This window comes from Micromonospora matsumotoense, from assembly GCF_900091525.1.
Lineage (GTDB): Bacteria > Actinomycetota > Actinomycetes > Mycobacteriales > Micromonosporaceae > Micromonospora > Micromonospora matsumotoensis.
The window spans coordinates 1-103,433 of sequence record NZ_FMCU01000021.1; the positions used below are offsets into that span (position 1 = coordinate 1).

At 72.2% G+C, this 103,433-nt stretch carries 95 protein-coding genes, 2 pseudogenes and 1 riboswitch; of the genes and pseudogenes, 56 read left to right on the forward strand and 41 right to left on the reverse strand.

Going from position 1 to position 103,433, the window contains the following annotated elements:
• Positions 1-285 precede the first annotated feature (285 nt).
• The 3 genes and pseudogenes from GA0070216_RS28365 to GA0070216_RS28375 all read left to right on the forward strand — a co-directional run.
• Positions 286-507 (forward strand): annotated as a pseudogene (locus GA0070216_RS28365) (IS3-like element ISAar44 family transposase); the annotation flags it as partial.
• Positions 508-627: 120 nt separating this feature from the next.
• A complete protein-coding gene (locus tag GA0070216_RS28370; RefSeq protein WP_091252472.1) occupies positions 628-1,239 on the forward strand; it encodes a S8 family serine peptidase in 612 nt (203 codons plus the stop codon).
• A 235-nt stretch (positions 1,240-1,474) separates the two neighbouring features.
• Positions 1,475-2,419, forward strand: a complete 945-nt coding sequence (locus GA0070216_RS28375) for an acyltransferase domain-containing protein (RefSeq protein ID WP_091252475.1) — start codon at positions 1,475-1,477, stop codon at positions 2,417-2,419.
• 110 nt (positions 2,420-2,529) lie between these two features.
• Here the strand turns inward: GA0070216_RS28375 and GA0070216_RS28380 are convergent, their stop codons facing one another.
• Positions 2,530-3,036, reverse strand: a complete 507-nt coding sequence (locus GA0070216_RS28380) for a MarR family winged helix-turn-helix transcriptional regulator (protein ID WP_091252477.1) — start codon at positions 3,034-3,036, stop codon at positions 2,530-2,532.
• 31 nt (positions 3,037-3,067) lie between these two features.
• On the opposite strand from GA0070216_RS28380, the gene GA0070216_RS28385 reads away from it, so the two are divergent.
• Positions 3,068-4,138: a bifunctional NAD(P)H-dependent oxidoreductase/GNAT family N-acetyltransferase gene (locus tag GA0070216_RS28385; protein ID WP_091252479.1), complete on the forward strand. Its 1,071-nt coding sequence runs from the start codon at positions 3,068-3,070 to the stop codon at positions 4,136-4,138.
• A gap of 121 nt (positions 4,139-4,259) precedes the next feature.
• Here GA0070216_RS28385 and GA0070216_RS35830 read toward each other — a convergent pair whose 3' ends face one another.
• From GA0070216_RS35830 to GA0070216_RS28400, 3 genes are read right to left on the reverse strand one after another with little or no spacing between them, the layout of a single operon-like run.
• Positions 4,260-4,715 (reverse strand): AtzH-like domain-containing protein, encoded by a 456-nt coding sequence (locus tag GA0070216_RS35830; protein WP_342670810.1) that lies wholly within the window; start codon positions 4,713-4,715, stop codon positions 4,260-4,262.
• Positions 4,700-5,803, reverse strand: coding sequence for a Gfo/Idh/MocA family protein (locus GA0070216_RS28395; RefSeq protein WP_091252483.1), 1,104 nt, complete (start codon positions 5,801-5,803; stop codon positions 4,700-4,702). The genes GA0070216_RS35830 and GA0070216_RS28395 overlap by 16 nt, the downstream gene beginning before the upstream one ends.
• Positions 5,773-6,483 (reverse strand): ThuA domain-containing protein, encoded by a 711-nt coding sequence (locus GA0070216_RS28400; protein WP_091252484.1) that lies wholly within the window; start codon positions 6,481-6,483, stop codon positions 5,773-5,775. The genes GA0070216_RS28395 and GA0070216_RS28400 overlap by 31 nt, the downstream gene beginning before the upstream one ends.
• Positions 6,484-6,684: 201 nt before the next feature.
• Between GA0070216_RS28400 and GA0070216_RS34805 the strand changes: the two genes are divergently transcribed.
• Together GA0070216_RS34805 and GA0070216_RS28405 are read left to right on the forward strand one after the other, a co-directional pair.
• Positions 6,685-6,849, forward strand: coding sequence for a hypothetical protein (locus GA0070216_RS34805; protein WP_176739182.1), 165 nt, complete (start codon positions 6,685-6,687; stop codon positions 6,847-6,849).
• A 90-nt stretch (positions 6,850-6,939) separates the two neighbouring features.
• Positions 6,940-7,248: a DUF2306 domain-containing protein gene (locus tag GA0070216_RS28405; protein WP_091252486.1), complete on the forward strand. Its 309-nt coding sequence runs from the start codon at positions 6,940-6,942 to the stop codon at positions 7,246-7,248.
• A gap of 146 nt (positions 7,249-7,394) precedes the next feature.
• Here GA0070216_RS28405 and GA0070216_RS28410 read toward each other — a convergent pair whose 3' ends face one another.
• Positions 7,395-7,985 carry a DinB family protein gene (locus tag GA0070216_RS28410; RefSeq protein WP_091252487.1) on the reverse strand — a complete coding sequence of 197 codons (591 nt, stop codon included), beginning with the start codon at positions 7,983-7,985 and terminating at the stop codon, positions 7,395-7,397.
• 128 nt (positions 7,986-8,113) lie between these two features.
• Between GA0070216_RS28410 and GA0070216_RS34810 the strand changes: the two genes are divergently transcribed.
• The 5 genes from GA0070216_RS34810 to GA0070216_RS28435 all read left to right on the forward strand — a co-directional run bounded on the left by GA0070216_RS34810 (position 8,114) and on the right by GA0070216_RS28435 (position 12,303).
• Positions 8,114-8,680, forward strand: coding sequence for a hypothetical protein (locus tag GA0070216_RS34810; RefSeq protein ID WP_176739183.1), 567 nt, complete (start codon positions 8,114-8,116; stop codon positions 8,678-8,680).
• Between the two features lie 299 nt (positions 8,681-8,979).
• Positions 8,980-9,669: a response regulator transcription factor gene (locus GA0070216_RS28420; protein WP_091252491.1), complete on the forward strand. Its 690-nt coding sequence runs from the start codon at positions 8,980-8,982 to the stop codon at positions 9,667-9,669.
• Positions 9,666-11,453 (forward strand): sensor histidine kinase, encoded by a 1,788-nt coding sequence (locus tag GA0070216_RS28425; RefSeq protein WP_218108301.1) that lies wholly within the window; start codon positions 9,666-9,668, stop codon positions 11,451-11,453. The genes GA0070216_RS28420 and GA0070216_RS28425 overlap by 4 nt, the downstream gene beginning before the upstream one ends.
• Before the next feature lie 29 nt (positions 11,454-11,482).
• Positions 11,483-11,818, forward strand: a complete 336-nt coding sequence (locus tag GA0070216_RS28430; protein ID WP_091252493.1) for a hypothetical protein — start codon at positions 11,483-11,485, stop codon at positions 11,816-11,818.
• Between the two features lie 98 nt (positions 11,819-11,916).
• Entirely contained in the window at positions 11,917-12,303 is a 387-nt protein-coding gene (locus GA0070216_RS28435) for a hypothetical protein (protein WP_091252495.1), read from the forward strand.
• A 320-nt stretch (positions 12,304-12,623) separates the two neighbouring features.
• Here the strand turns inward: GA0070216_RS28435 and GA0070216_RS28440 are convergent, their stop codons facing one another.
• Both GA0070216_RS28440 and GA0070216_RS28445 read right to left on the reverse strand, forming a co-directional pair.
• Positions 12,624-13,343, reverse strand: a complete 720-nt coding sequence (locus tag GA0070216_RS28440; protein ID WP_091252497.1) for a hypothetical protein — start codon at positions 13,341-13,343, stop codon at positions 12,624-12,626.
• Positions 13,344-13,395: 52 nt separating this feature from the next.
• On the reverse strand, positions 13,396-14,301 hold the full coding sequence (locus tag GA0070216_RS28445; RefSeq protein WP_091252500.1) for an oxidoreductase: 906 nt from the start codon (positions 14,299-14,301) through the stop codon (positions 13,396-13,398).
• 127 nt (positions 14,302-14,428) lie between these two features.
• Here GA0070216_RS28445 and GA0070216_RS28450 point away from each other — a divergent pair, with 127 nt between their 5' ends.
• From GA0070216_RS28450 to GA0070216_RS28460, 3 genes are all read left to right on the forward strand, one after another.
• Positions 14,429-15,316: a helix-turn-helix transcriptional regulator gene (locus GA0070216_RS28450; RefSeq protein ID WP_091252501.1), complete on the forward strand. Its 888-nt coding sequence runs from the start codon at positions 14,429-14,431 to the stop codon at positions 15,314-15,316.
• Between the two features lie 26 nt (positions 15,317-15,342).
• A riboswitch (cobalamin riboswitch) is annotated at positions 15,343-15,562 on the forward strand.
• A 119-nt stretch (positions 15,563-15,681) separates the two neighbouring features.
• Positions 15,682-18,060 (forward strand): ribonucleoside-diphosphate reductase subunit alpha, encoded by a 2,379-nt coding sequence (locus GA0070216_RS28455; protein WP_091252503.1) that lies wholly within the window; start codon positions 15,682-15,684, stop codon positions 18,058-18,060.
• Positions 18,061-18,113: 53 nt separating this feature from the next.
• A complete protein-coding gene (locus GA0070216_RS28460; RefSeq protein ID WP_245722799.1) occupies positions 18,114-19,091 on the forward strand; it encodes a ribonucleotide-diphosphate reductase subunit beta in 978 nt (325 codons plus the stop codon).
• 128 nt (positions 19,092-19,219) lie between these two features.
• Here GA0070216_RS28460 and GA0070216_RS28465 read toward each other — a convergent pair whose 3' ends face one another.
• From GA0070216_RS28465 to aceA, 4 genes and pseudogenes are all read right to left on the reverse strand, one after another.
• Positions 19,220-20,851 carry an ABC-F family ATP-binding cassette domain-containing protein gene (locus GA0070216_RS28465; RefSeq protein WP_091252505.1) on the reverse strand — a complete coding sequence of 544 codons (1,632 nt, stop codon included), beginning with the start codon at positions 20,849-20,851 and terminating at the stop codon, positions 19,220-19,222.
• A gap of 307 nt (positions 20,852-21,158) precedes the next feature.
• Complete coding sequence (locus tag GA0070216_RS28470) at positions 21,159-21,665, reverse strand: beta-xylosidase family glycoside hydrolase (protein WP_245722783.1); 507 nt, start codon at positions 21,663-21,665, stop codon at positions 21,159-21,161.
• A gap of 23 nt (positions 21,666-21,688) precedes the next feature.
• Positions 21,689-23,295, reverse strand: a pseudogene (aceB, locus tag GA0070216_RS28475) (malate synthase A).
• Entirely contained in the window at positions 23,292-24,563 is a 1,272-nt protein-coding gene (aceA, locus tag GA0070216_RS28480; RefSeq protein WP_091252507.1) for an isocitrate lyase, read from the reverse strand. The pseudogene aceB and the gene aceA overlap by 4 nt, the downstream one beginning before the upstream one ends.
• A gap of 221 nt (positions 24,564-24,784) precedes the next feature.
• On the opposite strand from aceA, the gene GA0070216_RS28485 reads away from it, so the two are divergent.
• Positions 24,785-26,170 carry a short-chain fatty acyl-CoA regulator family protein gene (locus GA0070216_RS28485; RefSeq protein WP_176739184.1) on the forward strand — a complete coding sequence of 462 codons (1,386 nt, stop codon included), beginning with the start codon at positions 24,785-24,787 and terminating at the stop codon, positions 26,168-26,170.
• Between the two features lie 124 nt (positions 26,171-26,294).
• Here the strand turns inward: GA0070216_RS28485 and GA0070216_RS28490 are convergent, their stop codons facing one another.
• Positions 26,295-26,948, reverse strand: a complete 654-nt coding sequence (locus GA0070216_RS28490) for an NAD(P)-dependent oxidoreductase (RefSeq protein ID WP_091252511.1) — start codon at positions 26,946-26,948, stop codon at positions 26,295-26,297.
• Positions 26,949-27,082: 134 nt separating this feature from the next.
• Between GA0070216_RS28490 and GA0070216_RS28495 the strand changes: the two genes are divergently transcribed.
• Positions 27,083-27,472 (forward strand): winged helix-turn-helix transcriptional regulator, encoded by a 390-nt coding sequence (locus GA0070216_RS28495; protein ID WP_245722784.1) that lies wholly within the window; start codon positions 27,083-27,085, stop codon positions 27,470-27,472.
• 53 nt (positions 27,473-27,525) lie between these two features.
• Here GA0070216_RS28495 and GA0070216_RS28500 read toward each other — a convergent pair whose 3' ends face one another.
• The 3 genes from GA0070216_RS28500 to GA0070216_RS28510 all read right to left on the reverse strand — a co-directional run bounded on the left by GA0070216_RS28500 (position 27,526) and on the right by GA0070216_RS28510 (position 30,740).
• Positions 27,526-28,476, reverse strand: coding sequence for a hypothetical protein (locus tag GA0070216_RS28500; protein WP_091252513.1), 951 nt, complete (start codon positions 28,474-28,476; stop codon positions 27,526-27,528).
• 92 nt (positions 28,477-28,568) lie between these two features.
• Positions 28,569-29,942 carry a glycoside hydrolase family 43 protein gene (locus GA0070216_RS36265; protein WP_281190473.1) on the reverse strand — a complete coding sequence of 458 codons (1,374 nt, stop codon included), beginning with the start codon at positions 29,940-29,942 and terminating at the stop codon, positions 28,569-28,571.
• A 168-nt stretch (positions 29,943-30,110) separates the two neighbouring features.
• A complete protein-coding gene (locus GA0070216_RS28510; protein ID WP_091252517.1) occupies positions 30,111-30,740 on the reverse strand; it encodes a TetR family transcriptional regulator in 630 nt (209 codons plus the stop codon).
• A 62-nt stretch (positions 30,741-30,802) separates the two neighbouring features.
• Between GA0070216_RS28510 and GA0070216_RS28515 the strand changes: the two genes are divergently transcribed.
• The gene (locus tag GA0070216_RS28515) at positions 30,803-32,299 is read left to right on the forward strand and encodes an FAD-dependent oxidoreductase (RefSeq protein WP_091252520.1); all 1,497 of its coding nucleotides are present in this window, start codon (positions 30,803-30,805) and stop codon (positions 32,297-32,299) included.
• Positions 32,300-32,314: 15 nt separating this feature from the next.
• Here GA0070216_RS28515 and GA0070216_RS28520 read toward each other — a convergent pair whose 3' ends face one another.
• Together GA0070216_RS28520 and GA0070216_RS28525 are read right to left on the reverse strand one after the other, a co-directional pair.
• Positions 32,315-33,073: an META domain-containing protein gene (locus GA0070216_RS28520; RefSeq protein WP_176739185.1), complete on the reverse strand. Its 759-nt coding sequence runs from the start codon at positions 33,071-33,073 to the stop codon at positions 32,315-32,317.
• 363 nt (positions 33,074-33,436) lie between these two features.
• On the reverse strand, positions 33,437-34,261 hold the full coding sequence (locus tag GA0070216_RS28525; RefSeq protein ID WP_091252525.1) for an amidohydrolase family protein: 825 nt from the start codon (positions 34,259-34,261) through the stop codon (positions 33,437-33,439).
• A 110-nt stretch (positions 34,262-34,371) separates the two neighbouring features.
• Between GA0070216_RS28525 and GA0070216_RS28530 the strand changes: the two genes are divergently transcribed.
• From GA0070216_RS28530 to GA0070216_RS28555, 6 genes are read left to right on the forward strand one after another with little or no spacing between them, the layout of a single operon-like run.
• Positions 34,372-35,619 carry a M20 metallopeptidase family protein gene (locus tag GA0070216_RS28530; RefSeq protein WP_176739186.1) on the forward strand — a complete coding sequence of 416 codons (1,248 nt, stop codon included), beginning with the start codon at positions 34,372-34,374 and terminating at the stop codon, positions 35,617-35,619.
• Positions 35,616-36,602, forward strand: a complete 987-nt coding sequence (locus GA0070216_RS28535; RefSeq protein WP_091252530.1) for a Gfo/Idh/MocA family protein — start codon at positions 35,616-35,618, stop codon at positions 36,600-36,602. The genes GA0070216_RS28530 and GA0070216_RS28535 overlap by 4 nt, the downstream gene beginning before the upstream one ends.
• A 28-nt stretch (positions 36,603-36,630) precedes the next feature.
• Complete coding sequence (locus GA0070216_RS28540) at positions 36,631-37,926, forward strand: ABC transporter substrate-binding protein (RefSeq protein WP_245722785.1); 1,296 nt, start codon at positions 36,631-36,633, stop codon at positions 37,924-37,926.
• A 60-nt stretch (positions 37,927-37,986) separates the two neighbouring features.
• Entirely contained in the window at positions 37,987-38,946 is a 960-nt protein-coding gene (locus GA0070216_RS28545) for a carbohydrate ABC transporter permease (RefSeq protein WP_091252532.1), read from the forward strand.
• The gene (locus GA0070216_RS28550; protein ID WP_091252535.1) at positions 38,943-39,776 is read left to right on the forward strand and encodes a carbohydrate ABC transporter permease; all 834 of its coding nucleotides are present in this window, start codon (positions 38,943-38,945) and stop codon (positions 39,774-39,776) included. Before GA0070216_RS28545 ends, GA0070216_RS28550 begins: the two co-directional genes overlap by 4 nt.
• Positions 39,777-39,804: 28 nt before the next feature.
• Positions 39,805-40,155 carry an L-rhamnose mutarotase gene (locus GA0070216_RS28555; RefSeq protein WP_141723225.1) on the forward strand — a complete coding sequence of 117 codons (351 nt, stop codon included), beginning with the start codon at positions 39,805-39,807 and terminating at the stop codon, positions 40,153-40,155.
• Positions 40,156-40,220: 65 nt separating this feature from the next.
• Here GA0070216_RS28555 and GA0070216_RS28560 read toward each other — a convergent pair whose 3' ends face one another.
• Positions 40,221-41,351, reverse strand: coding sequence for a mandelate racemase/muconate lactonizing enzyme family protein (locus GA0070216_RS28560; protein WP_091252537.1), 1,131 nt, complete (start codon positions 41,349-41,351; stop codon positions 40,221-40,223).
• 131 nt (positions 41,352-41,482) lie between these two features.
• Between GA0070216_RS28560 and GA0070216_RS28565 the strand changes: the two genes are divergently transcribed.
• The 6 genes from GA0070216_RS28565 to GA0070216_RS28590 are packed head-to-tail and all read left to right on the forward strand — an operon-like array spanning position 41,483 to position 47,592.
• The gene (locus GA0070216_RS28565) at positions 41,483-42,418 is read left to right on the forward strand and encodes a thiamine pyrophosphate-dependent dehydrogenase E1 component subunit alpha (RefSeq protein WP_091252539.1); all 936 of its coding nucleotides are present in this window, start codon (positions 41,483-41,485) and stop codon (positions 42,416-42,418) included.
• Positions 42,411-43,391 (forward strand): alpha-ketoacid dehydrogenase subunit beta, encoded by a 981-nt coding sequence (locus GA0070216_RS28570; RefSeq protein ID WP_091252543.1) that lies wholly within the window; start codon positions 42,411-42,413, stop codon positions 43,389-43,391. The genes GA0070216_RS28565 and GA0070216_RS28570 overlap by 8 nt, the downstream gene beginning before the upstream one ends.
• The gene (locus GA0070216_RS28575) at positions 43,388-44,293 is read left to right on the forward strand and encodes an SDR family NAD(P)-dependent oxidoreductase (RefSeq protein WP_091252544.1); all 906 of its coding nucleotides are present in this window, start codon (positions 43,388-43,390) and stop codon (positions 44,291-44,293) included. The genes GA0070216_RS28570 and GA0070216_RS28575 overlap by 4 nt, the downstream gene beginning before the upstream one ends.
• Before the next feature lie 43 nt (positions 44,294-44,336).
• On the forward strand, positions 44,337-45,659 hold the full coding sequence (locus GA0070216_RS28580) for a helix-turn-helix domain-containing protein (protein WP_091252546.1): 1,323 nt from the start codon (positions 44,337-44,339) through the stop codon (positions 45,657-45,659).
• A complete protein-coding gene (locus tag GA0070216_RS34815; RefSeq protein WP_091252549.1) occupies positions 45,656-46,012 on the forward strand; it encodes a YciI family protein in 357 nt (118 codons plus the stop codon). Before GA0070216_RS28580 ends, GA0070216_RS34815 begins: the two co-directional genes overlap by 4 nt.
• The gene (locus tag GA0070216_RS28590; RefSeq protein ID WP_091252551.1) at positions 46,012-47,592 is read left to right on the forward strand and encodes a hypothetical protein; all 1,581 of its coding nucleotides are present in this window, start codon (positions 46,012-46,014) and stop codon (positions 47,590-47,592) included. Before GA0070216_RS34815 ends, GA0070216_RS28590 begins: the two co-directional genes overlap by 1 nt.
• Positions 47,593-47,634: 42 nt before the next feature.
• Here the strand turns inward: GA0070216_RS28590 and GA0070216_RS36270 are convergent, their stop codons facing one another.
• The 3 genes from GA0070216_RS36270 to GA0070216_RS28605 all read right to left on the reverse strand — a co-directional run bounded on the left by GA0070216_RS36270 (position 47,635) and on the right by GA0070216_RS28605 (position 49,168).
• Entirely contained in the window at positions 47,635-48,072 is a 438-nt protein-coding gene (locus GA0070216_RS36270) for a cold shock domain-containing protein (RefSeq protein WP_091252665.1), read from the reverse strand.
• 200 nt (positions 48,073-48,272) lie between these two features.
• Complete coding sequence (locus tag GA0070216_RS28600) at positions 48,273-48,617, reverse strand: winged helix-turn-helix transcriptional regulator (RefSeq protein WP_245722786.1); 345 nt, start codon at positions 48,615-48,617, stop codon at positions 48,273-48,275.
• Positions 48,618-48,763: 146 nt separating this feature from the next.
• Positions 48,764-49,168 carry a PLP-dependent aminotransferase family protein gene (locus GA0070216_RS28605; protein ID WP_091252552.1) on the reverse strand — a complete coding sequence of 135 codons (405 nt, stop codon included), beginning with the start codon at positions 49,166-49,168 and terminating at the stop codon, positions 48,764-48,766.
• 788 nt (positions 49,169-49,956) lie between these two features.
• On the opposite strand from GA0070216_RS28605, the gene GA0070216_RS28610 reads away from it, so the two are divergent.
• Both GA0070216_RS28610 and GA0070216_RS28615 read left to right on the forward strand, forming a co-directional pair.
• Entirely contained in the window at positions 49,957-50,223 is a 267-nt protein-coding gene (locus GA0070216_RS28610) for a flavin reductase (RefSeq protein WP_091252554.1), read from the forward strand.
• 145 nt (positions 50,224-50,368) lie between these two features.
• Positions 50,369-51,232, forward strand: coding sequence for an NAD(P)-dependent oxidoreductase (locus tag GA0070216_RS28615; protein ID WP_218108302.1), 864 nt, complete (start codon positions 50,369-50,371; stop codon positions 51,230-51,232).
• Between the two features lie 302 nt (positions 51,233-51,534).
• Here GA0070216_RS28615 and GA0070216_RS28620 read toward each other — a convergent pair whose 3' ends face one another.
• The 6 genes from GA0070216_RS28620 to GA0070216_RS28645 form a co-directional block, all read right to left on the reverse strand.
• Positions 51,535-52,614, reverse strand: a complete 1,080-nt coding sequence (locus GA0070216_RS28620) for a cellulose binding domain-containing protein (protein ID WP_091252556.1) — start codon at positions 52,612-52,614, stop codon at positions 51,535-51,537.
• A 122-nt stretch (positions 52,615-52,736) separates the two neighbouring features.
• The gene (locus tag GA0070216_RS28625) at positions 52,737-53,594 is read right to left on the reverse strand and encodes a sugar phosphate isomerase/epimerase family protein (RefSeq protein WP_245722787.1); all 858 of its coding nucleotides are present in this window, start codon (positions 53,592-53,594) and stop codon (positions 52,737-52,739) included.
• Between the two features lie 20 nt (positions 53,595-53,614).
• Entirely contained in the window at positions 53,615-54,802 is a 1,188-nt protein-coding gene (locus GA0070216_RS28630; RefSeq protein WP_245722788.1) for a substrate-binding domain-containing protein, read from the reverse strand.
• Between the two features lie 12 nt (positions 54,803-54,814).
• Positions 54,815-55,798, reverse strand: a complete 984-nt coding sequence (locus GA0070216_RS28635) for an ABC transporter permease (RefSeq protein WP_091252561.1) — start codon at positions 55,796-55,798, stop codon at positions 54,815-54,817.
• A 2-nt stretch (positions 55,799-55,800) separates the two neighbouring features.
• On the reverse strand, positions 55,801-56,775 hold the full coding sequence (locus tag GA0070216_RS28640) for an ABC transporter permease (RefSeq protein ID WP_091252565.1): 975 nt from the start codon (positions 56,773-56,775) through the stop codon (positions 55,801-55,803).
• A gap of 115 nt (positions 56,776-56,890) precedes the next feature.
• Positions 56,891-58,402, reverse strand: coding sequence for a sugar ABC transporter ATP-binding protein (locus GA0070216_RS28645; RefSeq protein WP_091252569.1), 1,512 nt, complete (start codon positions 58,400-58,402; stop codon positions 56,891-56,893).
• 521 nt (positions 58,403-58,923) lie between these two features.
• On the opposite strand from GA0070216_RS28645, the gene GA0070216_RS28650 reads away from it, so the two are divergent.
• From GA0070216_RS28650 to GA0070216_RS28660, 3 genes are all read left to right on the forward strand, one after another.
• Positions 58,924-62,478: a ThuA domain-containing protein gene (locus GA0070216_RS28650; protein WP_091252571.1), complete on the forward strand. Its 3,555-nt coding sequence runs from the start codon at positions 58,924-58,926 to the stop codon at positions 62,476-62,478.
• 274 nt (positions 62,479-62,752) lie between these two features.
• Positions 62,753-63,337 (forward strand): PadR family transcriptional regulator, encoded by a 585-nt coding sequence (locus GA0070216_RS28655; RefSeq protein WP_091252573.1) that lies wholly within the window; start codon positions 62,753-62,755, stop codon positions 63,335-63,337.
• Complete coding sequence (locus tag GA0070216_RS28660; RefSeq protein WP_091252575.1) at positions 63,334-64,344, forward strand: hypothetical protein; 1,011 nt, start codon at positions 63,334-63,336, stop codon at positions 64,342-64,344. Before GA0070216_RS28655 ends, GA0070216_RS28660 begins: the two co-directional genes overlap by 4 nt.
• Before the next feature lie 268 nt (positions 64,345-64,612).
• Here GA0070216_RS28660 and GA0070216_RS28665 read toward each other — a convergent pair whose 3' ends face one another.
• Positions 64,613-66,157, reverse strand: a complete 1,545-nt coding sequence (locus GA0070216_RS28665; RefSeq protein WP_091252579.1) for a non-reducing end alpha-L-arabinofuranosidase family hydrolase — start codon at positions 66,155-66,157, stop codon at positions 64,613-64,615.
• A gap of 530 nt (positions 66,158-66,687) precedes the next feature.
• Here GA0070216_RS28665 and GA0070216_RS28670 point away from each other — a divergent pair.
• Both GA0070216_RS28670 and GA0070216_RS28675 read left to right on the forward strand, forming a co-directional pair.
• On the forward strand, positions 66,688-68,016 hold the full coding sequence (locus tag GA0070216_RS28670) for a sensor histidine kinase (protein ID WP_245722789.1): 1,329 nt from the start codon (positions 66,688-66,690) through the stop codon (positions 68,014-68,016).
• Positions 68,017-68,071: 55 nt separating this feature from the next.
• The gene (locus GA0070216_RS28675) at positions 68,072-68,752 is read left to right on the forward strand and encodes a response regulator transcription factor (RefSeq protein ID WP_091252582.1); all 681 of its coding nucleotides are present in this window, start codon (positions 68,072-68,074) and stop codon (positions 68,750-68,752) included.
• A 44-nt stretch (positions 68,753-68,796) separates the two neighbouring features.
• Here the strand turns inward: GA0070216_RS28675 and GA0070216_RS28680 are convergent, their stop codons facing one another.
• From GA0070216_RS28680 to GA0070216_RS28690, 3 genes are read right to left on the reverse strand one after another with little or no spacing between them, the layout of a single operon-like run.
• Complete coding sequence (locus tag GA0070216_RS28680) at positions 68,797-69,561, reverse strand: enoyl-CoA hydratase-related protein (RefSeq protein ID WP_091252671.1); 765 nt, start codon at positions 69,559-69,561, stop codon at positions 68,797-68,799.
• 16 nt (positions 69,562-69,577) lie between these two features.
• Positions 69,578-70,924 carry a ferredoxin reductase domain-containing protein gene (locus tag GA0070216_RS28685; protein ID WP_091252585.1) on the reverse strand — a complete coding sequence of 449 codons (1,347 nt, stop codon included), beginning with the start codon at positions 70,922-70,924 and terminating at the stop codon, positions 69,578-69,580.
• Complete coding sequence (locus GA0070216_RS28690) at positions 70,921-72,564, reverse strand: amino acid adenylation domain-containing protein (protein ID WP_091252587.1); 1,644 nt, start codon at positions 72,562-72,564, stop codon at positions 70,921-70,923. Before GA0070216_RS28690 ends, GA0070216_RS28685 begins: the two co-directional genes overlap by 4 nt.
• A gap of 568 nt (positions 72,565-73,132) precedes the next feature.
• Here GA0070216_RS28690 and GA0070216_RS28695 point away from each other — a divergent pair.
• From GA0070216_RS28695 to GA0070216_RS28715, 5 genes are all read left to right on the forward strand, one after another.
• On the forward strand, positions 73,133-74,203 hold the full coding sequence (locus GA0070216_RS28695; protein WP_091252590.1) for a sugar ABC transporter substrate-binding protein: 1,071 nt from the start codon (positions 73,133-73,135) through the stop codon (positions 74,201-74,203).
• Positions 74,200-75,741: a sugar ABC transporter ATP-binding protein gene (locus tag GA0070216_RS28700; RefSeq protein WP_091252592.1), complete on the forward strand. Its 1,542-nt coding sequence runs from the start codon at positions 74,200-74,202 to the stop codon at positions 75,739-75,741. The genes GA0070216_RS28695 and GA0070216_RS28700 overlap by 4 nt, the downstream gene beginning before the upstream one ends.
• A complete protein-coding gene (locus GA0070216_RS28705) occupies positions 75,734-76,771 on the forward strand; it encodes an ABC transporter permease (protein WP_091252595.1) in 1,038 nt (345 codons plus the stop codon). Before GA0070216_RS28700 ends, GA0070216_RS28705 begins: the two co-directional genes overlap by 8 nt.
• Before the next feature lie 84 nt (positions 76,772-76,855).
• Positions 76,856-78,181 (forward strand): enolase C-terminal domain-like protein, encoded by a 1,326-nt coding sequence (locus tag GA0070216_RS28710; protein WP_091252598.1) that lies wholly within the window; start codon positions 76,856-76,858, stop codon positions 78,179-78,181.
• Positions 78,178-79,059, forward strand: a complete 882-nt coding sequence (locus tag GA0070216_RS28715) for an amidohydrolase family protein (protein ID WP_091252600.1) — start codon at positions 78,178-78,180, stop codon at positions 79,057-79,059. Before GA0070216_RS28710 ends, GA0070216_RS28715 begins: the two co-directional genes overlap by 4 nt.
• Positions 79,060-79,076: 17 nt before the next feature.
• Here GA0070216_RS28715 and GA0070216_RS28720 read toward each other — a convergent pair whose 3' ends face one another.
• Complete coding sequence (locus GA0070216_RS28720) at positions 79,077-79,772, reverse strand: FadR/GntR family transcriptional regulator (protein WP_091252602.1); 696 nt, start codon at positions 79,770-79,772, stop codon at positions 79,077-79,079.
• Between the two features lie 198 nt (positions 79,773-79,970).
• Here GA0070216_RS28720 and GA0070216_RS28725 point away from each other — a divergent pair, with 198 nt between their 5' ends.
• The 8 genes from GA0070216_RS28725 (at position 79,971) to GA0070216_RS28760 (ending at position 87,293) form a co-directional block, all read left to right on the forward strand.
• Entirely contained in the window at positions 79,971-80,288 is a 318-nt protein-coding gene (locus GA0070216_RS28725; RefSeq protein ID WP_245722790.1) for an L-rhamnose mutarotase, read from the forward strand.
• Complete coding sequence (locus tag GA0070216_RS28730) at positions 80,285-81,310, forward strand: zinc-dependent alcohol dehydrogenase (protein ID WP_091252607.1); 1,026 nt, start codon at positions 80,285-80,287, stop codon at positions 81,308-81,310. Before GA0070216_RS28725 ends, GA0070216_RS28730 begins: the two co-directional genes overlap by 4 nt.
• Positions 81,311-81,663: 353 nt before the next feature.
• A complete protein-coding gene (locus tag GA0070216_RS28735) occupies positions 81,664-81,987 on the forward strand; it encodes a PadR family transcriptional regulator (protein ID WP_091252609.1) in 324 nt (107 codons plus the stop codon).
• Between the two features lie 3 nt (positions 81,988-81,990).
• The gene (locus tag GA0070216_RS28740; protein ID WP_091252612.1) at positions 81,991-82,533 is read left to right on the forward strand and encodes a PspC domain-containing protein; all 543 of its coding nucleotides are present in this window, start codon (positions 81,991-81,993) and stop codon (positions 82,531-82,533) included.
• A gap of 80 nt (positions 82,534-82,613) precedes the next feature.
• Positions 82,614-83,387: a hypothetical protein gene (locus tag GA0070216_RS28745; RefSeq protein WP_245722791.1), complete on the forward strand. Its 774-nt coding sequence runs from the start codon at positions 82,614-82,616 to the stop codon at positions 83,385-83,387.
• 66 nt (positions 83,388-83,453) lie between these two features.
• A complete protein-coding gene (locus GA0070216_RS28750) occupies positions 83,454-84,755 on the forward strand; it encodes an ROK family transcriptional regulator (RefSeq protein ID WP_091252614.1) in 1,302 nt (433 codons plus the stop codon).
• Positions 84,756-84,773: 18 nt separating this feature from the next.
• A complete protein-coding gene (locus GA0070216_RS28755; protein WP_091252617.1) occupies positions 84,774-85,604 on the forward strand; it encodes a LacI family DNA-binding transcriptional regulator in 831 nt (276 codons plus the stop codon).
• A 129-nt stretch (positions 85,605-85,733) separates the two neighbouring features.
• Complete coding sequence (locus GA0070216_RS28760) at positions 85,734-87,293, forward strand: cellulase family glycosylhydrolase (protein ID WP_091252619.1); 1,560 nt, start codon at positions 85,734-85,736, stop codon at positions 87,291-87,293.
• A 164-nt stretch (positions 87,294-87,457) separates the two neighbouring features.
• Here the strand turns inward: GA0070216_RS28760 and GA0070216_RS28765 are convergent, their stop codons facing one another.
• The 3 genes from GA0070216_RS28765 to GA0070216_RS28775 form a co-directional block, all read right to left on the reverse strand.
• Positions 87,458-89,248: a DUF1996 domain-containing protein gene (locus GA0070216_RS28765; protein ID WP_091252621.1), complete on the reverse strand. Its 1,791-nt coding sequence runs from the start codon at positions 89,246-89,248 to the stop codon at positions 87,458-87,460.
• A 220-nt stretch (positions 89,249-89,468) separates the two neighbouring features.
• On the reverse strand, positions 89,469-90,776 hold the full coding sequence (locus GA0070216_RS28770) for a hypothetical protein (protein ID WP_425413206.1): 1,308 nt from the start codon (positions 90,774-90,776) through the stop codon (positions 89,469-89,471).
• Between the two features lie 152 nt (positions 90,777-90,928).
• A complete protein-coding gene (locus GA0070216_RS28775) occupies positions 90,929-91,978 on the reverse strand; it encodes an NAD-dependent epimerase/dehydratase family protein (protein ID WP_245722792.1) in 1,050 nt (349 codons plus the stop codon).
• A 153-nt stretch (positions 91,979-92,131) separates the two neighbouring features.
• Here GA0070216_RS28775 and GA0070216_RS28780 point away from each other — a divergent pair, with 153 nt between their 5' ends.
• Genes GA0070216_RS28780 through GA0070216_RS28800 form a run of 5 tightly spaced genes read left to right on the forward strand, consistent with a single transcriptional unit; the run spans position 92,132 to position 95,859 of the window.
• Positions 92,132-92,791 carry a glycosyltransferase family 2 protein gene (locus GA0070216_RS28780; RefSeq protein WP_091252626.1) on the forward strand — a complete coding sequence of 220 codons (660 nt, stop codon included), beginning with the start codon at positions 92,132-92,134 and terminating at the stop codon, positions 92,789-92,791.
• A complete protein-coding gene (locus tag GA0070216_RS28785; RefSeq protein WP_245722793.1) occupies positions 92,788-93,480 on the forward strand; it encodes a TIGR04282 family arsenosugar biosynthesis glycosyltransferase in 693 nt (230 codons plus the stop codon). Before GA0070216_RS28780 ends, GA0070216_RS28785 begins: the two co-directional genes overlap by 4 nt.
• Positions 93,477-94,118: a methyltransferase domain-containing protein gene (locus GA0070216_RS28790; RefSeq protein WP_218108304.1), complete on the forward strand. Its 642-nt coding sequence runs from the start codon at positions 93,477-93,479 to the stop codon at positions 94,116-94,118. Before GA0070216_RS28785 ends, GA0070216_RS28790 begins: the two co-directional genes overlap by 4 nt.
• A complete protein-coding gene (locus GA0070216_RS28795; protein WP_245722794.1) occupies positions 94,115-95,329 on the forward strand; it encodes a molybdopterin-dependent oxidoreductase in 1,215 nt (404 codons plus the stop codon). The genes GA0070216_RS28790 and GA0070216_RS28795 overlap by 4 nt, the downstream gene beginning before the upstream one ends.
• The gene (locus GA0070216_RS28800; protein ID WP_091252632.1) at positions 95,326-95,859 is read left to right on the forward strand and encodes a hypothetical protein; all 534 of its coding nucleotides are present in this window, start codon (positions 95,326-95,328) and stop codon (positions 95,857-95,859) included. Before GA0070216_RS28795 ends, GA0070216_RS28800 begins: the two co-directional genes overlap by 4 nt.
• Here the strand turns inward: GA0070216_RS28800 and GA0070216_RS28805 are convergent.
• The 4 genes from GA0070216_RS28805 to GA0070216_RS28820 form a co-directional block, all read right to left on the reverse strand.
• Entirely contained in the window at positions 95,767-97,803 is a 2,037-nt protein-coding gene (locus tag GA0070216_RS28805; RefSeq protein WP_091252638.1) for an ABC transporter permease, read from the reverse strand. The two genes, GA0070216_RS28800 and GA0070216_RS28805, sit on opposite strands and share 93 nt — an antisense overlap.
• On the reverse strand, positions 97,800-99,230 hold the full coding sequence (locus GA0070216_RS28810) for an extracellular solute-binding protein (protein ID WP_176739188.1): 1,431 nt from the start codon (positions 99,228-99,230) through the stop codon (positions 97,800-97,802). The genes GA0070216_RS28805 and GA0070216_RS28810 overlap by 4 nt, the downstream gene beginning before the upstream one ends.
• A 416-nt stretch (positions 99,231-99,646) precedes the next feature.
• A complete protein-coding gene (locus tag GA0070216_RS28815) occupies positions 99,647-100,159 on the reverse strand; it encodes a hypothetical protein (RefSeq protein WP_141723226.1) in 513 nt (170 codons plus the stop codon).
• A gap of 58 nt (positions 100,160-100,217) precedes the next feature.
• On the reverse strand, positions 100,218-100,592 hold the full coding sequence (locus GA0070216_RS28820) for a UBP-type zinc finger domain-containing protein (RefSeq protein ID WP_245722795.1): 375 nt from the start codon (positions 100,590-100,592) through the stop codon (positions 100,218-100,220).
• Positions 100,593-100,754: 162 nt separating this feature from the next.
• Between GA0070216_RS28820 and GA0070216_RS28825 the strand changes: the two genes are divergently transcribed.
• Positions 100,755-100,991 (forward strand): lipase family protein, encoded by a 237-nt coding sequence (locus GA0070216_RS28825; RefSeq protein ID WP_218108305.1) that lies wholly within the window; start codon positions 100,755-100,757, stop codon positions 100,989-100,991.
• 238 nt (positions 100,992-101,229) lie between these two features.
• Here GA0070216_RS28825 and GA0070216_RS28830 read toward each other — a convergent pair whose 3' ends face one another.
• Positions 101,230-101,913, reverse strand: coding sequence for an alpha/beta fold hydrolase (locus GA0070216_RS28830; protein WP_091252649.1), 684 nt, complete (start codon positions 101,911-101,913; stop codon positions 101,230-101,232).
• Between the two features lie 53 nt (positions 101,914-101,966).
• Here GA0070216_RS28830 and GA0070216_RS28835 point away from each other — a divergent pair, with 53 nt between their 5' ends.
• Positions 101,967-102,941 (forward strand): helix-turn-helix transcriptional regulator, encoded by a 975-nt coding sequence (locus GA0070216_RS28835; protein ID WP_091252651.1) that lies wholly within the window; start codon positions 101,967-101,969, stop codon positions 102,939-102,941.
• A 36-nt stretch (positions 102,942-102,977) separates the two neighbouring features.
• Here the strand turns inward: GA0070216_RS28835 and GA0070216_RS28840 are convergent.
• On the reverse strand, positions 102,978-103,433 hold a 456-nt coding region (locus GA0070216_RS28840; RefSeq protein ID WP_141723227.1), incomplete at its 5' end, for an arabinan endo-1,5-alpha-L-arabinosidase.

Sequence of the window (103,433 nt, forward strand, 5' to 3'; positions counted from 1 at the left end):
GCGGTGGAGAAGTTCGGTGGTGACTCGGTGGCCGAGATCCGCCGCAACCTCGCCGGCTACCTCGACGCGCTGATCATCCGGTGAGCGCCGGCAGCGGCGGGTGACGCCGAGGGCGCCCTCGGCGCGGCCCCGGCATTGCCGCCTTCCGGCGGGTGGCCGGTCTGACCGACGAACTCTGGCAGCGGTGGCTGCCCTGGCCCGATGCGCCCCGCCTGGACGTCGCGGCGAACATCGTCGCGCTGGCCCACCACATGCATGATGCGCGAGGTGTCCGACACCCACGGCCTCCCGCATGTGGTCCACGCAGACCGGGGCACCTCGATGACCTCGAAATCCGTCGCCGAACTGCGCGAAGACCTCACGGTGACCCGGTCACCCTCCCGACCGAAGGTGAGCAATGACAACCCGTACAGCGAGGCCTGGTTCAAGACGTTGAAGTACGCGCCGGTCTTCCCGGACCGCTTCGCCTCCCTCGCCCAGGCTCGGGCGTTCATGAACGACTTCGTGACACGATGAAACCGGTCTGCGGGTTGTCGTTGAGTGCCGCCGACGCCGGCACCGACCTGCGCGAGCACCAGGAAGCTGACGGGATAGCAGCGCAACAGCCGTACGCCCATCGCACATGGTGTGCGCTATCCCGCCGGGTTCCCGACGGCGTTGGCGGTGAACGCGGTCGGTGTCGACAGGAGATCCGGTCCGGTGGCAGCCGACGCCGGCACCGACCTCGCCGCCCCGGGGGCCGGGCTCGGCATCGCCCCGCGCGGGGCCGGTCACTACTCCGTCGGGGGTGTGGCCGTGGCCGCCGCGCACGTCGCCGGGGTCGCCGCGCTGGTCCGGGCGTACCGGCCGGAGCTGTCCCAGGCCGAGGTCCGGGCCCGGCTGGAGCGGACCGCGGTCCCCGCGCGGGACCCGGGGATCGGCGGCGGGACACTCGACGCGTACGCGGCGGTCGCCGCGCTCGCCCCCCGCCAGGCCGGCCCACCGGTGCCGATCGCGGTGGGGCCGGTCGCCGTGCCCACTGTCCCCGGGCCGTCCCGGGCGGCCCGGGTGGCCGGCCTGACCGCCCTCGGCGCGCTGGTGACGACCCTGCTGGTGGCCGCCGCCGTGCGCAGCCGGCGGGGCTCCCGCCGGCCCCGCTCCCGGCCGGTCCCGGGACCGTCGCCGGGTGAGCAAGCGGGGACGGCCGGTGGCCCCTGGCTCAGTCCACGGCCTCCGCCGTCGACTCCCGGGCGGTGCTGACCGTGCCGTGCCGGGCCCGCAGTGCGGCGGCGATCTCGTGAGGTCAGCCCACGGCGACGACCGCGCGGCCCGGTCGTCGCGGCGCTGACCCACGTGCCGGTCAACCCGGCGGCCTTCGTCGTGCTCGCCGTGGGACGGTGCACCGCCGACCGCCGACCGCCGACCGGCGGCGGCGGGGTGGTCCGCCGGAGATCCGGCAGCCCCAGAGCCGTCCGGCCGCCGGTAGGATCAGCCGGTGGACCTGGACGACATCGCCGCCCGGCTCGGGGTGCCCGTCGAGGAGGTCGAGCGGGTGCACCGGCTCGCCGGCGACCGACCGTCGGCCCCGCTGCCCGCCCGGGCCGACGCGCCCGCGATCCTCGACCGGCTCGCGGTGCGACCGGACGACGCCGCCGAGATCGTGGCCGGCTGGCCCGACCCCGACTCTCCCCTGTGGACTCCGGAGCTGCGCTGGCTGCTCGACCGCTCGACCGCCCTGGTCCGCGCCGACCTCGGCGGCGTCGAGTGGCTGTCGCCGGGCCCGGAGCTGCCCCGTGACCGGGGCCCCGCCTGGCGGCACCTCTACGTGTACGGCTACCTCGCCCTGCTCGACGTGGTCACCGGCTACCACCGCGACCACGGCATCGCCGACGGCGTGACCTGGGCGACCCTCGCCGACCTGGGCCGTAACCTGGCGATCGACCGGCGGATGCACGGCGAGGGCTGGCCGGTCATGCAGAGCTGGCTGACCCTGCACGCCCGGGGCGGCCTCTACGAGCTGGGCCGGCTCCAGCACGAGCGCGGCGGCACCGCCATCGGCCTGCACATCCCCGATGCGGGGCCGATGACCCCGGCGGCGGTCGACGCGTCGCTCGACGAGGCCCGGGAGTTCTTTCCCCGCCACTTCCCCGACGAGCACTACACCGAGTTCTCCTGCGGCTCGTGGCTGCTCGACCCGCAACTGCGCGACTACCTCCCCGAGGACTCCAACATCATCCGGTTCCAGCGCAGGTTCGCGTTGCAGCCCCACGTGCCGCAGGACGGGCCGGACGCCGACGTCGAGGTACGCCGGTTCGCCTTCCGTACGCTCAGCACCCCGCTCGACCAGCTACCCCGGCGGACCGGGCTGCAACGCGCGATCATCGACCACCTGGCGGCCGGCGGCCACTGGCACTGGCGGCACGGCCGCTTCCCGATCTAGGGCCGGACCCGCACCGGCGGGCGCTGCGGTGCCGGATCCGGGCCGGTCGCCTGCCGCGCCGCGCCGACGATGGACAGTGCCCGGTGGGACCGCGCGGGGAAACCGGCTGGTCACGCCGGGAAGTGCGGTGCGGGCGGTGGTCCGTCGGGATCGTGGTCGGCCCGGGGCTGCACCAGTCGACCGGCGATCCGTTCGAGGGCGGCGAGGTCCTGCGGGGCGAGCCGGTCGATGAGGTGCCGCCGTACCGACTCGACGTGGACCGGCGCGGCGTCCCGGAGGGCGTCCAGCCCCTGGGCGGTCAGCACGAGGAGACAGCCTCGCCCGTCGGCCGGGTCGGGTGCGCGGCGCAGCAGCCCGCGCGCCTCCATCCGGCTCGCGTGCCGGGACAGGCGGCTGCGGGACCAGCCCATCTTGTCGGCCTGCACGCCCAGGGTGCTGGTCTGCGCGGGCTGCTCCGACAGGGTGCTCAGCACCTCGTAGTCGGCTTCGGACAGGCCGATCGCCGCCAGGTCGTGCGCGGTGCCGGTCTGGACGGCGAGCATCACGCGTCGCAGGGACCGCCAGGCCCGCTCCTCGGGAGGCTCCAGCCAAGGCACCGGTCCCGACTTAGTTGACATGTAATCAATCTAGCATCTAGCCTTCGTTTCCATGTCAACGAAACCGCTCCGCGTCCTCGCGCTGACCTGTGCCACCCGCCCCGGCGCGCTCGGTCCCGCCGTGGGCCGGTGGCTGATCGACACGGTCACCCCCCGGGCCGCGACACTCGACGTCGAGGTGGTGCCGGTGGCCCTCGACGACCTGGACCTGCCGTTCCTCGACGAGGAGGAATCCCCGTCGTCGGGTGACTACCGGCACGAACACACCCGCCGGTGGAGCGCGATCGTCGACGCGGCGGACGGCTTCATCGCCGTCACCCCGGAGTACGACCATGCGATGCCGGCGACGCTGAAGAACGCGTTGGACCACCTCGGCAGCGAGTGGGCGTGGAAACCGATCGGCTTCGTCAGTTACGGGCACACCTCGGCCGGCACCCGGGCGGTCCAGCACGCCGAGCAGGTGGTGACCGCCCTGCGCATGGTCCCGTCGGGCGCCACGGTCGCCATCCGCATCGGCGACGCCGTGCGCGACGGCCAACTGCGACCGGACGCCGACCGCGACGCGGCCGGTGCCGCCCTGCTGGACGAGGTGGTCCGGCTCGCCCACGCCCTGCGGCCGATGCGCGAGCGCGACCGGGCCATGCCCGGCCCGCTGCCGGGGTCCTACGCCCGGCGACTGACCGTCGACGACGCGCCCGAGGTCACCGTGCTGCAACGGTGCTGCTGGACTGAGGAGGCGGTGGTCAACGAGACACTGGCCATCCCGCCGCTGCACGAGTCGGTGCAGGAGGTGCGGGAGTGGCTGGCGAGTTGGCACACCACGGGTATCTGGCGTGACGGACGGCTGCTGGGCATGGTGCGGACCCTCCCCGACGGCACCGACTGCCACCTGGGGCGGCTCGCCGTCGTACCCGACCTGCGCGGGCGGGGGATGGGGCGGTGGCTGTTGCAGGCCGCCGAGGTCACCGCCGGACCGGGGTGCCGCCGCATCCAACTGTTCACCGGGGCCAGGAGTCTGCGCAACATCGCCCTCTACCAGAGCGTCGGCTACCGGCCGGTGTCACCGGCCGGCCCGGACGGCACCGTCTGCCTGGCCAAGTCTCTGCCCGACACCGGGCACTGACCGGGCCGCCGACCCACGCCGGGCGCACGACGGCACGCGCCACCACGGGCCACGGTGCGCGCCCCGTCCACCCGCCGACGCCACCGGCGGTGGACGGGTGACCGGGAGCCGTGCGCCGTGCTCAGGTCGGTGTGCCACTGCCGGTCGGAGGGTCGGTCGGCTCGGAGACGTGTGCGGTGACGATCCGCCGGCCGACGGAGAGGCGTACCCAGGTCGGGGTCTGTCGACCGGTGCCGGCGTACCGGAATCGGGTGGTCACCACCGCGAGGTCCGGGCCGAACGTGGTGACCAGCGGGTCGACCAGCCACCGACCGACCGGCAGCGCCGGCTGCGCGGCCCGCCACCTGCGCTGCTCGTCCCACCCGTACTGGTGGTCGGCGAGGCCGAACCGCACAGTCCGGTCGAACTCCCAGAAGTAGCCGCAGATCCGGTCGGCGTCGCCGTCGACGACTCTGCCATCTGCCCCGCCGGCCGGGGCGGCGCGTCCCCCCGCCCGGTGGACGCCGCCACGGCCCGCCGGATGTCCCCGGCGGCCGGGGTGCGGGCGTCCTCCCGATCCGCTCAGCGTCCCCGCCAGTCCCCGGCCGGGGTGAGCGGGACGGGACCTGGTCGCCGCACCGTCGTGGTCAGCGCGATCCGCCGGCCCTCGGCCGCCGACCGCAGCAGGCTCGTCATCGTGTCGAGCACGTGCAACGCCAGGTCACCGCCGGCCCGGGGCGGACGCCCCGGGCCGGCCCGGACGGCGTCGATCAGCCCGAGCCCCCGGGAGCCGTCCCGGTAACCCGCCGTCGGCGCGAGCACCCGCCACCCGTCGCCACCGAGCGGGCACAACCGGACCTCACCGTCGAAATAGTTCGGATCGGGTACGGCGAGGGTGCCGCTCTCCCCGTGCACCTCGATCGGCGCGGCTGTCGTGGTCACCCCGTCGAAACTCGTGGTGATGGTGGACAGCGCACCGCTGGTGTGTTCGAGCACGCCGGTGACGTGGGTGTCCACCTGCACCGGGATGCGCTGGCCCAGACGCGGGCCGTTACCGATGACCCGTTCGGGGCGCAGCCGGCTGGCCGTCCCGGTCACCGCGCGCACCGGACCGAGCAGGTGGATCAGCGCCGAGAGGTAGTACGGCCCCATGTCCAGCAACGGGCCGCCACCCGGGGCGTAGTAGAAGTCGGGGTGGGGGTGCCAGCGCTCGTGCCCGGGGGTGACCATGACGGCCGAGGCGGCCAGCGGACGCCCGATCAGCCCGCCGTCGATCGCCGCGCGGGCCGTCTGCGTCCCCGTGCCCAGGACGGTGTCCGGCGCGCAGCCCACCCGGACGCCGGCCGAGGTGGCCCGCTCGATGACCGCACGGCCGTCCGGCAACGACACGGCGAGCGGCTTCTCCACGTACACGTGCTTGCCCGCCTTGATCGCGGCGAGCGAGATCTCCACGTGCGCGGCGGGGATGGTGAGGTTGAGCACCGTCTGCACGTCCGGGTGGTCGAGCAGGTCCGCGACGCTCAGCGCCGCTGCGTCGGCGAGGGTGGCGGCAGCGGCGGTGGACCGGTCGGCGTCGAGGTCGGCCACCGCGACGACGCGCAGCTCGGGGTGGCCGACGAGGGTGTCCAGATAGGCGCGGGAGATGACCCCGAGCCCTACGACGCCGATGCGGTGCGGGTCGCCCACAGCATCCCCCTCTCGATGACGGTCCGCACGGACGGGTGCTCCAGCACGTCCAGGCTGTGCCCGGGGGTCGTCACCACGACCCGACCGGCACCCCAGCGCCGGGTCCAGATCGCCGGCGAGGTGACCGGCCGGTGCCAGGGGTGCCAGTCCCGGGTGGGGTGGACGGTGGTGGCCAGCACGTCGATCAGATCGTCGTGCAGCACCCAGTACTGCTCGGTGACGAGGTCGATGTCGGCGATCCCGGCGGTGATCGGGTGCTCCCGGCCGAGATCGGTGACGGTCACCGTGTGCGGCAGGAAGTTGTCCTGTTCGCCACCGCGCCGCTCGCAGGGCTCCTGACCCGGATGGGTGGCGAACTGGCCGCCCACCAGGTGCAGGTAGTCCGACGAGGCGCGGAACGCGTCCACGATGCCGCCGTGCCAGCCGGTCAGGCCCGTCCCGGCGACGACCGCCGCGCTCAGGCCGGCCACCTGGTCGGCGGTGATCTCCGCCATCGTCATGCACTGCACGACGAGGTCGGTGTCGGCCATCGCGGCGGCGTCGGCGTAGACCTTCGTGGACTCCTCGATCCGCACCGTGAAGTCGTGACGTTCCAGGAACGGCAGGAACAGCTCGGTCGCCCGGACCGGCTGGTGTCCCTCCCAGCCACCGCGTACCACCAGTGCTCTGCGCTGCGTCACCCTCGCTCCCCTCCACGGTCCGTCGTCCGCCGGGCCGACCGTTCCCACCCGGCGACGTGCCGCCGACGACCGCGCCGGCCGGGCACCGAAACCGTACTCGTATCCGCCGACACCGTCGGCCCCGCGCGGCGCGGCACCGTCACACCGAATCCCCGAGCGCCGGACATCGGACGGGTAGTCCGACGCCCGTACGATCGGATGGTGCGCGAGCTGCTGCGATCCTGGTGGCGTGAGCCTCGCCCGGCGCACCCGCCGCCGCGCGGGTGGCGCGACGGGGCGCTGGTCGCCCTGCTCGCGGCAGCGGGGCTGGTGGAGGGGTTCGCCCGGTGGGCAGCCCGCCGTCGCCGGCCGTCGTGCCGGTCGTGATCGGCGTCGGCCTCACCCCGGTCCTGCTGTGGCGGCGGACGAGACCCCTGCTCATGACGGTGGTCGCCTTCCCGGTCCGCGCCGGTCCCGGTGCTGCTGCACATCGCCGCCGCCGTCACGTTCAGCCTGCTGGGGGCGCTCCAGTTCGTCCCGGGGTTCCGTCGGCGGCACCGGGCCTGGATGAAGCGGGGCTACCCGATCGGGCAGGGCGCGGGGAGGCAGGCCGTGCTGCTGTCGACCTGGGCGCTGGCGGTGGGGCCGACCACCGAGCTGTCCCGGGCGGTGCTGATGGGTGCCTCCTGGACGCTCAACCTGCTCGTCGCCGAATGGCTGATCCGCCGACGGCACCCCGCCGCGACCACGGCGTCCCGCCCGACGACACCCGCCGCGGCGGGCTGAGGGCGGGCGGGACGCCGTCCGGGCGGCCTCGTCGCGGCTCCCTGCCGGGTAACCGGTGGATGGGTTGCCGACGTCGTCGGAGCACCCCGGACCTGGGGTCGGAGCACCCCGGACCCGGTCGGTGACCGTTCGGCGGGGTCGGCGGGTCAGGCGAACCGGTCGGCGAGCGCCGTCAGCTTGGCGACGTATGCCGGCCAGTCCTGCGCATCGAGGACCTGCGGGTTCTCCCGTCGCCAGCCGACCGCCGCGTCGTGCTGCTCGCGCAGGATGTCGGCGTGTCCGGCGTGCCGGGCGAGATCACAGGTCACGTGGATGATGATCTGGTGCAGGGTGACGTCCTGCTGGCCCGGCCGCCACCACGACACCTGCCCCGGCGCGTCGAGCGGCAGCTGGGCGATCGTCTGGTCGGCGAACTCCCCCACCCGGCGGTAGAGGTCGATCAACCCGTCCTTCGTCTCGTCCTCCCGCGCGTACCAGTCCGCCTGTGGGTCCTCGTCGTACGCCTGCAGGGGGACCAGTTCGCCGGGGGTCGGGAACTCGCGGCCGAAGGTGGGCCCGAAGTAGCCCGCCTCGACGTTGAGGCAGTGCTTGAGCAGGCCCAGCAGGTTGTTGCCGGTGGCGGTGCGGGGCAGCCTGACCGCCCGTTCGTCGAGCCCGTCGAGCTTCCAGACGAGGTCGTCGCGCGTCGCCCGGAGGTAGTGCCGCAGTGCCGCTTTCGGATCGTCCCGCTCAGTCATGCCCGCCAGTCTTCCCCACGGGTCTGACCGTCTTCGGGACCGCCCGCTGCGGTAAACAGCTTCCTGACAGTCACCGGTGATGCTGAGTTCCGGCGAGATCGCCGAAGAGCTGACCGGAGGGCGTCACGATGAGGAAGCAACTGATGGCTGCGCTGTGCACCGCCGTACTGATCGGCGGCACAGGGTGTTCGGCCAGCAGCGACGACCGGCCCGATGCCGGCGCCCAGACCAGCAGCGCCGGGGCGGAGGTGGCCACCCTCCAGACCGGCACGCCCTCCGCCGCCGCCCCGAGCCCGTCCCAGGCCGAGCGGCCACGGGAACGCCTCGACGACACCGAGGCGGACATCAAGGCACGCTACCAACCGTACGAGAAGTGCATGCTGGAGCACGGCGTCGACGTCCACAAGGAACGTGCCGGCGGCGCCAAGTCGGGCCGGATCGGCGAGGCGAACAAGGCGTGCGACGCGCTGATGCCGCTGCCGCCGTGGGAGCTGGACCCGGCCAACCCGGAGGCGGAGGACTTCGCGCGGGACGTCGTGAAGTGCCTCAAGGGCAAGGGCGTCCGGTACGTCGAGGTGGGTTCCGACGGCAGCGGCTGGGCCTTCGGCGGCAAGAACAACGACGCGGAGTCGATCTCCAAGGGGTTGAAGTACTCCCCGGCGTGTGAGCGTGAGGTCGCCGCGAAGCGGAAGTAGCCGCGGCACCCGACGGCGTCGCCCGCACCGGGCGACGCCGCCGACCGCGACGCTGCCGGCTGCCGGAAGGAGCGGTCGCGAAGGCGGACCGCGTCGGCCCGGGGCCGACGGCCAGCCCGCAGGGCCGATCGTGACACCGACTTGTCAGGAAGCGGTCAGGGCCGGAGATGACCTTTTTCTCACGGTCGCCGGGCCCCCACCCCGCACGTCCACCCACCTGCGAAAGGACCGCGCGGCACCCGATGTCACCATTTTTGGACGGATTCGCGGCCCCGGTGACCTGCTCTATATTCCCCACCATGTGCGCACACGTAATGCTCGCCGAGGACGACGAACGGCAGGCCGAGGCGCTGCGCCGGTACCTCGTCGCGGCGGGCCACCGGGCGACGATCGTGGCCGACGGTGAGGCGGCGCTGCGCCAGGCCCGACAGCAGCCCTTCGATCTGCTGCTGCTCGACGTGATGCTGCCGAAACTGGACGGCATGCAGGTCTGCCGGATGATCCGGCAGGAGTCGGACGTGCCGGTGCTGATGCTGACCGCGCGGTCCGCCGAGGACGACCTGCTGCGCGGGCTCGATCTGGGCGCCGACGACTACATGACCAAGCCGTACAGCCCACGCGAGTTGGTGGCCCGGATCCGGACGCTGCTGCGCCGGGTCCGGACGACGCCCCAGGAGTCGCCGGTGCACCGGCTCGGGCAGCTCACCGTCGACGAGTCCCGACACCTGGTTGCCGTCGGCGGCACCCCGGTCGACTGCACGGCCGGCGAGTTCGCCATCCTCGCCGCGATGATCCGTCAGCCCGGCCGGGTGTTCAGCCGCGGTCAACTGCTGGAACACACCCGGGGCGTCGACCGGGAGTCGACCGGGCGCACCATCGACGTCCACGTGATGAACCTGCGCCGCAAGATCGAGTTGAACCCCCGCCGGCCGCAGCAACTGCTGACCGTCTACGGGGTCGGCTACAAGCTGGGCGTCGGGACACCGTGAAGCGGCAGCGGGTCCCCCTGCACCGCAGCCTCGTGGTGCGGCTGCTGGCCACCTCGCTGCTGGTGGCGGTCTGCGCGATCCTGGCGACGACCTGGCTGGCCGTGCAGTCGACCACCCGGGCGATCCGACAGGAGCAGGGCCGCTCGCTCGCCGACGACAAGAGCATCTACGACACGCTGTTGACGCACGCCGCCACCCACCGGAACTGGACGGGCGTGGAGGCGGTGCTCGCCGAGCGGGCCGACCGGCTCGAACGGCGGATCACCCTGATGACCCCGGACCGGCAGGTGATCGCCGACTCCGCGCCGGACGGCCCGTCGTTGCAGACGGCCCGGCCGTCGGCGACCGTCGACCCGTTGCAGGTGGATCTGGGCCTGACCGGCGGGACCGAGCGGGTCGATCCGCGCGCGGTCGGGCCGTACCGGCTGACCAGGCGGGAGAGCACCACCACCCGGGAGTTGGCCACCCGGCAGCTCGGCTGCGTCCAGGCCGAGTCCAGGGCGGACGCGACGGTGGTGGTCGGCCCGACCGGGCGGGCCTCGGTGCAGGTGACCGCGGCGAGAGACCGCGGCATCGTCGAGTTCTGCCTGTCGGCGGATCTGACGAAGCCGTTGCCGAGCGAGGCCGGCGGGATCGCCCAACTGGAGACCCTGACCAAGAACTGCCTACGCGAGCTGGGGTTGCCGCCCCGGGTCGAACTCCGCGCGGACCGTACCGCGGCACCGAGCCGCGACACCCGTTTCGCACAACAGGTCGACGACTGCCTCCAGCAGGCGCGGGCGACCCAGCTGAGAGCGTACGTGGCGCCGCCGGCGTTGCTGTTCGTGACCGACGAGGCCCAGGGCGGCGCCGAGCCCGTGTTCAACCTGTCCCGGGCGAACGTGGTCCGCATCGCCCAGGTCACCGGGGCGGTGCTGGTGGCCACCGTGCTGATCACCGTGCTGGTCGGGCGACGGTTGGTCCGGCCGCTGCGGGCGCTCACCGACGCCACCCGGCAGCCGATGGACGAACCGGCCCGGGTGCCGGTGACCACCCGCGACGAGATCGGCCTGCTGGCCACCGCGCTCAACGACCTCGCCGCCCGGCGGGAACAGACCGAGGCGCTGCGTCGGAGCATGGTCAGCGACGTGGCGCACGAGCTGCGGACACCGCTGACCAACATGCGCAGCTGGCTGGAGGCCGCCCAGGACGGTCTCGCCCAGCTCGACACGCAACTGCTCACCCTGCTGCTCGACGAGGCGCTGCTGCTGCAGCACATCATCGACGACCTGCGGGACCTGGCCGCCGCCGACGCCGGCGACCTGCGCATCCACCGCGAGCCGTACTTCGTGGCCGATCTGCTGGAGCAGGTCGTCGAGGCGCACCGGGGGGCCGCCGAGGCCGCCGGGGTACGGCTGGGCACCGCGCTGGGCACCGACCTGGAGATGGCTGTCGACGGTGCCCGGCTGCGCCAGATCGTCGGCAACATCGTCGCCAACGCGGTCCGGCACACCCCGGCGGGCGGCTCGGTCGTCGTGCACCTGGGGGTACACGACGACCAACTGCACATCGCCGTGTCCGACACCGGGACCGGCATCGCCCCGGCCGACCAGGCCAAGATCTTCGATCGGTTCTGGCGGGCCGACGACTCCCGGACCCGCAGCACCGGTGGGAGTGGGCTCGGCCTGTCGATCGCCCGCAAGCTCGCCGAGGCGCACGGCGGCACGATCGGTGTCGAGAGCGTCCTCGGTCAGGGCAGCACCTTCACCGTCCGGCTGCCGATCGTCGTCGCGGCCCGGAGCTGAACCCCGGCGGCCCGACCGACGGGACCGACGTGGAGAGCACCCCGGCGCTCGCCCTGTCCGTCGTACGCGATCGTGGCCAGGCCCGGGTCGCGGCGCTCGGCCCCCACCCGGAGCCCCGGCTGCTGCTGCGCACCCTGCTGGAGGCGTTGCTGCCGCTGGACGAGGCGGCCCGCGAGGACGGGCGGGTGGCGCCGGCGTTCCGCTCCTGGACGGCACTGCATCCGGCGGTGACGCCCGGCCTGCGGTCGGACACCGCGCAACTGGTGGAGTTCATCGCCGGGCTGCTGCCGTCCGCACCGGCGTCGGCCGCCGCGGCGGGGCTGCTGGGCGAGCCGGGGAACACCCCTTCACCCGGCCTGTCGTAGCGGCCCACCCCCGGTCCGGACCGTCCACCATGCGGCCGGGGCGGATCCGTGTAATCCTCTGTGGACGGTCATTGTCGTCTATCACAAGGAGACCCCACATGCGATCTCGGCTACTCTCCATCGCCTCCGCGCTGACGCTCGCGGTGAGTGGATCGGTGCTGGCCCTGATACCCGCCGGCCCGGCCAGCGCGCACTGCGACGGCCACGGCCAGCACCCGGACCTCTACAGCGGGGGCGGGATCTCGTGGGGCGAGGGCACCTACATCCACGCCTATCCGCACCGGGACTGCCAGTCCAAGGGCCAGGGATACCCGAGCCAGGGGATCGACGTCCACTGCGCCACGCTCACCGGCGACCTCTGGTTCTTCGTCCGGAACACCACCACCGGGATCAACGGATGGGCCCGGCGGGACGCCCTGCGCTTCTCGCAGAGCGTCACCATCGCCGACTGCGCGAACGGGCTCGCCGCACACCGCGTGGCCTGAACGAGGTCGGGCGCAACACCAGATCACCGGCGCGAACGGAGGCCAGGGGCGGCGGTGACCACCTCAGATAGGACGAGGTGGGCTTCCGCCGGTACCGCTTGACCGTCCCCCGGTCGGGGACGTCCCGGTCGCCCGGCCCGGCACGACTGACCGCCCCTGCCGTCCCGATGACGTGGGGGCGGTCGTCGTGCCAGCCGGCACCGGCGGGCCTGGCGGCACCGGCCGACCAGAAGGCACCAGCGGGCCACTGACCACGAAAGACAGCCGGGTGGGGACGGATCGGGCCGGCCGGAGCCAGCAGACCAGGTCGGGCAGCGGCCTCAGGTCAACAGCGCCGGTCGCAGTTCCGCGCCCACGTTGATCGTGCCGACCACCCGGGCGCCGGTGAGGTCGAAGACGTCGACCGCCCGGTTGGTGCGCATGAGTTCCCGGATCGACGGCGGCAGCGACGGGGGTTCCTTCATCGCCGCCCGGACGTCCCGGGCGGTCGAGATCAGTCGGCCGACCAGCGACGCGCCGTCGTGGTCCACCCGCACCCGGCCGTACTCCCAGCCGCAGGTGGTGAGGTCGAGGACCTCGAACAGGCCGGCGAGCAGCGGATGGGGATCGGTCGCCCGGACGAACTGCGGGGCCCGCCCACCAACGACCGTGGCGGCGGCCGTGACGTGCACGTACGGGTGGAGGCCGCCCGGCAGCGCGAACAGCGGCCACTGCAGCCGCCCACCGGCCTCCCGCCACAGTGGCCGGTAGTTGCGCCGGTCGACCGGGAACCGGTGGCCGGTACGCCGGTACAGCTCCGCCGTCTGGGCCAGCAGGTCCGCGTGGGCCGCGTCGGCGAACTCACCGACGATCGCGGCCGCCACCGCCAGGCCGTCGCCGTCGTCGAGCAGACGGACGATCTCCGCCACCTGCTCGGCCGGCCGGACGGCCAGGTGGGCGCCGAACCGCTGCCGCACCTCGGCCGACAGCGCCGCCTGCCGGACCGGATCGTCCTGGACCTGCCGGCCTGCGCCACCCAGCACCCGCCCGAGCCATCCCATGTCGCCTCGTCTCCGCCGCCGTCACCGACCGCAGCCATGCTAATGCGATCGGTCAGAGATAGCTCACGCCGGTCAGTTCCTGCGCCGCCGTCCAGAGTCGTCGGCCGACGGCGGGATCGGCGGCCTCCCGGCTGCACCGGACCTCGGTCACCGGACCCCAGGTCTGGAAGAGCCGGGACGGGCCGAAGAACTGGCCGCCCCGTACCCCGGGATCGGTGGCGGCGCGTAGCTGCGGCAACGCGCCGCGCTCCACCGACTGGGTGGCGAGCAGACCGAGCCACGCGATCACCCGGCCGCGGCGACCCCGGTTCTCCCACGCCCGGGGAGTCAGGTTGGTGCGGGTGATGCCGGGGTGGGCCAGCGTGCTCAGGACCGGCGATCCGGCGGCGCGCAGCCGGCGGTCCAGTGCGACGCCGAAGATGGTGGTGGCGAGCTTGGACCGGCCGTAGGCGGCAGCGGCCCGGTAGCCACGCTCACCCATCAGGTCGGCGAAGTCCAGGTGTGCGTTCCGGTGGGTCACCGAGCTGAGGCTGACCACCCGGGCGGCCCGCGCCGCGGCCAGGTTGCCGAGCAGCAGGCCGGTCAGGGCGAAGTGGCCCAGCAGATTGGTGGCGAGGTGCAGCTCGAAGCCGTCCGGGCTGGTACGGCGCGGGCCGAGCAGCACCGCACCGGCGTTGTTGACCAGCAGATCCAGCACCGGGTGGTCGACGGTCAGCGTCGCCGCGAACGCCCGCACCGAGGCGAGGGAGGCCAGGTCCAGCTCGCGTACCTCGACGTTCCCGCCGATCCGACGGGCGGCCTGCCGGCCGGCGGCGGTGTTGCGCACGGCGAGCACGACGTGCGCGCCGTGGCGGGCCAGCGCGGTGGCGGTGACCAGGCCGAGGCCCGAGTTCGCGCCGGTCACCACAGCGGTACGGCCGTGCTGGTCGGGGATACGGTCGGCGGTCCACTCGGTCATCTGCTGCTCCTGGGAGGTCGGGGTGGACCGTCGACGTTAGGAGCAACCCGGACGGGATCGGTCGTTCCCGGTTGCCCAGGTCTGCTGGACCTACCATCGACGGTCCGGGCCGCGACACACTGGCGGCATGAGCCATCCGTACGCCCGCGAACTCGGCGACTTCCTGCGCGCCCGGCGCGGCCGGCTGCACCCCCGCGACGTGGGCCTGGAGCCGGGCGGCCGGCGTAGGGTCACCGGGCTGCGACGCGAGGAACTGGCCCTGCTGGCCGGGTTGAGCACCGACTACTACCAGCGGATGGAGCAGGGCCGCGAGGTTCGCCCGTCCGACCACGTGCTCGACGCGATCGCCAGCGCGCTCGGCCTCGACGACGAGGAGCGCCGGCACCTGTTCACCCTGGCCCGCGCCGCCCGCCGGCCGGTGCCCGCCCGGGTGGACCACGGTCCGGAGCGGGTGCCGGAGAGCACCCGGCGGCTGCTGCGGGTGCTGGACACCCCGGCGGTGGTGCTCGGCCGCCACCTGGACCTGCTCGCCTGGAACCCGTGGGCGGTGGCGCTGCTCGGCGACCCGGCGGCCCACCCGCCGGACCGGCTCAACATGCTCCTGCTGATGTTCGACGACCGGATGACCGGAGCGCGGGGCTGCGCGGCCTGGGAACAGCAGGCCATGGACTACATCGCCATGATGCGCGCCGCCGTCGCCACGGACCCCACCCATCCCCGGGCCACCGCGATCGTCGGTGAGCTGAGCATCCGCAGCGCCGAATTCCGGCGGCTGTGGTCCCGGCACGACGTGCGTGAGTCGGTCAGCGGCACCAAGACCTTCCAGATCCCCGAGGTCGGCGACATCGTCCTGGACTGGGACACCTACCCGCTGCCCGGCAGTCCCGGCCCGGTCATGCTGGTCTTCACCGCCGAGCCGGGCAGCGCCGACGCGGACGCGCTGCGGCTGCTTGCCTCGCTGCGCGCGACCGGGCGGTCGCAGGAGAGTTATCCGACACGCCCACGCGACATCTAGTGTTGCATCTCCCCCATCCACGCCATATATGGTGTCCCACGCAGCTGGTTCGACCGGGCCCGAAGGGCGCGGTCGAGGCAACAGGGAACCCGGTGTGAATCCGGGACTGCCCCGCAGCGGTGAGTGGGAACGACCGCCGTCATCGAGCACTGGACCGCAAGGTCTGGGAAGCGACGGCCAGTAGGCGACCGGCGACCCCGGTCAGGCCCGCGAGTCCGAAGACCTGCCAGTGCGCCGTGCGCTGCTGCGCGCGGCGGTCGGAGGTCGCGCGGGACGACCGACGCCAGCACCCGGGCCGGCCGCTGCGCCGCGCCCGTTGGCGTTCTCCCGCGTCCGAGGGCCATCGGTGACAGCGAGGAGAGGTCATGACGAACGTAGCGGAGAGTCCCCCGTCCGATACCGACGGCGCGGAGTCACGCCGACCGGCGATGCGGGTGCGCAAGCGCAACGGCGACACCGAGCCGGTGGACGTCAACAAGATCGTCAAAGCGGTCGAGCGGTGGGCCACCGACCTGGACGAGGTCGACCCGCTGCGGGTGGCCACCAAGACGATCAGTGGCCTCTACGACGGGGCGACCACCGCCGAGCTGGACAAGCTGTCGATCCAGACGGCCGCGGAGCTGATCGGCACGGAACCCCAGTACTCCCGGCTGGCCGCCCGGTTGTTGGCCGGCTACGTGGAAAAGGAGGTACGCGGGCAGGCGGTGGCGAGCTTCAGCCAGTCCATCCGGTACGGCCACGGCCTCGGCCTGGTCTCCGACGACACGGCCGCGTTCGTGGCCCGCAACGCCCGCAAGCTCGACGACGCGGTGGACCCGGCGGGTGACCTGCGGTTCGAGTACTTCGGGCTGCGCACGGTCGCCGACCGCTACCTGCTGCGGCACCCCGAGTCGCGGCTGGTGGTGGAGACCCCCCAGTACTGGCTGCTGCGGGTGGCCTGCGGGCTGTCCGAGACGCCGGGCGAGGCGATCGGGTTCTACCGGCTGATGTCGTCGCTGGCCTACCTGCCGAGTTCCCCGACGCTGTTCAACTCCGGCACCCGGCACACCCAGATGTCGTCGTGCTTCCTGGTCGACTCGCCGCGCGACGAGCTGGACTCGATCTACGAGCGCTACCACCAGGTGGCGAAGCTGTCGAAGTTCTCCGGCGGCATCGGCATCTCCTGGTCGCGGGTACGCGGCCGGGGCGCGCTGATCCGGGGCACCAACGGTCGGTCGAACGGGATCGTGCCGTTCCTCAAGACCCTCGACGCCGGGGTGGCGGCGGTCAACCAGGGCGGCCGGCGCAAGGGGGCGGCCTGCGTCTATCTGGAACCGTGGCATCCGGACGTCGAGGAGTTCCTGGAGCTGCGGGACAACACCGGCGAGGAGGCCCGGCGTACCCACAATCTCAACCTGGCCAACTGGATTCCGGACGAGTTCATGCGCCGGGTCGAGGCCGACGGCGACTGGTCGCTGATCGACCCGTCGGACGCCCCGGAGCTACCCGACCTGTACGGCGAGGAGTTCGACGCCGCGTACCGGGTCGCGGAGAAGAAGGCGGTCCGGACGGTCAGGGCCCGGGACCTGTACGGCCGGATGATGCGCACCCTGGCGCAGACCGGCAACGGGTGGATCACGTTCAAGGACCCGGCCAACCGGCTGTCCAACCAGACCGGCGTCCCGGGCAACACGATCCACCTGTCCAACCTGTGCACCGAGATCCTGGAGGTGAACAGCGACACCGAGACGGCGGTCTGCAACCTGGGCTCGGTCAACCTCGGCGCGCACCTCACCGGGGACGGCGTCGACTGGGAGAAGCTGCGCGCCACGGTGCGGACGGCGGTGGTGTTCCTGGACCGGGTGATCGACATCAACTACTACCCGGCCGCGCAGGCGGCGGCGTCCAACCCGCGCTGGCGGCCGGTCGGGCTGGGGCTGATGGGCCTGCAGGACGCGTTGTTCGCGCTGCGCCTGCCGTTCGACTCGGCCGGGGCGCGGGAGCTGTCCACCCGGGTCCAGGAGGAGATCTTCCTGACCGCCCTGGAGACGTCGACCGGTCTGGCCGAACGGTTCGGCGCGCACCCGGCGTACGCCGAGACCCGGGCGGCCCGGGGTGACCTGCACCCGGACCTGTGGGGGGTCGAGCCCACCCAGGTCGGCCGGTGGGCCGCGCTGCGGACCCGGATCGCGGCGCACGGCCTGCGCAATTCGCTGCTGGTGGCGATCGCCCCGACCGCCACGATCGCGTCGATCGCCGGCTGCTACGAGTGCATCGAGCCGCAGGTGTCCAACCTGTTCAAGCGCGAGACCATGTCCGGGGAGTTCCTCCAGATCAACACCTACCTGGTCCGCGAGCTGAAGGCGCGCGGGCTGTGGACGTCGGAGATCCGCGACCAGATCAAGCGGGCCGAGGGGTCGGTGCAGGGGATCGTCGACCTGCCCGCCGAGGTGCGGGAGTTGTTCCGCACCGCGTGGGAGCTGCCGCAGCGGGCGCTGATCGACCTGGCCGCCGCGCGGGCGCCCTACATCGACCAGTCGCAGTCGCTGAACCTGTTCCTGAGCGCGCCGACCATCGGCAAGCTGTCCTCGATGTACCTGCACGCCTGGAAGTCCGGGCTGAAGACCACCTACTACCTGCGGTCGCGTCCCGCGACCCGGATCCAGCAGGCCACCGTCACCGTCGCCCCGGTCGTCGCGGCCGGCGATGCCGAGGCGCTGGCCTGCTCCCTGGAAAACCCCGAGAGCTGCGAGGCCTGCCAGTGACCATCGTCGACGAACCCCGCACCGGCGAGCGGCACCTGCTGCTCGACCCCGGCATGGACCTCACCCTGCGGCCGATGCGCTACCCGCACTTCTTCGACCGGTTCAAGGACGCCATCCGCAACACCTGGACGGTGGAGGAGGTCGACCTGCACTCCGACCTCGCCGACCTGGAACGGCTCTCGCCGGCCGAGCGGCATCTGGTGTCCCGGTTGGTGGCGTTCTTCGCCACCGGCGACACCATCGTCGCCAACAACCTGGTGCTCAACCTCTATCAGCACGTCAACTCCCCGGAGGGCCGGCTCTACCTGTCCCGGCAGCTGTTCGAGGAAGCCGTGCACGTGCAGTTCTATCTGAACCTGCTCGACACCTACGTCCCCGACGAGCAGGAACGCTTCGCCGCGTTCGCCGCCATCGAGAACATCCCCTCGATCCGGCGCAAGGCCGAGTTCTGCTTCCGTTGGATCGACTCGGTCTTCGGCCTGCGGGAGCTGCGCACCCGCGCCGACCGGCGGGCGTTCCTGCTCAACCTGATCTGCTTCGCCGCCTGCATCGAGGGGCTGTTCTTCTACGGCGCGTTCGCCTACGTCTACTTCCTGCGGTCCCGGGGGCTGCTCAACGGGTTGGCCTCCGGCACCAACTGGGTCTTCCGCGACGAGTCGATGCACATGGCGTTCGCGTTCGACGTGGTGGAGACCGTCCGCCGGGAGGAGCCGGAGCTGTTCGACGCCGAGCTGGAGCGGCAGGTCACCGAGATGCTCGCCGAGGCGGTCGAGTGCGAGGTGCAGTTCGCCGAGGACCTGCTCGAACAGGGCGTCTCGGGGCTCTCGCTGACGGACATGCGGGCGTACCTGGAGCATGTGGCGGACCGGCGGCTCGTCCAGCTCGGCATCGCGCCGCGCTACGGCGCGCAGAACCCGTTCGCGTTCATGGACCTCCAGGACGTGCAGGAGCTGTCGAACTTCTTCGAACGGCGGGTGTCGGCGTACCAGGTGGGGGTCAGCGGCAGCGTCACCTTCGACGACGACTTCTAGCCGACCGCACGGGCCCCGGCCCGGTCCGGGCGCGGCCGACCCGCACGACCACCGGACCGGGCCGGTTCCCGGCCGGGGCCGGTCCGGTGGTGCGTGACACCACCGGGCCGGACCGGGTCACCCGCCGGTCACTGCGGTGCGCCGGCCTCGGTGAGTTGACCGTCGGCCAGCCGGAGCCAGCGGGTCACGGCGATCCCGGCCAGGAACCGGTCGTCGTGGCTGACCACCACCAACGCGCCCCGGTACGCCAGCAGCGCGCTCTCCAACTGCGCGACGCTGACCAGGTCCAGGTTGTTGGTGGGCTCGTCGAGCAGCAGCAGGTGCGGTGCCGGTTCGGCGAAGAGCAGGCAGGCCAGGGTGGCGCGCAGCAGTTCCCCGCCGGACAGCACCCCGACCGGCAGGTGGACGCGGGCGCCCCGGAACAGGAACCGGGCCAGCAGGTTCATCCGGTCCACCTCGGTCCGCGACGGCGCGAACCCGGCGAGGTTCTCCGCGACCGTGCCCGCCGGGTCGAGCAGGTCGAGGCGCTGCGACAGGTACGCCACCCGTCCCCCGGCCCTGACGGCGACGCCGGCCACCGGTTCCTGGTCACCACCGATCAGCCGCAGCAGGGTCGACTTGCCCGCACCGTTGGGCCCGGTCAGGGCGATCCGCTCGGGGCCCCGGATGGCCAGGTCGACCCCGTCGCCGGCGAAGACCGGCCGGCCCGCGTAGGCGGCCTGCACCCCCTGACCGTGAAAGACGGTACGGCCGGCCGGCAGCGTGGTGTCCGGCAGCTCGATGACGAGGTGGTCGTCGCGACGGGCGGCCCCGCTCGCCTGGTCCAGCCGGGCCTGGGCGTCGCTGACCCGGGCGGCGTGCACGTCGCTGGCCCGGCCCGCCGACACCTGGGCGTCGCGCTTGAGGTTGCCGGCGACGATCCGGGGCAGTCCCGCGTCGGCCAGGTTCCGCGCGGCGGTCGAGGCCCGCCGGGCCGCCCGTTCCCGGGCCTGCTGGAGTTCCCGCTTCTGCCGCTTCACGTCCTGCTCGGCCTGGCGCACCTGCCGCTCGGCGACCTCCCGCTCCGCCCCCGCCGCCTGCTCGTAGGCGGTGAAACTGCCGCCGTACCAGCGGATCTCGCCGTGGTCGAGGGCGGCGATGCGGTCCATCTCGTCGAGCAACGCCCGGTCGTGGCTGACCACGAGCAGGCAGCCCGTCCAGGACCGCAGCACGGCGAGCAGCCGCGCCCGCGCCTCCCGGTCGAGGTTGTTCGTCGGCTCGTCGAGCAGCAGCACGTCGGGCCGCTTGAGCAGCTCGGCGGCGAGGCCGAGGGAGACCACCTGACCACCGCTGAGGGTGCCGAGCCGCCGGTCCAGCGCCACCTCGGCCAGCCCGAGCCGGTCGAGGGCGACCCGGGCACGTTCCTCGACGTCCCAGTCGTCCCCGACGGTGGTGAAGTGCTCCTCGGCGGTGTCACCGGCCTCGATGGCGTGCAGCGCGGCGATGACGTGGTCGACCCCGAGCAACTGGGCCACGCGCTGGTGCCGGGCGAAGGGCAGGTGCTGCGGCAGATAGCCCAACACCCCCTCGACGGTGACGCTGCCGCCGGTCGGGCGCAGCTCCCCGGCGAGGAGTTTCAGCAGGGTCGACTTGCCGGCGCCGTTCGCCGCGACCAGGCCGGTACGACCACCGGGGAGAGAGAATGACAGGTCCTCGAAGACCGGGGTGTCATCCGGCCAGGAAAAGGACAGGGCGGAGCTGACGACGTAACTGTCGGACATGGGGAACCTCGAAGACAGGTGATCCGGGCGCGGCGGCGCTGCCCGGGGTGAACAGGGCAGGACGACATGGGCGACGCGACGGGGCGGTCATGCGCCGTCGGTCACCGCAGCCGGGCTCTCACCCGGAGATGTCGTCGTCACCTGCCACGGTCTGCTCCTGTCCTGTGCGACCCGCCCACCATAGCCCAACGGACGGTCACCGGCCCGGCACCGCCCACGCCCGGCGCTCCGGTACGCGGGTGGACCGGGCCGGGCCGGTGGAGCGGGCAGGGTCGCGGGCCGGGCCGGGCCGCCGACGCCCGCCGGGCTACCGTGACTCGTAGTCGAACCAGTCGAAGGCGACGGTGCCACGGGCGGCGTACCTGCCGATGACGCGGCCGGTGAAACCACCGGCGACCTCGGTGGACAGGTACCGGCCGTCGAGTTCGGCCAGCACCTCGAAGACCCCGTCCGGGCCCTCGACGCCGAGCCGGAGCAGGTCGGGTTCCTTGGCCGGGTGCCAGTCGCCGGGCGACGGGGCGAGCACCTCGATCCGGAGGCGGACCGGACCGGCCCCGACCGGGCAGGTGGCGAGCGTCGACAGGACCGACCCGATCCGGGCCACCACCCGTACCTCGCCGCCGCCCGCCTCGATGCCGTAGTGGTGCCGCCCGTCGAGGCGTACCACCAGACCGCCGTGCCCGTCGGTCGGGTCGACCAGGGTGCGCACCTGACACGACGGGTGCTGCTGGCGGCGGCCGACGAGGGTGACGTCCGGTGCGCCCGGCGACGCGCCCCGGGCCCGCAGCGTCAGCCAACCCCGCCGGGCGGTCAACGACCGGACGGTGCCACGGCGTCTCAGCCCACCGGCACGGGCCGCCGGGCCGGGCCGAGGTGCCGGGCGTACGCGCCGGTGGTGAAGAACGCCGGCAGGTTCTCGCCGAGGGCGGTGTCCTCGACGATCCGCGCCGCCTGCGCGGCGCGGTCCCGGTTGGCGCCCACCCGCCCGTCGCGCAGGGCGGCCAACTCCTCCGCGAGGATCGTCCGGACCAGGTCCTCGGTCACGCAGCCGCCGTCTGCCAGCGGGGTGCCGTGGTGCAGCCACTGCCAGACCTGGCAGCGGGCGATCTCGGCGGTGGCCGCGTCCTCCATCAGGTTCCCCAGCGCCACCGCGCCGGTGCCGCCGAGCCACGCGTCGACGTAGCGCACCGCGACGGCGATGTTGGCCCGCAAGCCGGCGGCGGTGACCTGGCCCGGTGTCTTGTCGACGGCGAGCAGGTCGGCGGCGGTCACGGCGACGTCGTCCCGCAGCCGGTCGAGTTGGTGCGGGCGGTCACCCAGCACCGCGTCGAACTCCTGACGGCAGGTGTCGACCAGGCCCGGGTGAGCCACCCAGGAGCCGTCGAAACCGTCGCCGGCCTCCCGCCGCTTGTCCGCCCGCACCCGGTCGAGGGCCACCTCGTTGACCTGCGGTTCCCGGCTCGGGATGAAGGCGGCCATCCCGCCGATCGCGTGCGCCCCCGCCGGTGGCAGGTCGCCACCAGCAACTCGGTGTACGCGCGCATGAACGGCACCGCCATGGTGACCTCGGACCGGTCCGGCAGGACGAAGTCCGGCCACTGCCCGAAGTTCTTGATCACGCTGAAGATGTAGTCCCACCGGCCGGCGTTCAACCCCGCCGAGTGCTCACGCAGCTCGTAGAGGATCTCCTCCATCTCGAAGGCGGCGGTGATCGTCTCGATCAGCGTGGTGGCCCGGATGGTGCCCCGGGGCAGGCCGAGCCGCTGCTGGGCGAAGACGAAGACGTCGTTCCACAGCCGCGCCTCCCGGTGGCTTTCCAGCTTGGGCAGGTAGAAGTACGGGCCGCCGCCCGCGTCGAGCTGCCGCCGGGCGCAGTGGAACAGGTAGAGCCCGAAGTCGACCAGGCTGGCCGAGATGGGCCGGCCGTCCACCACGATCCCCTTCTCCACCAGGTGCCAGCCGCGCGGCCGGACGACGATGGTGGCCAGTTCCGCGCCGAGGGCGTACCGCTTGCCGCGCGGGTCGGTGAAGTCGATGCGCCGGTCCAGGGCGTCGATCAGGTTGAGCTGGCCCGAGATGACGTTGTGCCAGGTCGGTGCGGTGGCGTCCTCGAAGTCGGCGAGCCACACCCGCGCCCCGGAGTTGAGCGCGTTGACGGTCATCCGGCGGTCGGTCGGTCCGGTGATCTCGACCCGTCGGTCGACCAGCCCGGGTGCGGGCGGGGCCACCCGCCAGTCGGGATCGGCGCGGATCGCGGCGGTCTCCGGCAGGAAGTCGGGGAACTGGCCGGTGGCGTAGCGGTCCCGGCGGGCCCGGCGGGTGTCCAGCAGGGCCACCCGCCGGGCGGCGAACTCACTGTCCAGCGCGACCAGGAACTCCAGCGCCTCGGCGGTGAGGACCTCGTCGAACCGGTCGGCCAGTGGACCGATGATCTCGTACCTCATGCGAACTGCTCCTCTTCGGTGGAGCCGCGCAGGGCGGTGGTCTCGGCGGCCGGGTTGAGCACGGTGCTGATCAGGTCGAAGTAGCCGGTGCCGACCTCACGCTGGTGCTTGACGGCGGTGTAGCCGGCCGGCTCGGCGGCGAACTCCCGCTCCTGCAACTCCACGTAGGCGGACATGCCGTCGGCGGCGTAGCCCCGGGCCAGGTCGAACATCGAGTAGTTGAGGGCGTGGAAGCCGGCCAGGGTGATGAACTGGAACCGGTAGCCCAGGTGGCCGAGCTCCCGCTGGAACTTGGCGATGGTGGCGTCGTCGAGGTGCTTGCGCCAGTTGAACGACGGCGAGCAGTTGTAGGCGAGGAGCTGGTCCGGGTACTCGGACTTGATCGCCTCGGCGAAGCGCCGGGCGACCTCCAGATCGGGGGTGGAGGTCTCCATCCAGAGCAGGTCGGCGTGCGGGGCGTAGGCCAGGCCCCGGGCGATGCACGGGTCGATGCCGTTGCGCACCCGGTAGAAGCCCTCGGCGGTCCGCTCGCCGGTGACGAAGGGCTGGTCCCGCTCGTCCACGTCGGTGGTGAGCAGCGTGGCGGCCTGCGCGTCGGTGCGGGCGATCACCACCGACGGCACCCCCGCCACGTCCGCCGCGAGCCGCGCCGCCTCCAGGGTGCGGACGTGCTGGCCGGTGGGGACGAGCACCTTGCCGCCGAGGTGGCCGCACTTCTTCTCGGCGGCGAGCTGGTCCTCCCAGTGCACGCCCGCCGCACCGGCCCCGATCATCGCGGTCATCAGCTCGTAGGCGTTGAGCGGGCCGCCGAAGCCGGCCTCGGCGTCGGCGACGATCGGCGCCAGCCAGTCGGTACCGCCGCCGTCGCCCTCGGCGGTGGTGATCTGGCCGGCGCGCAGCAGCGCGTTGTTGATCCGGCGCACCACGGCGGGCACCGAGTTGGCGGGGTAGAGGCTCTGGTCGGGGTAGGTGTGCCCGGCGAGGTTGGCGTCGGCGGCCACCTGCCAGCCGGAGAGGTAGATCGCCTTGAGCCCGGCCCGGACCATCTGCACGGCCTGGTTGCCGGTGAGCGCGCCCAGGGCGTGGAGGTAGTCCTCGGTGTGCAGCAGCTCCCACAGCCGCTCCGCCCCGCGCCGGGCCAGGGTGTGCTCCTCCTGGACGGCGCCGCGCAGGCGGACCACGTCCTCGGCGCGGTAGCTGCGACGCACTCCCCGCCAGCGCGGGTCGGTCTCCCACTCGGTACGCAACCGCTCCACGGCGTTCTGCATGATCTCGTCTCCTCGGATGTCGTGACGCCGGCACTGCGTCGTCGACGCGTCGCCCGGCCGGCGTGTCACCCACGGTCACACGGTGTCCCGGGCGGGGTCGAGGGACGGAACGAGCCAAGTTCTGAGAAGTTCGCGCCCGGTTTTGCGAAGTTGTGAACAGGTATATTCGCACTCTGCCAAGGGTGCTGGGCTGCCGAAAGAGCAGCGGGGAGGTGAGTGTGGTGAGCAAGACCTTTGCGGGTGCCCGACTGCGCCGGATGCGCGAGGACCGCGCGCTGAGCCAGTCCCGGCTGGCCCGGCTGCTCAACATCTCACCGAGCTACCTCAACCAGATCGAGCACGACACGCGTCCGCTGACCGTGCCGGTGCTCATGCGCATCACCGAGGTGTTCGGCGTCGATCCCACCGTGTTCGCCCCCCGGGACACCCCACGGCTGGTCGCCGGGCTACGCGAGGCGCTGCCGGGCCGGCCGGGCGTCGCCGACCTCACCGAACTCGCCACCCGGTTGCCCGAGGTCGCGGAGGCCGTGCTCGACCTGCACCGCCGCTACCGGCAGGCCGACGAGCAGCTCGCCGAGCTGCTGGGCGACCGGGAGACGGTCGGGCGCAGCCCGCACGACCGGGTGACCGAGTTCTTCTACCGGCGGCAGAACTACGTGCCGGATCTGGACGAGGCGGCGGAGCGGCTGGCGGCGACGATCGGGATGCGCCGCGGTGAGGTGCGCGCCACGTTGCAGGACCGGCTCGCCCAGCGGCACGGCGTGCAGGTCCGCCGCGACGACGCCACCCTGCTCGGCGACGAGCTGCACCGCTACCGGCCGCAGACCCGCACCCTGCACCTGTCGACGTCGCTGCGGGCCGGGCAGGAGGCCATGCGGATGGCGGCGCAGATCGCCCTGCTGGAGTACGCCGACGTGATCGACGAGATCGTGGAGGAGGAACGGTTCGACGACCCGCAGACCCAGATCCTCACCCGGGTCGGCCTGGCCAACTACTTCGCCGCCGCGCTGATTTTGCCCTACGAGCCGTTCCTGGCGGCCGCCGAGCAGCACCGGTACGACATCGACCTGCTCACCCAGCACTTCACCATGGGCTGGGAAACCGTCTGCCACCGGCTCAGCACGCTGCAACGGCCCCGGGCGCGCGGGGTGCCGTTCTCGTTCGTCCGGGTCGACCGGGCCGGCAACCTGTCCAAACGCCAGTCCGCCACCGGCTTCCCGTTCTCGCTCACCGGCGGCACCTGTCCCCTGTGGAACGTGTACGAGGCGTTCAGCGCGCCCGGCCGGGTGGTGGTGCAGGTCGCCGCGATGCCCGACGGGCAGCGCTACCTGTGGATCGCCCGCACCATCACCCGGCACCACGGCGGCTACAACCAACCCGGCAAGGTCTATGCGATCGGGCTCGGCTGCGAGACCCGGCACGCCGACCGGCTGGTATACTCCACCGGGATCGACCTGTACGCCGCCGACGCCGTCACGTCGATCGGACCCGGCTGCAAGACCTGTGAGCGGATGACCTGCCCGCAGCGGGCCGCCGCGCCGATCAGCGGCCGGCTCGACCTGGACGAGAACCGCAGCACCTTCATCCCGTACCCGTTGAAGGGCTGACCCCGGCGGACGGGCGTCACGAGGTGGGGCGGGCAGGTTCAGGCTGCCGGTGTAGCCGAGTTCTCTGATCTCTGTCGGAAGCTAGGTCAACCCCGGCGGCAGGTGCTCATGGACGCCATCCCTTTCAGTAGCCGACGGCGAAGTGCGTGCGCGGGTGTCCGCCCCGCTCGGCCTCGTCGAGCACGGCGATGGCGAAGTCTCGGTAGGAGATGCGGCTGGTGCCGTCGGCATCGGTCAGCACGCCGGCGTCGCCCGTGCGGTACGTCCCGGTCCGGTCGCCCTCCGGGTCGAACTCCATCGCCGGCACCACCACCGACCACTCGACCGCCGCCGGCGCCTCCCGCAGCACGTTCAGTGCCGCCGCGTGGGCCTGGGCGAAGTCCTGGAACTGTGCCGGGAACTCGGGGGTGTCCATGACCCGGACGCCGGGCGCGGCGTCGAGGTAGGCCGACAGACCGATGGCGACCAGGCGGCCCCCGCCGGTCTCGGCGACGGCGTCGACGAGCGCGCTCGCGGCGGCGGTGAAGAACGTCCCCATGGTGTCCCCGGCACCGGGGGCGACCGCGTTCACCACCGCGCCCGCGCCCTTGACCAGGGCGGCGACCTGCGACTGCTCGGTGACGTCGCCCGCGACCACCTCGACGCCGGAGCCGGCGAGGTCGGCGTACCTGACGGTGTCGCGGACGACCGCGACGACCTCGTGCCCACGGTTGGCTGCCTCGGCCACGATCGCCCGGCCCGCCCTGCCGCCTGCGCCGAACACTACGATCTTGGTCACTGGTCGTCCCTTCTCACGATGCCGATGTCCCGGTGCCGCCCGCGCGTACGGGCCGTACGCCCGCACCGCAGCACCGGCGTGCCACGGTAACGAGCACCGAGGTTTCCTCCGGGAAACCTCGTTAGGCTGGACCGGTGACGGACCCCACCTCACGCTTCGATCCGGTCTGCCCGTCCGGCATCGCGCCGATCCACATCGGCGACAAGTGGACGGCGATGGTGATCTCCCTACTGGCGGAGCAGCCGACGCGCTACTCCGACATCCGGCACCAGATCGGCCCGGTCACGGCGAAGGTGCTGACGGCGGCGCTACGCGGCCTGGAGCGGGACGGCTTCGTCATCCGGATGGAGCAGCCCGGCCCGCCCCGCAGCGTCCACTATGGCCTCACCGAGCTGGGCCGGACCCTGTTGCCCGCTATCGAGCTGGCCGTGGAGTGGGCGCAGAACCACCTGGCCGAGATGCTCGACGCACAGGAGGCATACGACCGCGCACTCTCCCGACGGGACCGGTCAGCAATGGGTTGACCAGGAACTCTCATATCGCATCACGGTGTCTGCCGCGCAGAGCAACACATCCACTACCGTCGACCCAGGCTGATCACGGGCCGGGTCAGGGTCTCGTCGGCGTACCCGTCGTCGGAGGCGAGCCACCGGCCGAAGTCCCCGTCGCGGTAGGCGGTCGCGAGGGTGAGCCAGCCCAGGAAGAAGCCGCTGCCGCCGCAGGTGGCGACACCGCCGTCGCCGCCGCACACCACCGTCGGCTCGGTCGTCACCTCGTACCGGTAGGAGTCCTGGCCGATCGCCAACCCCCACCGGTTCGGCGTCCGGTGCGCCCCGGTCGAGTGCTCGACCGGGTAGCCGTCGTCGGGGCTGTCGTCGCCCCAGCGGAACAGGGTGGTCGCGCCCGCGCCGCAGGCCCACTCCCACTCGTCCGGGGTGGCGGTCCGCAGGCCGAGATCGGCGAGGGCGGCCATCGCCTCGTGGTGGTCGACCTCCTCGACCACCACGGCCCGGATCACCCGGCCGGTACGGTCGAGCGTGACGGTCAGCCCGTCGGCGGAGCGCACGGTGCTCGCCCCGTCGCCCCGGTGGCCGATCGACGCGACGAGTTCACCGACCCGGGGGTCGTCCGGTGGCACCGGCATCTCGCCGGGGTCGAACGCCGCCACCGCGACCAGCATCGCCGGCAGGTCGACGTCGCGCACCGGCGAGGTCATCGCGTCGACGTGCTCGGTCAGCGGCGGCAGGCCGTACTCCTCGGCGCTGTCGGCGTAGCTGGCCGCCTGGCTTGCGCCGGGGCGGAACCGGGCCGCGTCGTAGCCGAGCGTCGGCCGGCCGCCGGGCACCAGCGCGAACCGCAGCCCGCCCCGGTCGAACAACGCCGTCCGGTGCGGCCGTCCCGCGTAGCCGCTGTCCCGCAGGGCCACCACGGACAGGTCGTGCCGCGCCGCGATCTCCCGGGCCAGCCGACCGGCGGCCTCCTCGGACAGGTCGTTCCACTGGTCGACGCGGAGATCGGCGTACGGCATCGCGCCAGGATAGGGCCGCCCGCGCCGGCACCGGCGGGCGACCTCCCGTCCGCTACCCCGGGGCGGCCTCCTCGTCCGCTGCCCCGGTGCGGTCAGTATCCGATCCGGAAGGTGGCGTCCTGCTTGTCGGCCGTCGGCGACCCACTGGTGACCGGGTCGATGCGCAGCAGGTAGTCGTAGTGGCGCAGGTACCGGTCGGGATAGTTGTACGAGCGGAACGACGTCCACGAGGCGTCCGCGAAGCCGGCCGTCCGGTAGAACGTGGCGTCGGCCCGGAACGCGCTCGTGCCGTCGTTGGCCGCCAACCGGATCGCGTAGTTGTAGTGGCGCAGGTACCGGTCCGGATAGTTCACCGAGCGGAACGACACCCCGGCCGCGTCGGCCAGACCCGGCACCAGGGTCCAGAGCTGGTCCTGGTACGGCTCGAACGGGTACACGTCGATGCGCCCGACGTTATCGCCGTGCCGCACGTAGCGGTCCGGGAAGTTGTACGACTTCAGCCGGTTCCACGCCGGCAGCCCCCACGCGGCGGTGAGCGCGGTCAGCTCCGCCGACGTCACCGGGGCGATCCCCGGATGCTTGGAGTTCAGCGGCTGGGTGTACGACCGGTCGTTGAGCAGGCTCCACGCACCGCCGGCCACGTTGCTGGTCTGCCAGCAGAAGAACCGGCCGTTGGGGCTCCACGTGTCGCCCCACAGGTACCAGGTGTTCGCGGTGTGGGACTTGACGATCTGCGGGGCCTCGACGCCCCGGCCGGGGCTGACGGCGGCGGTGTGGATGCTGAAGCTGCCCGGGTTGAGGGTGGAGGAGCGGGTGCCGAGCAGGGTGCTGTTCGTGTTGTTCTTGAAGTACATGTAGTTGACCCCGTTGACGCTGACGAAGCTGCCGTCGATGGCGTCGTAGCCGGGGTCGAAGAACGTCTGCGGGGCGGAGGCGGTCACGAAGTCGCCGGTGTAGTTCACCATCAGCACGTTGCGGCCGCCGGTGACGGCGGAGTAGACGACCGCGTACTGCCCGCGCCCGGCGTCCCAGTATGCCTCGGGCGCCCAGGCGTGGGTGGCCAGCGAGTGCACCTTCAGCAGCCGGTAGCCGGTGAAGGTGCGCAGGTCGGTGGAGTCCCAGACGTGCAGGTACTGGCTCTGGTAGTTCCAGTCGGTGCCGTTGAGGTCGGTGGCGAGCACCACGAAACCGCCGTTCTGCTTGCGCAGGATGAACGGGTCGCGCAGGCCCCGGCTGCCCAGCGTCGGGGTGGCGACAGGGCGGTTCTGGTGCAGCGGGGTCCAGTTCAGGCCGTCGGTGCTGACGGCGAGGTGAAGGCCGTAGTTGGCGGCGGTCATGCTCGGCGACTCGGTGAAGTACGCCATGACGTAGCCGTCACCGGGGGCGGCAGCGGCGCTGGTGGGGCGGAGCAGGGTCGCTCCGGCGAGGGCGGCACCGGTGGCGGACAGCAGGGCACGACGCTTCAACGGGTCACCTCGGGGGTGGCGGGTGGCAGGGCGGCACTGACCCCCGTACGTTATCGCTAACATCGATGACGTCAAGTGTTAACACGGTCCGCGAATCCGCATCCGCTCGGACCCGGCGTCGCCGGGCCGTCACTGTGGACCTGTGGGTTGTCCCCACCCCGAACCGCCCTACGGGCCGTCCCGGGTGGTGTCGTCGACGCCCGACCGCAGTTGGGCGAAGGCCCGGTCGGCGTCGGCGACGGCCTCGGGGTGGACCTGACGGGCGGTTCGCCCGTCGGCAATCTTCTGCCAGTTGGCCCGGGCGAGCACCCGGTGGACGGCGAGCACCTGGGCCGCCCGCAGTCGCGCCTCGATGCCCGGACCGAGGGCGGCGGCCAGCACCTCCTCGTCCTCGATCAGGTAGCGCGCCAGCCGTCCCGCCAGGCTCGCCGTGGTGAACACCAACCGGTGGAACGCCACCACCTCGGGGTGGTCGTTGAGGCCGGTGACCGGGTCGTGGCGGTCGAGACCGGCCCGGAAGTGCCGGTGCAGCGCGGTCAGCGGCGTCACGCCGGCCGGACGCTCCCGCACGACCCGCGCTGACTCCCCGTGGTGATCCGCGAACCGGTGCAGCACCAGATCCTCTTTGGTGGCGAAGTACCGGAAGAGGGTCGGCTTGGAGACCTCGGCCGCCGCGGCGATGTCGTTGACCGAGACCTGGTCGAAGCCGTGCGCCAGGAACAGCGTGATCGCCACGTCGGCGATCGCGTCGTGGGTCCGCGCCTTCTTGCGGGCCCGCAGGCCGGTCGGTTCTACCACTTGGCCAAGGTAACATCCTTTACCGGGTTGCTTTTTTAACCCAGTAAGGTTTTTATGGAGCCATGTCGCTGACGGATGTCCTCGTGGTGGGTGCCGGTCCGACCGGCCTGACGCTCGCAGTTGATCTCGCCCGGCGCGGCGTCGCCGTCCGCATCGTCGACCGGGCACCGGAGTTCCCCCACGGTTCACGCGGTAAGGGACTGAGCCCGCGCAGTCTGGAGGTGCTGGACGACCTCGCGGTGATCGACCGGGTGCTGACCTCCGGGACCACCCACCTGCCGCATCGCAAATACCACGGCACAGAAGTGATCGCCGAGGTCGACCCCGAGGCCGGACAGGTGCCCACGCCCGACGTCCCGTATCCGACCGGCCTGCTGATCCCGCAGTGGCGGGTGGAGCAGATCCTGCGCGAACGGCTGGCCGACTTCGGTGTCGCCGTCGAACGGGGCACCGAACTGCACGACCTCCACCAACATGCCGACGGCGTGACCGCCAGAATCGGCGGCACCCCACTCCAGGCGCGATACCTGGTCGGCTGCGACGGCGGCCACAGCACCGTCCGTAGCGCACTCGGCCTGCGGCTGCACGGCGAGACGCCGGACCTCCCCCTGATGGCCGTCGGCGACGTCGAGGTCGACGGGCTCGGCCGCGACGCCTGGCACCAGTGGTTCACCGGCACCGGCGGAATCATGCTCTGCCCACTCCCCGGCACCAACGCCTTCCAGGTGCAGGCGTCCCCCGAACTCGACCGGGACGGCGCACCGCTGGCACCGACCCTGGAACGGTTCCAGCGGACCTTCGACCGGTTCGCCGGCGTCCCGGGGGTGCGACTGCACAATCTGGCCTGGAGCTCCACCTACCGGGTCAACGTCCGCATGGTCGACCGGCTCCGGGTGGGCCGCGTGTTCCTCGCCGGAGACGCGGCGCACGTCCACCCGATCGCCGGCGGCCTCGGCATGAACACCGGCATCCAGGACGCCTACAACCTCGGCTGGAAACTGGGCTTCGTACTCGCCGGCAACGCCACCTCACGCCTGCTCGACACGTACGAGGAGGAACGGCTGCCGATTGCGGCCCGGCTACTCGACATCACCTCGCAACGGCTCGCCACCGTCCTCGACGCCATCAGGGAGAAGGGGGGCGGCGTGAACGCCGTCGCCACGCCCGAACTCACCCAACTCTCGCTGCGGTACCCGTGGAGCCGGCTGTCCCCGCAGAGCACCGGCCGACGCACCGGGCCCCGACCGGGCGACCGGGCACCGGACGCACCGCTACACGACGCCACCGGCGCGCCGACGCGCCTCTTCGACCTCTTCCGTGGACCGCACTTCACCCTGCTCGGCCTGGGCGAGCGCGGCACCGGGGCGCTCGCCGACGTCGCGCCCGGCATCGTCCGGTCGTACCCGGTCGGACCGGGCGGCCTCCTGGACCACGACGGGCACGTGACGGCCGGGTACGGCACCGACGCCCTGGTCCTGGTCCGCCCGGACGGCTATCTCGGGCTGGTCACCGACCCCACGGACACGGCAGGAGTGGCCGGGTACCTCCGCTGCCTGTAGGGCCGCCGGCCTCGCTCAGAACGCGGCGCCCAGGTGCAGCCGGTTGCCGTCGGCGTCGGTCAACTCCAGCCGGTCGACGTCGAGGTCGGCGGCCACCGCGCCGTCGAGCACGTCGAAGACGGCGATCTCCAGCCTGATGTCCGCCTCCCGGCACATGCGCTTGGTGAGGCCCAGGCCGGACACCAGGACGGTTCCCTCGTCCACCGCCGCCCCGCCGTCGAGCCAGTTGCAGGCCAGCCCGCCGGTCACCGCGCCACCGTGGAACACCAGGTGCGCGTGCACACCCGCCGGGACCGGTGCCGTCCCCGGCCGGGAGGTCGACTCCACCAGCCAGTACGTCTGCGCCAGCGGCCGGTCGGCTTCCGGTACGGCGGCCAGCCGGATCTGCGTGCCGTCGATCCACAGCAGCAGTTCGTCGCCGGTCCGGGCCCACTGCGGGCCGGCCCCGAGGAACTGCCCCCACCAGGTGTCCTGGGCCCGCTGCTCGGGGCTGTACGACAGGTCGGTGGTGCGTTGGCCGGTGACGACCAGGCGGGCGTCCCCGGTGTCGACCCGGCCGGAGACGAGGTTCCCACCGGCCTGGGCGCGCAGGCTCCCGTCGGTGATCCGCAGCCGGATCACCGTGCCCGGCAGCAGCGGGCGAGGCTGGCCGCCCTGGGTCACCGCCACCGACTGGAACGTGCGGTCCTCCTCGAACCCGGGTTCCGTGCCGGGAAGCACCGCGGTGCCGACCGCCAGCACCGCCAAGACAATGGAATTCGTCAATGTATTCATGACCCCATGATGACTCGGGCCATCCCCTACCGCCGAGTGACGCCGCGACGGCGGCCGCCCGCGGGCGACCCCGACACCCACCCCGACCCGACCGACCCGGTCCGGTCGAGCACCGACGCGGAGAGCGCATTCCGCACGTCGACCGGCGGGGCACCGGCGATCCGGCGCTTCGTGGACATCGCATGTGATACGGATTGCGTTCGTAATCATCGACTAGTGCATCCGGCCTGCCCGTCGATGGAGGCGAGCCAGGAGTCGTCGATCGATGAGTGATGGCACCGACCGGACACGCGGGCTCCACGGGGTCGGGCCGATCCGGTCGACCGGGCCGGTCGGTCTCGCTCCCGTGCCGTGCCCGACCGCTCAGCGGCGCAGGGCGCGACACAGGTTGCCGCCGAACACGTCGGCCGCCTCGGCGGCGGAGAGCCCGTCCAGCCCGACCGGGTGCAGGGTCTGCGCGAACGACACGTGGTCGAGGCTGGGGGCGAAGTCCGAACCCCAGTAGAGCCGCCGCGCGCCGAAGCGGTGCAGCAGCAGGTCGACGAAGGGTCGGGCGGCGGCGTGCGGGTAGCCGTCGGCGGGGTCGCTGACGGCGTACAGGCCGGAGACCTTGACCCCGACGTGCGGCAGCCGGGCCAGGTCGGTCAGCGGGGCGAGCCGATCGGCGGCGACCTGCGGGCCCGGGACGGTCGACTGCCGGCCCGGCAGCCCGAGGTGGCTGAACAGCACCGGGCACCCGTCGAGGGTGGCGAGGGCCCGGCCGAGCCGCCCGGCCGCCTCGGGCGCGGCGTTGAGGCTGAGCACCGTCGCCGCGTCGTTGAGCGCCCCGGCGACCAGCGCCAGCCAGCCGGCGAACGCGTCCGCCGAGGCCGGGTCCGGCAGGTACGCCGCGATGCCGACGAACCCCGCCGCCCGGAACCGGTCCAGTCCGGCCCGGTCGACGCCGGTGACCGGAACGTAGGCCAGCGGGGCGATCCAGTCGTGCGCGGCCGCGAGCCGGGCCAGGTGCCGGTTGTTGCCGGTGAACTCCGGCCCGCCCTCGTAGCCGACCACCAGCGCCCGCGCGATGCCGTGTTCGCGGCGCAACGTCCGGTAGACGGCGAGTTCGTCACCCCCGGCCGGTGACCTTCCGTAACGACCGGGATAACCGTCGGCGAACAGGTGCAGGTGGGCGTCGGCGCGTTCCATGGCCGGACCCTAACCGATTCTGAGCTGCCCATTGACGCGGGAGGACCCCTCGCTTAGGTTCTTGTCTCAATTAGGTCCGGATTATCGGACGTAGGCGAGGAGTGGACCGCGTGGTGCAGGCACACGAGGATGTTGACGATCTGGTACGGCTGCGCCGGCAGCTCCACCAGCACCCCGAGCTGCGGTTCACTGAAGAGCAGACCGCCGCCACCCTTGCCGAACGGCTCACTCCCCTCGCCCGGGTGCGCCCCGGTGTCGCCGGCACCGGCCTGCTCGCGGAGATCGAAGGACGTACCAACGGACCCTCGGTGCTGCTTCGGGCCGATATGGACGCCTATCCGGTGCAGGACGCCAAGCAGGTGCCCTGGGCGTCCGGCAACCCGGGCGTCTGCCACGCCTGCGGACACGACGTGCACATGACCGTGATGGCCGGCGTCGTGGCCCGGCTCGCGGCCGACCCGCCCGCCCGGGGCTCGGTGACCGTGCTGTTCCAGCCGGCCGAGGAGATCCCGTTCGGCGCGGCCTCCGGCGCCGCCGCGGTGCTCGCCGACGAAGCCCTACGCGACCGGCGCTTCGACGCCGTCCTCGGCCTGCACTGCTGGCCCGACCTGCCGGTCGGGACGGTCGGCGTGGACCGGGTGACTGCGATGGCGGCCAAGGACGCCTTCCGGTTCGAGGTGTTCGGCCGGGCCGCGCACGCCGCCACCCCGGCCCTGGGCCGCGACGCCATCCTCGGCCTCGCCGGCATCGTCAACCTGCTGCACGCCGGGGTGGCCCGCTCCCGCAACCCGCACGAGCTGGTGGCCTTCAACATCGGCACGATCGCCGGCGGGGCCAGCCAGAGCCAGGTCGCCGAGCGGGCCGAGGCGACCGGCACGCTGCGCACCCACGACGAGGCCACCCGCGCCCGGCTCAAGGAGGTCATCGAGCGGATCGCCCGGCAACAGGCCGCCGCGCTCGACCTCGGCCTGCGGTTCACCTGGGCCAACGAGATGCCCCCGGTCCGCAACGCGGCAGCCCTGGTGGCGCTCGCCCGCACCGAACTGCCCGGGGTGGTCGAGCTGGCCGACCTGACCGAGCCCCCACTGACCACTGACGACTTCGCGCTGCTCGCCGCGCTGGGCCCCAGCCTGTACGTCAAGCTCGGCGTCACCGGCGAACGGGGCGGCGCACCGCTGCACTCCGGCGCCTTCGACGTCGACGAACGCTGCCTCGGCGTCGGGGTGGCCGCCCTGGAACGGCTCACCCGGGCGGTGCTCGACGGCCGACTGACCGCCCCCGACGGTCACGGGGACGCCGGGGCCGGCCGGCCCGGCACGGGTGACCGGGCCGACGCCGTCGAGGCGGTCGGAGCATGAGCCGCCCGTCGGTCGCCGTGATCGGGGCCGGGGCGTTCGGGGTCCGGCACCTGGCCGCGTACCGGTCGCTCGGCGTGCCGGTGCGCGCCCTGGTCGAGCCGGACGCCGCGACCCGCGCCCGGGTGGCCGCCGAGTACCAGGTGCCGCAGGCGTACGCCGACGTGGCCGACCTGCTCGCCGACGCGACGCCGGACGCCGCCTCGGTCTGCGTGCCCGGCCCGGCGCACCGGGCGGTGGCCGTCGCGCTGCTCGACGCCGGGGTGCCGGTGCTGGTGGAGAAGCCGCTCGCCACCACAGTCGCCGACGCCGCCGCCATCGTCGCCACCGCCGAGCGCACCGGGGTGCTCTGCCAGCCGGGGCACCTCCTGCGGCACAGTCCACCGCACCGGGCCCTGCACGACGCGATCCGCGCCGGACGGCTCGGCGACGTGCTCGCCGTGTCGTCCCGCCGTGACCGGCCCCGCACCCTGAGCCGGCTCTTCCCGCGCGAACACCCCGCGCTGCTCACCGCCGTACACGACATCGACCTGGCCCTCTGGTATGCCGGAGCGCCAGTGGTCGAGGTCCGCGCGGCGGCCCGGACCCGACCCGGATCGGCCACCCCGGTCCTGGTGTGGGCGGAGCTGCGACACGCAAACGACGTGGTGTCGTCGATCCGCAACAGCTATCTGCTTCCCGAGAGCACCCCCCACCACACCTCGGACCTGGTCGAGGTGTACGGCACCGACGGGGTCGCGCACGTCGACCTCGGCCACCCCACGCTGCTCGTCCAGCGCGAGCCGACCGAGGCGCCGGACTGGCTGTTGTCCCCCGCCGACGGCGGCGGCGCGCTCGCCGCCGAACTGCGGCACTTCCTCGGCCGGATCGACGGCACCGCGCCGACGGCGGTCGTCCCGCTCGCCGACGGACTGCACGTGGTGCAGGTCGCCGAGGCCGTGGTCGACAGCGCCGCCACCGGCGGCGCGGTCCGCCGACTCCCCTGAGCCCCCCACTTGTGACAGGAGCTAACCGATGTTTCGACGGAGATTGGCCGGCGTCCTCGCCGCCGGCATGGCCGCCGCCGCCCTACTGACCGCATGCGGTGGCGACGACGCCGCCGACGGCCCGGTCACCCTCAAGGTGCTGACCTGGGAGCCGGGCGGCGTCGAGTACTGGAAGCAGGTCAAGACCAGCTTCGAGGCCGGCCACCAGGGCATCAAGCTGGAGATGCAGTCCGTCCCGTTCGACAAGTACCCCGAGGTGCAGGGCCCGTACATCACCTCGCAGTCGGGGCCGGACGTGATGGCCAACAACGCCGGGCTGGAGCTGTTCGACAGGCGTGGGGCGTACGTCCCGCTGGGCGACAAGGCCGCCGAGATCACCAAGGACCTGGTCACCTACAGCGGGGCCTGTGAGGGCTTCGACACCGGCAAGCCGTGCTACGGGGTGCCCTTCTCCTACCAGGGCAACGTCCTGTACTACAACAAGGCCGTCCTGACCGCCGCCGGGTTGGACCCGGAGCAGCCCCCGGCCACCTGGGACGAGTTCGGGGCCGCCTGCGAGGCGGTGAAGAAGGCCGGCAAGACCTGCCTGGCGCTCGGCCTGTCCGGCACCTTCCCCGCCTACTGGGACTTCCCGGAGATCGCCCGCAACTACCTCAGCGAGGACGACATCCGGGCGCTGCTCGCCGGCACGCTGTCCTGGAAGGACCCGAAGCTGGTGGCGGTGCTGGGCAAGCTGGCCGAGATCACCACCAAGGGCTGGGCCAACAAGAACGCCCCGTCGATCACCATGCTCCCCGACGGCGCGGACATCTTCCAGCGCGGCGACGCCGCGTTCGCCGGCACCATCATCTCCGACGCGGTGAACTGGGAGGCGTTCGGCAAGGCCCTCGGCGACGACAAGCTCGGCGTCACCCGGTGGCCGACGATCAACCCGGCCGCGCCGCTCGCAGGCAAGTTCTCCGGCATCGAGGGCGCGGTCTACGGGGTCACCCAGTGGAGTGAGAAGAAGCAGGCCGGTCTGGAGTTCATCAGCTGGCTCGCCGGCAAGGAGAACGGCGAACTCTGGGTGAAGTACGGCAAGGGCCAGCCGCTGAACAAGACCGTCGACAAGGCGCTGCTGCCGTCGTCGCCGGCCTTCCTCAAGATCCAGGAACTGGTCGCCCAGCCGACCCTGCACGCCGGGGTGATGCTCTCCGGCCCGGAGGCCGACGCCCTGGCCCGGGGTTGGCAGCAGGTCACACTCGGCCAGCTCAGCGTGGACAAGTGGGCCGACCAGATGCAACAGGCGCTGGAGCGCAGTCCCACCAAGAAGCAGGGCAAGTAGCCGCCCCGGGCGGGGCGACGTGACGTCGCCCCGCCCGGCCGACCCGGGGGAGGAACCCTGATGACCATCTCCACCGCGCCGGTGTCGGACCCGGTGGGCACCGACGCCCCGCCCGCGCCGGCCCGCCGGCCGCCCCGCCCCGGGCGGGCCCGGGAGTGGTGGCTCGGTGCCGCGCTGGTGCTCCCCGCCCTGGTCCTGGCCGTGCTGTTCAAGCTGGTGCCGCTGGTACGGGGGGTGCTCACCAGCTTCGAGTCGTCCAGCGGGTTCGGTGGCAGCGAGTTCGCCGGGGCGGACAACTACACCCGGATGTTCGACGACCCGATGGTGCTCACCAGCTTCCGCAACGCGCTGCTGGTGGTGGCCACCCTGCCGGTGTGGATCGTGCTCCCGCTGATCCTGGCGCTGCTGATCCACCAGCGGTCGCCGGGGTGGAAGTTCTTCCGGGCGGTCTACTTCGTGCCGTACACCATCGCGCCGATCGTGGTCGGCATCATGTTCCGGCAGATCCTCGCCCCCGACGGGCCGTTGAACGCCCTGCTGCGCTTCGTCGGGCTGGACCCGTTGGCGCTGGAATGGCTCAATGGCCGCTACAGCGCGTTGTTCTCGCTGGTGGCGGTCGCCCTGTGGAGCTTCTTCGGGCTCGGGGTGATGACCTACCTCGCCGGCCTGGCCACCATCCCGGAGGAGAACCTGGAGGCGGCCTACCTGGACGGGGCCGGGTTCTTCCGGCGGCTGTGGTCGGTGGTCGTGCCGATGCTGCGCCCGACGGTGGCGTACTGGAGCGTGCTCTGCGCCTCCGGCGTGCTGATCTGGCTGTTCCCGCTGATCTACGCGCTGACCCAGGGCGGCCCGGGGGACGCCACCATGCTCCCCGAGTACCTGGTCTTCCTCACCACCTTCCAGTTCCTGGACCGCGGCTACGGCTCGGCCATCGGCATCGCCCTGTTCGTCTTCGTCGCCGTGCTGTCGATCTTCAGCGTCCGGCACATGTTCACCGAGGGGACCCGGAAGCCGCGATGAACCCGCGCCACTTCGCCCGGACCGGGCGCTACCTGTTGACGTTCGCGTTGGTCGTCGTCGCCGTCGCGGCGATCTACCCGCTGCTGTTCACCGTGGTCAGCTCGGTGAAGACCCAGTCCGGTTTCGCCGACGACCCGCTGGGCCTGCCGGCCGGGATCACCCTGGAGAACTACCTGGAGGCGTTCCGCCGGATGGACATGCCCCGGCTGCTGCTCAACTCGCTGATCACCACGCTCGGCGGGCTGGTGCTGTCGGTGCTCGCCGCCCTGCTGGTCGCGTACGCGGTGACCAAGCTGCGGTTCCGGGGCGGGAAGGCCGTCTTCCTGCTGATCATCGTGACGCTGACCATCCCCAGCCAGGCGATCATCTACCCGCTCTACCAGACGGTGCTGGACCTGGGCATGTCCGGCCAGTACCAGGGCCTGATCCTGGCGTACGCGGCGTTCGGGCTGCCGTTGGGCACCTACCAGCTCGCCGGCTACTTCCAGCAGGTGCCCGACGAGCTGATCGAGGCGGCCCGGGTCGACGGCGCGGGGCACCTGACCATCCTGTTCCGGCTGCTCGCTCCGATCGCCACCCCGGCCATCGCGGCGCTGGCCATCTTCAACTTCGTCTGGATGTGGAACGACCTGCTGCTGCCACTGGTCATCATGGGCGGCTCGGACAGCAAGACGCTGATGGTCGGCGTCTCCCTGCTCAGCGGCCAGTACGACGTGTCGGTGCCGCTGGTCAGCGCCGGTCTGATCGTGGCGCTGCTGCCGGTGCTGATCGTCTACCTGGTCTTCCAGCGGCAACTCGTCTCCGGCGCGCTCGCCGGCTCCGGCAAGTGACGACCGGTCGGGCCCCACGGGAGGGTCGGTGAGCGGGGCGGCCGGGCCGGGCGTGCAGGTGTGCCACCTCTACCGGCTGCGCCCCGGCGCGGAGGCCGAGTACGAGCGGCGGCACGCCCGGGTGTGGCCGGAGCTGTCCGTGCTGCTCGACGAGGCGGGCATCTACGACTACCACATCTACCGGCACGACCTGCTGCTGATCTGTGTGCTGCGGACCCGCAGGGGTGTCGCCGACTCCCGCGCGGTCACCGCCGCCTCGCCGGTGCAGGCCCGCTGGACGGCGTCGCTGGCGGGCCTGTTCGCCGAGATCGCCGACGCCGACGGCGAGCCGCTGTGGGCGTACCCGGTGTTCCACCATCCGGGGCAGCCGCCGCCGTGACGGGGGCGACCATGCCGCGACGGCCCGGTGGGGAGGTCCCCACCGGGCCGTCGCGGTGCCCGCCGTCAGACCGCGTACGCCACCGATCCGTCGGCACGCAGCGGGATGCGGGTCACCGGCCGGCCGGTCAGGTCCAGCGGCCGGGTGTCGGTGAGGTCGAGGGTCACGCCCAGGCCCGGCTCCTGCGGCACCGGCAGGAACCCGCCCTCCCGTCGGACGCAGGCCCGCGCCGGGCCGTCGGCGAGCTGGTCGTCCAACGGCGAGTACTCCTGGGTGACGAAGTTCGGGATGACCGTGTCGAGTTGCACCGAGGCCATGGTGAGCAGCGGGCCCAGGCAGTTGTGGGTGACCACGGCCGCGTGGTACGCCTCGGCCAGCGCGGCGATCTTCCGGGCGTGGCTGAGCCCGCCGGCCAGCCCGACGTCGGGCCGGACGTACTGGGCGCCGGCCTGCGCCAGCAGCTCCTTGAACTCCCAGATGGTGTGCAGCCGTTCCCCGTTGGCCATCGGCACCTGCGGCGCCCGCCGCCCCACCTCGGCCTGGCTGCTCACGCTGTCGATCTGGATCGGGTCCTCGACCAGCAGCGGCAGGTGCCGGGCCAGCGCCGGCACCACCGCCTGCGCCTGCAACGGGGTGAGCTTGCGGTGCAGCTCGATCAGCAGGTCGACGTCCGGGCCGACGGCGTCGCGGACGGCGGCCGTGGTGGCCTCCGTCTCGGCCACCAGCCGGGCCTGGGACAGGTCGCCGTGATCCGCCGGCAGCGGGTCGAACTTCACCGCGGTGAAGCCGTCCGCCGCCGCGGCGGCGGCCTGATCGGCGAGGGGCTGGGCACCGGTGCCCGGCAGCAGCAGGTGCAGCCGGATCCGGTCACGCACCCGGCCGCCGAGCAGCTGCCACACCGGCACCCCGAGCCGCTTGCCCAGCAGGTCCCACAGCGCCAGGTCGACGGCCGAGACGGCGGCGGAGAGCACCGAGCCCCGGAAGGGACCCATCCGGTAGAGGTGGTGCCAGTGGTGTTCGATCCGGTTCGGGTCGGCCCCGAGCAGGTACGGCCGGAAGGTCTCCACCACGGCGTGCACCGCGCCGGGGTAGCCCCAGCAGGCGGACTGGCCCACCCCGGTCGACCCGTCGGACGTGCGTAGCTGGACGAAGTGCGCGTCCCCGCGCACGACCGACTCCACCTCGGCGATCTCCATGCCGACTCCCCCAAATTAGAGACCAATAACGGCCACAAACTTGCTTGTGCACTCTTCCATAGCCTTGGACTGCTGGTCTAGGCTCCTCAACCAACGAGCCGGAATAGGGCTCAATTATCTCTGGGGGTGTGATGGGGCAGCTCGACGACTATCGGCTGATGGCCCGGATCCGCCGGTTCGAGGAGCGGCTGACCGCCCTCAAGGACGCTGGCGAGATCCCGGGCTCGATCCACCTGTGCAACGGCCAGGAGGCCGTCCCGGTCGGCGCGTGCCGGGCACTGCGCGACGGCGACCACGTCACCGCCACCTACCGGGGTCACGGCTGGGCGATCGCCCGGGGGGTCGACCTGACCGGCCTGTTCGCCGAGATGATGGGACGCGACTCGGCGCTCTGCGGCGGACGCGCGGCCTCGCCGTACCTGTCCGACCCGGGGCGCTGGTTCGTCGGCGAGAACTCCATCGTGGGCGCCGGGGTGCCGATCGCCACCGGTGCGGCGCTCACCGCACAGCGCACCGGCAGCGGGGCGGTGTCGGTGGTGACCATCGGCGACGGCGCGATGAACCAGGGCAACGTGCACGAGGCGCTCAACCTGGCCGCCGTGCTCGACCTCCCCCTGGTGCTGGTGGTGGAGAACAACGTCTACTCCGAGATGTCCCGGATCTCCGACATGGTGCGCGTGCGGCAACTCGCCGAGCGGGCCGCCGGCTACGGCCTGCCCGGCCGGGTGGTCGACGGCAACGACCCCGACGCCGTCGCCGAGGCGGTCACCGAGGCCGTGGACCGGGCCCGGGAGGGCTCCGGGCCGTCCATCGTGGAGGCGATGACCGAACGGCTCGTCGGCCACTACAGCGGCGACGCGCAGCACTACCGCCCGACCGGCGAGATCGCCGCCGCCCGGGAACGCGAACCGCTGGCCCGCATCCGCCGGGCCGCCGACGCCGACCTGACCGCCCGGCTCGATGCCATCGACGCCGAGGTGTCCGCCGAAATCGAGACCGCCGTCACCGCCGCCCGCGCCGTGCCGTACCCGGACCCGGCGACCGCCGAGGAGCACGTCTATGTCTGAGTCGCTGCGCTACATCCAGGCCGTCAACGCCGCCCTCACCTGGGCCCTGGACAGCCGGACCGACACCATCTACTTCGGCGAGGACGTCGCACTGCCCGGTGGGCCGTTCGGCGCGACCAAGGGGCTGCACAAGCGGTTCGGCTCCGAGCGGATCTTCGACACCCCGATCTCCGAGACCGGCTTCCTCGGCATGGCCCTCGGCGCGGCGATGACCGGGCTGCGGCCGATCGCCGAGATCATGTACGCCGACTTCTCGTTCGTCGCGATGGACCAGATCGTCAACCAGATCGCCACCGTCCACTACTCCAGCGCCGGGCGGTGGAAGGCCCCGCTGGTGATCCGGATGCAGCAGGGCTACTCCCCCGGGGCGTGCGCCCAGCACTCGCACTCGCCGGAGGCGTACTTCGCGCACACCCCCGGGCTGCGGGTCGCGCTGCCGGCCACCCCGGACGACGCGTACCAGATGCTGCGGACCGCCGTGGTCAGCGACGATCCGGTGGTGGTCGCCGAGGCCCGGATGCTCTATCCGACCCGGGGCCCGGTGCGCACCGACGCGCCGGTCGAGCCCGTCGGCGGGGCCCGGGTGGTCCGACCCGGCGCCGACGTCACCGTGGTGGCCTGGTCCCGGATGGTGTCGGCGGCCCTCGACGCCGCCGGCACCCTGGCCGAGGAGGGCGTCGACGTCGAGGTAGTCGATCTGCGCTGGCTCAACCCGCTCGACTTCGACACCGTCGCCGCGTCGATCGCCCGCACCGGCCGGCTGGTCGTCGCGCACGAGGCGAACCTGACCGGCGGGTTCGGCGCGGAGATCGCCGCCCGGGCCGCCGCCGAGTGCTTCGCCGACCTGCGCGCCCCGATCGCCCGGGTGGCCACCCCGGACGTGCCGATGCCCGCCGCACCTGCCCTCCAGGCGGTGGTGGTGCCCGAAGCGGCCACCGTCGCCGAGGCCGTCCGCCGGACGGTCCGGGCGTGAACGACACGGTCCCGCCCACCGGTGCCGGCGACGCAGTCCCGCCCGCCGCTGCCGGCGACGCAGTCCCGCCCACCGGTGCCGGCGGAGGCGACGCAAGCACGCCGGCCGGTGCGGGCCAGCACGGCGGGACCCCGCCGGCCGGCACCGGCGGCGGCGCGCCCGCCGGTCTGCTCGCCGGCCGGCGGGTGGTCGTCGTCGGAGGCGCGTCCGGCATCGGCCGGGCCGCCGTCGCCGCCGCCGCGGCCGCCGGCGCGGCGGTCGCCGTGCTCGACGCCGACACCGCCGGCGCGGACTCCGCCGCCGCCCAGGCCCGCGCCGCCGGGGCGTGGGCCTGGGCCCGGGGCGTGGACGTCACCGTCGAGGCCGAGGTCGCCGGGGCGCTCGACGCCGCCGCCGCCGACCTGGGCGGGATCGACGCGGTGCTGCACGTCGCGGGGGTGATGCGCGGTCAGGGCCTGGACGTGCGGGACGTGCCGGTCGCGCTCTGGGCTCAGGTGATCGCCGTCAACCTCACCGGGCCCTTCCTGGTCGCCAAGCACGCCGCCCGGCACCTGCGCCCCGACGGTGGGGTGCTCGTGCTGGTCGGGTCGAAGGCGGGCGTGCAGACCGGCTCCGGCTCGGTACCCTACGGCGCGAGCAAGGGAGGGTTGCACGGTCTGGCGCTCACCCTGGCCCGCCAGCTCGGTCCACAGGGGATCCGGGTGCACGCGCTCTGCCCCGGCGACATCGACACACCGCTGATGCGACGGTCGCTGGACGAGGCGCGGGCCAACGGCACGGGCGGTGACCGGATCGCCGCCGTCGAGGCCACGCTGGGTCGCCCCGAGGACGTCGCCTCGGTGCTGGTCCTGCTGGCGTCGCCGGCCAGCGCCGGCCTCGCCGGCACGGTCTGGACCGGCTGAGCACCCCACCCACCAGGGCAGCGGCACACCACGTGGAGGCATTGTGATCGGCATCATCGGCCCGGAGGACTCGGTCCGGCTCGTCCGGGAGGTGGCGGCCGGGGAGGGCCGCGCGGAGGCGGTCACCACCCGCGCGTACACCCGCCCGGAGCAGGCTCCCGACCTGGCCCGCGAGCTGGACGAGATGTGCCAGGTGCTGCTGTTCACCGGGCGCATCCCCTACGCCTTCGCCAACGCCACCGGGGAGTTGCGGGCGGAGATCGACTTCGTCCCGCACGCCGGCATCGACCTCTACCGGACGCTGTCGCGGATGCTGCTGGCCACCGGCGGACGGCTGCCCCGGGTCAGCGTCGACACCATCGAGGCGGAGATCGTCCGGGAGACCTACCACGACATCGAGGTCGACCCGCCCACCGAGATCCTGCCCATCGCCGACTCGTCCGGGCTGCTCTTCGCCGGCCTCGACGAGATCACCGCCTACCACCGGGAGCGGTACGCCTCCGGCGCGGTCGAGGCGTGCCTGACCTGTCTCGGCGCGGTGCACCGGGACCTCGCCGACAGCGGGGTGCCGGTGTGGCGTGTCGAGCACACCCGCGCCTCCGTCCGCGACGCGCTGCGTCGGGCCTGGCTCGCCGCCGAGGTACGCCAGTCCCGGGCGACCCAGATCGCGGTCATGATGGTCGACCTGGGTACGCCGACGAACCGGGCGCAGGACCCTTACCAGGCCGAACGGCAGCGGCTCCGGGTCCGCGAGGCGCTGCTGGAACACGCCGAGCGGATGCGCGGCCGGCTGGCCACCGTCGACGACCGGACCATGCTGATCACCACCACCCGGGGCACCGTGGAGAGTGCGCTGGCCCGGCACCGCGACGGGCACGCCTCCCTGCTCACCCTGCGCGGCGTCGATGTCGCGCACGCCGTCGGCTTCGGTGCCGGCACCACCATCGCCGCCGCCGAGGACAACGCCCGCAAGGCCCTGGCGCTGGGCCGGCACAGCGGCGACACCCACGTGGTGTTCCCCGACGGGGAGGTCCACTCCAGCCGGCAGACCGCCGTGCGTCCCCGGCTGCGCGAGACCGACCCGGGGATGCTGCGCGTCTCCGAGCAGCTACGGATCGGGCCGCTGTCCACCCGGCGGCTGCTGGAGGCGCTGCACCAGATGGACCCGGACCAGATCACCGCCCGGGGTCTCGCCGACGCGTACGGGGTGGAGGCCCGCTCGGCCCGCCGGTTGCTCAACGCGTTGCGCGCGGCCGGCTTCGCGGAGGAGGTCGGGGTGCACGTCAGCACCGGCGCGGGCCGCCCGCAGACCGTCTACCGGGTCGCCATGCAGCGACTGCTCGGTGCGATCGGGGTCGACGCGTGACGCCCGCCGGAGCGGCCCGGCCCCACGGGCCCGACGGCGACCCGGGCGGGGAGCTGCGCTTCACCCCGACCTACCTGGTCACCGCCACCCTCGCCGCCGACGCCGCCGACCGGCGGAAACCGCACCGGGCCGCACACCTGGCGCACATGCGCGCCCTGCTCGTCGATGGCGTCGCCCTCGTCGTCGGGGCGCGCGCCGACCTGCGCGCCTCGGTGCTGGTGCTGCGGGCCGCCGACGCGCCCGCCGCCCGCGCCCACCTCGAACAGGATCCCTACTGGCGGCACGGGGTGTGGACCGCGATCGACGTGGTCGACTTCCTCGCCGCCACCGCACCGACCCCCGGGAGGTCATGATGTCGTCACTCCGCCAGATTTCCGGTGTACGGGTGCTCGGGGACACGCACGCCCCGTTCGCCGCCGGCCTGCTCCGCGAGGCGTGGGGCGAGGGTGGCCCCGACGCGGTGCCGGTGCGGTTCACCGTCGACCCGGCGCTGCCCGAGGGCGGCCACCGCGTCGAGGTGCCGGAGCAGGGCGAGATCCGGCTCACCGGCGACCCGTTCGCCGGCCTGGTCTACGCCGCCCGTGCCCTGGTCGCCGCCGCCACCCCCGACGGGCTGCCGGTGGGCACCACGGTGAGCGCCCCCGGGCTGCCGCTGCGCACCCTGTGGACCTGGGACCACTCCACCAACTGGGACACCCGGCAGCTCGGACAGCAGGAGATCGGGGCGCTCAACCCGTACGCGAAGTCCGCCGACGCGTTCGGCGCCGACTACCGCCGGCTGGTCGACTTCTGCAGCCGGGAACGGATCGGCGGCATCGTCGTCTACGGGCTGCTGCGCGACGCCCACGGCGGCATCGAGGCGGCCCGCGACCTGTGCGACTACGCCAACGCGCGCGGGGTGCGGATCATCGCCGGGGTGGGGATCAACGCCTACGGCGGCATCTACTTCGACGGGCGGCACCGGTACAACCTGGCCACCTGGCTGCGGCAACGCCCCGACCTCGCCGCCGAACTGCCGAGGAAGGTCGGCTTCGACATCGACGAGTTCGGTGACCTGCACTTCCCGGCCAGCGAGTACATGATGGCCGCCTGCCCGTCCCAGCCGGACAACCTGGCCTGGCACCGCGACGCCATCGACTGGCTGCTCGACACCCTGCCGGTCGGCGGGATCAACTTCGAGACCGGCGACTACGGCAGTTGCGCCTGCGCCCGGTGCGCCAACCGGACCGGCGGCGAGCGCACCTCCTGGTCGTACGAGGCGATGCGGTCGGTCTATCCGACGCTGCTGGAGACCGCCCGGCGGCCCGGCCCGGCCGGGGTGCCGCTGCGCCACCTCGTCGAGGTGTACTGGGACAACATCTTCGACCTCGACGCCCAGCAGCCCCTGGCCGACCTGCCCGACGACGTGGCCTACCAGTACTGCGTGAACCGCGGCTTCTGGTACGACCAGCGGGACCGGTTGACCGCGGCGCACGTCGAGCGGCTCCCGCACACCACGAACGTGCTGCGCACCCACGCCGGATCGCAGTGGAACCGGCAGCGCCACTCCTGGGTCCCCGAGCTGTACGCCGACCTGGCCACCCGGTCCGGGGCGGCCGGGATGCGGGGCCTGACCATCTTCGCCGAGCCGTCCGATTACCACCCGACCAACGAGATCAGCTACCTGGCGTACGCCCGGTTCTCCTGGGACCCGGAGCTGGCCTGGGCCGACTTCTGGCGCGACGAGGTCGCCCCCCGGTTCGGCGGCGCGGCCGAGGCGGAGGCGTTCCGCGACGGCGCAGCCCTGCTCGACGACCCGGCGGCGACCGGTGCGACGCTCGCCGCCGTGTCCGCCGACTCTCTCGCCATGGTCGCGGCCACCGGCGGCGAGGTGCAGCGCCGGTGGTTGTGGCTCGCCGAGCGGGCCTCGCGCTTCGGCTACGCGGCCGGCTGACGCCGGTCCGGCCCACCGCCGGTGGGCCGGACCGGGCGGCTGTCAGTCCTCGATCCACCCGTGCGAACGGGCGAACTGCGTGAGGTGCTGCCGGATCTGGCTGATCTGGGCGCCGGTGAGCGTCGGCACCTGCTCGACGAGAAGGTCCGTGATGTTGGACCGGAAGGTGAAGGAGGTCAGGACGTCGCACTCCTCGTCGTCGCCCCGGTCGGTCACCGGCAGCCGGGTCACGGTCGTCGCACCGGACACCGCCGGCCGGGACGCGACCGGCGCACCGGGGTTGAGCAGGCGCGCGTAGAGCGCCTTGACCCCGCGGTTGCCCTCCACCGACTCGAACTCCACCCGCATGCCGGGTGCCACCGACGGCCGCTGGTCGCCGAAGTCGTTCGCGTGCACGAAGACGTCCTCACCACCGCCCTCCGGGCTGATGAAGCCGTACCCCTTCACGTCGTCGAAGCTGAGAATCGTACCGACCGCCACCGCGACCACCACCCCACAGAACAGGAACCACCAGAACAGGAGAACGACCGGAACGGACACCGCCGCAAGGGGCACCGCCATCGGCGCGACACCCATGGTAAGCGACGGGCGGACCGGAGCCCCACGGGGCGCGCAGCCGCCCGATGACGCCACCGGTCAGTCGATGACCTCGCAGATGCCGTCCGCCGGCAACACCGCGGTCAGCTGTCGCCCGGCGCGGGCACGGGCACGGGCACGGCCCGATCCGGCAGGTATTCCCGACCCCACGCCCCGAGGGGCTTGAGCGCGTGATTGAGTGCCTGGCCCCGGTCGGTCAGCGAGTATTCCACCCGCATCGGCAGATCCTCGGAGGCCTCCCGGCGGACGATGCCGTCGGCCTCAAGTTCGCGCAGGTGTTGGAACAACACCTTCTCGCTCACTCCGATGAGCCTTCTCAGCTCACCGAACCGTCTGTGGCTGTCGCTGAGGGCCCACAGGATGACGACCTTCCACTTACCGCTGATCACCTCGATCGCGGCGTCCAGACCGCAATGTGTCGGCCGCACCCTGACACTCAGTTCATTCACTCCTGACCGGCCGGCGGCACTCTTCCCGTGAGTTCCGGTATACCGCAGAGCTTAGCGCGCGAGGGTCACGCGGTCGCACTGTGTTGCGGAGGAATTGACAACACGTGACAGCTCCTCCGTACGGTTCACCCTGCCGCACCGCCCAGCAGCGCCTGCTCGTCCTGGCCACGCAGGACGACGCAGCGCACCTTCCGCGCGAGCCGGAGCCGTTCGATGTCGGCGTCGGCGAGGTCGAGGGACGGCTCGAAGCGCAGCGTGTCCGCCGCGCTCGCGGTGGGGAACGTGCGGACCCGGTGCACGTGCAGCAGGTAGCCCGAGATGACGTGGCCCCGCATGCCGTTGGCGGAGACACCGGCGATCCCCGGTGCGGCGGCGTGGGACTGGTCGGTGAACTCCAACCCCAGCATCAGCCCTCGGCCCCGGACCTCGCCGACCGCCCCGGAGAAGCGACGACGCAGGTCGTGGAAGATCTCGGCCAGTTTCTCGCCCTTCTGCTTGCCGTGGAAGGAGCCCTCCCACGCGATGAACACCGGCGGTCGCGCGGCGGCCTCGGCGTTGTCGCGACGCAGTCCGGACAGGACGGTGAGCAGGTCACCGTCGGCCCCGGGGGCGCCGCTACCGTTCCCGCCGCCTGGGCGGACACCTCCGCGATGCCGGCCTCCACCTCCTCCAGCAGGGAGCACACCCGCAACACCCGGTCGAACTACGCGTGCGTGAGCGCCACCTCGATCGACTCGGTACCGCTGTGGGAGAAGATGGCGAAGTACCGCTCGTCGGTGCCGAACTCACGGCTGACGATGTCGTTGAGACGGGCTGCGATCCCGTCGACCGCCGGCTGCCGGCTGCCTGGACGAGCACCGGACGGCGCTCGTCCAGGAAGGCCACGGCGGTGTCGAGGAGCGCCGGATGGTTGTGGCCGAGCACCAGGGCACCGTAGCCGCCGGCATAGTCCACCACCGTCTCCGGCGTGCTGTCGGGGCCGACGTAGTGCAGGGTGTCGCCCTCGGCCCGGGCGTATTCGACATTGATGCCGAGCATGTTAAGAAATTCCTGCATCGCGGGCTCGGCGAGGGTCTGCTCTGGTGTCACGGAATGCATGCCGGTTCCGGTCCTGTCGTCAGTCGGGCACCTGGACGGCTGCCGTTCTCGCAACCGCAAACAGGTTAACGCCACCCGACGGGCCGGCCGTCAATAGGCGGTAACGTGCCGGTAGCCTGCGACCACCCGGTGGCCGGTCTCCGGGATTACCATTCGATGCCCCCGTGCGCCCGGCTGGTTAACGTGAGCCCACAGGCGCGTTGTCCGATCCGCACCGGGTCTGGGGGCGGCCCAGTTCGAGACGCTGCCGCACCGGCCGGGGCCGGCCTCCGGCGCGCCCCTCATTTCGGGCACCCTAGCCTGGCTGGAATGCCGATTGTTCGAGGCGCACGATTCCGGCGACCACACCATCTTCGTCGGTTCGGTGATCGGCGCGGAAATCGGCCACGACGGCGCTGGTCTGCTGTTCTTCGGTGGCGCCTTCCACCGCATCGGCACCGGTTCAGCGGCAGTGTCGACCGCCAACCGGCCACATACTTTGCAGTAAGTACTTGAGGGGTCCACACGCCGGCGTCTAGGCTCCAAAAGTGATTTCGGCGATGGCACGTGCTTTCTGCGTGGCCAGCACCGATAGTCTTTTTGCCTTATCAGGAGCACAGAGGAGAGTGGCACTGGTGTCCGAAGAAAATCGCGTGCCCGTATCGGTGATCGGCCTCGGAATGATGGGGGCGGCACTGGCGGGCGCATATCTCAGGGCCGGCCACCGCACGACGGTGTGGAACCGCTCCGCCGGCAAGGCGGGCGCCCTTGTCGAGCAGGGCGCGAGCCGCGCGGGCACGATCGCCGACGCGGTCGCCGCGAGCGACGTCCTGGTGGCCTGCGTGGTCGACTACCAGACCCTGCACGAGATCCTCGAGCCGGTGAAGGAGTCGCTGAACGGCAAGGTCATCGTCAACCTCACCTCCGGCGTGCCGGAGGACGCCCGGGGCGCCGCGCAGTGGGCGCAGTCCCTGGGTGCGAAGTACCTCGACGGCTACATCATGACGGTGCCGCCAGCCGTCGGGCTCTCCCAGACCCTGCTGTTCTACGGCGGCTCGAAGGAGGTCTTCGACACGTACGAGTCGACCCTGAAGGTCCTCGGCGGCAACAGCATCTTCCTGAGCGAGGACCCGGGCGTCGCCGGCCTGTACGACCTCGCGCTGCTCGGCATCCTGTGGTCGTCGCTGGCCGGCGCGCTGCACGGCTTCGCCATGCTCGCCAGCGAGGGCATCCCGGCGGCGGCGCTGACCCCGTTCGCCGAGTCCTGGATCACCCACGTGGTGCGGCCCAGCATCAAGGGTGCCGCCCAGCAGGTCGACGCGGGCCAGTACGCGACCGACATCTCCACCGTGGGGCTGAACGCGGTCGGTCTGGCCAAGATGGTGGAGGCCAGCAAGGGCCAGGGAATCCGGCCGGACGTCATGATCCCGATCCGGGACATCCTCCAGGAGCGGGCCACCAGCGGGCACGGCGACGAGGCGCTGGCCAGCATGATCGAGGTCATCAAGAAGCCCTGATCCGGGCCGCTGCACGATCGCCACCGATGCGCTGCGCCCCGGGCCGCGGGGACGTTCCACCTGGCCAACCAGAGTGCCGTCACGTTCGGGGACATGGTGGACGAGTCGCGGCCGGCCGGCTGCCGGCTGACCGACCGCGATCCGCCCAGCGGTGACCCGGGCGCGGTTCCGCCGGCACGTCGAGTTCTTCGTCGCTCGCGGGTACCTTCCCGTCGCCCCGGTCGGTGCGCGCCGGGGACGCCGCCGGTAGCCGGGGACGCGCGGTCGCCGGGGCGACCGCGCGTCGGGGCGGCGGCGACGGGCTAGCGGATGGTGAAGGTCAGCGGGTTGGAGATGCCGACACCGCCGTGGGAGTCGTGGACCCGCACGGTGAAGGTGGACGACGTGCCGGCGGACAGCGGCAGCTGGAACTGGTAGCGCTGTCCGCTGTTGGTCGGTGTCACGGCCAGCTTGGTCGCGCCGAGATACAGCTCCACCCGGCTGACAGGGTCCCCCGGGTCGGTGTCGGTGACGTCGGCGACCAGCGTGACCGTCGTGGGTTCGAGGAAGTACGTCTGCCCACCGGGGGTGCTCAGCGCCGCCGCCGGCGGGTGGTTGGTGCCGGTGGACGGTGGGGTGACCACAGTGACCAGCAGCGGCGGGGCACCGCCGGACAGCGATTGGTCGGTGCCGGCCGAGGCGTACAGCAGGTAGGTGGTGCTGGTCCCGGGAGCGCCGGTCGGGGGTGTCCACTGTGCTTCGAACCGGTCGCCGGTCGTCCGCACTCCCTGGGCCAGCGTGACGCCGTCCACCCGGAACGACACCGAGGTGATGTAGTGGCCGCCACCCACGGTCGCGGTCACCGCGAGCGGGACGGGGCCCGGCGCGGTGTACACCGCGCCGACGGCCGGACTGACCCAGTGGACGATCGCCGGGTAGTCGGCGACCGGCGGCGAGGTGGTCGGCCCGGTCGGTGTCCTGCTGGGCAGGACCCCGCCGGTGCAGGCGACGCCGTTGAGCGTGAACGACGCCGGCACGGGGTTGCTGCCGAACCAGGCACCGACGAAACCGATGTTCACGGAGCCGTTGGTGCCCAGGGTCGCGTTCCAGCCCAGGTTGGTCGCGCTGACCTGCTGGCCGGACTGGGCCCAGGTGGCGCTCCAGGTCTGGGCGATCTGCTGGTCGACGGCGGGGAACGCGAACCGCAGCGTCCAGCCGTTGACCGGCTCGCCCACGTTGGTGACCGCGACGTCGGCATGGAAGCCGCCGGTCCACTGGCTGGTGACGACGTAGTCCACCCGGCACCCGGCGGCCGCGTTCGCCGCACTGGCGTGCGAGACCGCGGCCATCATCGCGACCATGGCAACAACGACGGCGAACACCGCCGTCAGCGACTTCCGCATGGCACCCCTCGCCTATAAATCGTTAATCATCGATACGCATGACGACTGTCCTGCCGTTCGGCCTTAGTGTCAAGGCACACCCGGCAGTCCTGCCGCCGGCAGGACATCAGCGCATTCACGCATCAACCGGCTGCGGCGGAAGGGCCGGCGACGACCCCCCGGAGGTAGCGCAGACCGTCCGTGGCGAGACGGTCCTGCGACGGTGCCAACGGACGCCAGATCGCCGCGGCGGTGGCGATGGTCTCGTTCTCCGCCGTGAACGACTCGATGCAGACCGCACCCCGGTAGCCGGTCTGCCCCAGCACGGCGAAGAAACGCGGCCAGTCGAAGTGGTCCGCCCCGGGAGAGCCCCGGTGCGTCCCACTGACCTGGACGTGCTTGATGTGCCGGCCGGCGGCGGCGAGGGCCGCGTACGGATCGGACTCCTCGATGTTCATGTGGTAGGTGTCGATCATGATGCCGACGCTCGACGGCAGTCCGTCGATCAGCTCGACGGTCTGCCCGACGGTGTTGACGACGCTGGTCTCGTAGCGGTTCAACGCCTCGACACCGATGCTCACGCCACACTCACCGGCCTGCTCGGCCACCGGCGTCAGCGCTCGCCGGAACTCCGCGTAGCAGGCCGCCCGCGCCGCCGGCGACATCCGCCAGGTGCGGCCGACCGAGGCGTACACCGGGCCGCCGACACAGGGAGCGCCGACGGCCGCCGCGGCCGCCACGCACCCCCTGAGGTACGCGACGGTCGACTCCACGACGGCCGGGGCGGCGTTCACCAGGTCCCGGCCCGGCGGGGTGACCGCGCAGACGCCGGCCGCGACGAGGCCGTGCGCGGCCAGCAGGTCCCGGGTGCGCACCGGGTCCCAGTCGCCCGGCTGCTCGATCGGCAACTCGACCGCGTCGAAGCCGAACGAGGCGATCCGGGGGATCAGCTCGGCGAGGGCGTCGTCGTCGACCGGCGACGCCCACACCCAGGGGTTCACGCCGATGGCATACACCGGGACTACTTCCAGCGCTGCGGGTAACCGGGCAGGTCGGTGCAGCCGCACATCGCGTAGTGCAGCGGCGGCATGGCCGGGTCGAGGTACCGGTCCAGGTTGTCCTGGGTGATGGTCGGCTGGGGCAGCTTCCACGGGCTGGACACCTGCTGGCCGTCGAGGATCCGCAGCGCCGCGATGATCGGCGTACGCCACTGGTAGGTCGGGTAGGTCGGCGCGATCGCGGTGAGGTTCTTGTCCTTCCAGACCTTCAGGAAGTCGAGCTGGTCCTCGCCGTTGATCGGCGGCACCGGCTTGCCCGCGTCCTGGAACGCCTCGACCGCCGCGACGGCGACCGCGCCGGCGTCCATCCAGACGCCGTCGATGGTGCCGTACCGCTGGATGTAGTCGTCGACGATCTTCTTGGTCTTGGCCGGGTCACCATCGGTGAACTCCACCCCCACCACGTCGACCTTGGCCTTGTCGAACGCCACCTTCGCGGCCGACCAGCGGGTCTCCAGCACGTCGACCCCGGGCAGGATGCGCAGGGCGAGGACCTTGCCGCCGGGCTTCATCTTCTGGCTGACGAACTCGGCGCCGGCGTGACCGAAGCCGTACCCACCGATGGGGTTGATGAAGGTCACCGGGCACTTGGTGTTGACCCCACGGTCGAAGACGACCACCGGCAGCCCGGCCTGGCAGGCCGCCTCGACGGCCGGGGTGAGCGTGGCGGTGGTGTTCGGCGAGACGATCAGCGCGTCACAGCCCTTACCGAGCAGGTCGTTGATGTCCGCGATCTGCTTCTGGTCCTTGCCCTCGGCGTCGACGTGCACGAACTCCTTGATGCGGCTCTTCTGTGCCTCGACCTCGGCCTGCATCGTCTTGAACCCGACCTGCCGCCACGGGTTGTTCAGCGCCGCGTTCGAGAAGCAGATCTTGTGCGGACCGGCCTTCTTGAACTTCGCCGTGTCCACCATGGTGGGGTTGAGCATCTGCTCCCACGGCTTGTCCGCCGGCCCGGTCGGGGTCGCGCCGAGCAACGCCAACTCGGCGTCGTAGTCGGCCTGCACGAAGAACTTCGACTGTTCCCCGGTCCCCGACCCGGCGGCGGAGGAGGAGGAACCGCCCGAGGGGCCCGCGCCCGGTTCGTCGGTGGCGCAGGCGGTGAGGGACAGCAGGGTGACAGCGGCCAGCGCCGCCATGGAACGTCGCACTATGGTTTCCCCTTATCGTGACGAAGAACGGGTTGCCGAGACCGCCACGGCGAGCAGGATGATCGCGCCCTGGACGGTGGACCGGAGGGCGCCGGAGACGCCGTAGAAGTTCATGAGGGCGAACAACAGTTCGAGGGTCAGCGCGCCGAGCATCGCGCCGACGACCGAGCCGCGACCCCCGCCCAGCGCGACGCCGCCGAGGACGACCGCGGTGATCGCCCCGAACTCCAGGCCCGCGCCGGCCTGGAACGACACCCCGCTGTAGCCGCCCAGCAGGATCGCCGCCACCGCCGCCGCGAGCCCGCTGAGGATGAAGGCGACGGTCCGGGTACGCCAGACCCGCACCCCGCTCAGCTGCGCGGTGCGCGGGTTGTCGCCGACGGCGACCAGGGTCCGGCCGAAGTCCGACCGCATCAACACCACCGCGAGCACCGCGACGGCCAGCAGGACCAGCAGCGCGTACGGCACCCGGCCGAGCAGCGGCACGTCCTCGACGGCCCGCCGCCCGAACCGCCGGAACTCCTCGGAGAGCCCACCCTTGGGCGCGCCGTCGGACCACAGGTAGACCGCGCCGACCAGGATCAGGAACATGCCCAGGGTGGTGATGAACGACGGCACCCGCAGACGGGTCGTGATCAGGCCGTTGACCAGCCCGACCAACGCGCCGAAGGCGAGCAGGAGCAGCACCACCGGCCAGGTCCGGGCCGGATCGCTGTCGATCAGCCGGGCCGCGACCACCACCTGCGCGGTGACCAGTGAGCCGACGGACAGGTCGAACTCGCCGGAGACGATCACGAAGTACTGCCCGGCGGCGAGCAGGATGATCGGCGCCGAACGGCCGAGGAAGGACATCAACGACGGCGGGTCGAGGAAACTGGGCTGCCGGATGCCGACGAGCACCAGGAGCACCACGAGGATGGCCAGGATCGGCAGCACCCCGCCGGGACGGAGCCGGACGCGGCGCGGTGGCAGCGGACGACGCTGGACGAGCTGCATGGCTAGGACGCCGCCTTTCGCAGGGTCCGACGGGCGTAGACGGCGACCGCGGCGATGATGATGACGCCCCGGATCACCTGCTTGAAGAAGGCGTCCACCTCGAGCTGGTTGAAGATCGCGTCGATGCTGGCGAGCAGCAGCACTCCCCCGACCGTGCCGACCACGCCGCCACGCCCACCGGCGAGCAGGGTCCCGCCGATCACCACCGCGGCGATCGACTCCAGGTCGTAGAGGCCCTCGGTGCCGACCCGGGGCGCGCCCGAGCCGAGCCGGCTGGCGAGGTAGACCCCGGCGAGTCCGGCACACAGCGAGCACAGCACGTGGGCGGCGACCAGGACCCGGTCGTTGCGGACGCCGGAGAGCCGGGCGACCTCCGGATCACCGCCGACGGCGACCAGGTGGTGGCCGAACCGGGTCCGGGACAGCACGAACCAGGCGGCCCCGGTCACGGCGAGCAGGAGCAGGAACGACAACGGCACCGGACCGACGCGCTGGTAGCCGAGGGACTGCACGAGGCCGGGCGAGGTGACGCCGGCCGGGCCGTCGTAGTTGCTGTCGAGATACCCCTTGAGCAGCAACCCGACGCCGAGGGTGGCGATGAACGCGTTGATCCGGAACTTGGTCACGAGCAGCCCGTTGAGCAACCCCACACCGGCGCTGACCGCGAGCGCCAGGCCGATCGCCGGCAGCAGCGCGCCGTCGCTGCCGTTCATCGTCTCGGCCGCGACGAGGGTGCTGAGACTGATCACGTACGCCACGGAGAGGTCGAGCGAACCACCGAGGATGACCAGGGTCTGACCGACCGCGACGAACCCGAGGCCGGCAGCGACGTGCAGCAGGCTCACCGTCGTGGACTGGTTGAACAGCTGACCGCCGTCGACCAGGACGACCAGCCAGCCGATCGCGAGGGTGATGGCCAGGGCCACGAACACGCCCGGTACGGGACGTCGGGCCGGCAACAGCGACAGAACGCTCACCGGTCGGTCTCCGTTCGCGACTGTGGGGCTCGCAAACCCGGCTCACTCCTCGCGCTCACCGGCACTCTCTCCGTTCGCGACTGCGGGGCTCGCAAACCCGGCTCACTCCTCGCGCTCACCGGTCGGTCTCCGTGACGTGGCCGACGGCCAGGGCTACGACGTCCTCCTCGGTGGCGGCGGCGGGCAGTTCGCCGGCGATCCGGCCGTCGCGCATGACGACGATCCGGTCGCTCATCCCCAGCAGTTCGGGCAGGTCCGACGAGATCATCAACACGGCCGCGCCGTCGCGGGCGAGGCGGCGGACGAGATCGTGGATGGCCGACTTCGCCCCCACGTCGATACCCCGGGTCGGCTCGTCGAAGAGCAGGACCTGCGGGTCGAGCGCGAGCCAGCGGGCCAGCACGACCTTCTGCTGGTTGCCCCCCGACAGGAAGCGGATCTCCTGGTCGTCGCCAGCGGCGCGGACCTCGACGGTGGCGAGCAGTTCCCGCACCCGTCGGGTCCGGGCGGCGCGACCGGAGCGGGCCGCGAAGACGGCACGACTGGCCAGCAGCGCGTTGTCGAGCACCGACTGCCGGGGCACGATCCCCTCGCCCTTGCGGTCCTCGGTGACGTAGGCGATGCCGGCCCGCATCGCGGTACGAGGTGAGCGCAGCCGGACCGGTCTGCCGTCCAGGGTCACGTCGCCGCTGGTGAACGGGGCGACACCGAAGAGCGCACGGGCCAGCGCGGACCGCCCGGAGCCCTGCAGGCCACCGACGCCGAGCACCTCCCCGGCCCGGAGCTGGAGATCGACGCCCCGAAGCTTGCGGTTTCCCGCGTCACGGACGGTGATCCGGACCGGGCCGCGGTCGGCGGGGCCGGCCCGGTCGGGGTAGTAGCTGGACAACTCCCGGCCGACCATGTGCCGGACCAGGTCGTCGGTGCTGGTGTCGGTGGTGTTCACGGTGGTGACCCGGCGGCCGTCCTTGAGGACGGTGATCCGACCGGACAGGTCGAAGACCTCGGTGAGCCGGTGCGAGACGTACAGCAGGCCGATGCCCCGGTGCTGGAGTCGGCGCACCAACCCGTAGAGCAGTTCGACCTCGTGGTCGGCCAGCGCTGCGGTGGGCTCGTCCATGATGAGCACCCGGGCGTCCAGGGCGAGCGCTTTGGCGATCTCGACGACCTGCTGCTGGGCGACGCCGAGCTGTCCCACCCGGGCGTCGGGCGCAAGGGTGGTCTCCCCGATCGAGGCGAGCAACCGGCCGGTGCGCTCGCGCATCGCCCGACGGTCCACCAACCCCCGCCGCACCGGTTCGTGTCCCAGGTGGACGTTCTCCGCGACGGTGCGCTCGGGCAGCAGGTTGAACTCCTGGTGAATGATGCCGATCCCGGCCCGCTGGGCGTCGCGCGGGCTCCGGAAGACCCGTGGTGCGCCGGCGACCTCGACGGTGCCGCCGTCCGGGGCGTAGCCACCCGAGACGATCTTCATGAGGGTGGACTTCCCGGCGCCGTTCTCACCGACGACGGCGTGCACCTCACCCGGCGCGACGTCGAGGTCGACGCCGTCGAGGACGCGCACCCCGAAGAACGACTTGCCGATGCCCCGCAGGGTGAGCAGCGGTGCCGGTGGCGGATCTGGCATTCCGAAAACCCTCACAGAAAGTAGTCATCGATGCGGTACATGCCCCGCGTCCGGCTTGTGCGAGGGGCGCGGCGGGACGACTTTCGCCGCCTACCACAAGTGCTTACGTCTCGACGAAGCAAACTTTCCTTGACATCGACGAAACATCACACGTATGAAGATAGATGTTTCGATGCGTGTCCACAATCCTCCTCTCGACGCAATTCCCAGGCCCACCCCTCCACCCGGCACGGAGGCCGCACCGGGCCTCCCGGGCGACTGCCGCCAGCCCGTCGAAACATCGAACCCACCCGCATCCGTTGACACTCATCGATGACTGAACGATCCTGACCTCGCGGCCACGGCCGAGAACACCACCAAAGTCACTCTCCGTGACGCTTTACGGGGCTGACGGCCGTTACGGCGGACGGCACGACGACCCGAGCAGCACACCCGTGCCCTTCGCGTGCACAGGCACCCCCTGACGCGCCGACGGACCCACGGCCACCACCGGAGTTGCCCGCCGAAAACTAGGAGACGGCATGCGTCGCACCACACTGCTCATCGCCATGATCGCCGGCCTGTTACTGTCACTCGGCCTCGCACCACCCGCCTCGGCGGCCCCGGCCTTCCGCGCCCTGCTGTTCACCAAGACGGTGGGCTACCGGCACGACTCGATCCCCGCCGGGATCAGCATGTTCCAGCAGCAGGCGGCGGCCAACAACTTCGAGTTGGTGCAGACCGAGGACTCCAGCGTCTTCACCCCGGCCAACCTCGCCACCTTCGACGTGATCATCATGTTCCAGACCTCCGGCATGGTCTGGACCTCGGCCGCCCAACGCCAGGCCGTGGAGGGCTACCTGGCCAGCGGCAAGGGCATCGTCGGCATCCACAACGCCCTGGACATGGGCATCGAGGGCGAGTACCCCTGGTGGGACCAGACCCTCAACGGTGGCGCCCACATGCCCGAGCACTCCCCCGGTGTGCTGCCCGGCACCGCCATCGTCGCCGACAAGCAGCACCCGTCGACGACCGGCCTGCCGGACCGCTGGAGCCGCAGCGAGGAGTGGTACAACTTCGACGCCAACCCGCGCGGCAACGTGCACGTGCTGGTGACCGCCGACGAGCGCACCTACAACCCGGGGTCGCGGGCGATGGGCCCGGACCACCCGATCTCCTGGTGCCGCAACGCCGCTGGCGGACGGGTGTGGGCCACCGCGATGGGCCACGCGATCGCCTCCTACAGCGAGACGAACTTCCGTAACCACGTCCTCGGCGGCGTGAAGTGGGCCGCCGGCAACCAGCCCGGCGACTGCGGCGGCACCGTCTGGAGCAACTTCGAGAAGCGCACCCTGGACGACAACACGGTCGACCCGATGGCGCTGGCCGTGCTGCCGGACGGTCGGGTGATGTACGTCCAGCGCGGCGGCCAGGTCAAGATCTTCAAGCCGGCCACCAACAGCACCGTGACCGCCGGCACCCTGAGCGTCTACACCGGCGGCGAGGACGGTCTCACCGGCATGGCGCTGGACCCGAGCTTCGCCACCAACGGGTACGTGTACCTGTACCACTCACCGGCGAGCAGCAGCACCGACGTCAACCGCGTCTCCCGCTACACGCTCTCCGGCGACACCCTCAACCTGTCCACCGAGGCCCGGATCATCGACATCCCGGCGTACCGGGACCGTACCTTCCCCGAACCCGGTCACACCGGTGGCTACATCGACTTCGGCCCGGACGGGAACCTCTACATCGGCACCGGCGACGACACGCCGCCGAACCTCGACCCCAACTGGCAGGGCTACGCCCCGCTGGACTGGCGGTCCGGCAAGTCCAACCTGGACGCCGCCCGCAGCGCCGGCAACACCAACGACCTGCGCGGCAAGCTGCTGCGCATCCGCCCCTCGGCCACCGGCGGCTACACCGTCCCGACGGGCAACCTCTACCCCCAGGGCACGGCGCAGACCCGGCCCGAGATCTACGCGATGGGCTTCCGCAACCCGTTCCGGTTCTCGATCGACCCGGCCAACGGCTGGGTCTACCTGGCCGACTACGGACCGGACCGCAACCCGCCCACCACCAACCGCGGCCCCGAGGGCCTGGTCGAGCTGAACGTGATCAAGCAGCCCGGCAACTACGGGTGGCCGTTCTGCCACGGTGACAACCAGCCCTATGCGCCGTTCAACCCGGACACCGGCGTCGTCGGCGCCAAGTTCAACTGCAACGCCCCGGTCAACAACTCGCCCAACAACACCGGCCTGACCAGCCTGCGACCGGTCGTCGCGCCCAACATGTGGTACGGCTACGGCACCTCGTCGAACTTCCCGGAGCTCGGTTCCGGCGGCTCCGGGCCGATGGGCGGGCCGGTCTACCGGTACGACCCGGCGAACCCGTCCGCCACCAAGTTCCCGGCCTACTACGACGGCGTGCACTTCTTCTACGAGTGGTCGCGCAGCTACATCAAGGAGGTGCACTTCGACTCCGCCACGGCGGTGACCCGCACCAACTCGTTCCTGCCCGGGGGCCGGTTCAACAAGCCGATGGACCTGGAGTTCGGCAAGGACGGCTCGCTCTACGTGCTGGAGTGGGGCACCAACTTCGGTGGTGGCAACAGCGACTCCGGGCTCTACCGCATCGACTACATCCAGGGCGGCCGGTCGCCGATCGCCAAGGCCGTCGGCACGCCCACCAGCGGCCTCGCCCCGCTGAACGTCCAGTTCAGCAGCGCCGGCACCGCCGACCCGGACCCGGGCAACACGCTCAGCTACCAGTGGACGTTCGGTGACGGCACCACCTCCACGGCGGCCAACCCGTCGCACGTCTACACCACCAACGGCAACTACACGGCGCAGTTGAAGGTCACCGACAACACCGGAAAGACGGGCTTCGCCAACGTCCAGATCACCGTCGGCAACTCCGCGCCGGTGGTCACCATCACCACACCGGCCAACGGCGGCATGCTCACCTTCGGCGACAAGGTGTCGTACCAGATCAGCGTCACCGATCCGGACGGCGGCACTGTCGACTGCTCCAAGGTGCTCCTGAACCCGGCGTTGGGTCACGACGACCACGCGCACGAGACCACCGAGTACCCGGGCTGCTCGGGCACCATCTCCACCGACCTGCTCGGTGGGCACCCGGACGGTGCCAACCTGTTCTACGTGTTGAACGCGCGGTACACGGACAGCGGTGGCCCGGGCGGCTCGTCCCCGCTCACCGGCACCGCGCAGGCGATCCTCCAGCCCAAGCACAAGCAGGCCGAGTACTTCAGCAGCCAGTCCGGCATCCGGGTGGTCGACGAGGCCAGCGCGGAGAGCACCAAGCGCGTCGGTGACATCTCCAACAACGACTGGATCGCGTTCAACCCGATGAGTCTGTCGGGTATCTCGACGGTCAGCTACCGGTTGTCGTCGCCGTCCGGTGGTGGCTCGATCGAGCTGCGGGCCGACTCCCCGACCGGCACCCTGCTGGCCACCACCCCGGTGCCCAACACCGGTGGCTGGAACAACTACCAGTCCACCGCGCCGGTGAGCGTGTCCGCGCTGTCCGGGACACACCCGCTCTACCTGGTGTTCAAGGCCAGTGCGAACAACTCGTTCGACCTCGACTCCCACACCTTCGGCGGGAATGGTGTCGGCACGCCCGGCACCGGCACCGGCACCGGTGTGGCCGGGAAGACCTGGACGCTCACCGCCCTGCACAGCGGGAAGCTGATGGACGTCAGCGGTGTCTCCACCGCCGACGGCGCCCAGCTCACCCAGTGGGCGGCCACCGGCGGCAACAACCAGAAGTGGCAGGCCGTGGACGCCGGTAGCGGCGCGGTCTACCTGAAGGCGGTGCACAGCAACAAGTGCGCCGAGGTGATCGGCGGCTCCACCACGGCGGGCGCGTTCCTCCAGCAGGCCACCTGCAACAACAGCAACCAGCAGAAGTTCACCGCGACGGCGACCACGACCACCGGGGTCTACACGGTGCGCAACGTGCAGAGCGGGCTCTGCCTGGACGTCAACGGTGGCGCCACCACCGACGGCGCCCGGCTGCTGCAGTGGACCTGCCACAGCGCCACCAACCAGCAGTGGCGGTTCACCCTGGCGTGACGCACCACCCGCCGCCCTGACGGTGGGCTGAGGGGGCCGGCTCCGACACCCGGGGCCGGCCCCCGCTGGCTGTGCTGACGGCCCCGGCCGGGGCGGCGGGTGGCGGACGCCACCGGGTGGCTCCACCTGCTGGTCGACCCCGCGGCGTCCGGATCTGGCCGATGGGCGGGCGTCGAGCTGACGTGATCGACGTAGCGATGCGCCACCCCCGCCGTTTGTCTCGGGTGCCCGACCCAACTGTGCGGTTAGGCGTATACGCCTATAGACTGTTCGGGTGCCTTCGAACGCGACACAGAACAGCCTGGTGTTGCCGATGCTCGGGCTCCTCGTCGAGGAGCCGGCGCATGGTTACGACATCACGACACGCCTACGCCAGCGGTACGGGCACCTCTCGGTCACCCGCAGCACGGTCACGTCCCTGCTGAAGACGCTCGAGAAGGCATGCCTGATCTCCTCCCGGCTCCCCGAACGAGTGGGCAACCGGCCACCGCGTACGGCCTACGAGTTGACCTCGGCGGGCCTCGCCGACTTCCGCCACAGGGTCGAGGCCGGGGTGCGCGACACCGTAGCCGCGTCCGTGGACTTCGTCATGGCGGTCGCCTACGTGGGAGTTCTCCCGATCGACCAGGCGGCGTCCATCCTGGATGGTCGCGCCGACCGGCTCGACCAGGAACTGGCTGCCCTTTCGGGGCTGCCCGACGGTGACGTACTCGAAGTGCACATGCTCGAAGTCGCCTACTGGCGCACCATCGTCGCCGCCGAAGCCGCCTGGATCAGGAACCTGGTACGGCGGATCCGGTCACACGAGATCAGCTGGCCAGCCCAGCAAACCGACCAGCATCGGAGTGCGGAGGCGTGAAGTTCGGTATCTATCCGGGCGGGCGGGCCGGCACGGTCTGCTCCCACCCACCCGATGTCGCCGCGATCCGCCACCTCGTCGACGACATCGCGGGCGGTCGCCCCTTCGTCGTCCGCGAGTACGTGCACTTCTTCGGCGACGCGACACCGCCGGACGTGATCACCTCACTCGGAGCCGAACACGAACTTGCGCACCTCACGATGCCCGACGGATGGTACGTCGAGGGAAACCGCGAACTGGACCTCGTGCTCAGCTACCTCCCCCGGGCCGCCGACCTCGCCGGATGGCTGGCCTTCCTCGACACTGTCATCGACCGCTACGGTCACCTGACGCGGTACCTCCAGGTGACGCTTGAGCCAAACTTCCCCATCCCACTCATCGACGGAAGCGCACCCGGCGTGCTCGAAGCCCTGACCCTCGGCGTCCCGCACGCCCGCACCGCACTGGACCGGCGGGGTCTCCAGCACGTGCGGATCGGCTTCTCCGTCGCCGAACCACCGGAATGGTTGGGCGGCGACGACCAGTTCTGGTCATCCCTGTCCTCGGTGCCATACCAGGACTTCGCGGCCCACGTCGACTACGTCGGCCTGGGCCTGTACCCCGACGCCTTCTCGCCCGTCGCGCCGCGGGGCAACCCGGGAGACACCGCATCCCTCACCGCCCACGCCCTGCACCACTTGCGGGGCAGGTCGCTGCCCCGCGCGCACATCCCGCCCACCACTCCCCTCCACATCGTCGAGAACGGCACCCCGAGCGGGTCACCCCGCACCGAGCAGGCACAGCGCGACTCACTGTCGGACATGCTCGGCGTCATCCTCACCGAACAGGAGTCTCTGAACATCACCCACTACGAACTGTTCAGCCTCAGGGACGCCGACAGCAGTTCCACGGAACCCATCGGGACACTGGGCATCGTCACCGACACCTACCGGCCCAAGCCCGCTCTCGCCGTCTACCGCGACATCGTCCGCAGCGCCGGCCAGCCGCCTGCTACCCCACACCCCTGAGCGGCGAACCGAGACGCAGCGAGCACTCGCCCGCGCCAGACCCGAACGAGCATGCAACCCTGCCAGAACGTCCACGCCGCCGTGCCGAGAACGGAAGGTCGAGTAGTCGCCTCAGATGCAACTCGGCCTGATTGGCACAGGGATCGGCAGGGCCCGCACAGCGGGCCCTGCCGACCGGTGGTGCAGGTGCTGTTCAATTGATCGCTCTGGGCGACCTACGTCGGGTCACCCCGGAGGTCGGGAACCTCCGTGGCCCGCCGACGGTCCGTCAGCGCTGCCGCGTCAACAGCCCCGGCCGGTACGGCAGCAGGCCGTAGTCGACGCCGCTGGAGCTGGGGGAACGGCCCTGGTAGAGCAGTTGCAGGTTGCACGGGTCGATGGTCATGGTCTGGTCGGCGCTGGTCCGCAGCAGCTCGCCGTGGCTGATGTCGTTGGTCCAGGTCGCGCCGCTGTTGGCCTTGCCCGCAAACGGGTTGTTGTAGGTCGTCGCGTTCGGCGTCCAGGTGCCGCTCAGGCTGGTCGCCGTGAACGAGCGGAAGTAGCGCTCCCAGGAGCTGGTCCTGGCCTCGACGATCATCAGGTACTGGTTCTGGCCCTGCACCTTGTAGACCTGCGGCGCCTCGAACAGGTTCTCCGAGGTGTCGCTCATGATGGTCGTGTAGCTGGAGCCGAAGTTGCCGGGGAAGTTCCCGATCGGCATGCTGGCCCGGTAGATCTTGCCGTTGTCGCCGGCGAAGAACAGGTACATGTTCTGGCCGTCACCGATCACCGTCTGGTCGATCGGGCCGGTGCCCGAGCCGGTGATGCTCCCGGTGAACATGGCCTGCGCCGCCGACCACCCGTTCGGGTTCGTCGGGTCGTTCGACGTCCGGTAGAAGAAGGCGGCGCCCGCACCCCACTGGTACGTCAACACCCAGATGTTCTTCGGCGCGAAGTAGAACAACGACGGCGCGACAGTGCCGGAGTTCATCCCGTTCTGCGACGCCGACGCCATCTCCGACCAGTTCGTGAAGAGGCCGAAGTTCATCGAGCCCCAGGTATTGCCGAAGTCGTGCGTCGTGGCGTAGACGAGCTGCTTGCCGTTGTACGGCGCGACGGTGAAGTCCTTCAGCGACACCCACCCCGACTTCGGGTTGGCCAACGGACCCGTCGACGACCACCGGTACGACGACGGCAACGTGCAGTTGCCACCCGGCGGCGGGGTCGTCGTGGGCGGCGGGGTGGTGGTGCCACCGACCCGGACGAGCTGCCACTGCTGGTTGGTGCCGTTCCAGTCGGCGTACTGGACGATGTTGGCCCCGTCGGTGGTGGCCGCGCCCTGCACCTCGATGGCCTTGCCGCTGTTGCGGTTGATCAGCTGAATGTAGCCGTCGATGTCCTGGATGCTGAACTGCTGGTTGGTGCCGTTGTTGTCAGTCCACTGCACGATCGCCCCGCCGTCGGCGGTCGACTTGCCGGAGACGTCGAGGACCTTGCCGGACAGCCTCGACTTCAGCCGGTAGTAGCCGCCGCCGGAGTCGACGAACTGCCACTGCTGCTGGCTGCCGTCGTTGCGGGTCCACTGGGTGATCCGGGCCCCGTCGGTGGTGGCCAGGTTGTACACGTCGAGGGCCTTGCCGCTGTTGCGGTTGACCAGCACGTACGAGGCGCCGGTGTCGATCGTGGCGGCGGCGGCCTCGGTCGTGCTGGTCGCGACGACGATCCCGCCGCTCAGGGCGGTCAGGATCGCGGTGGCCGCCGGTAGCAACCATCGCCGACGCCGCAGGCCGGCACGGCGCGATGCCGGACCGGATTGGTCAGCCTGGAGATGCATGGAGGGTGCTCCTTCATGAGGACGGGTGGAGCTTCGGGGTCCCTGCGCGGTGGCCTGCGGTGACACGGTCGCCGAGGCCGGGGTGGTGTGGTCGACCCGCGCTCGTCGGGCACTCCTTCGTCGAGACAGGAACCGACCGGGCAATGTGAACGCTCACATCGACAGGTATTCGACGATTACTGCGTGGGCGGGCAGGTGGGGACGAATGAGCCGGCCGGGACCCATTCAGATCCGGCGATGTTACCAGAACATTTCGGGCGACTCAAGGACCGCTCAGCAGGCCTGCCCACGCCGGCCACCACCCCGCTGACCGGCGCAACCAGGGTGATCTCGAGCGGAATGTTAACGTTCACGCATGTGCTGCGGACGGCCACCGACCTCGGCCCCCGACCACGGGCCCCGCCATCCGGGAGGAGACCCCGATCCCTTCCGATCCGATGGGTGATGTGTCATCTTCGATGGATGTGGGTCGGTGGCCGCGCGGGCGGACGAGGGCTCGTCCGGGCACGCAGGCACGGGGCGGAAGCACTGTGTCGTTGACCGGCGGGGTGCAGCGGTCCACCGGCGCCCGACCCCGCACGGGGCTTGCCGTCGGTCTGCTGGCCGTCGCCCTGCTGGCACTGGTCGGGGGCCTCGCGTACGCCGCCCTGCTGCACGTCCAGGGGGCGAAGATCCGCCATGAGCTGGACTGGGCGATGGTGCACGGCCGCCCGGCCGACCCGTCCGGCTGCACCTGGATCTTCGGGGGCGCGAGCGACACCGGGCACGCCGGTGCGCCGCCGGCCGGTTTCCCGCAGCACGCGGCCATCCATGCCGTGGCCCGCACCGGCCGCCCGCAGGTCGACCAGGTGGCCCGCAACGGCACCGTCTACCACGTCCGCACGCAGCTGCGCGGCGACGAGGTGGTCCAGGTGGTCTTCGACGCCCGTTTCCAGCTCGCCGAGCGGCAATACCTGCTCTGGGGGGTGTCGGCTGCCGCGGTGGCGGTCCTGGTCGCGGCCACCGCGACCGACCTTCGGCTGCGTCGGCGGTCGGTGCAGCCGCTGACCGAGGCGCTCGACCGGCAACGTCGCTTCGTCGCCGACGCCAGCCACGAACTGCGCGCCCCGATCACCCGGGTGCACACGGCGGCGCAGTTGCTGGCGCAGCGGTCGACCTGCACCGACACCGCAGCCGACCGGCAGGACCTGGACCGGCTGCTGCGCACCACCCGGCTGCTCGGGGAGATCGTCGACGAGCTGCTCCTGTCGGCCCGGCTGGCCGACCCGTCGGCGGTGACCCGGCCGTCGGCTCCGGTCGACCTGGCCGCGCTCGTCGTCGACGCGGTCGAGGCCGACGCGCCGCGCGCCGCCGCACACGGCGTGACGCTCACCGTTGCCGGCGCGGACGCCCCGGTCCCGGTCCACGGCGTCGGGCCCGCGCTGCGCCGGGTGGTGACGGAGCTGCTGACGAACGCCCTGCACCACACCCCGGCCGGTGGTCGGGTCGAGGTGCGGTTGCGTCCGGCGTCCGCGGGCCACGTCGAGCTGGTGGTCAGCGACTCGGGCCGGGGGCTCGACCCCCGGCACACCGAACGGATCTTCGACCGGTTCCACCGGGGTCCCGGGGCCGGGGACCGCCGGGTCGGGCTCGGGCTGGCCCTGATCCGCGAGGTGGTCACCGCGCACGGCGGCACGATCAGCGCCGCCGGCCGGCCGGGGACGGGAGCCACCTTCACCGTACGGCTGCCGGTGCGCGGCGGGGGGCGGGCCGGGTCGCCGCCACCGGACGTCGACCCCGGCGCGGCCCGGTGGCCCTTCTGCTGGTGGGGGGCCCACCGCGACCGGTCGGCGCAGGAACACGAGTGGAGCAGATTCTGACCGGCGAAATATTCCACCGGTCAACCTTCGCCCGATTGGGTGCGACCATGAACGGATGACCGACCCGCCGGCCCCGGCGCACGGCCCGCTGCTGCTCGTCGAGGACGACGCGGAACTCGCCGACATGCTGGTCGAGCTGTTCCGTCAGGCGGGGTACCGGATCGATCTGGCCCGGGACGGCCAACGGGGCCTGCACCTGGCCCTGCGCGGTCCGTACCAGGTGATCATGTTGGACCGTCGGCTGCCGGCGATCGACGGCGTCGACCTGCTCATCCGGCTGCGGCGCTGCGCGGTCGCCGCCCGGGTGCTCATGCTCAGCGCCCTGGCCGATCCCGACGAGCGCATCCGGGGCCTGGACGCGGGCGCCGACGACTACCTGCCGAAGCCGTTCGAGGTTCCGGAACTGATGGCCCGGGTCCGGGCGCTGACCCGCCGCCGCTACGACGGGGCCGAGCTGATCCCGATCGGGGCCGGGCAGCTCGACCTGGCCCAGCGGGGGGTACGGCTGCCCGACGGCCGGGAGGTGACACTCAGCGGGCGGGAGTTCGAGCTGATCCGGCTGCTCGCCACCCAGCCCCGGATGGTGCACAGCCGCAGCCAGCTACGCGGGCGGGTCTTCGGTGCCGACCGGACCGAGGCGGTGGTCGACACGTACGTGCACTACCTGCGGCGCAAGCTCGGCGACCGGGTGGTCCGCACGGTGCACGGACTCGGCTACCAGATCGGCGCGCTGTGAGCCGGCGGCCCGGGACCGGGCGGGGTCCCGGACCGCCGGGCGGCTCAGCGACCCGCGAACCGGGCCGGGCGCTTGTCCAGGAAGGCGGCCATGCCCTCCCGCTGGTCCTCGGTGGCGAACAGGGCGTGGAAGGCCCGCCGCTCGAACAGCACCCCGGCGCGCACGCCGACCTCCTCGGCCTGCCGGACCGCCTCCCGGGCCAGCAGCGTCGCCAGCTTCGGGTGCCCGGCGACCACCGCCGCCGCGGCCTGGGCCTCCGCCAGCAGCCGCTGCGTCGGCACCACCCGCGACACCAGGCCGTACCGCTCCGCCTCCGCCGCGTCGAGCTGCCGCCCGGTGAGCACCAGGTCCATCGCCCGGGCCGCGCCGACCAGCCGGGTCAACCGCTGGGTGCCGCCGATGCCGGGCATCACCCCCAGCCGCAGCTCCGGCTGCCCGAACCGGGCGTTCTCCGCCGCGAAGATCAGGTCGCACATCATCGCCAGCTCACACCCGCCGCCGAGGGCGTAGCCGGCCACCGCCGCGATCTTCGGGGTACGCAGCGCGGCGAACGCGTCCCAGCCCGCGAAGTGGTCCTCCAGCGCCACGTCCAGGAAGGACTTGCCCGCCATCTCCCGGATGTCGGCGCCGGCCGCGAAGACCTGCTCCGACCCGGTGATCACGAAACAGCCGACGCCCGGATCGCGGTCCAGCGGTTGCAGCGCCTCGACCAGTTCCGTCAGCAGCGCCGTGTCCAGCGCGTTGCGCACCTCGGGCCGGCACAACCGGACCGTGACCACCCGGTCGTCCTTCTCCACGGTGATCCTCATCGTCGCCTCCATGTCGTCAGGAATCCCAGATGGCGCCGTACGCGGGCACCCCGCGTTCCTCCATGCCCCGCACCACCTGCCAGGTGAGCGGGCGGTTCGAGATGCAGATGACCGCCTCCGCGTCGAACTCGCGGTACGCCTGCCAGGCCAGCCGCAGCATGTCGGGCTTGCCGTCGCGGGCGGTGTCCCACAGCAACGCGTCGGGCTGGTGGGCGAGGATCTCGTCGACCAGGTCGGCACCGAAGGTCTCCCGGTGCCGGCGGGCCACCCAGACCAGGCGGGCCGGCACCTGTTCGGCCAGCAGGTGCGGCAGCACCGGGCCGATCCCGCTGCCGGTCGCCACGTACACCACCCGTCGGAACAGGGTCTCGATGTTGGCCACCCCGGCGGTGCTGATCCCCTTCACCCAGACCCGCTCCGGCGCGTCGTCGATGAACCGCCCGGTCCAGTCGCCCGCCCGGGAGACGGTCAGCCGGAATCCGCTGCGGCCCGGCGTCGGCACGTTGGCGAAGGAGTGCCATTCCCACAGTGGGCTGCGGCTCACCGCGGTGGACGAGCCGGGGAACGGGGTCACCCCGTGGTCGAAGTGGACCAGCGCCACGTGCGCGGAGGGGCGTTCGACCACGACCGGCACCCGGCGCAGCCGCAACCAGGGCAGGACGATGCTGGTGGTCAGCACCGCGAGCACCCCGCCCTGCGGGGAGGCGGCCAGCGCGGCCGGCCCGCCGGCCAGGAAGCCGGCCTGCACCCAGAGCAGCAGCAGGACCGCCCAACCGCCGAGCCGGTGGGTGCGTTCGAACAGGTCGTGCCGGCGGGCCCGCACCGGTGGCAGCGCGGTGCCGACGACCGCCAGCAGCAGGACGGCGACGGCGTACCCGGTGACCAGCGCCCCGGCGGGTCCGTCGCCGACGGTCAGTGCGCCGAGTTGCGCCAGGAACCAGGCGGTCCCGGCCAGTGCCGCGCCGACGTGCAACCCACCGAAGTGGTAGACCTTGCCCAGCGTCGCGCGGACCCGTAGCGGCCAGTGGGTGGGCGCCCGGGTGGCCAGCCAGAAGAGCAGGTTGACCACGTACTGCTGGCGCACCAGCACCGCCAGCGCCACGTTCGCCAGTGCGGCGGAGCCCAGCGCGTCGGGCGCGTCGGGGCCACTCCACCAGCCGGCGGTCAGCCCGTACGCCAGCAACGCGAGGTTGGTCGCGCCGACCGCCGCGACCAAGCGGTGGTGGTGCATGAACCGGGGATGGGCCATGATCCGGCGCAGCGCCGAGACCGGCGGTGGCGGCACGTCGCCGATCGCGGTCGCCGCCACGGTACGCGGGTCCGCGGGCGGGGCCGGCTGCGATCGGAGGGGGGTGGTGGTCACGCCGCCGCCTCCTCGATGTGCGCCCACTGCCACCGCAGGTCGAGGGCGGTCCGGCGCAGCGCGTCCCGGTCGACCTTGCCCCGTCCGGTCATCGGCAGCTCCGCCAGCGGGTGCACGGCCGCCGGCACGCAGTAGTAGGGCAGCGCGGCGGCCACCGTGTCCCGGCACCGCTGCGGGTCCAACTCCGCCGGGGCGACGAAGGAGACCAGGTCCCGGTCGGTCAGCCGGAGCGTGACCGCCAGCCGGCAACCGGGCACCGTCTCCAGCACGGTGGAGACCGCGTCCAGCTCGACCCGGAAGCCCCGGACCTTCACCTGGTCATCGGTGCGGCCCAGGTGTTCCAGTTCCCCGTCGGCACGCCAGCGGCCCCGGTCTCGGGTGCGGAACATCAGCCGGCCGCCACCCAGGAACGGGTCCGGGGCGTACCGCTCGGCGTTGAGCGCGGCGTTGTCCAGGTAGCCGGCGGAGACGCAGCCGCCGCCGGCCCACATCTCGCCGACCTCGCCGATGCGGCAGGGCCGACCGTCGGCGTCGAGGACGTAGACGGTGTTGTTCGGCGTCGGCCGGCCGATGGTGAGCGCCCCGCCGGGCCGGTGCCGGTGCATGGTGTTGACGATGGTGGTCTCGGTCGGCCCGCAGCAGTTGTAGAAGACCCGGCCGGCGGCCCACCGGTCGGCCAGCGGGCGCGGGCAGGGCTCCCCCGCCACGGCGACCACCCGTACCCGGTCGCACCGGTCCAGGTCGATCCGGCCGAGCACCGACGGGGTGGCGATCACCACGTCGGCGCGGGCGGCGGTGGCGGTGAGGTCCCGGTCGCGCACGAGCAGGGTGCCACCGTTGGCGAGGCAGCCCAGGATCTCCCAGGCCGCCATGTCGAAGGCGACGTTGAGCAGCTGGGCGACCCGCCGGCCCGGCCGTATCCCCAGGTTGCCCGGGGCGGTGAGCAGGATGTTGGCCACGTTGCCGTGGGTGACGGTGACGCCGTTCGGGGTGCCCGTGGTGCCGGAGGTGAACAGCACGTAGCAGCCGTCGTCGGCGCGTACCGGCCGGTCCGGGACGGGGGCGGTCAGGTGCCGTCCCGGTGGCAGCGGCTCGGCCATCACCTCGTCGACCGCGAGCCGGGCCACCCCGGGCAGCGCCGGCACCGCGTCCAGGGTGGCCGAGGTGGTCAGCACCACCCGGCACCGGGCGGCCGAGGCGACCTGCCGCAACTGCGCGGTGGGCGCGACCCGGACGTCCTGCGGGACGTAGGCCGCCCCCGCCTTCAGCGTCGCCAGGATCCCCACCAGCATCGGGATGGACCGGCTGGCGAAGACGCCCACGGTGTCCCCGGTCCGTACGCCGAGGGCGGCGAGCCGGGCGGCGAGCCGGTTGGCCTGGCGGTCCAGCTCGCGGTAGCCGATCCGTACCCCGAGGTGCTCGGCCGCGACGGCGTCCGGGGTGGTGGCGGCCCAGTGCGCGAACGCCTGGTGGATGCGCAGGTCCGGCGCGGGTGTCAGCGGGCCCTGGCCGAACCGGTGGAAGAGCCGGCGTTCGCGTGGTGGGAGCTGGTCCAGCAGGGGTCCCCGCCAGCCGTCCGGCGCGGTGGGGAGGGTGCGCGTCGCCGGGTCGTCGATCGTGCGGGGCTGTCGTACGGACATGGGCTGCTCCTGTTCTGACCAGCCGCCCTGCGCGGCGATCAGGATCGATGTTCGCCAATGCAGATGGGAAATCTCTTAGATCCGGGGCGCGGCACGACCGCTGCGGCCGGGGCGGCCCGGCGGCGGAGGGGGCGTGGGGCGGCGCGCGCACCGGCGCGTACCAGAAAAATACGGGCATCGATGTTAGGTTCTTTCCGGCACCGCACGGTCGACGCCCCCGCGCCGCGTCCTCGCGATCGCGCCTGCCGGCGAGGGCCGCCCGGCCGACCCCTCGGCCCGCTGACGGCTGCCGCGAGCCCATTGGTAGGACGTCTGTCCGCCACCCGACCCGGGGAGTCGGGCACACCGCCGGGATATCCCGCACTCGGGATCGACATCCCAGGCATTGACGCTGGACATTGAAAACTCTAACGTCTGATGTCTTGCCACAACGCAGGCGCAGCGCCACCACCCCGCTGTGGACGGTCACCGTCTGATCCGCGCAGCCCCTCCGACGCGGGAGCCGCCACGATCCCCACGGGTTGCGGCGACCCGCTCCGGACACTCCCTGAGGAACGGAGCGAACACGATGAACCACAGACATCTGTTGAGCGCGGGACTGACGGTGCTGCTCGGCGCGACGGCCGCCCTCACCGCCGGCTGCGGTGACCGGTCGGGCGACGCGACCGGATCGGGTGGCGGCAAGCCGCTTATCGGGGTCGACTACCCCCGCTCGGACACCGACTTCTGGAACTCCTACATCAAGTATGTGCCGCAGTCCGCCGACGAGTTGGGGGTCGAACTCAAGACCACCAACTCGCAGAACGACATCGCGAACCTCATCTCCAACGCCCAGACCTTCATGAGCCAGGGCGTCAAGGGGGTGGTGATGGCCCCGCAGGACACCGCCGCCATCGCGCCGACCCTGAGCCAACTGGAAAGCCGCAAGATCCCGGTGGTCACCATCGACACCCGGCCCGACAGCGGCACGGTGTTCATGGTGGTACGCGCCGACAACCGCGCCTACGGCACCAAGGCGTGCCAGTTCCTGGGCACCAAGCTCGGCGGCCGGGGCAAGGTCGTCATGCTCCAGGGCGGCCTGGACTCGATCAACGGTCGGGACCGCACCGAGGCGTTCAACGAGTGCATGGGCAAGGAGTTCCCCGGCATCAAGGTCTTCGGTGAGGCGACCGACTGGAAGGCCGACGTGGCGGCGTCGAAGCTGCAGACCCGCTTCGCGTCCGACCCGGACATCAAGGGCGTCTACATGCAGTCCTCGTTCGCGCTGTCGGGCACCCTGCAGATCCTCAAGCAGCGCGGGCTCCAGGTGCCCCCGACCGATCCGAAGCACGTCTTCGTCGTCTCCAACGACGGCATCCCCGAGGAGCTGAAGAACATCGGCGGCGGGTTGATCGACGCCACCGTCAGCCAGCCCGCCGACCTCTACGCCAGATACGGGCTGGAGTACGCCAAGGCGGCGATCGAGGGGAAGACCTTCCAGCCCGGACCCACCGAGCACGGCAGCACCATCATCCAGGTGCGGGAGGGTCTGCTGGAGGACCAGCTTCCGGCGCCCCTGGTGACCCTGGACGGCGCACCGATCGGGGGGCAGCCCACCGTGAAGTTCGACGACCCGTCGCTGTGGGGCCGCAACGCATGAGTGCCACCCCGCACCGCCCCGGCGGCGGGCCGGTCGGCGAGGACCGGCCCGTCGTCGAGGCGGTCGACATCACCAAACGGTTCGGGTCCACGCTCGCCCTGTCCGGGGCGGGAATCATGGTCCGCCCCGGTGAGACCCACGCCCTGGTGGGGCGCAACGGCGCCGGCAAGTCGACGCTGGTCAGCATCCTCACCGGGTTGCAGGCCGCCGACGGCGGCGCGGTCGCCTTCGACGGGCGTCCCGCCCCGCCGCTGGCGGATCGCGACGCCTGGCGGCAGCGGGTGGCGTGCGTGTACCAGAAGTCGACGATCATTCCCACCCTCACCGTGGCGGAAAACCTGTTCCTCAACCGGCACGCGCGCTCCCGCAGCGGACTGATCCGCTGGTCGAGCCTGCGTCGGGAGGCGGAACAGCTGTTGGCCGCCTGGTCGGTCGAGGTCGACGTCCGCCAGCCGGCCTCGACGCTCTCGGTCGAGCAGCGGCAGTTCGTGGAGATCGCCCGCGCGTTGTCCTTCGGCGCCCGGTTCATCATCCTCGACGAACCGACCGCCCAGCTCGACGCCGCCGGCATCCACCGCCTGTTCACCCGGATCCGCGACCTGCGGGCGCACGGCGTGACGTTCCTGTTCATCAGTCACCACCTCCAGGAGATCTACGAGCTGTGCGACCGGGTCACGGTCTTCCGCGACGCCCGGCACATCGTCACCGCCCCGGTCGCCGAGCTGAGCCGGCAGGCGCTGGTCGCCGCGATGACCGGAGAGGACGTGACGATGCCGGAGGCCGGCCGCCGACCGCTGACGTCCGACGCGCCCGTGCTGCTGTCGGTGCGTGACCTGGTCACCTCGTCCGGCGCCGAGTTGTCGATGGAGGCCCGGGCGGGCGAGGTCGTCGGCATCGCCGGTGGCGGCGGCAGCGGCAAGGTCGAGGTCGCGGAGGCGATGGTGGGCCTCGCCCGCCCGGCGGGCGGGACGGTCACCCTCGCCGGTCGGGTGTTGCGGCCGGGCAGTGTGCCCGACGCCCTCGCCGCCGGTGTGGGGCTGGTGCCGCAGGACCGGCACCGGGAGGGTCTGGTGCCGTCGCTGTCCATCGCGGAGAACGTCACGATGACCGTGCCGGACCGGGTCGGGCGGTACGGCCTCATCTCGCCAGCCCGTCGCGACGCCCTGGCCAGGGACACGATCGCCGACCTGACGATCAAGGCGGCCGGGCCGCAGGTGCCGGTCTCCGAGCTGTCCGGCGGCAACCAGCAGAAGGTCGTCATGGGCCGGGCGCTGGCCAACGACCCGCAGTTGCTGGTGCTCATCACGCCGACCGCCGGGGTCGACGTGCGCTCCAAGCAGACCCTGCTCGGGGTCGTCGAGGACGTGCGTCGGCGGGGCGCCGCCGTGCTGGTGATCTCCGACGAACTCGACGATCTGCGCAACTGCGATCGGGTGCTGGTGATGTTCCAGGGTCGGGTCGTCGGCGAGATGGCCCACGGCTGGAGCGACAACGATCTGGTAGCCGCCATGGAAGGGGTGGACCTCCACCATGTCTGAAACGCTGTCCACCGGGAAGGCGTCGGCTCCGGTGCCACCACCGACCCGCCCGCCGTCGCGGCACCTCGCCCTCGCCCGGCTGCGGGACCTGGCACTGGTGCCGGCGATCATCGCGGTGGCGATCGTCGGGTGGATCATCAGCCCGGTCTTCCTGAGCACCGACAACATCGTCAACGTGCTGCAGAGCATGTCGGAGATCGCCATCCTGGTGCTGGCGCAGACCATCGTGCTGATCACCGGCAAGATGGACCTGTCGCTGGAGTCCACCTTCGGGCTCGCCCCGGGCATCGCCGCCTGGTTGGTCATCGATCCCGCGCTCACCCGGGGTCTGGGGCTCGGCCTGCTGCCGGACGCCTGGGCGGTCCCGGTGGTGCTGCTCGTCGGCGCCCTCGTCGGGGCCTTCAACGGGCTGCTCATCGTCCGGTTCGGTCTCAACGGCTTCATCGTGACGCTGGGCATGCTCATCATCCTGCGGGGACTGCTCACCGGCATCTCCGGCGGACAGACCTTCTTCGCGCTGCCCGGGTCGATGACGTACCTCGGCTCCACCAGCTGGTTCGGGATACCGGCCTCGATCTGGGTGTCGCTGCTGCTGTTCGCCGTCGGGATCGTGGTGCTCGGTCACACCCGCGCCGGCCGGGCGTTGTACGCCATCGGCGGTAACGCCGACGCGGCCCGGGCGGCGGGCATCCGTACCGACCGGGTGCTGTGGATCGCGCTCATCGTGGCCAGCGTGCTCGCCGCCCTCGCCGGGTTGCTGATCAGCGGCCGGCTGGCGGCGGTGCCGGCGGCCCAGGGCGACGGCGCGATCTTCCAGGTGTTCGCGGCGGCGGTGATCGGCGGGGTCAGCCTCAACGGCGGCAAGGGCAGCGTCTTCGGCGCGTTCACCGGCGTCCTGCTGCTCTTCATGATCATTAATGTGCTGACCCTGGCCGGCGTGCCCGCCCAGTGGACGAACTTCCTCAACGGCGCCGTCATCCTGGTCGCCCTGGTGGTCTCCCGCATCACCGGCGGCAAGGCACAGACCTGAACCGGCCCGGTCCGCCGGGACCCCACGAGGTAGGCCCACGAGGCGGGCAGCAGACCGCCGACCGTTCCCATCCCAGGAGTCACCGTGACTGAACGCATCACCTCGGTGGACACGATCGACGTCCGCTTCCCCACCTCCGTGCACCGCGACGGGTCGGACGCGATGAACCCGTTCCCCGACTACTCCGCCGCCTACGTCGTCCTGCGGACCTCGGCGGGCGCCGAGGGGCACGGGCTGATCTTCACCGTGGGACGCGGCACCGAGATCCAGGTCGCCGCCGTGCGCTCGCTCGCCGCGATGGTGATCGACCAGCCGGTCGACGCGCTGGTCGCCGATCCGGGGGCACTGGCCCGCCGGCTCGTCGGCGACAGTCAGATCCGCTGGCTGGGCCCGGCGAAAGGGGTCGTGCACATGGCCGCCGGCGGCCTGGTCAACGCGGTGTGGGACCTCGCCGCCCGCCGGGCGGGCAAGCCACTGTGGAAACTGCTGGCCGACCTCACCCCGGAACAACTCGTCGCGCAGGTCGACTTCCGCTACCTGCGCGACGCCCTCACCGAGGACGAGGCGCTCGCGCTGCTGCGGCGGGCGAACGACGGCCGGGCCGCACGGGAACAGCAGCTGCGGGCCGAGGGGTATCCGGCGTACACCACGACGCCGGGCTGGTTGGGCTACGACGACGAGAAACTGGCCCGGCTCTGCGCCGAGGCGGTGCGCGACGGCTACCAGCTGATCAAACTCAAGGTCGGCGGGGACCTGGCCGACGACGTACGCCGGATGGGCATCGCCCGGCAGGCCGTCGGGCCCCAGATCCGCCTCGCGGTCGACGCCAACCAGATCTGGGGGGTGCCCGAGGCGATCAGGTGGATGCGCGAGCTGGCCGCGTTCGACCCGTACTGGATCGAGGAGCCGACGTCGCCGGACGACGTGCTCGGGCACGCCGCGGTCCGCAAGGCGCTCAGCCCGATCCGGGTGGCCACCGGTGAGCACGTGCACAACGCGGTGGTGTTCAAACAACTGCTCCAGGCCGATGCCGTCGATGTGGTGCAGATCGACGCCTGCCGGGTCGCCGGGGTCAACGAGAACCTGGCGATCCTGCTGCTCGCCGCGCACTTCGGGGTGCCGGTCTGCCCGCACGCCGGCGGGGTCGGGTTGTGTGAACTGGTGCAGCACCTGGCGATGTTCGACTTCGTGGCGGTCAGCGGCAGCACCGACGACCGGGCCATCGAGTACGTCGACCACCTGCACGAGCACTTCGTCGACCCGGTCCGCGTCACCGGCGGGCGGTACCTGGCACCCACCACCCCGGGGATGAGCGCGGAGATCCTGCCGACCTCCCTGGCCGCGTTCCGGTTCCCGGACGGTCCACAGTGGGCCGACACCGGGGCTCCGGCGGAAGCGCCGACGCAATGATCATCGACGCGCACCACCACCTGTGGCGGCCGGAGCGCGGCTACGCCTGGCTCGACGCACCCGAACTCGCGGCCATCCGGCGGCCGTTCACCCCGGCGGACCTGACCATCGAACTCACCGCCGCCGGGGTGACCGGCACCGTGCTGGTGGAGGGCGGTCGCTGCCATCCCGACGAGGCGGCCGAGTTCCTCGGCCACGCCGCCGACACCGCGTCGATCCTCGCGGTGGTGGCCTGGCTGGACGTCGCCGACGACGACGTGCCCGCCACCGTCGAGTGGTACCGCCGGCTGCGGGGCGGTGAGTTCCTGGCCGGGGTGCGCTCGCAGGTGCAGGGGGAGGCGGACCCGGACTATCTCGACCGACCCGACGTGCGGCGGGGGCTCGCCGCGCTCGCCACCGCCGGGCTCGCGTTCGACCTGGTGATCCGGGCCGACCAACTGCCGGCGGCGGCCCGGGCGGCCCGGGCGGTGCCGCAGCTCCGGTTCGTCCTCGACCATCTCGGCAAACCCCGCATCGACGAGGGTACGGCGGGTCTGCGGAGCTGGCGCGGCCCGCTCGCCGCGTTGGCCGCCAACCCCAACGTCACCGCCAAGCTGTCCGGCCTGGTCACCGAGGCCGGACCGGACTGGTCACCGGACGATCTGCGCCCCTTCGTCGAGGTGGCCATCGCGGAGTTCGGTGCCGAGCGTCTGATGTTTGGTTCGGACTGGCCGGTCTGCCTGCTCAGGTCGGACTATCCCGGAGTGCTCCGGGCGTTGACGGCGGCGCTGCCCCCGCTGTCGGCCCGGGAACGGCACGAGATCCTCGCCGGCACCGCCGTGCGCACCTACCGGTTGGCACCCCGGGTCGCGCACCTTGTCCCGGCGCAGCCCGCATGATCCCGACCGGTACGGGGTCACGCACCCGTCGCCTTGGCGGCGAGCACCGTACGCAGCCACGCCTCGGAGGTGTTGACGTGCATCAACGCACTCGCCTGGGCGAGCAGCTGATCGCGCGAGCGCAGCGCGAGGTAGATCGCGTGGTGCTCCTCGATCGTCGTGTGCGCCGAGTTGCTCTCGATCAACCCCCGCCACACCCGGGCCCGCAGCGTACGGCTGGACAACCCGTCCAGCAGCGAGGTGAGGGTCTCGTTGCCGGTGGTCGCGACGACGGTGTGGTGGAAGGCCGTGTCGAACCGGATCAGCTTCTCCGCGTCGTCGGCCGCCGCTCGCATCTCCTCCAGGATGCCGCTGAGGTCGTCGAGTTGGGCGTCGGTCATCCGCAGCGCCGCCAGTCCGGTCGCCATCGGTTCCAGCAGCCGCCGCACCTCCATGACCTCCAGCAGGGTGTCGTCGCGCAGCAACTCCACCGCGACGCCCAGGCCCTCCAGCAGCAGCCGGGGGGCGAGGCTGGTGACGTACGTCCCGTCGCCGCGTCGTACGTCGAGCACCCGGGCCGATTCGAGGACCTTGACCGCCTCCCGGACCCCGCTGCGCGACAACCCCATCTGCTCGGCCAGTTGCGGCTCGGGGGGCAGCCGGGCCCCCGGCGGCAGCTCACCACTCTGGACCATGCTCCGGATCTTCGCGATCGCGTCGTCGGTCAGTGCCATCCACGTCCCCCTCTGGCCGGTGCGGCGGGCGTCGCCACACCGGTCCCCCCGTGGTCGGCGACGACAGCCCACACCAATATAGAGACATCGGATGTTTTTCCTGCTGCGGTCACCCCGGCGCGGGTGCCGCACCGCACCCGGCCGATCGGCCGACCGACACCCCCACCGGAAAGGCATGACGTGCAACGCTACGGCTGGGTGATCCGGCTCCGACCGGATCAACGGGAAACCTATCTCCGACTGCACTCCGCCGTCTGGCCCGACGTCGAGCAGACGCTCCGCGCGGCGAACATCCGCAACTACAGCATCTTCCTGCATCAGGACCTGCTGTTCGGCTACTACGAGTACGTCGGCGAGGACCACGACGCGGACCAGCGCCGCATCGCCGACGACCCGCAGACGCAGGCCTGGTGGACGTTGACCGATCCGTGCCAGGAATCGCTCGCCGAACCCGGCTCCGGGCACTGGTGGGCCCCGATGCACGAGGTCTGGCACCTGACCGGGGAGCCGTCGTGAACCGCAGCGCGCACTACGTCGGCAACAACACCTTCGTCGTCGAGGGGACCGCCGCCGTGCCGCCCGGCCCCGACCAGGTCCGCATCGACGTCGCGTACACCGGCATCTGCGGCACCGACCTGCACATCGCGCACGGGGCGATGGACCAGCGGGTCCGGGTGCCGGCGGTGATCGGCCACGAGATGTCCGGCCGCATCGCCGAGATGGGCCCGGGGGTCGAGGGCCACCGGGTGGGCGATCCGGTGACCGTGATGCCACTGGACTGGTGCGGTGGGTGCGCCGCCTGCCTGGCCGGCCACACCCACATCTGTCACCGGCTCACCTTCATCGGCATCGACTCGCCCGGCGCGATGCAGCGCTCCTGGACGGTGCCCGCGCGGATCCTGGTGCCGCTGCCCGAGGATCTGCCCCTGACCCACGCCGCGCTGATCGAGCCGACCGCGGTCGCCGTGCACGACGTACGGCGTTCCCGGCTCACCGCCGGTGAACACGCGGTGGTCATCGGCGCCGGCCCCGTCGGCCTGCTCATCGGCACGGTCGCCCGGGCCACCGGCGCCGAGGTGACCGTGCTCGAACTCGACCCGCGTCGCCGGGAACTCGCCACCGAACTCGGGCTGCACACCGTCGATCCGGCGACGGTCGACGTCGCGCGACACGTCCACGAGACGACCGGTGGGGCCGGCGCCGCCGTGGTCTTCGAGGTGTCCGGGTCCGCCGCCGGGGTCCGCACCGCGACCGACCTGCTCGCCGCGCGCGGTCGGCTGGTCGTCGTGGCGATCCATCCCACCCCACGGGAGGTGGACCTGCACCGCGTCTTCTGGCGCGAACTGGAGGTGATCGGCGTCCGGGTCTACGAGCGGGCGGACTACACCGAGGCCGTCCGGCTGGTGCACGCCGGGCTGGTGCCCGCCGCGCGGCTCATCACCCGGATCGTGCCGTTGGCCGAGGTGTCCGAGGCGTTCCGGGCACTGGCCGCCGGCGGCGAGGTCAAGATCCTGGTGGACTGCGGGGGCGCGGGGTGAAACCGCGCGACCGGTGCCGGGCGGCACGTCGGGGGAAGTCCGCCGTCACCGCCCACCGGCCGCGGCTCAGGTGGGCGTCGCCCAACTGCTCCCGGTGGTGGCACCGGTAGCCGCTGCCTGGATCGAGCTGGGCCGGCGCGAACAGTCCGATGTCGTCGTAGTGACGCCGGCGGGGGATGGTCGGGCCGGTCGCCGCAGCGAAGTGAGCAGGTCGTCATCGTCCACCCGGTAGGGGCAGTGACCGACCCGGGGGGTGATGCGCCGCCGGGGCCGGCCTGCTCACGTTCTTCGTGGCGGAGCCCGCATCTGCTCCGGAGTTTGCGACAGGTACCTTGCTGTGACAAGGTAGTGATATGCAGACCGATCCCAAGCTCGTGGCGTTGCGACGCGGCCTGCTCGAACCCCTCGTCCTAGCCGCCGTCGAGTCCCGGCAGCGGTACGCGGCGGAGATCCTCGCCGCACTTCAGGAAGCGGACTTCCCCGCCCAGGAGGGCACCCTGTATCCGCTGCTGAGCAGGCTCCGGCGCGACGGGCTCGTGCAGCACGAGTGGCATGAGTCGCCGTCGGGGCCGCCCCGGAAGTACTTCTCCCTCACCAAGGCCGGCAGAGATCAGCTCGCCGCGTTCCGTGAGTACTGGAACGAACTGACCCACATGATCAGCACGATGGGACGATGACCCTTGAACGACCCGACCACCATCCGCCTCACCGGGCACACTGCGGCCTTTCCCGCCACCCACGACGCACGTGCCGCCCTGCGGCGGTACCTCGACGAGGCGCACCGCGGGCTGCGGGGCGACGCGGGCACCGCCGACGAGGATGCCGACGACATCGTCCGAGATCTCGAATCCGCGATCGGCGACCGCCTGAGCACTCTCACCGGCCCGGCCCTCGACCCGGTGACCGGCGCGCAGATGGCAGCGATCCTGACCGAGTTCGGACCGGTGAGCCCGGCAGGTCCCCCACCGCCCTCCGTCACGCCGCGCCCGCGTGGCCGATTCTGGTGCCGAATCGACGAGGGCAAGTGGTTCGGCGGCGTCTGCCTCGGCATCGCGGCGTACGGCGGCTTCCGCGTCGACTGGGTCCGCACCGTCGTGCTGCTGCTCACCCTGGTCACCGGTGGCCTCCTCGGCATCCCGTACCTGGTCCTGCTGCTGGCGCTCCCCGCCGTCCCGACGGTCATCGACTACGAGCGCCGACGGGACGCGCCGCGACCCGCCTGAGCCGACAGCCCAGCGCGTGTTCGGCACGACCGGGCCGATCGGACCCGGGCTGGCCGGGCTGGCCGTGTGATGATCAGAGCGTGCGGGTGGTGCTGGCGACCGACGCGGGACATCCCGGTCGTACCAATGAGGACTTCGCCGGTGCCGTGCCGGCCGGTCTGGTGCTGGTCGACGGCGCCGGTGGCATCGCCGGGGCCGAGAAGGTCTGCCGCCACGGCGTCGCCTGGTATGCCAGCCGGCTCGGTGGCGCCCTGCTGGGCGGGTTGTCGGCGGACCGGAGCCTGCGGGCGGTGCTGGCCGAAGGCATCGCGCAGGTCACCGACATCCACCGGGACACCTGCGACGTCACCCACCCGAGCAGCCCGCACGCGGCCGTGGCGATGCTCCGGTTCTCCGGCGACCTGGTCGAGCACCTGGTCCTCGGGGACGCGGTGGCGGTCGTCGGGCGGGCATCGGGTGCGCCGATCGTCGCCCACGACCCACGCGAGGTGGTGATCGCCCGGTCTTTCGAGCGCCGGCTGGTGGGCATCGACGCGGGCAGCGAGGAGCACCGGCGGTTGCTACGCGAGCTGCGGGGGCACCGCAACAACCCGGGCGGTTTCTGGGTGGCCAAGGACGACCCGCAGGTCGTGGACGAGGCGGTCACCGGCAGTTGCCCGGCACATGGGGTGAACCGGGCCGCGCTGCTGAGCAACGGCGCGAGCCGGCTCGTGGACACCTTCGGGCTCACCGACTGGGCGGGGCTGCTGCGCCTGCTGGACCACGGACCTGCCGAGATCATCCGGCGGGTCCGGGAGGCCGAGGCACGGCACGGCGTCGCCACCGACGACGCGACGGTCATCTGCCGCGGCTGAGCCCGGCGACATCGGGATCCTTGTATACTCTGGGCGGCCGACCTAACAGCCCCTGGCAGAGAAGCAGTGAGCGGACCAGCAGCGAGCGGACCAGCAGCGAGCAAACCCCAGGCGAGTAGCAAATCGGTTGTTCTCGACGCGATCCGGGCGGCCGGCACGATCAGCCGGGTCGGCCTGATCCGGGCCACCGGCTTCACCGCGCCAACCATCTCCACCCTCGTCCGCAAGCTGATCAACGAGGATCTGGTCGTCGAGACCGGGCACGCGAAGTCGACCGGGGGCAAGCGGCAGGTGCTGCTCCAGCTCCACCACGCGTCCCGGTACGCCGTCGGCGTCCACCTGGACCACGGGGTCATCACCTACGCCCTGACCAACCTGGGTGGGACGGTGGTGGCCCGGATCTCCCGCCCCGGCGCGGGCGCCGAGGAGCCGGGGGTGGTGGTCGCCCGGATCGCCACCGAGATCGCCGCGCTGATCGACGGTGTGGGTGTGGAACACACCCGGATCCTCGGCGTCGGCGTGGTGTTCCCCGGCCCGGTCGACGCCACCCGGGGCATCGGCGGCCCACCGGACGTGGGGCTCGCCCCCGCCATGCGGCAGTGGACCGGGTTTCCACTCGGCCCGGCGCTGGAGCAGGCGACGACGCTGCCGGTGGTGCTGGACAACGACTCGACCGCGGCGGCGCTGGGCGAGCACTGGACGGGCGGCTTCGGCACCGCGACCTCGGCCGCCGCCCTCTACATGGGCACCGGCATCGGTGCCGGCCTGGTCATCAACGGCATCACCTACCGGGGGCCGAGCGGCAACGTCGGTGAACTGGGCCATGTCTGCGTGTCGGCCGACGGTCCGCGGTGCTGGTGCGGCGCCCGGGGGTGCGTGGAGGCGCTGGCCGGGCCGGCGGCGGTGGTCGCCGCCGCCCGGTCGGACCCGGCGGCGGCCCGGGCGGTGGGTTTCACGGTCGGCGTCCGGCGGCCCTCGGTGGTCGCCGACTTCGCCGCGATCAGCCGCGCCGCCCGCCGGGGCGAGCCGCACGCGCTGGCGCTGCTGGAGCGGTCGGCCCGGTACGTCGGGACGGCCGCCCGGACCCTGGCGAACCTGATGGACCTCGAAGTGCTCGTGCTGACCGGTCCGAGTCTGGCCGCCGCCGGGTCGGTCTACCTCCCCATCGTCCGGCACGAACTGCGCGCCTCCTTCTCCCGGGGCACGCACACCGTCGACGTACGGCTCTCCCGTTCCGCCGCCACGGCCTCGGCCATCGGCGCCGCCGCCCTGATCCTCGAATCCGAGCTCGTCCCACTGAGCCACGGGTCGCGCCCGCCCGAGCCACGGGCCGAGGAGCGGGCCCGGCTCACCGAATCGGCAAGCTGACTGACCCGGGGGTGCGCAATGGACGACGCGTGGCGGACGAGCGCGGTGGGCCTGGTCCTTGCCCGACCACCCCGGCTGCTCGGCACCGAGCCGTTCTTCATGGAGTTCATCGCGGGCATCGAGGAACGCCTCGCCGCGCACGGCCGGTCGGTGCTGCTGCACGTGGTCGCCCACCACGCCGCCGAGATCGCCGCGTACCGCAGGTGGGCACAGCAGCGGCTGGTCGACGCGATCGTGCTGGTGAACCCGTCGATCGACGACCCCCGGCCGGCGGTGCTGCGGGAGTTGCGGCTGCCCGTCGTGGTCGCGGGTGAGCCGACCCACGACACCCCGGCGGTACGACGGGACGACGTCGGTTCGATGCGGGCGGCCCTGGCGCATCTGGTCGGCCTCGGGCATCACCGGATTGCCCGGATCACCGGACCCGGCACCCTCCTGCACACCCGGACCCGCACCACCGCCATGCTGGCCGCCGCCGTCGACGCCGTCGTCGTGGAGGGGGACTACTCGGCGGAGTCCGGGGCCAGGTTGACCGTCCGGTTGATGACCGAGCCCGAGCCACCCACCGCGATCATCTACGACAACGACCTGATGGCGGTGGCGGGCCTGCACGCGGTCAAGGAGCTGGGCCACCGGGTCCCCCGCGACGTCAGCCTGATCGCCTGGGACGACTCCAGCCTGTGCCGCCTGGCCTCGCCCGCCCTCACCACGATGAGCCTGGACGTGCACTCGTTCGGTGAGTCGGTCGGCGATTCCGTGCTGCGGCTGATCGACGGCGGGTCGGCGCCGGAACGCTGGTGCGCGACCGAGACCGTGGTCGCCCGGGAGACGACCGCCGCGCCGCGATAGGTCGACATGTGCGGCCCACCTGGCAGTTCATCGAAATGCGCATCGATACGCTTGACTTAGTGAGGCTCATAAAGAAAGCTCGCAGACGCGCTCCCATCGACGCTCCCCCGCTATATCTAGGAGAGCTTCATGACACGTCGACATGCCCTGCTGGCGTCGGCAGCAGCCGGCACCCTGGTGGCCGCCAGCCTGACCGCAGCCACCCTTCCCGCGTCGGCCGCGGCCTCTGGCTGCGCGGTCACCTACACCGTGCAGAGCCAGTGGACCGGCGGGTTCAGCGGCAACATCGCCATCACCAACCTCGGCTCCGCGCTCACCAACTGGACCCTGACGTTCGACTTCCCGAATGCCGGCCAACAGGTCACCCAGGGCTGGAGCGCCACCTGGTCGCAGTCCGGCACCCGGGTGTCGGCGGCCAGCCTGAGCTGGAACGGCTCGCTGAGCACCGACGCATCGACCACGATCGGCTTCAACGGGGCGTGGAACGGCGTCAACCCCGTACCCACGTCGTTCGCGCTCAACGGCACGACCTGCACCGGGACGGTCAGCCCCTCCCCGACGACTCCCCCGCCCACGACCACCCCACCGCCCACCACCCCACCGCCGACGACTCCCCCGCCGACGACCCCACCACCGACCACGCCCCCGCCGACGACCGCGCCGCCGACCGGTGCCGCACCGAGCCTGCGGGTCTCCGGTAACCGGCTGGTGACGGCCGCCGGGGAGACCTACCGCCTGCTCGGCGTCAATCGGGCCAGCGGTGAGTTCGCCTGCGTACAGGGCAAGGGCATGTGGGACAGCGGTCCGGTCGACCAGGCCTCGGTCGACGCGATGAAGGCCTGGAACATCCGGGCCGTCCGAATCCCGCTCAACGAGGACTGCTGGCTGGGCCTGTCCGGTTCGCCCAGCGGCGCCACCTACCAGCAGGCGGTGAAGGCGTACGCGAACCTGCTGGTCGCCAACGGCATCAACCCGATCCTCGACCTGCACTGGACCCACGGCGCGTACACCGGCAACATCTCGGCCTGCCCGGACGTGAACGCCACCTGCCAGAAGCCCATGCCGAGCAGGCAGTACACGCCGCAGTTCTGGACCGGGGTGGCCACCGCGTTCAAGGGCAACGACGCGGTGCTGTTCGACCTGTTCAACGAGCCCTACCCGGACGCCGCCAACAACTGGTCGGACATGACGGCCGCCTGGCGCTGCCTGCGCGACGGCGGCACCTGCACCGGCATCGACTACCCGGTGGCCGGCATGCAGAACCTGGTCGACGCGGTACGCGCCACCGGCGCCACCAACGTCCTGCTGGTCCCCGGCCTGACCTGGACCAACGACCTGACCCAGTGGTTGGCCTACAAGCCGACCGACCCGCGCAACAACATCGTGGCCTCGTGGCACTCGTACAACTTCAACGCCTGTGTCACCGAGACCTGCTGGGATACCCAGATCGCGCCGGTGGCCGCGCAGGTGCCGGTACACGCCGGCGAGATCGGCCAGGACACCTGCGCCCACGACTACATCGACCGGTTGACGACCTGGCTGGACCGCAACCGGCTCGGCTACACGGCGTGGACCTGGAACCCGTGGGGTTGCAGCGGTGGCAACGTGCTCATCGAGGACTACAACGGCACCCCGACCAAGAGCTACGGCGAGGGCTACCGGGCCCATCTGCTCTCCGTCACGCCGTAACCGACCCCCGGCCCTCCCCCGCCGGCAGCAACCCGGCGTCGGCGGTCCGTGACGCGATCGACGGAGTAGCGGTGGGGGTGGGTGCGGCGACTTCGCCGCACCCACCCCCGTCCGCCCTGCCACCCCGGGCGGGAGCCTCGTGTGCAGGCTCCCGCCCCGGCGCGTCAGGAGCAGTTCTTGCCCTTGTTGATGCAGGTGGCGATGCGTTGCATGGTCTGGGCCGAGTTGACGTTGACGAAGTCGTTGTGGTCGGAGAACGGGTTGTGGTTCTCCTCGGGGAAGGAGTCGAGCGCGTACTGGCCCTTGACCTGCACGTCGCGGGCGATGTCGTAGCCGATGGTGATCCGCAGCTGCGGGATCGCCTGGAAGCCCTGCGGGCAGGCGCCGGTGGCCTTGTCGGCGAACGCGACGTGGTTGCGGTGGTTGTCGCTGTCGATGTTCTTGCCGTCCCAGCAGCCGGGGAAGTCCTGCACCCGCTGCACCTGGCTGCCGGCGGGGCAGATCGGGTACTTGTCGGAGAGCCGGTCGGCGAAGCCCGAGCAGCTCCAGGTGGCGCGGGCGTTGGCCGGGCCCCGGCTGGTGGGCTTGGCGTCACCGGTGAGGGCACGGAGGAACTTCGGCATCGGCACCACCTTGCTGACGGGGTTGCCGCGGTATTCGATCAGCACCTGCGCCGGGCGGACGATACCGCCGGTGTTGCCGGGCAGCTCGAAGTTGGGACCCTGCGGGTCGGGCAGCGCGGCGGGGGTGGTGGGTGCGGCGGCGGTGGTCGCGGCGGCGGTCGGCGCGTTACTCGGTGCCGCCGAGGCACCCGGGGCCTGGTCAAGGGTGCAGGTGGCGAACGCTTCGAGGCCCTGCGGACGGGCGGCCTGCCGGCTGATCGCGATGGCGATCCGGTCGAGCACGGCGGTCCGCTTGGCCCGCAGCGGGCCGAGGATGGCGTTGTCGACGAAGGCCGGGCCGCCCTGGCCCCGGCTGGTGACGAGGCGCTCGTTGGCCTCGGAGATCTGCCGGTCGAGTTCGTCGAGGTTGCGGTTCACCTCGGCGAGGGCCCCGGCGGGGACGCCGGGCAGCTTGTCCCGCACGGTGGGGCACTGAATGCGCGGGTTCGCGGCCTGGGCCGCCTTGATGCTGGCGCGGTGGGCGCTGCCGGGCATCCGGGCGTGCATGTCGTCGTAGCTGATGTCGCACTCGACCAGGGAGACCAGGCCGGGCTGGTTGCCGCCGGCGGCGGTGACCGTGGTGCTGATCTGCTTGATCATCGCGGCGCGGCGTTCCCGCAGCGAGTCGATGACCTCCCGGTTGAACGCGGCGTCGATGCGTCCCCGGCTGGCCGTCATCCGCTGGTTCGCGGCGGCCTGCTGGCGGTCCAGCTCGGCCAGCATCCGGTCCACGGTGCTGCGGGCCCCGGTGGGGACGGCACGCAGCCGCTTGCCGACCGAGGGGCAGACGACCACCGGCTGGGTCTGGGCGAGGGCCTGCTGAACCTGGTTGTTGCTGCGCACGCTCTTGTCGATGCGCACCACCGGCCAGAAGTACGACGACTTGTCACCGTTGCGGCAGGTGGTGCCGGAGGCGTCCAGATCCGCGTTGGAGGAGTTCGCGGTGATGGCCAGGTTGCCGACGAAGTCGTGGACGTGCTCGGCGCCGTTGCGGATGCCGGGCTGGGCCACCGGGTTGTCCGGGCTGAACTTGCCGTTGCCGTTCGTGCCGCAGTCCACGGTGAACCGGCCGGTCGACCCGCCCGCGGCCGGCTTCAGGTTCTGCACGTTCGGCGACACGTTCTCGATCGGCACGAACTGGTCCAGGCTGGTGGCGGCGTCCGCGGTGCCCTTGCCACCGCTGGAGACGAAGGTGACGGTGAGCGCACCGGTGGCCGCCAGCACGACCGCGGCCAGGGCGAGCCTGACCGGTCGGGTCTGGACCAGTGGGGTCCCGTTCTTTCTGCGGTTCATCGGAATCTCCTCAAAGCCGCGAGCGGCTCCGGTGATGTGCTGTCCCCCACCGGTACGGGCCGGCATCCGGTGAACGATCAATGTTTGCCGGGGCCGTCATGATTCGGTAAGAAGTAGCCCCCCCGGCTCCCGGCCCCACCTTCAGCCAGCCGGATGCGGCGGCCGGTGACAAGGTCACCGGCCGCCGCGTGAGTGGTGTGGCGGCGGTCGCGCCGGTTCTCTACCAGACCGTCAGGAGCAGGTGGTTGATCGTGAGCGCCACCGCCGCCTGCGCGGCCAACCAGCCACGGCGGTCGGCGGGCGGTATCAGGGCCGCCCCGGCCAGGAGCCAGCCGGTGAAGGGCAGCCAGATCCGCTCGACCTCGGCCTTGCTGTAGCCGGACAGGTCCGCCGCGAGGATCGCCACCGTGGCGGCCAGTGGCAGCAGCCAGGTGGCGTGCGCCGCACCCGGCTGCCGGAGGGGGAGAGCCTGCCGGCCGGCCAGCACCGCGCGCCGGAGGATCACCGCCACCACCGGGCCGGCGGCCACGACCACCAACGCCAGGTCGGCCCAGACCCAGTAGCCGTACGCCCGTTCGGAGGCGATGCCCTGGTAGTAGCGCTCGATGACGAGGTGGTAGCCGGTGGGCCACCAGAAGCCGGCGGCGGTGAACGCGGCGGCGACCGGCACCGCCCCGACGAACACCCAGCCCGCGGTGCGCCAGCGCCGGCCGGCCAGCACGACGACCGCCAGTGCGATCGGCGCCATCAGGACCAGCCCGTAGGAGAGGTAGCAGCCGAAGGCCAACAGGGCGCCACCGGCGACCGCGCCCACCGCCCGCCCCCGGATGACGCCGTACGCCAGCAGGGCCACACCGGTGGCGGTCACCCCGGCGAACAGCCCGTCGGCGGACACCCCGGACCAGACCGCCCCGGGGAAGAGCACCACGAACGGCACCACCGCGCGGGCCGCCTCGTCGGTGCCGAGCAGCCGTACGGTGTGCGGCACGGCGACGGCGACGAGTGCCGCCGCCAGGATGCACAGCACCCCGGCCCAACCGCCGCCGGACAGCCCGATCCGGTCGAGCCAGACGAAGACGAGCAGGGCCCCCGGCGGATGACCGGACACGTGGGTGGTCCAGGAGTCCGGTTGGAGGTCCAGGATCCGACCGCTGAAGCCGGCCAGCATGGCGGGGATGTCGGTGACCCCGGGGACCTCGTCCAGGTACTCGAAGGGGGTGGTCAGCCGACCGGCGATGCCGCGCTGCCAGCCGTCGACCAGGGCCAGCGACAGCGTCCAGGCCACGGCGGTGGCGTAGGAGACCGCGAGCAGCGGTCGCCAGGTCAGCCGGGCGGCCAGCGCGGGCCCCCGCCACCAGACCAGCGCCGCCACCAGCAGGGCCAGCGGGGTGCCGGGGCCGACGTGCGGCAGCCACTGCGCGAACAGCGGCGCCGCGCTGGCGTGCACCGGGCGTCCCCACAGGTGGAGCAGGCCGCCGGTGACGGCGGCCACCGCGAACAGGCCGATCGCGGCAGCGGCAGCGATCAGGTCGGCCCGCGCCGGGCGGTGACGCGGGGTGTCACCCGGCGCGCGCGGACGGCCGCCCGGGTGGCTGCCGGCGCGCGCCGGGCCGCGGTGCAGGGTGCCGCCCGCGCCCGGCGGGCTGTCCGCGCCCGGCGGGCGACGGCGCGGCGGGCCGTTCACCCGCGCAGCGGTGCGTGGGCGAACTCCGCGATCCCGTCGACGAGTCCCACCGCGGCCCGGAACCCGAGTTCGGTCTCGGCCCGGGTGGGCGAGGCGACCACGTGCCGCACGTCGGCGAGCCGGAACTCGCCGGTGACCACCGGCGGCGGCCCGCCGGCGGCTCGGGCCAGCTCCGTGGCCAACTGGCCGATGGTGGCCGGGCGGCCGGAAGCCACGTTGTACGCCCGCCAGCCGGTGCCCGTATCGGTCGCGTCCAGGGCGGCGAGGTTGGCCGCCGCCACGTCGCGCACGTGCACGAAGTCGCGGCGCTGGCCGCCGTCCTCGAACACCCGCGGCGCCCGGCCCGCTTCCAGCGACGAGCGGAACATCGCCGCGACCCCGCTGTACGGGGTGTCCCGGGGCATGCCGGGCCCGTAGACGTTGTGGTAACGCAGCGCCACCACCGCGCCCCCGGTCTGCCGGGCCCACGCGGAGGTGAGGTGCTCCTGGGCGACCTTGGTGGCGGCGTACCCGCTGCGCGGATCGAGCGGAGCGTCCTCGGCGACCAGGCCCGGCGTGACGGCGACGCCGCAGCTCGGGCAGGTCGCCTCGAAGCGACCGGCGGCCAGGTCGGCGACCGTACGCGGGGCGGGGCGGACCGGACCGTGCGCGGCACAGTCGTAGGCACCCTCGCCGTAAACCACCATCGAGCTGGCGAGGACCAGCCGGTGCACGCCCGCCCGGGCCATCGCGGCGAGCAGGACGGCGGTGCCGAGGTCGTTGCAGCCGACGTACTCGGGCAGGTCGTCCAGGTCGACGCCGAGACCCACCATGGCCGCCTGGTGCACCACCGCGTCGACACCGGCCAGCACCCCGGTGACGCCCGGCCCGTCGCGCAGGTCGAGCCGGACGACGGGGGCGCCCGCCACGGTGTCCGGCAACGGCATGCGGTGCGCACCGGGATGACCGGAGTCCAGCACGGTCACCCGGTGGCCGGCGTCGTGCAGGGCGGTCACCACGTGGGTGCCGATGAAACCGGCGCCGCCGGTCACGAGTACGTGAGTCACCCGCCGACGGTAGGGCCGGGACGTGTCGTCGTGCCCCGGCCACGGCCGCCCGTCAGCGGTTCGTAAGAACTCCGTCAGCGGTTCGCCGCTGCCCCGGATTCCGTCATCACCAGGTAAGAACTTCCGGCCGGATCGTGTCCTACCGTCCGCAGCATGACCGATGTGGTTCTTCCCTGCCGCAACGAGGCCCCGGCCCTGCCCGACCTGCTGGCCCGGATGCCGGCCGGGTACCGGCCGATCGTGGTGGACAACGGCTCCACCGACGGCTCGGCGGCGGTGGCCCGCGCCTGCGGCGCCGAGGTGATCAGCGTGGCCGAACCCGGGTACGGCGCCGCCGTACACGCCGGGGTCCTGGCGGCCGACCCGGTCGACGGCGTGGTGTGCGTGCTGGACGCCGACGGGTCGTTCGACCCGGCGCAGCTGCCCCGGCTGGCCGATCCGGTCCGGGACGGCGAGGCGGAACTGGGCACCGGTCGACGCCGCCCCACCGCGCGGGGGGTGTGGCCGTTGCACGCCCGGGCGGCGAACGCCCTGCTGGCCCACCGGCTGCGCCGCACCACCGGCCTCGACGTCCACGACATCGGGCCGATCCGGGCCGTCCGCCGGGCCGACCTGCTGGCGCTGGGGCTGCGCGACCGCCGCTTCGGCTACCCGCTGGAGCTGCTCATCTCGGCCGGTCGGGCCGGCTGGCGGGTGGTCGAGGTCGACGTCGACTACCACCCCCGGGCGGCCGGGACCCGGTCGAAGGTGACCGGCACGGTGCTCGGCACCGCCCGCGCCGTACGCGACATGAGCGCGGTGCTGGCCCGGTGAACGCCCCCCGCCAGCCGACCGTCCCCGCGCACCGCGCCCCACAGGTGCTGGTGCTGGCCAAGACGCCGGAACCCGGCCGGGTCAAGACCCGGCTCTGCCCGCCCTGCACTCCCACCCAGGCCGCCCGGGTCGCCGCGGCGGCCCTGGCCGACACCCTCGACACCGTCGCCACGGCCACGGCCGGCACCCGGGTCCTGGTCGTCGACGGCGACCACCCGGCCCCCGAGGGCTGGACGAGACTCGCCCAGCGGGGCGGCCCGCTGGGCGACCGCCTCGCCCACGCGTTCGCCGACACCCGCACGGCGGGCACGGCCACCCTGCTGATCGGCATGGACACCCCGCAGCTCACCGCCGGTCACCTCGACAACGCGCTGGAGCTGCTGTGCCGGCCGGACGGGCCGGACGCAGTGCTCGGGCCGGCGGACGACGGCGGGTGGTGGACGCTGGGGCTGCGCGACCCCGGTCACGCCTCGGTCCTGCGCGCGATCCCCACCTCCGTGGCGAGCACCGGACAGCTCACCCTGGCCGCGTTGCGCCACCGTGGTCTGCGGGTCCACCTGCTGCCCCGGCTGCGGGACGTGGACACCGCCGCCGACGCCCACGCGGTGGCCGCGTCGTGCCCACCGGACAGCCGGTTCGCCGTCGCCGTCGCCACCGACGTCCCCTCCCCCACGGCGGTCGCCCGGTGAACGCGGTGGCCCTCTTCGACGCCGTGTTCGACCGGGCCGCGTCGGGCGTCCCCGCCGCGTTCACCGCCCGGCACCCGAGCGGTGGCGTGCTCCGGTTCGACCCGGCGGTCTGGTGCCGGGACGCCGTCGCCGGGGACGCGACCCTGCTCCAGCGCTGCACCGGCCCCACCCTCGACGTCGGCTGCGGCCCCGGGCGGCTCACCGGTGCGCTGATCGACGCCGGCCGGCCGGCGCTCGGCATCGACGTCAGCGCCACCGCCGTCCGGCTGGCCCGGGAACGCGGTGCCGTCGCGCTGCAACGTGACGTCTTCGGCCCGGTGCCGGGCGCCGGGCGTTGGCCGCACCTGCTGCTGGCCGACGGCAACGTCGGCATCGGCGGTGACCCGTACCGGCTGCTGCGCCGCTGTCGTCGGCTGCTGGCGGCCAACGGCCACCTGCACGCCGAGTTCGCGCCGCCCGGCACGCCGGCCTGGTCCGGCACGGCCATGGTGCAGACCCCGGGTGGCGTCGGCAGCCCGCTGCGGTGGGCCTGCGTACCCCTCGACGATCTTGCCGCGCTGGCCGGGGGAACCGCGATGCGGGTGCGCGACACCTGGACCGAGGCGGGCCGGTGGTTCGCCACCCTCACCCCCCGGTGACCGGTCGGCCGACTGCCCTGCGGCGGCTCGCCCGGCGGTGGTCGGCACCGCTGCCGGCCCCGCCCGGGGCGCTGCGGCGCGGGCCACTGCGGCCCGACGGGTTCCCGTCCCGGTTACGGTCCACCCGGCTGACCAGCCAGCTCGGCGTCGCGCTCGGCGTGGCGTTCGCCGTCTGCTTCCTCACCGGGCTGCTCAGTCACCTGATCCAGCACCCGCCGGGCTGGTTCCGGTGGCCGGCCCGCCCGGTGGGCCTCTACCGCTTCACCCAGGGCCTGCACGTGGCGACCGGCCTGGCCACGGTGCCGCTGCTCGGGGCCAAGCTGTGGTCGGTCTACCACCACCTGTTCCGCTGGCCGCCGATCCGGTCGATCGCCCACGCGGTCGAACGCGCCAGCGTCGCCGTGCTGGTCGCCGCGGCGCTGTTCCAGGTGGTCGGCGGCATCCTGAACATCGCCCGCTGGTACGGGCCGATGCCGTTCTTCTTCACCGCCGGGCACTACTGGGTGGGATGGCTGGCGGTCGGCGCGCTGCTGGTGCACATCGGCGTACAGCTGCCGGCGGTGCGCGGCGCTCTCGGCCGCTCCGTCGTCGAGTCGTCGCAGGAGCGGCTCAGCCGGCGCGGGCTGCTCGGTGGGGTCGCCGCCGCAGCCGGACTGATCACCCTGACCACGGTCGGGCAGACCGTCCGGCCGCTGTCCGGCCTGGCGGTGCTCGCCCCGCGCCGGCCGGACGTGGGGCCACAGGGGCTGCCGGTCAACAAGACCGCACACCGCGCCGGGGTACGCGCCCTGGCGCAGGACCCGGCGTACCGGCTGGTGGTCACCGGCCCCGGCGGGCGCACCGACCTGGATCTCGCCGCCCTGCGCGCCCTGCCGCAGCACACCGCCGAGCTGCCGATCGCCTGTGTGGAGGGGTGGAGCGCCACCGGGCGGTGGACCGGCGTACGGCTGCGGGACCTGGTCGCGCTGGTGGGCGTCGACCCGGACCGGGCGACCGTGCTCGTCGAGTCGCTGGAGACGGCCGGCCGCTACCGCACGTCGACCGTCGGGCCGGCGCACGTCGCCGACCCGCTGACGCTGATCGCGCTGCGGCTGGGTGGGGAACCCCTGCACCCCGACCACGGCTACCCCGCCCGGTTGATCGCCCCGAACCGGCCCGGCGTGTTGCAGACCAAGTGGGTCGGCCGGCTCACCGTACGGGAGTCGTCGTGAGGACCCGGGCGGCGCTCGTCGCGGTCGGCACCCTGCTGATCGGGTACGCCGTCGTGGGCGCGCTCGCCGACCCCGACCTGAGGCCGACCGGGGTGCTGCTCTTCCTGGCCGGGGTGCTGGCCGGTCACGACCTCGTCTGGATGGCCGTGCTGCTGGCCGTCGGCGCCCTGCTCGCCCGGTGGGTCCCGGAACGTCACCGGCCGGTGGTGCGCGTCGGCGTGATCAGCGCCGCCACGGTCACCGTCGTGGCGGTGCCGCTCGTCCTCGGCTTCGGCCGGCCGCCGGACGACCCCTCGGTGCTGCCACTGCCCTACGGCCGCCACCTCGCGATCGTCCTGCTGCTGATCGCCGGTGCGACGCTGCTGACCTGCTGGGCGGCCGACCGGCGACGGTCCCGGCGACCGGCCCCGGCCGCACCGGGCGGGCGACCTCCCCGGTCAGCCCTTCACCGCCCCGGCGGTGAGCCCCTCGGTCAGGAAGCGCTGCCCGAAGGCGTACATGATCACCACGGGGATGCTGACCAGCAGTGACGCGGCGGCGAGCTGTCCCTGCGGCACGACGTCCCCGGTGATCATCGACTGCATCCCCACCGGGAGGGTCTTGTACTCGTCCTTGGTGATGAACACGAAGGCGAAGAGGAACTCGTTCCAGGCGTTGGTCAGGGTGAACAGCGCGACCGCCAGCAGTCCCGGCTTGGCCAGGGGCAGCATCACCCGGAGGAACGCCTGGAAGCGGGTGCAGCCGTCGACCAGCGCGGCCTCCTCCAACTCGACGGGGATCGACGCGAAGTACCCCGCCAGCAGCCAGGTGGCGAACGGCAGCGTGAAGGTCGGGTACGTCACGACCAGCGACCACAGCGAGTCGGTGAGCCGCACCCCGATGAGCAGTTGGTACAGCGGGATGAACAGCAGCGCACCCGGCATCACATAGGTGATCAGCACCGTGACGGTGAAGCCCTGCGCCCCGCGGAACCTCAGCCGGGCCAGGGCGTAGCCCGCCAGGGCGGCACACACCAGTGCCACCACGGTGGACGCCACGGACACCAGCACCGTGTTGAGGTACCAGCGGCCGAACGGCTTGGTGGCGAAGAGGTCGGTGAACTGCTGCAGGCTCCACGGCGTCGGCCACAGGTCGTGGTCGTGCATGACGATCTGACCGTCGGACTTGAAGGCCGTGACGACGATCCAGTACAGCGGGGCCAGGACGAAGACGAGCAACCCGGCCAGGGCCACACCGGAGGCCAGCCCCGACGCCAGCGACGACGCCCGGCGACGCCCCCAGGCCCCGAGCGCCGAGACCACCCGGCCGACCGCCGCCGCGACCAGCAGGAACACCCCGAGGACCGCCGCCGCCTTCCAGAAGATGTGCGGCGACGCCCAGGCCAGCAGCGCGGTGGTCGCCACGGCGACGACCCACGGCAGGGCGGTGCGGACCGAGCGGGTGGTACGGGCCGAGCGGGCCGGCCGGGGCTTGCGGGCCCGTCGGGGCGGTGCCACGCCCGAGTCCCGGCGTAACAGCCGGACCAGCACGAACACCAACCCGCCGATGACCGGCAGCATGACGAGCGTGACCGCCGCTCCCGCGCCGTACTGCAGTTGCAGGATCGCCTTCGAGTACGCGACCAGCACGTACGGTGCCGTCGCGTTGCCCGGTCCGCCCTGGGTCAGCAGCCAGATGAGGTCGAAGTTGTTGAACGTCCAGATTGACGACAGGGTCACCGTCACGGTGATCACGTGGCGCAGTCCGGGCAGCGTCACGTGGAGGAACCGCCGCCACGGCGTGGCGCCGTCGACGGTCGCCGCCTCGTACAGGTCGACGGGGATGGCCTTCAACCCCGCGAGGAACGCGACGGTGAAGAACGGCACCCCCTTCCACACGTTCACCAGGATCACCGACGGCATGGCCAGCGACGGCTCGGACAGCCAGCCTGCCGGCCAACTGTCGACCAGGTGCAACTGCACCAGCAGGGGCCCGATCCCCGACTCGGTGAGCAGCATGTTGACGCTGCCGAAGATCGGGTCGAGCAGCGAGCGCCAACTGAACGCGGTGACCACCGTCGGCACCACCCACGGCAGCAGAAGCAGCCCGGCCAGCACGGCCCGGCCCCGGCGTCGGTGGTGCAGCAGCAGTGCCGCGGACAGCCCCAGCACCGCCTTGAACACCTCGGCGTACGCGGTGAAGACGAACGAGTTCAGCACGCCCGCGTGGAACTGCTCGTCGTCGGCCAGGGCGAGATAGTTGGCCAGGCCGACGAACACACTCTGCTGCCCGTGCCGTTCCGTCGTGCTGGTGACGACCGACCAGGCGATCGGCACGAGCACGAGGCCGCCGACCAGCACGGCGGTGGGTGCCAGGAACAGCGCCGCGAGCCGCCAGTCGCGGCCCAGCCGGCGTCGGGTCGCGATGCGGAAACGGGACTCCGGCGGCGAGGACCCTCCTGACGCCGGGGCGGACGTCGGGCGGACCGACGTCACTGCGGCAGCCCCTGCTGGGTGAAGATCTGCACCATCTTGGCGTGCGCGGCCTGCACGGCCCGCGCGGGCGACGTGCCCTGGATGGCCTGCTGCATCATGTCGGTGAGGACGTAGGCGCCGACGGCGGCCTGCTGTCCCGCGCTGGCCTTCTGCGGGAAGTCCAGACCGTTCTTGGTGGACAGTGGCAGCTGCTGCTGGGTGATCTTGCGCATGATGGGGAACGCCGGGTCGCCGCTGGTGAAGAACGGGTCGGCGTCCCAGACCTTCTCCCAGGCCGGCAGCGCCAGACCGGGCGCCTCCTTCGCCACCCCGACCAACGCGGGCGCGGTGACCAGGTACTGCGTCAGGAGCTTGGCCAGGGCGGGGTTCTTGGCGCCCTTGAAGATGACGAAGCCCTGGGACTGGCCGAGCAGCAGGGACTTGTCGGTGGCCGGCCCGGTGCAGTCGGCGAAGACGTGGGTGTTGTCGTAGACCGGGTTCTTCTTGGTCTTGGAGTCCGCGTAGACGCTGAACTGGTTGCGGGTGTAGCCGAGGATGCCGGCGAGCCAGTTCTCGTTGTTGCTGGAGTCGGTCCAGGCGGCCACCCCCGGCGGCAGCATCGGCTTGTACCGGGGGTTGGTGTAGATGTCGGCGAGGAAGGTCACCGCCTGCACCGTCTCGGGAGAGTCGAACGTGACCTTCCGGCCGTCGTTGGAGGCGATCGCCCCGCCGTAGGAGTTGATCAGCGCCTCGATCATGCCGTTGGCGTCACCGGAGCGGTTCACGGTCATGCCCCAGCCGAACCGCCGCTTGCCGGGGTCGGAGATCGCCAGGCACAGGTCCCGCAGCTCCTCCCAGGTGTAGACGTCCCTGGGGGTGATGCCCTCGTCGCGCATCCAGTCCTTGCGCAGGAACGATCCGATCCCGATGAAGTGGTAGGGGATGGCGAACCACTTACCGTCGAAGACGCAGAAGTTCTTGGACTCCGCGGTGGGTTCGCCGTACGTCGCCGTCAGCGCCTGGACGACGTCCGTCACGTCCTCCAGGTCGCCGAGCGCCTGGAACTGGGCGACGAACCGCGAGTCGGTCATGAACGCGAGGTCACGCGCCACGCCACCCTGGACCTCGGCATGGATCTTGGCGACCACGTCACCGGCGTCGGCCTGGACCAGGCTGTTGCCGATCTTCGTGCCGGTGGTGTCGGCGAACTTCCTGATCGAGGCGTCGAGGGCCGCGTTCGCCGCCTCCGAGTACAGCTTCTGCGACAGCATCCCCAACGAGGAGCCCTTCAACGCCGCCGCGGCGTCGACGAGTGCCTTCGGGACCTCGGCCTGCACCTTGGGCGTCGATGGTGAGGTGTCTCCGCAGGCGGCCAGGCCGGCCGCGCCGAGCAGCCCCACCCCCATTCCCAGAAAGCCGCGCCGGGACCGCAACGCATTGTCACCCATCGACATCTGCCTCCTCCGTCTCGCCTCACCGGAACCCGCCGGGAGAGGCCAGGGAGCGTCACCGTCCCCTGTGGACTTCCGTGCAGGCCGCGTCCGGGGACGGTTGCCTGGTCGGATGGCCTCAGCCCGCTTCCGCCGCGCAGTCATCGAGAAAGTCGCCCCGCCGTCCGGCGGGCCCTCCCCGGCCTGCCCCGAGATGCTCATGCCCCGAGCGGCGGAACGTCTACCGGGGCGGCGCTGCGCTGCGCTCACTCTACACATTTCGGAAAGTCGCGCCTAGGCTTGAACGAAACTCGGGAGATGGCTCCCCCAATTCATTACCACCAATACCACTAACCGGGATCGCGCTCCGGATCTCCGGTCTGCGCCATTGACGCAGGCGAGCGGCGTGCCGACCGTCCGGCGGCCCCGGAGCCTCATGCGGGAAGGCGACGGGCCAGTTCGCGCCGGAGCAGGTCACGGCCGGGGCTCAGACAGGCCAGCGGGACCCGGATCTCGTACGGCCGGCTCTGCCCGTACCCCGCCCACTCCCACCGGGCGAGCGGAGGGCGGGTCCGGTCCGGGTCGGCCGGCTCGATCACCAGGACCGGGTACCACCGTCCGCTGATCTCGGCACGCGCGACGTTCGACCACTCGATGACCAGGGTGCGCTCGCCCGGACCCGCCACCTGGAGGTGGTCCGCGGTGAGCCGCAGGGGCAGCCGCGCCTGGTTACCGGCGGACGGCGGACGGGACATCGGCAGGGACAGGTAGAAGAACAGGAACCACGTCAGCGGCAGCCACAGCCCGTCCCACCACGGGTCGCCGGAGGCCAGGTTGACGACCGCCAGCGCCAGCGCCGCCACAGGGACCGCTGTGGCCAGGAAGCCGACCTGACGACCCAGGGAACGGCGGAACTCGATGACGGGAGGCTCATCGGCGGTGGTCACTGCGGTGTGCTGCCCGGCGGTCCGGAGCGCCAAACCCGCCGACCCGTCATGCGCGCCGTCAGTGCAGCCGGCGCTTCCAGTCCCCCGGCACCCGCCCCTCGGGGCCGGGCGCGGGCTGGTCGAGCGGGCGCGAGTCCGGCCCGGCCAACTCCGGCCCGCCGGCATAGAACTGATCGTCGGAGTAGTCCCAGAACCACGACTCGCCGGGTTCGAAGCTGCGTACCACCGGATGCCCCGTCGCGGCCGCGTGTGCCGTCGCGTGCTGGCCCGGCGACGAGTCGCAGCAGCCGACCTGGCCACAGGCCGCGCACCGGCGCAGGTGGAACCACCACCCACCGGAGGACTCACACTCGACACAACCCGGACCGCTCGGCGGCACCTCCGGGGCGACACCCACCGCAGTCGCGGTGAGGAGCTTGGGCTGATCTGCCACGGCGTGTTCCTCTCGACTCGCCGCTACGGTACCCGGACTCGCCCGTCGGTGCCCTGCCCCGATTCCCCCGGCCGGGTGAGCCGGTCGCCCGACCCACGCCGGGGCGCGCCCGCGGTCCGAGACTGGACCCGACATTCGCTCACCATCCGGAGGTACCCGGCAATGGCCCTCACCACCGCACAGCCCGGCAGGCCGACGGTCGTCCTCGTCCACGGCGCGTTCGCCGAATCGGCGAGCTGGGCCGGGGTGATCGCCATCCTCGCCGACGACGGCTATCCCACGGTGGCCGTGGCCAACCCGCTGCGCAGTGTCCGGCACGACGCCGACTACCTGCGCGCGGTGCTCACCGGGATCGACGGCCGGTCGTCCTGGTCGGCCACTCGTACGGCGGGATGGTGATCTCCAACGTGCCGGAGACCACGGCCTCCCCCGGCCACCGCACTGGCACGATCACGTCGAGCCCGGGAACGGCCCCGGTCGGCGCGGCATGGCTGCGCTCGCCCACCACAGCGAGGCAGCAGCCGCTGTTCCCCGAGGCACATCCCCCGACTTCGCCGGTGCGCCCCCGTTCACCGTCGCCCGGCACCGCCGTGTCGTCGTCGCGGAGACCGGAGTTGTCGGGCTCCCGCCGGGTCCGTCAGAGGTCGGCCAGGATGCGGGCCAGTTCGGCCGGCCGGCTCAGCATCGGCCAGTGCCCGGAGTCGATGTCGACCAGGTCGACCTTCCGGGCCTTGGCGAGTTCGGGCAGGTCACCCGCGTCGAGCATCGCCTGGGCCTGCGCCGGGGTGAACTCGGGGCACACCAGCACGACCGGCACGTCGAACCGCCGCGCGTCGGTCAGCCGGACGGTCCCCCGGGCGACGCCCTCGGGCACCGGGATGGCGGCGGCCAGGAATTCCGCCCGCGTCCGGTCGTCGAGGTCGGCCGCGTCCGCGCCCTCGAAGGGCGCCCAGCCGGGGAAGGGCATCGCCCCGTTCTCGATCGGGAAGAAGTCGGCGTACAGGTCCCCGTCGGCCTGCGGGAACCCGCCGATCAGCACGACCCGGCCCACCGCCGAGGGCCGCGCGTCGGCGATCAACCAGGCCAGGGCGCAGGAGGCCGAGTGCCCCACCACCACCGACCCGGCCGGTGCCGCGTCCACGACGGCCAGCACCGCGGCAACCTGGTCGTCGAGCGTCGCCGACGTGTTCCCGTCCCCCTGACCCGGCAGGTTCACCGCCACCGCGCGTCGCCCCACCCGCGTCAGCTCGGCGACGACGCCGTCCCACGCCGAGGCATCGAGCCACAGGCCGCCGACGAGCACGATCTGTTCATCAGTCATGGCGACAACGTAGCGTCGATTCCGGACGTTCTGCTTCCGGTACCGTCCGGCGGGTGGAGAATGCCGTCAGCCCCACCGCCCGTGCCCTGCGTACGCTCGACATCCTGCGGGACCGCCCCGGCACGACCGCCGGGCAGCTCGCCTCCGATCTCGGCGTGACCGAACGCGCCGCGCGCCGCTACGTCGACATCCTCCGCGAGGCCGGCATCCCGGTCGACTCCGCCCGCGGACCGTACGGCGGCTACCGCCTCGGCCGGGGTGCCCGGCTGCCGGCCGTCGTCTTCACCCAGGAACAGGTCATCGGCCTGGTCATGGCCGTACTCGACGGGCAGCCGGCCGCGATCGACGCCGACGGCCTGGTCGGTTCCGCGCTCAGCAAACTCATCCGGGCGCTGCCCGACAGCGTCGGACGGCAGGCGGCAGCGCTGCGGTCGTACGCGGCGGCCGCTTCCGACCGTCGGTCGGCGCCCGCCGACCCCACCACGACGAGCACGCTGGTGGCGGCCGTGGCCGACCGGCACCAGGTGGCCGTCACCTACGCGACCGAGAGCGGGGAGTCCTGGGAGGCGGTGGTCGACCCGTGGGCGGTGGTGGTGCGCTACGGCCGCTGGTACCTGCTGTGCCACTCGCACCGGGCGGACGCGATCCGCACGTACCGCATCGACCGGATTCGTGCCGTGCGACACCTGCCGCAACGGTTCACCCCACCCGACGACCTCGACCCCGTCGCCACCCTGGAGGCGCACCTGGGCTCCGGGTGGAAGTACCCGACCCGGGTGGTGTTCCACGAGCCCTACGAGCGGGTGGCGCCCTGGGTCCGACCGACGATGGGTCGCCTGGAGCCCGCAGGCGACCGCTGCGTCCTCACCGGCAGCACGACCAACACCCGGATGTACGCCCAGGAGTGGCTGGCCACCATCCCGTTCGGCTTCACCGTCGAGGAGGGTCCCGAACTGCGGGCCGCCGTGGCCGCCGTGGCCGCCCGTTTCACCGCCGCGTTGGACAGCGAACCGCCGGCACCCCGCTGAACAGCAGGTCCGCGCACCGTCGGACCGCGTCCGCCGTCAGTAGACGAACGGCCAGCCGGCGGTGTCGTAGCCGAGCAGGTTGATGCCCAGCAACGAGGCGCCGTTGTTCGCGTAGTAGTGGTAGGCGAGGACCTCGGCGTCGGTGTCGGTGAACACCGCCTGGTGCCCGGGTCCGTGGATGCTGCCGTGTCCGGCGAGCACCTGGGTGCCGCCGCCTGAGGTCATCGCCACCCCGTTGCGGTCGACGTACGGGCCGGTGACCGAGGTCGACCTGCCCACCATGACCCGGTACGTGCTCGCCGCACCCTGGCAGCACCGGTCGAACGACACCCACAGGTAGTAGTAGTTGCCGTGCCGCACGATCACCGGCGCCTCGATCGCGCCTCCGTTACGTCCCGCGATGCTGCGCACCGTCGTATCCGAGCGTTTCCCGGTGGCCGGGTTGAGCGCCACCATCTTGATGCCCGACCAGAACGACCCGAAACTGAGCCA

What these genes read in the sequence shown, in the direction of transcription:
- GA0070216_RS28645 (WP_091252569.1), bottom strand. Translation starts at nt 58,402, where the DNA reads ATGCCAGATCCGCCACCGGCACCGCTGCTCACCCTGCGGGGCATCGGC.
- GA0070216_RS28550 (WP_091252535.1), top strand. Translation starts at nt 38,943, where the DNA reads ATGAACCCGCGCCACTTCGCCCGGACCGGGCGCTACCTGTTGACGTTC.
- GA0070216_RS28500 (WP_091252513.1), bottom strand. Translation starts at nt 28,476, where the DNA reads ATGCCGTACGCCGATCTCCGCGTCGACCAGTGGAACGACCTGTCCGAG.
- GA0070216_RS28825 (WP_218108305.1), top strand. Translation starts at nt 100,755, where the DNA reads ATGGCCCTCACCACCGCACAGCCCGGCAGGCCGACGGTCGTCCTCGTC.
- GA0070216_RS34810 (WP_176739183.1), top strand. Translation starts at nt 8,114, where the DNA reads ATGAGGAAGCAACTGATGGCTGCGCTGTGCACCGCCGTACTGATCGGC.
- GA0070216_RS28385 (WP_091252479.1), top strand. Translation starts at nt 3,068, where the DNA reads ATGTCAACGAAACCGCTCCGCGTCCTCGCGCTGACCTGTGCCACCCGC.
- GA0070216_RS28715 (WP_091252600.1), top strand. Translation starts at nt 78,178, where the DNA reads ATGATCATCGACGCGCACCACCACCTGTGGCGGCCGGAGCGCGGCTAC.
- GA0070216_RS28445 (WP_091252500.1), bottom strand. Translation starts at nt 14,301, where the DNA reads ATGACCGAGTGGACCGCCGACCGTATCCCCGACCAGCACGGCCGTACC.
- GA0070216_RS28735 (WP_091252609.1), top strand. Translation starts at nt 81,664, where the DNA reads ATGCAGACCGATCCCAAGCTCGTGGCGTTGCGACGCGGCCTGCTCGAA.
- GA0070216_RS28560 (WP_091252537.1), bottom strand. Translation starts at nt 41,351, where the DNA reads ATGGAGATCGCCGAGGTGGAGTCGGTCGTGCGCGGGGACGCGCACTTC.
- GA0070216_RS28535 (WP_091252530.1), top strand. Translation starts at nt 35,616, where the DNA reads ATGAGCCGCCCGTCGGTCGCCGTGATCGGGGCCGGGGCGTTCGGGGTC.
- GA0070216_RS28720 (WP_091252602.1), bottom strand. Translation starts at nt 79,772, where the DNA reads ATGGCACTGACCGACGACGCGATCGCGAAGATCCGGAGCATGGTCCAG.
- GA0070216_RS28520 (WP_176739185.1), bottom strand. Translation starts at nt 33,073, where the DNA reads ATGAATACATTGACGAATTCCATTGTCTTGGCGGTGCTGGCGGTCGGC.
- GA0070216_RS28700 (WP_091252592.1), top strand. Translation starts at nt 74,200, where the DNA reads ATGAGTGCCACCCCGCACCGCCCCGGCGGCGGGCCGGTCGGCGAGGAC.
- GA0070216_RS28765 (WP_091252621.1), bottom strand. Translation starts at nt 89,248, where the DNA reads ATGAACCGCAGAAAGAACGGGACCCCACTGGTCCAGACCCGACCGGTC.
- GA0070216_RS28690 (WP_091252587.1), bottom strand. Translation starts at nt 72,564, where the DNA reads ATGTCCGTACGACAGCCCCGCACGATCGACGACCCGGCGACGCGCACC.
- GA0070216_RS28545 (WP_091252532.1), top strand. Translation starts at nt 37,987, where the DNA reads ATGACCATCTCCACCGCGCCGGTGTCGGACCCGGTGGGCACCGACGCC.
- GA0070216_RS28565 (WP_091252539.1), top strand. Translation starts at nt 41,483, where the DNA reads ATGGGGCAGCTCGACGACTATCGGCTGATGGCCCGGATCCGCCGGTTC.
- GA0070216_RS28380 (WP_091252477.1), bottom strand. Translation starts at nt 3,036, where the DNA reads ATGTCAACTAAGTCGGGACCGGTGCCTTGGCTGGAGCCTCCCGAGGAG.
- GA0070216_RS28675 (WP_091252582.1), top strand. Translation starts at nt 68,072, where the DNA reads ATGACCGACCCGCCGGCCCCGGCGCACGGCCCGCTGCTGCTCGTCGAG.
- GA0070216_RS28755 (WP_091252617.1), top strand. Translation starts at nt 84,774, where the DNA reads ATGGACGACGCGTGGCGGACGAGCGCGGTGGGCCTGGTCCTTGCCCGA.
- GA0070216_RS28620 (WP_091252556.1), bottom strand. Translation starts at nt 52,614, where the DNA reads ATGCGGAAGTCGCTGACGGCGGTGTTCGCCGTCGTTGTTGCCATGGTC.
- GA0070216_RS28435 (WP_091252495.1), top strand. Translation starts at nt 11,917, where the DNA reads ATGCGATCTCGGCTACTCTCCATCGCCTCCGCGCTGACGCTCGCGGTG.
- GA0070216_RS28420 (WP_091252491.1), top strand. Translation starts at nt 8,980, where the DNA reads ATGTGCGCACACGTAATGCTCGCCGAGGACGACGAACGGCAGGCCGAG.
- GA0070216_RS28440 (WP_091252497.1), bottom strand. Translation starts at nt 13,343, where the DNA reads ATGGGATGGCTCGGGCGGGTGCTGGGTGGCGCAGGCCGGCAGGTCCAG.
- GA0070216_RS28635 (WP_091252561.1), bottom strand. Translation starts at nt 55,798, where the DNA reads ATGCAGCTCGTCCAGCGTCGTCCGCTGCCACCGCGCCGCGTCCGGCTC.
- GA0070216_RS28570 (WP_091252543.1), top strand. Translation starts at nt 42,411, where the DNA reads ATGTCTGAGTCGCTGCGCTACATCCAGGCCGTCAACGCCGCCCTCACC.
- GA0070216_RS28705 (WP_091252595.1), top strand. Translation starts at nt 75,734, where the DNA reads ATGTCTGAAACGCTGTCCACCGGGAAGGCGTCGGCTCCGGTGCCACCA.
- GA0070216_RS28665 (WP_091252579.1), bottom strand. Translation starts at nt 66,157, where the DNA reads ATGCATCTCCAGGCTGACCAATCCGGTCCGGCATCGCGCCGTGCCGGC.
- GA0070216_RS28465 (WP_091252505.1), bottom strand. Translation starts at nt 20,851, where the DNA reads ATGTCCGACAGTTACGTCGTCAGCTCCGCCCTGTCCTTTTCCTGGCCG.
- GA0070216_RS28810 (WP_176739188.1), bottom strand. Translation starts at nt 99,230, where the DNA reads ATGGGTGACAATGCGTTGCGGTCCCGGCGCGGCTTTCTGGGAATGGGG.
- GA0070216_RS28515 (WP_091252520.1), top strand. Translation starts at nt 30,803, where the DNA reads ATGTCGCTGACGGATGTCCTCGTGGTGGGTGCCGGTCCGACCGGCCTG.
- GA0070216_RS28410 (WP_091252487.1), bottom strand. Translation starts at nt 7,985, where the DNA reads ATGACTGAGCGGGACGATCCGAAAGCGGCACTGCGGCACTACCTCCGG.
- GA0070216_RS28830 (WP_091252649.1), bottom strand. Translation starts at nt 101,913, where the DNA reads ATGACTGATGAACAGATCGTGCTCGTCGGCGGCCTGTGGCTCGATGCC.
- aceA (WP_091252507.1), bottom strand. Translation starts at nt 24,563, where the DNA reads ATGCAGAACGCCGTGGAGCGGTTGCGTACCGAGTGGGAGACCGACCCG.
- GA0070216_RS28525 (WP_091252525.1), bottom strand. Translation starts at nt 34,261, where the DNA reads ATGGAACGCGCCGACGCCCACCTGCACCTGTTCGCCGACGGTTATCCC.
- GA0070216_RS28455 (WP_091252503.1), top strand. Translation starts at nt 15,682, where the DNA reads ATGACGAACGTAGCGGAGAGTCCCCCGTCCGATACCGACGGCGCGGAG.
- GA0070216_RS28780 (WP_091252626.1), top strand. Translation starts at nt 92,132, where the DNA reads ATGACCGATGTGGTTCTTCCCTGCCGCAACGAGGCCCCGGCCCTGCCC.
- GA0070216_RS28540 (WP_245722785.1), top strand. Translation starts at nt 36,631, where the DNA reads ATGTTTCGACGGAGATTGGCCGGCGTCCTCGCCGCCGGCATGGCCGCC.
- GA0070216_RS28760 (WP_091252619.1), top strand. Translation starts at nt 85,734, where the DNA reads ATGACACGTCGACATGCCCTGCTGGCGTCGGCAGCAGCCGGCACCCTG.
- GA0070216_RS28450 (WP_091252501.1), top strand. Translation starts at nt 14,429, where the DNA reads ATGAGCCATCCGTACGCCCGCGAACTCGGCGACTTCCTGCGCGCCCGG.
- GA0070216_RS28695 (WP_091252590.1), top strand. Translation starts at nt 73,133, where the DNA reads ATGAACCACAGACATCTGTTGAGCGCGGGACTGACGGTGCTGCTCGGC.
- GA0070216_RS28650 (WP_091252571.1), top strand. Translation starts at nt 58,924, where the DNA reads ATGCGTCGCACCACACTGCTCATCGCCATGATCGCCGGCCTGTTACTG.
- GA0070216_RS28590 (WP_091252551.1), top strand. Translation starts at nt 46,012, where the DNA reads ATGTCGTCACTCCGCCAGATTTCCGGTGTACGGGTGCTCGGGGACACG.
- GA0070216_RS28460 (WP_245722799.1), top strand. Translation starts at nt 18,114, where the DNA reads ATGGACCTCACCCTGCGGCCGATGCGCTACCCGCACTTCTTCGACCGG.
- GA0070216_RS28680 (WP_091252671.1), bottom strand. Translation starts at nt 69,561, where the DNA reads ATGAGGATCACCGTGGAGAAGGACGACCGGGTGGTCACGGTCCGGTTG.